Raw genomic sequence first — 115343 nt, 5'->3', positions numbered from 1 at the left:
TTATCAACTAACAATACAGATGTGTTATAAATCCCTTTTATTTTATTGCGTTCAATAAAGGCGCTGACTTGCTGTTCAATAATTGTTTGTAGTTCTATTTTTAATGTAGTTTTAATAACTTGTTGTTCAGCATTAGTTTTTTGAATTTGTTGCTGAAGTATTTGGTTGGTGAAATGGGGGGCGATAAACGGTAATTGCTCAGGTTGACGCATCATTAGTGGTAAGTCAAATAGCGCAGCTATATTATCTTCGGTTGCATAGTGTTCTTGCCAACGTTCAAATAATCGTTGTCTAGCATTAACTAATGCTTTACCTGCAATACCTTTTTTCTTGTCTATACGATAAGTAGGTGATTGAGGAAGAACCGTCAATGTTAACGCTTCAGGTAAGTTAATCTTATCAGGCGTTTTATCAAAATAAATTAACGATGCCGCTCCGATACTTTCTATATTGCGACCGAAAGGGGCATAATTAAGATAGGCTTCTAAAATGTCATGTTTAGAGTATTTTAACTCTAATTCAATAGCTCTAAATATTTGCAATAATTTACCAGCTATTGTTTTAGTATTAATTTTCCAATGCATACGTGCCAGTTGCATAGTAATGGTCGATGCGCCTTGTCGATTACCGCCCCCGATATAAGTTGCTCCAAATGCCCTTATCAAACTAAACGGATTAAATCCAAAATGATAATAAAACCACTGATCTTCATGTAATAGAAGGCCATTAATGATGTGTGGAGAAATTTTTTCCAGAGGTGTCCATGTTCGATATCGTTGGTCGTTTGCTAAAGTTATGCGCAGTAGTTTGTCGTTTTCATCATACAAAATAGTGGAAAAATTTAGCGATTGGTTTAACGGTGGGTTAGGGGTTAAACGAAAGGCGATGACGATTAAAGAAAGAATAATAAAGATAACAATAATATTCCCAATATACCTAAATTTTTTTACCATTTTATTAAGTTACACCAATGATGATATAAAATTAAAAAACTAATGTTAATAATCATGCAATAAATACAAAATAGCAGAGGGAAGGCGTGACCCTCTGCCAGTAACTAATTAACGAGGCTCAATAATAATCTTATTTCCACCTTTAGATACAGCTTGAATATCGCGATCATACATTGCTTCACCATAAGCTGGAGGTACCGCGTACTGGCCAATATTGGTCGCTTTTATCTGATAATTAAATGTTTGTATCTGATCACTTCTAGTCGAACCATAAATAATCACGCGATCTTCTCTAACATCTGTATAGTCTGGATACCAAGTATATTTACCTGTGGCAATTGGTGATATCCACTGTTGTTCAGAATCATAATTATCATTTTCACCCTCATCTTCGTCGCTTTGTTTATCGTTTTCAGTTTCAGCATGATTATTAACCGCTTTTTGTTGAACAACTTCAAAACCACCTAGTAGCATATCAACAATTGCAATGTTAGTTAATCCTTCTTTAGATAATGAACGGATTCTGACGGTTACATTAATAGTATCACCTAATTTCACCGTATCAATTTGCTTACCATCGTTATCTGTAAATTCACGATAAATTTCAAGCCCTCTATTAATTGGTTCTTGTTGCATTGAACGATCAAAGCCTTTCTGCGATATTGAATACCAAGCTGGCAAATTTTTAGCGTTATGGAAGCTAATAGACTCTACCGAATCATTGAATTTTCCGTTGGCTAACAAGTTCTTCAATTTAGCAATAGTGGCAATTTTTGCCTGTTGATCGTTAGATTTTGTTGTGACAGTAAGATCGTTTTCATCTAACTCGTGAGCTTTAATTGCTGAATTATAACTATCTAAAGCCAACATAGTCATCGCAGCTGATTGAGTTGTATAACGTTCCTCATTTAGCATTAACACCATATTCTCAAGAGCTTGCGCAGGGATATCATTAATTTTATTATCAAAATGTTTGGCGATTAAATAGATTTTCCCAGCATCAATGACTAATGGATCATAATAATTGTGACTCCACCATGCTTTATCATAGGCTTTGGACAGATCCTTCCAAATCGGTTTTAAAAGATTATCTGCTTGTTTGTCCATTTTGAGCATTTTGTAGGATGATGCTAAATACAACGCCGTAAGATCAGTAGACCAAGTTTGGTAATTATGATTTAAATCCTCAATGACTGAAGCAATTTGATTAGTTGTAATAATATTTTGTCTAGTTAGCAAATAAATTGCATAAGCTCGCAATCGCAAGTTGTAACGATCAGTTAATCTACTAGCAGCAACTAACTTAACATATTTATTGGCATTTTCTAGTAGATCTTTTGGTATTACTAATCCTGCATCTTTTGCTTCGAGTAGAAAGTGAACCGTATAAAGTGTAATAAATGGATCAACATTATATGTTGAATACCATAAACCAATCGCGCCTTCACTATTTTGGCGGCTTTGTAGTTTTTGCATTACTCCGGTAAATGGTATTGTTTTATCAGTGATTAAATTGAATTCAGGATATTTATTGCCAATCACTAGTGGTAACGCACGACTAACAATCTGTTCAGAACAGAAATATTCATAATTATCTAAATATTCGGTAAGACCTTTAGCTAAGATCATTGGAGAATAAGAGACGCCAGCATTCTGTTCATTAAATTCTGGATACATATGTCTAAACCCAGCAAAGGTTTGTGTTTTACCATCCATTCGACCCATAATTGTTTTTATTCGATAAGGATTTATCGGACGAACAGAAGTACTTACTTGTCTTGTTATCGTCTTATCTTTATAAGTTGCAGTAAAGAGTAAATCACCACTACCTAATTGTTCGGTTGCTTTTAAACGGAAGCTTAAAGTACCTTCTTTCATTGACGCTAAGTTGACGGTTTTAATTGGCTCATCTAAAACTGCTAGATGTGGCGTTGTGGTTAGCTTAACCTTAATTGGGATTTCTTCATTACCGATTTCAGTGATGTTATTTGCAACTAATAAACTTATTTCAAATTCATCGTTTGGCGTGACGAAATAAGGTACATTAGGGTTTAATACAAAGTCATTACGAACTGTAGTCGACGTTTGGGTAACACCCATTGTTTTCTTACCGACTGTCACAGCCATCACTCTAATTTTTCCACTGAAAAATTCAGGTACTTTGTAATTGAGTTGTTTTTCACCATTAACGTCTATAATTCCGGACCAGTAGGTAACAGGTTCATCGGTCTTACGTTTAAATGGATTCAAATGAGCATTAAGTTTATTATCACTATCTTGATCACCTCCTGGTGCAGATAAAGTTAGTAAACGTTTATATTCAGGCAAGATAAGATCTAAAATCTGATCCGTTCTTACTGATAACGCTTTTTTACGTATAAAGTTTTTAATTGGATTTTTTAATTGATAGCCAGCAACTTGTAATATACCTTCATCAACTGCGAAAACTACGACTCGTTGTTGGCTATTAGTTTTAATTGTGATTGGAATCGTCTCTCCAGGTTTGATTAAATTCGGAGTTACTAATTTTACTTTCTCCATAAATTTATCATCTGAAACCTTAAATGGAATAACACCATAACTAAGCGGACTCATGAATATTTCTTCTGAATTTGGATCGCGAATAAACTGCACATTGATATAGGCATTTCCTTCCACTTCTTCAGGTAAAGTGATTTTTTGTACTGAGCTAGTAGTATCAGTTTTAAACCATTTCCATGCATAAACTTTATCCCTTTCGATAGTGATAATTCCACTTCCGGTATAAGGTGCAGTTATTGCAATTTCTATCTCTTGACCCGGTTTATATTGATTAGCATCAATTTTTAACATTAATTCACTATTACGATCTAATGAACGTGTTACATTTGCTGATCCTGCTACCGAGTATTCGGTTTGATAAATTACTTCATTTTGGTTATTTAACAATTGAAGAATATAGTTACCAGGGGTCTTAGTTGGAATCTGGTAAACAGTTCCTTTGTTATCAATTTCAAAAGGAATTTGTGAAATTACCACATCTTTTTGTTTAGATTCATATTTATAAACACCTGAAGATTGTTCAACTAACACAGAAAGATATTTTTTCTCAAGGGTAACGAGTTTGAGTCCATCTAGTGTAATTTGATCTAGAGTTGGATTTATTGCAATAAGATTAAGTAAACGCTTGCTGTCCCGTTTTATATAACTTAACTTACCATCAGGTTTTGCCCCAACTAGATAATCAGATGCAGAAATCAAAATTGAATCCATTGCTGCAACACTACGTCCACTATTGGGTTCAAATACATCAGTCAAGAATTTGGCTACATATTGACCTTCAAAGTCTTTAATATGCAAATCAATATCAGCAATTCCTTCTTCATTTGTAAAATTGTCTTCAAGTTCAATTTTGAAATTACTACGGTTAGTACCTACGCGATAAAACTGATAATCTTGATATTTTTTAAAACTAAATCTGGTTGGTTGTAAATATAATTTACTCTCAACTCGACGATCTTGGGCAGGGGTTCCAAAGAGATTTTTTGCAGTCACTTTGGCAATTATATTCGATTGATTAATCCATCCTTGTTTGTTTTCAGTTACTATTTGTGCGGTAACTTTAGTTTTATCTGGTTCAAATTCTCGAATAGTCACTGAAGTAGAACCTAGGAAATTTTGATCATCCTCCTCCGAATCATTTTCATCATTTTCAATGTATAGATAGACATGCCATTGCCCTGTTGGGGAACTTTCTTCCGTTTTAAATGAAATATCATTAAAACCGTAATCATCAACTTTGATTTTTTTAGTCGTAACAAGATTATTTTTAGCATCATAAATGTTGGCTACTAACTTAATTCCATTCAGTGATTTAGTCCAATCATCTGCTTTAATGATCATCCCAATGTGGATGGTTTCGCCAGGTCGATAGATTCCTCTATCAGAAAATAGATGCGCATGTAACTCTCCCCGGTCAACTGTTTCATATTGACCATCAACATCAAAACGAGAGTAATTAAGTTTTCTGTCATAATAGCGATAACCTTTAGAAATTGGCAAAAATGACATATCTTTACCTTTTTCAATTAAGAATAACAACGGTTTAATGCCTTTATAGTAATCTGCTAATGGTGCGAAATTGACATGACCAGTGTTATCGGTGATTGAAGAGGTAATTTCAATACCATTGGCACCGAGTATGGAAACTTTAGCACCGGCAACAGGTACCCCACTGTTGATAGATTGCACAAAGAGATCATAAGAGCCATCAAGTGATTTTTTATTTATAATGCCTAAATCTGTCACTAATATGAATCGAGAAGTGAAATAATCGTAAGGCTCTTCACCTTCTACTGCATCATCATTTTGGGCATAGAGATTTAATAAAAATACTCCGCGATTAACTTCGTTTTCTTTAACATCTTTTTTAAGGTATGGTGTTAAATCGAAGTCAGAGTAATGAATAGCCCCTGATTTACCCTTAACATCTTTTATAATTGAATATTTTTCAACAAAATTATCACTTTTATAATATTCAAAGCTCATTGAACTAAAATCACTGTCATTATCGTAGACCAAATGGTGTAATTGGGATGGAATAACACGTTTGAGTTCTAACTTTATTTGACTAACATTACGAGAAACCACAGGAATCTTTTTATCACCTGACAGCGATAATAGAGAACCAGTAGCAGCGAAATTAAGCAATTTATCAAATTCATTAATTTGCATCAATTTCTCATATCTATTCTTAAATGTGTAGCCACCTTCGGACGTTAAGGATGGATCAATAGTAATAAATATTTGTTGACGTTGATCACCGTTTATTTCAAAGCTAAATTGATTTTGATAAGTTCTATCGTCGTCAGTCTCAATGTATCTAGTTGTTAATCGTTTTGATTTATCTAAGATGGCTTTATCGATAAAATATTTAGTTTTGTATGTGTTATCAGTTTTATCGTAATATTCTTCACTATATTTGGCGTTTGGATCGGGTAACTGCCAGATTGATAATGCTTTCTGTAAATCACTAGCTTTAACATTATAACTTAAATTAATTGTGATAATCTGACGTATTTCATTATTCGACAGTTCAACAAGGGAAATATCAGATGAAGTGATACTAAGATTATATTTATTCGGTATACGGATATCTTCCGAACTTTCTGAGGTTGTAGGGGATCCTCCCATTGAAGATGTTACCCCCTTTGCAATTTTTAATGATAAATACCTATTCACATCAGCAAGTTCTAATTTATCACTTTTTATATAGGCAATTGTTTTATCTTTATTATAATTAATTGTAAAGTTTACATTTTGGACAAATTTATTTGGCTCATATCTTCCAATTGTTACTTCAAATAGTGATAATTTTAAATTTTTTTCAAAGGTTGTCGGATCAACAGGATGAGAAAATTCTACTCTATAAATACCTTGTTTATCATCAGGAACAATAGGATTTTGATATAATTCACTGTTCATTATTTTAAAAGAAAAATCGGTTGTATTAAATGTAAAAATATTCTCTTTTTTATTTATTAAATTGTTAGAATCAAGTAACTTCGAATCATCCAATTTAACCGTATAGGTTTCACCCATTGGCCATGGTTGTTCTGGTTTAAAATAGATATTTACATCGTCATGCCAACTCCAAGTCCCTTTAATTTCAGGTGAAATTTCAATTCCCTCAGTTATTTCCTTGCCAATTTTATCTATCGGAGCGGGTGATCGTTTATGTCCAGTAAATTTAATTTTTAAATAAGATTGATTAGGATTAGTAAGCGTACCGGATTCTGTAGGTGCATAAAAAGAAATACCATACGTATTAACAATTACGGGGGCTGGCTCAATAGGTTTTGGTTTATTTAAGTACCAATGATAGGCATAATTACCACTGAAATAGGTAACAATTCCCAGTATAACAACACCACCAATAATTAAACTATAGTTATTGAGTCTTGTAATTGATGATTGATAGATATCTTTAGCACGTGGATACCACTTAGGTATCGACCAATTAATTTGACCAATAATTGGGCTTATAAACCATAATATGGATCGTAATACAATTAGTAGAAAAAGTGCAAAATAGAGAATCGCTTCTAGACCGATACAGAAGATTCGATAGGGTAGACGGAGAAAGAAACGTATTATATCCATGATATTCCTTATCATCTCAATTAATTATTATCAATAATTGAGTTTTATTGTATTATTTTTTTGTGTGAATAATTTGGTATTACTAAAAACTAAGTAAATACTTTGGTGAAAGTATAAACTATAAATAAAATTAATTGAATGACTATGGTTCTTTTTAGCAATAAAAACCTATCGCCTTGGTATTTGATAAACTTCAATATTTTTTGTCAGTCATGTCGATCAAGAAAATCACTAAGATAATCCGTTGTCATCCAATCCGTTTTTTGCTGTTTTTGTAAATTATTAATAATTGGAACAACTTTTTTAAGGAATAAGATAAATTATTCTTAAAAATGGCAAAAACGAACAAAATAAAATGACGATAAAAACGAGCCAATACATGAGATTTTAAACAACAGATGGTAAGGCGTAATCAACATGTAAAAACGCGTAATGAATTTGGTTTAGAGTATAAGTTAACGCCACTAGCATTATAGCGATGGATAACTTAAAGCACCGCTACACGTTCATCTACATTGTTTTACTCTAGATTAAATTATTCAAACTTTAGTGATAATAGGTTTTGATTCGCCGTAATGTTCAGATATTGATGAATTAATACATAAGGAAGTGAATAAAATGCCAATAAAGAAAATAATACCGATATGTATATTGTTCTTATTAAGTTGTAGCTTTTATGCAATTGGCTATACACGAGAGCAATTAGAGATATTTAAACTTAATCTTGTTGATGGTAGCGAGCCAAAATTCTATTTTGTTAAGTTACTCCAAGGTAGTCATATTGTTATTTATGACAAAGATGGCAATAAAAAACAATCTATTCAACCAATATTTCCTGATAATGAGGATGGTTATAAAAAGGATAAATATCAATTACCTCAAAAATATCGACAAAGTTTTTTGACTGCCAGTGGCATATCCGAAACGGATAACTTATTCGTATATAATTATGAATATAATAAATTGTATAGTTTTCCCATTAGTAAATTGGAGGTATTTGCAATAAAGGATGATTGTTTTCCTACTGATGAAACAAATTATCAATTTGGATTTGCATTAGAGTTGAATCAACTACCTCAAGATTACGATCATAATGATACTTACGATCCTAGTGATACAACATTTGTTTATATTGGAAAGGAAAATCCTTTTGCTCAACAGCAACTAACTTTATTAAACTGGCAAAAAATTAGCGATAAAGAGGATAAAGAGTATTATTATTTAGCACAAACTCATGGATTACATTACTATTTACCGACATTAGGGAAAGTGTGGGACCACCTTGAACGAGATTATTACCCTAAAATTGGGATATTAGTGGTTAAGGATAGCAAGAATAGCATCTTATTTAATCATGACTATTTTTCAACGACGATATACAGCACTCTACCTTTAAATGGCAAAGATAAAGATCATGAATACAAAAATCAATGGACGGGAAGATTATTTAAAAATAAACCATTAGTTGTGTTTGGCTTTGTCTCAATAATGGGTTGCCCAGTGATAGACTTTATTGATTCATCCTTTCCTAGTTATGATATAAGATTACGTTGCGATCTTCGTTTTTATAGTTGTAAATAATATTAATTAAGAACAACTTTTTTAAGGAATAAGATAAATTATTCTTAAAAATGGCAAAAACGAACAAAATAAAACGACGATAAAAACGAGCCAATACATGAGATTTTAAACAACAGATGGTAAGGCGTAATCATTAGGGAAAACACACAATGAATTTGGTTTAGAGTATAAGTTAACGCCACTAGCATTATATCGATGGATAACTTAAAGCACCGCTACACGTTCATTTACATTTACATTTACATTTACATTGTTTTACTCTAGATTAAATTATTCAAACTTTAGTGATAATAGGTTTTGATTCGCCGTAATGGTCAGATATTGATGAATTAATACATAGGGAAGTGAATAAAATGCAAATAAAGAAAATAATACCGATATGTATATTGCTCTTATTAAGTTGTAGCTTTTATGCAATTGGCTATACACGAGAGCGATTAGAGATATTTGAACTTAATCTTGTTGATGATAGCGAGCCAAAATTCTATTTTGTTAAGTTACTCCAAGGTAGTCATATTGTTATTTATGACAAAGATGGCAATAAAAAACAATCTATTCAACCAATATTTCCTGATAATGAGGATGGTTATAAAAAGGATAAATATCAATTACCTCAAAAATATCGACAAAGTTTTTTGACTGCCAGTGGCATATCCGAAACGGATAACTTATTCGTATATAATTATGAATATAATAAATTGTATAGTTTTCCCATTAGTAAATTAGAGGTATTTGCAATAAAGAGCGGTTGTGATCCTACTGATGAAACAAATTATCAATTTGGATTTGCATTAGCGTTGAATCAACTACCTCAAGATTACGATCCTAATGATACAACGTTTGTTTATATTGGAAAGGAAAATCCTTTTGCTCAACAGCAACTAACTTTATTAAACTGGCAAAAAATTAACGATAAAGAGTATGATTATTTAGCTCAATCTCATGGATTACATTACTATTTAGCGACATTAGGGAAAGTGTGGGACCCAGATCATTACCTTGAACGAGATTATTACCCTGAAATTGGGATATTAGTGGTTAAGGATGGCAAGAATTACATCTTATTTAATAGTGACTATCTTTCAAAGACGATATACATCACTCTACCTTTAAATGGCAAAGATAAAGAACATAAATACAAAAAGCAATGGGCGAGAAGATTATTTAAAGATAAAGATCATGAATACAAAAATCAATGGACGGGAAGATTATTTAAAAATAAACCATTAGTTGTGTTTGGCTTTGTCTCAGAATTAAACTGCCCGGTGATAGACTTTATTGATTCATCTTTTCCTAGTTATGACATAAGATTACGTTGCGATCTTCGTTTTTATAGTTGTAAATAATATTGATTAAGAACAACTTTTTTAAGGAATAAGATAAATTATTCTTAAAAATGGCAAAAACGAAGAAGATAAAACGACGATAAAGACGAGCCCATACTGAAGATTTTAAACAACAGATGGTAAAGTTTTATCAACAGGGAAAAACATACAATGAATTTAGTTAAGAGTATAAGTTAACGCCACCAACATTATAGCGATGGATAACTTAAAGCACCACTACACGTTCATTTATATTGTCTACATTAAATTATTAAAACTTTAGTGATATTTGGTTTTAATTCGTCTTAATGGCCAGATATTGATGAATTAATACATAGGGAAGTGAATAAAATGCAAATAAAGAAAATAATACCGATATGTATATTGCTCTTATTAAGTTGTAGCTTTTATGCAATTGGCAATACACGAGAGCGATTAGAGATATTTAAACTTAATCTTGTTGATAATAGTGAGCCAAAATTCTATTTTGTTAAGTTACTCGAAGGCAGTCATATTGTTATTTATGACAAAGATGGCAATAAAAAACAATCTATTCAACCTATATTTCCTGATATAGAGGATGATTATAAAAAAAATAAATATCAATTACCTCAAAAATATCGACAAAGTTTTTTGACTGCAAATGGCATATCCGAAACGGATAACTTATTCGTATATAATTATGAATATAATAAATTGTATAGTTTTCCCATTAGTAAATTAGAGGTATTTGCAATAAAGAGCGACTGTTTACCTACTGATGAAACAAATTATCAATTTGGATTTGCATTAGAGTTGAATCAACTACCTCAAGATTACGATCATAATGATACTTACGAGCCTAATGATACAACATTTGTTTATATTGGAAAGGAAAGTCCTTTTGCTCAACAGCAACTAACTTTATTAAACTGGCAAAAAATTAGCGATAAAGAGGATGATTATTTAGCACAAGCTCATGGATTACATTACTATTTAAGGCAATCTCCCTTTCCCCTCGATTACCCTGAATGTGGAAGTTTAATTATTAAGAATGCGAAAAATAATATCTTATTTAATGATAACTATATAAGAAGGCGTGTAAATTCTATGCCTATAAATGGCAAAGATAAAGATCACGAATACAAAAAACAATGGACGGGAAAATTATTTAAAAATAAACCGTTAGTCGTGTTTGGCTTTTATTCAATGTTCGGGGATGACTGCACAGAGATAGACTTTATTGATTCATCTTTTCCTAGTTATGATATAATACTACGTTGCGACTCTCGTTTTATATATTATAATTGTAAATAATATTAATTAAGAACAACTTTTTTAAGGAATAAGATAAATTATTTTTAAAAATGGCAAAAACGAAAAACTAAAACGATGATAAAGACGAGCCCATACTTGAGATTTTAAATAACAGATGGTAAGGCGTTATCAACAAGTAAAAACGCGTAATGAATTTGGTTTAAAGTATAAGTTAACACCACCAACATTATAGCGATGGATAACTTATTGCACCACTACACGTTCATCTACATTGTTTTACTCTTGATTAAATTATTCAAACTTCAGTGATAATAGGTTTTGATTCGCCTTAATAACCAGATATTGATGAATTAATACATAGGGAAGTGAATAAAATGCAAATAAAGAAAATAATACTGATATGTATATTGTTCTTATTAAGTTGTGACATTTATGCTGATGAAAACGATAAATTACCACAGCAGCAAAGTCATTCAACGCAGAAATTAGATATATTTACACTTGATTATATTGAATATTTAGAAAATGAATCCGCTTTTTATTTTACCTCGCTATCCGAAAACATTACATTTGACAATTATGATGAAAATGGTGTGGTTATTTTACCTAGAAATCTTCAATTAATTCCAGATACAGTTGGTAACTATAAAAAAGATATATATATTTTAAATAAAGAGTATCGGCAACGATTTATGGAAGCAACTGGGATAGCGGAAACCGATACCTACTATCTTTATGATTATCAGAATAATCAATTAACCACTTACCCTATTAGTGAATTGGAAGTAATCGCAATTATAGATGCGTATAGTATGGATGAAAAACCGTGTAAATTTGAGGATTATTATCAATTTGGCTTCAGATTAACTTCCAATCAATTGTCGAAGGCTCTCGATCCCGATAGTTACCAAACATTAGTTTATATAGGCAAAGAAAATCCTTTTGCTCTGCAACAACTTACAGCATTAGACTGGAATAAAATAGACAATGAGGATTTTCCGATAATAAGTGGGATAGAGACATCCTCTAAATTTATTCAGGACAGTTTTAACAAAACTTATCAGGCTAAAGCGAATGGATGGAATTACTATGTTCAAGATCATTTTTCTCAGGAAATTGATATTAATAGTGCTTATTACAGACAGGTAGTTATTAAAGATCAGGGAGAGGCTATTTTATTTAACAGTGAATATGCTTTTAATGATGAGATTATTCCTGCATTTTTAAATGATCAACATCCAGAATTCCAACATAAAGTCCAATGGTCAGGTAAATTATTTAAAAATCAACCTTTAGTAATATTTGGTTTTGAGTGGAAATCATTTGGCTGCCCAGTTATTGATTATATTGACCGATCTTATAAAAGTTTAATAATAAAGTGCGACAATAGGCATTAAGAAAGTTATTCTAACTAAATGATTTCTTTGTAGCAGTATGATTTAGTTTTTAGCATAATAAAATATATATCTCAATAAAATGAGACATTAATTAACATGATATTATCAATTTGATTAACATTATTATTCACTGATGGCGTAAAGAGAAACCAGTTAAAACTAGTTCCATTTAAATATATTCTTTAATCCCAATAAATATATAGGATAGGGCAGTTGTGAATTAAATGTTTGTAACAGAGAAGATTATTTTTTATTATTAAGAAAAAATAATTGGCCAAATCAGTCTTGTTAGTTCAAAATTAAATCAGCGATTTTTGAAAAACTAATAATTAACAATAATTTAAAATTATTGCGATGCCATATGGATGTGAGAAGTATATTTAAGGAAAATGGTGAACTAATAAATGAAAAATAAATTAATTAGCTTTCTGTTTACATTTTTTGCCTTATCATCAATTAGCTTTTGCAGTAGCGCGGAAATGTTAGGTGGAAACAAATTATTAGAATGGGAAGGGGGACATTATAGGGAAGATATTCGAATGTATACACTCACCTCGATAGATTATATTAAAGATGAGCCCGAATTTGACTTTATTTCATTATCTGATGATATTGTTTTATATGATAACAAATACAAAAAAGATATCTATTTAATTCCAAGCACTGAAAAAAAAACTTATAAAAAAGAACAATATTTACTCACGGGTTCATACCGTACTAAATTGCTCAATTTGGCAGGTATATCAGAAGATGATACAGTATTTATCTATGATTACTTAAATAATAAATTAAAATCGGTTCCTGTTTATGGGTTGAATACTTTTGCTGTCGTGAATACTTATTATCATCCTCATGAACCTTATGAATTAGATGCATATATGTTTGGATTTAAATTAAATTCAAACATGTTTGATCAATATGCATCCTATATTGTCTATATAGGTAAGGAAAATCCTTTTCTACAGAAACCCTTAACTCCACTAGTTTGGCATCAAATTGATAGCAAAGACTTTCCTGTTCTTGAAAGTGATGACGAAATTACTTCCCTTATACCTGTATATAATCCAGAAGATTTAATAAAGGGTGATAATTTTATGGCTGAAGCGATCGGTCTACGCTTTTATATACAAAATTATGAAACTCCAAGCAAAAACGAAATCATTATAAGACATTTAATTATCTTAGATTCTGATTCAAATATGATAACAAATGTGGTCCATGGTTATTTTGAAGGAGGAATGCTTTTACCATTAAGCAGTTCAATAGATGACAATAAAGAAATATTTCAATGGGTCGGAAGCATTTTAAAAAATGAACCGCCAGTTATATTTGATTTTAGTAGTGAAGCATTTAGTTGTCGTCCGCTTTTTCAATTTATCCATCCATTACATGAATATTTTATACCAAGATGTGATTGTCGGCATTAATCTATGAATAAGATTGTATCTAAAAACAGTGATACTTATTTATCATTTTGTCTGTTAAGGATGTTGTTTTTTTAGCTAACAGAAATGTATTGAGCCCAATAAGTATTTAATTCATTAGAATAAAGTAACAAAATAAATTTATTAAATAAAACGAAATGATGATAAAAAAGATGAGGATCTAACTTGTCGCCATTTTATTTACTAACATCCAATAAACTTATCTAGCTTTTTGGAGTGATTTAGGTTGATTTGCAGCGTTCTATATTTATACAAATGATAAAATTGAATTAGAATAATTAGCCTTGCAAAGTTGCAAATATGCTAAAATAACATATGGATAATTAAGATTTTATCCTTAATAGGGAAATAATGGAAAATAAAGGAATATGAAAGAAATAAAACAATTATCAACTAAAACTCACACATCCGAAGAATTAATTACCGCTATCTTTAAGCCATTAAGTGATCAAGATAAATCTTTACCAACACGGATAACACAATATATCTTGCATGGTAATGGAATTGATGTATTAGTCGATTTAGAGAAATTATGTCAAATACCTAATAATGCAAATGCTCTTTATGAATTATTGCAAAGACCCTCAGGTATTTATCGTCCACGTTATTATAACTATATTAATGAGGAATTCCATCCATCATTTCAAGCTCGCATTGATGTGTATAAGTCTTGGACAGATATTTATACACCAGAACAGATAATTCGATTTGCCCGAGTTTTTGCCACATTATTTGATCATTTAAGTTTTATTAAACTTATAAACGAACAATTACCATCATGGTTTATCTATCTTTTATATGATGCACTAATTACCTCGTTACCAGGTCCTAATGGAAACGAGAATGAAATTATTGAGCGCGAAAATTGGTCAATACAACAATTACATCAATTACTTGAATGTGAACAAGCCGGTTTAGGCGAAAAATTACTGTTTGCCATTTTTGACCGTCAAAATATTCCTGTTAATCGTGTTGGTTTATTTCATAATTTTACCCGATTAAAAGGATTATTTACCTATATTCAAGAACGAATTGAATTATTTAAACAACTCCCCGCACTCGGTTTGGCGCTTTTGGGACAAGTGGAACAACTTAAATACATTCAACGATATCCAGAACTTCAGTTACAATTGGTCGATTTTCTGGCAATGCAGTCATTAAATACTTCAAAACAGGTGAGTCAATTAGCCACAGAAATACTATTTAGCTTACCATTGGAATTGGCTCAACCACAATTACAGCACTTTTTAACTTCAGGTTCGGTTAAACAACGAGCTAATGCCACAATATTACTCTGTCGAATCATCTCTGAACCGACAATTTTACAACAAGCTTTAGCTAGCGAACCCAATAAAACAGTTATTACTGCTATTGAAAGTGCTTTATCGAGATTGGAAAGTGCCAACACGGCCAAACAGCAAGCTGATTTAGTTATTCCAGAATTTGAACCATTTAGTGATACGCCATTGCCTATGACTACTCGTGATGTTTTACAACAAAGTTTTGACGAGTACCTTATTGAATGTAAAAAATCGATGCAAAATGAACTAGAGGAAAACAAAGAAAAAAATAGATCAAGGGATTATCATCAAAACCGTTATAAAGAATTGAAAGCGCTGACACCAAAGTCCCTTGATAGTATATTTGATTATGTGAATGGTAAAATCGATCGCTCAACATTATTCAAAGAAATCGATGAAAAGATTGATTTTCGATTTTTACTAACTAAAAATCGATTATCAAATTTGCCTGAAATTACGTTATTTCACTTAGTTCGAATAAGACAATTAACTGATTATATAAGTATCTCTAATTTATTTCCAAAACTATACGAAAACTATGACTTGGTTAAAAATGCCGATCTTAGACAAATAGCTGATGTGTTGATAAAAGTGAATATTATTCCAGATGTTGAATATACTGTTGCTCTACCGTTTTTAAGCAGTGATGTTTTTCATGATATTCATGAAAATGAACCTCACAAATTATGGGCTTTTTTTGCTGAAAATGAATTTTTAATTGATGAAGCTTTGGGGTTTGCACCTATACAAATAGTTCAGAATTGTTATGTCCGTATTGATAAAATTAATGCCATAAAAATATTACAGCTATTTCCAATCATTCCTGCTAAATATGTTGCTTACCTACTTGAATTAGCTTTAGGCGAAATTAAGCAGATACGTTATGCGGCACAAAACGCCTTAAAGCGGATCCCCAATATACATAATCAAGTTGAACAAGCCCTATCTTCTACAAAACAAGAGGTACGTATTATTGCTGCTAATTGGTTGGCTGAGTTAGGACAAACAAGCTCGATTAAAGCACTAAATGCTGCGCTAAAAAAAGAGAAACGCGAAACAGTACAAGCAGCAATATTGATCGCACTGGAAAAAATTGGTGAAGATATTAGTCAGCACTTAACGCCGAAAAAGTTATTGGCTGATGCCCAAAAAGGTTTAAAAGGTAAAATACCAACCGATTTTGATTGGTTTGATTTTAACTTAATACCGACGTTAACTTGGCAAAATGGTAAGATTGTTGAGCCACAAATTATTCAGTGGTGGATCTGCTTAGCGGTCAAATTAAGAGATCCGGCTAATTTACTGTTAACCGTTTATAATCGATTGTTAAGCACCCAAAGTCAGCGACAATTAGGCGAATTTATTTTACAAAGTTTTATTAAACAAGATACGCTAAGTCCATCACTGGAAGAAGCAGAAGCCAAAGCTAGCTCAGAGGCCGATAAACGATTACAAGACTATATTGGATATTATCAGCGCTATCCGCAATATTTTTCTAAATACCAAAATATAACTTATGAGCAGGTTTTTGAAGAAATCAAAAATGAAACATTAGCAACCTATCTTGGCTCAGCCATCAAAGCAAAAGGAATATTAGCATTAACCAGTGGTATTGAAGGCCCTATTGCAGTGTCTCTCTTACGCAGTTTTATGAAAAATCATTATCAACGTCGAGCTCAAATTGAAGCGATGCTTGAACCACTGGCAAACAGTGATGATCCGCTGATCATTCAACTATTATTGTCATTAGCTCGTCGCTATCGGACGGCATCCATTCATGAAAAGGCTAAATACTTGGTAGAAAGTATTGCTGCGCGTTCAGGCTGGAGTACAGAAGAATTGGCAGACCGCACCATATCGACTGCAGGGTTAGATGATAATGGCTTGTTAATTCTTGATTATGGTGAGCGTACCTTTATTGCTAGTTTGGATGATAAATTTAAGTGGCAATTAAAAAATGCTGATGGAGAAAAGATCAAAGCATTACCTGAAGCACGTAAAAACGAAAACCCTGAACTCGTCAAAGAGACCAAAAAACAGTTCAGCAATAGTAAAAAAGAACTTAATCAATTACTCACTATGCAAATAAGCCGTTTTTACGAAGCCATGTGTGCCCAGCGTCAATGGCGAGTGGAAGATTGGCAGAAATATCTGCAACCACATCCGATTGTGGGGCGATTAATTCAACGTTTAGTGTGGTTACAATTGGATAATAACGGTCAGATCGTCAATAGTTTCAGGCCTACTGAAGATGGTAGCTTAATAACCAATCAAGATGACGAAATCTTACTTGATCAAAATCACTTTATTTCCGTTGCGCATTCGGCGTTACTAGCGAGTGATGATATAGTTCAGTGGCAAGCGCATCTTGAAGATTACAAAATAACCCCATTGTTTGATCAGTTTAGTCATGCATTTCCAGAGATAAGCAAATTTAACGATGGCGTTATTGATGATCGTTTAGGTTGGTTAACGGACAGTTTTACCATTCGTGGTATTTTAACCAAATTGAGTTATGAGCGTGATGCTACTGAAGATAGCGGATGTTTTTATGGTTACCATAAATACTTTGGCAGTTTAGGTATTTATATCAATATTGAATTCAGTGGTAGTATGCTGCCTGAAGAAAATATTCCAGCAGTACTTTATAACCTTTATTTCAGTAATAAAAAGGGATTCAAAGATAGGGCAATTGCGCTCGATAAACTACCTAAGGTGTTATTAGCCGAAGGTTATACTGATTATATGGCGGTGGCAAAAGCCTGTAGTGGTTTTGATCCTAATTGGAAAGATAAATTAATATGGTAAAACATGACCAAAACCCGATGGATCAGGTTATTCTTGATTGCTTTGCGGGTTTAAATAAATTAGAACAATCAATATCTGAACGGATTTGTCATTATATTTTATATGGCAAAGATGTCGTGGTTCTTGATGAGCTAAAAGTATTATCAAAAACTTATAAATATGATAACCGGGTTTATAATTTGCTTGGTATGCCAGGTTCTGTTGGTTTTTTAGATGAAAGTAATGAACCACAGCAAAAAGTACGAGCTAAATTTTATCAATTATGGACGAGTCAATATTCACCAGAACAGCTCATCAGGTTTGGTAAAATTTTAGCAGCAGCTTATATTCCGGATACGCCTCAAAGATGGTCTTTTTATGAGAAAACAAGTAGTAGTGTTATCACTCCCAAACTGCCTTTGTGGTTTTTATATCTGTTTATTGACGGTTTGGTCACTACTTTTTTAAACCGCAATTTCGATGCTGAGCAAAATATGGCTGAGCGTGATAATTGGTCCATTGAGCAATTACATCAATTACTCGAAATTGAGCAGAAAGGGTTGGGAGATCAACTTATGTTTGCTTTTTTTGAGCGGCAACATGTACCAGAATATCACTACCGTTATTTTAATACTGTTTTTGCGATTAGAGGGTTGAAATTATATATAACTAACAATTTAGAAAGGTTTAAATCTTTACCAGATCAAGAATTATCCACAATTGGTCAATTACAACAATTGCAATATATTGCTAGTCATAACGATCTTAAAGAACGAGTAGTTGATTTGTTAGTCAAACAATCCACTAGTAGCATCAAAAAAATAAGAGAGTTAGCGACAACGCTATTGCTTAGTATTTCTAAGGAAAGTGCGCAAAATCAGTTAATTGCTTCATTCGCACAAGGCACACCAAAGCAACGTTGTCAAAAAATTGCGCTATTAGTTAAATTGTCTGTTGATAAAGAAATATTTGAAAAAATACTAACTGAAGAAACGAATAAAATAGTGGTTAAAAGTATCGAAAGTGCTTTATTTTCTATTAAAGATGATAAGTTAGTTAAGCAGGAAGAGGATGAAATTATCATTCCTCCTTTTATGCCAATTACTGAAGTTGATTTACCTGTCAAAGCGCGCGATATATTGCACCAAAATTATCAAGAGTTGTTAATACAATCGCAAAACAGAGCACAACTAGAGAAACTCGATAATCAAGGATATCATAACCTAGAAAGGAATGAGCAGGAACGTTACGAACAATTAACTACTTTTACTGACAATGATTTAGATATGATTTTTCATTATCTAAACGGTAAAGGGCAGTTAATGCAATCTGATATTAAAAATCAGCTAACTAATGAGATTATTTTACATAAAGGGCGTTTGCAAACAATTCCTGAATTTAATCTGTATCACTTATTACGCGCAGAAAAAATTACTTATACAAACATTGAATCGTACTGTTTAGCTTTAAGTTTTTTAAAACATGAAATATTGCCATGTACCGATTTACGCTTGATCGCTCAGGTGTTAAATAACATATCCGATATGCCAGATGTCAAACGTATTGTTGCCGCAGCATATTTGATGAATTATTATTATGATCTAACATTTGAGAGTGACGCAAATTGTGTTTGGCCTTTTTTTGCTGAAAACCTTATCTATCTTGATGAAGCATTAGGATTAATCCCCAGCCTTGAGCCACAAAATAGTAATTATACTTTTGATAAAAAGCGTGGACTAAAAATCTTAACTTTTTTTCCAAAACTTCCAGTTAAATATAATATTTATTTATTAGAGTTAGCATTAGGCGATACCAAAATACCTCGCTTATTGGCCCAACAAGCACTAAGTAAATCGCCTTGTATACATCGTCAAGTTGAAAACGTATTAACTTCCAATAAATATAAACAGCGCATTTTAGCAGCTAACTTATTGGTAACATTAGGCAATAAATCATCGATTGCAGCTTTAAATACCGCTTTAAATCAAGAAAAACAAGAAGTGGTACAAGCAGCACTATTATCCGCGCTTGAAAGTTTAGGTGAAAATATTGGCCAATATTTAACACCATCTCGATTACTTGATGATGCAAACAAAGGTTTAAAAAGTAAAAAACCAGCGGGTATTGAATGGTTAGTTAATGACACTATCCCTGCTTTAACATGGCAAAATGGTGAGCAGGTTGATCGTAAAATTATCATTTGGTGGATGTGGTTAGCTGTAAAACTAAAAGAGCCGGCCAATCCTTTATTAACTATTTATATTCGTCTATTAAGTGATAAAAGCCAAAAACAGCTTGGTTTATTTATATTGCAAAGTTTTATCCAACAAGATACTTTAACCCCGACCTTAATAGAAGCAGAAAATGAGGCCAAATTAACCGCACCAGCTCGACTACAGTCCTATTTAAATAGTTATAAGAATCATCCTGACTTATACCCCGAATATCAAAATATCACTCTCCAGCAAGTTATTGAGCGTATCGAAAAAGAGGTGCTAACTCGTTTAATTGGTTCAGCAATTAAATCGAAAGGTTTATTAGCTCTAATTGGTGGAATTGAAGGTCATGTAGCCGTATCGATAATAAAAGCATATATGAAAAATCATTACACCAGACGAGAGCAAATTGAAGCAATGTTAGAAGCGATCGCTGTTAATGATGATTTCATCATAATTCAATTTTTATTAACCATTTCTTACTCGAATCCCAAAAAAACTATTCAAGAAAAAGCAAAATCTTTAATAAACCAAATTGCTGAGCAGAAAAAATGGACAACAGACGATCTTACTGAACGTACTGTTCTAACTGCTGGGCTGGATGATTCTGGCATACTTATGCTTGATTATGGTGCAAGAACTTTTACGGCCAGTATTGATGATAACTTTAAATGGCAATTAAAAAATTTGGAAGGTAACATTATAAAAACCTTACCAGAAGCGCGTAAAGATGAAGATCCAACCGTGATCAAAGAAGTGAAAAAACAGTTTTCACGTAGTAAAAAAGAACTCACACAAATTGTTTCAATCCAAACTGAACGCTTATATGAAGCCATGTGCACCCAGCGCCGTTGGCAAGTAAGTAATTGGCAACAATATCTATTTGCCCATCCAATTGTCGGGCGGTTGGTGCAAAGATTAGTATGGTTAGCAGTTGATGAACAAGGCAAGATTTGCAACAGCTTTAGGCCAACTGAAGATGGTAGTTTGATTAATTTACACGATGAAGAGATCACTTTGAATCAAAATCACTATATCACTCTAGCTCATAATGTGTTGTTACCAGCCAGTCATATAAACCAGTGGCAAGTACATCTTAAAGACTATAAAGTTACGCCATTATTTGCCCAATTTGCTAACCCTTTACCAAAGAGCCAATGGATTGATGATGGCATAGTGAATAATTATACAGGCTGGTTAACGGATGCGTTTACCATTCGCAATGTCCTTACTAAAAGAGGTTATAAAAATGAATATTTTGAAGATAGTGAATGCTTAGATTGTTATTGTAAATACTATAGTAACCTTAATTTGTATACTATCATTCAATTTAGTGGGCGTTATATTTCTCAAGAAAATAGTTTAGTAGAGCGTTATTATCTCTCTTTTCGTCAAAAAAGGATCTATACCAAACCCAAAATTGATGCTAACGACATCCCAGCGGTGTTATTAGCCGAAAGTTTTGCTGATTATATGGCTGTCGCAAATGCATCATGCAAATTCGAAATTTGATTCAGAACGAAAGAATAAAAGCGATGGTAAATCAGAAACAAGCAATATGATTAATTGTATAAGAGTGTTATAGCTAATAACTAGCAATATTAAGCAAAACCGATGATAAAAAATAAGCGCTAAGATGGGTAGTTATCACCAAAATCAGCTGGTCAATTTATTTTAAATAACGAAATAGTAGTTGTAAATTTTTTGGTGAGGTTCCGTCAGTTTAACGTGCAATTATCTCACTATTAGAAAAACAATTTTTAATACTAATTGGTCAAGCCTATATCTTGTTGTTTTGCTAGATAATACGAATGATATTAAATAAATCTAATTTTATACAGATAATAGGGTACCTAAGCGTGCCAGAAAATCTGATATATAGCATAGTTATTATCAAGTATAAAAAACTTTTTGAAAATAACAAATCGCTATGAAACCCAATTAAAAATGGATATCCCAGATTTAAATCTTAATGGGAGAACAAAGGAATATGAAAACAACTGAACAATTATCAATAAACTCAAATGGTTCTAAACAGTTAATCAATACTATCTTTAAACCATTAAGTGAATTAGACAAATCTTTACCAGAACGGGTCACACAATATATCTTGCATGGTGATGAAATTGATGTGTTGGCCGATTTTGATAAACTATGTCAAAAGTCAGCTAATGTTGATAAAATTTTTGAATTATTGCGAGGACCAGCTGCCTTTTATAGTTCATATAATTATAAAAAGATTCATCCGTTGCAAAAAGCGCGCATTAATTTTTATAAGCTTTGGACGGATGCCTATACACCAGAACAAATCATTCGATTTGCCCGATTTTCTGCTATTTTATTTGATCATTTAAATCATATTAAACGCATAAGCGAACAAATTCCTTCTTGGCTTATGTATTTGTTATATGATGGACTGATTACTACTTTACCTTCTTATAGCGAAAACAAATATAAAATTGATGACCGTGAAAATTGGTCAATCCAACAATTGCATCATTTTCTTGAAATTGAACAAGCAGGATTAGGCGAAAAGTTGCTGTTCGCGATTTTTGACCGTCAAAATATTTTTGAAAGTTCTTTGCGTGATTTTCAATATTTTACTCGGTTAAATGGATTATTGACTTATATTCAAGAACGCATTGAATTATTTAAGCAACTCCCTTCACTCGGTTTAGCGCCTTTAGGACAAGTAGAACAACTTAAATACATTCAACGATATCCAGAACTTAAGCTGCAACTGGTTGATTTTATTGCCATGCAGGCGCTAAATACTTGCAAGCAGGTGAGTCAATTAGCTACACGAATACTATTTAACTTACCACATGAGCTGATTCAACCTCAATTACAACACTTTTTAACTTCAGGCTCGGCTAAAGAGCGTGCTAATGCAACAATATTGCTTTCTCGAATCATTTCTGAACCAACAATTTTACAACAGGCTTTAGCTATTGAAACCAATAAAACAGTTATTGTAGCCCTTGAAAGTGCCTTATCGAGATTAGAAACTGCCAATGCAGCCAAACAGCAAGCTGATTTAGTTATTCCTAGTTTTGACCCATTAATTGACACGCCATTGCCACTAAATGCTCGTGATGTTTTACAGCAAAATTATGACGAGTTTATGAACGAATGTAAAAAATCGATGGAAAAAGAAATTGAGGAAAATAAAGAAAATAATAGATCATGGGATTATCATCAAAAACGTTATAAATTGATGAACACGGTAACATCAAAGTCTATTGACTACATATTTGATTATTTGAATGGTAAAATTGATCGTTCAGCATTATTTGCAGAATTAAACGAAAAAATTGATTTACGTTATTTCCTTCCAAAAGATCAATTAGCAAATTTACCCGGATTTTCTTTGTTTCACTTATTCCGAATCAAACGGTTAATCGATCGTCGAGATAATATTTGTTTTTTTGAAGGAATATATCCATATAACGACGTTATTATAAACTTCGATTTAAGACAAATAGCTGATGTTATGGTAAAAATCAAATTTCGGCCTCACGCCGAATTTACAGTTGCTTTGCCGTTTTTAACCAGTGATGTTTTTCATGACGTTTATGCCAATGAACCTCATAAATTATGGGCTTTTTTTGCTGAAAATGAATTTATAATTGATCAAGCATTAGGTTTTACTCATGTACAGATCCCTAAGGCAGCTTATGAGCGTATTGATAAAGTTAGTGCCATAAAAATATTACAATTTTTTCCAACTATTCCAACGAAATATGTCGCTTACCTATTTGACCTAGCTTTAGATAAAAGTAAACGGATACGTTATGCGGCGCAAGATGCCTTAAAGCGGATCCCCAATATACATAATCAAGTTGAAAAAGCCTTATCTTCCTCAAAACAAGAGGTGCGTATTGCCGCTGCAAATTGGCTAGCTGAGTTAGGCCAAAAAAGCTCGATAAATGCATTAAATAGTGCGCTAAAAAAAGAGAAATGCGAAACAGCACAAGCAGCAATATTGGTTGCACTTGAAAAAATTGGTGAAGACATAAGTCAGCACTTAACCCCGCAAAAGTTATTGGCTGATGCCCAGAAAGAGTTAAATGGTAAAATACCAAGCAACCTTAATTGGTTTGATTTTAACTTAATACCAGCTTTGACTTGGCAAAATGGTAAGGCAGTTGATCCACAAATTATTGAGTGGTGGATCCGATTAGCAGCTAAATTAAAAGATCCGGCTAATTGGCTGTTAACTATTTATAATCGATTATTAAGCACCCAAAGTCAACGCCAATTAGGCGAATTTATTTTACGAAGTTTCATCAATCAAGATACCCGAACACCAACATTGGAAGAGGCTGAAGCCAGAGCTAGTTCAGAAGCCGATAAACGATTGCAACAATATATTAGAGGTTATCAGATTTATCCGCAAATTTATTCTAATTATAAGAATGTTACATATGAACAAGTTTTTGATGAAATTAAAAAAGAGACATTAACATCCTATCTTGGCTCAGCGATTAAATCAAAAGGGATATTAGCATTAACCTGTAGCATTGAAGGCCCTGTTGCTGTATCAATATTAAATAGTTTTATGAAAGATCACTATCTACGTAGCTCACAAATTGAAGCGATGCTTGAAGCACAGGCAAACAGCGATGATCCGCTGATCATTCAATTATTAGTATCATTAGCACGTCGCTATCGAACGGCGTCCATTCAAGAAAAGGCCAGATATTTAGTAGAGAAGATTGCTCAACGCAGTGGTTGGACAGTAGATGAACTAGCCGATCGCACGACATCAACCGCAGGGTTAGATGATAATGGTTTGTTAATTCTTGATTATGGTGAGCGTACCTTTACTGCTAGTTTTGATGAGCAATTTAAATGGCAATTGACAAATGCTGAGGGAGAAAAAATCAAAGCATTACCTGAAGCACGTAAACACGAAAACCCAGAATTAGTCAAAGAGGCAAAAAAACAGTTTAGTAACAGTAAAAAAGAACTTAGCCAATTACTCAAAATGCAAATTAGCCGTTTTCACGAAGCCATGTGTGCTCAGCATCAATGGCGAGTAGAAGATTGGCAAAAATATCTGCAATCTCACCCAATTATAGGACGGTTTATTCAACGTTTAGTGTGGTTGGAATTAGACAGTAATGGTCAAATAGTCAATAGTTTTAGGCCAACAGAAGATGGCTGTTTAATAACTAATCAAGATGAAGAAATCTTACTTGATCAACATAATTTTATTACCGTTGCTCATTCAGTGTTGCTTTCAAGTGAAGATATCTCGCAATGGCAAGCGCATCTTAAAGATTACAAAGTAACTTCATGGTTTGACCAGCTAAGTCATCCATTACCAGATATTAACAAATTTAAAGATGGCGAAATTGATGATCGTTTAGGCTGGTTAACTGACAGTTTTACTCTACGTGGTATTTTAACGAAATTGGGTTATAAGCGAGAAAATCTTGAAGATGGCGAGTGTTTTATGGACTACCATAAATACTTTGGCAGTTTAGGTATTTATATCAATATTGAATTCAGTGGTAGCACACTACCTGAAGAAAATATTCCAGTTATACTCTATAGTCTTTATTTTAGCAATAAAACGTCTTTCAAAGATAGGGCAATTGCACTAGATAAACTACCTAAAGTGTTATTAGCTGAAGGTTATGCTGATTATATGGCAGTGGCAAAAGCTTGTAGTGGTTTTGATCCTAATTGGAAAAATAAATTAAGATGGTAAAAATCGCAAAAATATATTGCACAAGTCATTGTTAATTGCTTTATAGGCTAGGTTAACCTGATTTAGAGTGATTAATATTTGAATGGATTTATAGTCTGCTTGATTTGCCTAATTTTTTGCTCAAAGTAATCATGACCGTAAAAATCGACATTAATAGCATCACGTCAGCGTTATTAGCTGAAAGTTTTGTTGATTATATGTTGATTGCCGATGCATCAAGCAAATTTGATTTAGATTGAAAGGATTAAAGATGTGAAATCAGAAACAAGCAATACGATTAACTGCACAAGAACGTTTATCTGGCGTAGTTATTATCAAACATCATTTTTTTAGCAATGTTAAATCACTATAACAATTGATTATAAATAAATACCAAAGATTTCAACCTTAATGGAAAAACTAAGGACTATGAAAAAAACAGAACAATTCTCAACAAGTCCATTGATATCTGACCAGTTAATTACCACTATCTTTAACCCATTAAGTGAACTGGATAAATCTTTACCAGAGAGGATCACGCAATATATCTTGCATGGTGAAGAACTTGCTGTGTTAGCTGATTTTGATAAGTTATGCCAAGTGCCGAATAACTTTACCAACATTTATGAATTATTACAGAGACCAGCAGAATTACATAATGTAGATTCTTATGTCAAAATTCATCCGCCATTACAAGCTCGCATTAATTTTTATAAACTTTGGACGGATGCTTATACACCAGAACAGATAATTCGATTTGCCCGAGTTTTTGCTACTTTATTTGACCATTCAAGTTTTATTAAACATACAAGCGAACAACTCCCATCATGGTTTATCTGTTTGTTATATGATGGACTCATTACTACATTATCTTGTCCTAATTGGCACAAAAAAGAAATTGTTGAGCGTGAAAATTGGTCAGCACAACAATTACATCAATTTCTTGAAATTGAACAAGCAGGATTAGGCGAAAAGTTGCTATTTGTGATTTTTGACCGTCAAAATGTTGCTGCTGATCGTTCTGATTTCTTCCGAAATTTTACTCGGTTGAATGGATTATTGACCTATATTCAAGAACGAATTGAATTATTTAAACAACTCCCTTCACTGGGATTGGTGCCTGGGGGGCAGGTAGAACAACTTAGATATATTCAACGATATCCAGAATTTCAGTTACAACTGGTTGATTTTATTGCCATGCAGGCGTTAAATACTTGCAAACAGGTGAGTCAATTAGCCACAGGAATACTATTTAACTTACCACATGAGCTGATTCAACTCCAATTACAACACTTTTTAACTTCTGGCTCGGTAAATGAGCGTGCTAATGCCGCAATATTACTTTCTCGAATTATTTCTGAATCGACAATTTTACAGCAAGCTTTAGCTAACGAAACCAATAAAACAGTTATTGCTGCTCTTGAAAGTGCTTTATTGTGCTTGGCAAGCACCAATGCAGCTAAACAGCAAGCAGATTTAGTTATTCCTGAATTTGAACCAATTAGTGACACACCATTGCCAATAACGGCACTTGGTATTTTACAGCAGAATTTCGACGAATGCCTTATCGAATATAAAAAATTGATGGAAGATGAGCTAGAGAAAAACCAAAAAAATAATACATCATGGCAATATCATCAAGAAAGTTATAAACATCTGGAAACGGTCACATTAAATTCTCTCGATACTATCTTTGATCATATAAATGGTAAAATCGATGGCACAGCATTATTAAAAAAACTTGGTAAGCGTATTGATTTTCGAATTTTATTTACCAAAAATCGACTAGCAAATTTACCTGAATTTTCTTTATTTCATTTATTCAGAATGAAAAAATTAACTGGTCCTACAGATAGTATTTATTTTTTTAAAAAGTTATACAATAACTATGAGGTGGTTAAAAATGCCGATCTTAGACAAATAGCGGATGTTATGGTAAAACTCGATCCCAATAAAAAATTTGTATATACAATTGCTCTGCCATTTTTAAACAGTGATTTTTTTTATGAAATTTATGAAAATGAACCACATAAATTATGGCCTTTTTTTGCTGAAAATGACTTTTTGCTTGATCAAGCATTAGGTTTTGCACCTTTTCAAATCGATCCGTTTTTTGTTCGTTTTATTGATAAAATTATTACCATTAAAATATTAAAGCTATTTCCAACGATTCCGATTAAATATGTCGCTTACCTATTTGAGTTAGCTTTAGGCGAAAGTAAGCAGTTACGTTATGTAGCGCAAGATGCTTTACAACGGATCCCTAACATACATCATCAAGTTGAACAAGCCTTATCCTCCTCTAAACAAGAGGTGCGAATTATTGCAGCTAATTGGTTGGCTAAGCTAGGACAAAAAAGTTCGCATAAGGCACTAAATGATGCACTAAAAAAAGAGAAACACAAAACATTACAAGCGGCGATATTGGTGGCGCTGAAAAAAATTGGTGAAGACATTAGTCAGCACTTAACGCCGAAAAAGTTATTGGCTGATGCCCAAAAAGGTTTAGAAGGTAAAGTGCCAACCGAACTAGATTGGTTTGATTTTAACTTAATTCCCTCATTGACTTGGCGTAATGGTAAAGCAGTTGATCCACAAATTATTCAGTGGTGGCTCTGCCTAGCGGTCAAATTAAATGATCCAGCTAATGCGCTGTTAGCTATTTATAGTCGATTGTTAAGCATCCAAAGTCAGCAACAATTAGGCGAATTTATTTTACAACGTTTCATTAAGCAAGATACGCTAAATCCAACGTTAGAAGAGGCTCTAGCCGTAGCTAGCTTACAAGCCGATAAACGCTTGCAAGAACGTATCTTAAATTATCAGAACTATCCAGAATTTTATCGTCACTATAAAGATATTACTTATGAGCAGATTTTCGACGAAATTAAACAAGAGACATTAGCAACCTGTTCTGGTTCAGCCATCAAAACAAAAGGAATATTAGCGTTAATATGTGGTATTGAAGGTCGAATTGCGGTATCTCTCTTACGCACGTTCATGAAAAACCATTATCAACGTCAAGCACAAATTGAAGCGATGCTTGAAGCGCTAGCAAACAGTGATGATCCGCTGATCATTCAACTATTATTATCATTAGTATCCAACTATCGCACAGCATCCATTCAAAAAAAGGCCAGATATTTGGTAGAAAATATTGCCAAGCGTTCAGGCTGGACTATTGATGAACTGGCTGATCGCACCATATCGACGGCAGGGTTAGATGATAATGGCCTGTTAATTCTTGATTATGGTGAGCGTACTTTTACTGCTAGTTTGGATAACCAATTTAAATGGCAATTGACAAATGCAGAGGGAAAAAAGATCAAAGCATTACCTGAAGCAGGCAAAAACGAAAACCCTGAATTAGTCAAAGAGGTAAAAAAACAGTTCAGCAATAGTAAAAAAGAGCTTAATCAATTACTCACTATGCAAATTAGTCGTTTTTATGAAGCCATGTGTGTTCAGCATCAATGGCGAGTGGAAGATTGGCAACAATATCTGCAATCTCACCCAATTATGGGACGATTTATTCAACGTTTAGTTTGGTTGGAATTAGACAGTAATGGTCAAATAGTCAATAGTTTTAGGCCAACAGAAGATGGCAACTTAATAACTAATCAAGATGAAGAAATCTCAATTGATCAACATCATTTTATTACCGTTGCTCATTCAGTATTGCTTACAAGTGAAGATATAGCACAATGGCAAGCGCATCTTAAAGATTACAAAGTAATCTCCTGGTTTGACCAGCTTAGTCATCCATTACCGGATATGAACAAATTTGAAAATAATATCATTAATGATCGTTATGGTTGGTCAATGGACAGTTTTACCCTACGTGATATTTTAACCGAATTGGGTTATGAGCGTGAAAGTGCGCAGGAGGGTGAAAGCTTTTTTTGTTACCACAAATACTATAGCCGTTTAAAAATTTATATCCATATTGATTTCAGTGGTGGTATGGTACCTGAAGAAAATATTCTAGCAGTACTTGATAGACTTTATTTCAGTAAAACACCGGGTTATCATGATGGCGTAATTAAGCTAGATAACCTGCCGAAAGTGTTATTAGCCGAAAGTTATGCTAATTATATGGCGGTAGCCGACGCATCCAATGGTTTTGACCCTAATTGGCAAAATAAAGTGATATGGGATACATGATCAGAAGTCGAGAGAGAAAGTTATTGTTGATTGCATTGCGGGTTTATATGATTTAGAACAATCAATACTTGAACGGATCTGTCAGTATGTTTTATCAGTCAAAGATCTCAAGGTTGTTGAAGATCTTAGGTATAGTTAATTTTATGGTTATTAATTAGGCTAACAACATTTTTTTAATATGACATCTTGTGAAAATAAACGAGCAAGGTTTATTGTTTTATATGATGTTTCACTTACCTTTTTGCGCAACGATGGGTTGGTAAACGATCTATCTATTAACATTGAATTAAATTTGCTATTTGGTTGGCGTGATTGAAAAGTCCAAGGATAATTTTATATAAAGTATAAAATTAGAGTGTGATTATCAAAACTGATTTTAGTCTATAAAGATATTGCCAATCGAAATTGATAGATAAGACAGATTTATGAATTACTATTATTAAATTAAGCATAAACAGCATAATTGTTAGCTAAAATCCCAAGTGTATTAAAAAGAGTTATCTTAATAACAATGGCATTTAGTGTGATTAAAAGTTCAAATTAAATTTGAACTTTTAATTATATAACATTATATTTATTAATCAGTTGGAAATGATTTTAATGTTCTAATTCTCAAGGAGAGTAAAGCAATATGATAGATATAAAAAAATTCATACCAAGAAAATTAATGCCCAATAAATTATTTTCTAAAGAATTAATTTCAACTCTTTTTGAACCCCTAGAAAAACTTGATAAAAAATTACCATTACGTATTACACAATATATCTTAAAGGGAGAAGATCCAAGTGTGTTGGTAGATTTTGATAAAATGTGTCAATCATCCGATACCGCAGATAAACTTTATGAATTATTAAATAGACCTTGTGAATTAGATTGTGGACATTATCATAACCATATTTCTTCTTTAGAAAAAACACGCTTTGCTTTTTACCGACAATGGACTGAAAACTATACGCTCGAACAGCTAACCCGATATGCTCGAGTTTTAGCCACTTTATGTCAGCATTTACCGTTTATTAAACTCTCTACTAATCAATTACCCGCATGGTTTATCTATTTGTTATATGATGGTTTAATTAGTACATTGCCATATTTTAACAAAGATAATAAGAAATTTGATGAACGCAAAAATTGGAATATCGAACAATTACATCAATTACTTGAAGGTGAACAAGCTGGTTTAGGCGAAAAGTTATTGTTTGCCATTTTTGATCGTCAGAATGTACAAATTAGTTATTACAACTACTTTGAATATTTTATGACAATAAATGGCTTATTATCGTATATCAAAAATCATATTGAAATATTTAAACAATTACCAACACAAGGGTTGGCCATTTTAGGGCAATTAGATCAATTAAACTATATTTACCAACACGATGAACTGCGGTTACAGTTAATTGATTTCATTACTATGCAATCGTTGAGTACTTCAAAAAGAGTGAGTCAATTAGCAACAGAAATGCTACTTAGTTTACCAATTACTTCAGTTGCACCTCATCTACAGCATTTTTTAATTTCTGGTTCAGTTGATCAACGTTGTCGTGCAGTAGTATCACTGTCGAGAATGTCTGTCGAACCGACAATTTTACAACAGGCGTTAGCTAACGAAACCAATAAAAAGGTGATTACCGCAATCGAAAGCGCTCTATCACGACTCGAAAGCGCTAACAGTGTCAAACAACAGACAAATTTAGTTATTCCTGAATTTCAACCCTTTACTGATACTGAGTTACCAATAAATGCGCGCGATATTTTACTGCAAAATATTGAAGAATATATTATTAAGTATGAAAAATTAATGCAGAATGAGTTAGAGGAAAACAAAAAAAACAGAACTAATCAGGATTATTATCAAAAAAATTATAAATCATTAAAGAAAATTAAATCGCATTTTTTGGATGATATTGTTGCTTATCTGAATGGCAAAATCGAATATTCAACACTTCGTACACATTTTGATAGGGATACAAATTTCAAATTTTTACTTACTAAAAATAGGTTACAAAGTTTACCCGAATTTACTTTGTTTCACCTTTTTCGAATATATCGATTAAAATATCGATTCCAATATAACTTGGACGGTAAAAGTAACTCTTATAGCTTGGACGCTAGTTACTTTCTTGAAAGAATATACAAAAAATACGACTTTATGAAAAAACTTGACCTTAGACAAATTGTTGATGTCATAGTCAAGATTGAAAGCAATGAGAATGTCAAATATACTGTTGCTGAACTATTTTTACATAATGACACCTATCACGATCTTTATATAGATGAACCTCATAAACTTTGGGCATTTTTTGCCGAAAATGAATTTTTGCTAGATGAAGCATTTGGTTTTACCCCTCTATCTAATGACTGGTATAATTCCCATAATCGCGATAAAAGAAATAACGCCGACTGGTATAGTGTTGATGTAACTAGCGCCATTAAAACATTACAATTTTTCCCTATTATTCCAGCCAAATATGTTACCTATTTATGTGAATTAGCTTTAGAGGGAAGCAAATCGATTTGCTATGTTGCCCAAGATGCCTTAAAACTGATCCCTAATATACATAATCAAATTGAACCATCTTTATCGTCCGCAAAACAGAATGTCCGTATTGCTGCAGCTAACTGGTTGGCTGACTTAGGACAAAAATCTTCTATTGAAGCTTTACATGTAGCCCTGAAAAAAGAAAAACGTGAAGCTGTACAAGCCGCAATCTTAATTGCCCTACAAAAAATAGGTGAAGACATCAGTCAATATTTAACGTCGAAGAAGTTATTGGCCGATGCCCAAAAAGGTTTAAAAGGTAAAAAGCCAGCAGAACTTGAATGGTTTAATTTTGACTTAATGCCATCTCTGACTTGGCAAAATGGTGATGAAGTTAATTCTCAAATTATTGAATGGTGGGTATGGTTAGCGGTTAAATTAAAAGATCCCTCTAATTCCCTGTTAACCATTTATTCTCGTTTGCTTAGTCAATCAAGCCAACAAAAATTGGGCGAATTTATTTTGCAAAGTTTTATCAAACAAGATACCCGAACAGCTACCATAGAAGAGGCTGAGGTTAAGGCAAATTTATTAGCTCCTCAACGTTTTCAGGAATATAAAGGGTATTACAAGCGATATCCGGAGTATTATGCTAATTATGCAAATATTACTTATGAACAAGTTTTTGAAGAAATCAAAAATGAAACGCTATCAACCTACTATGGCTCAGCGATTAAAGTAAAAGGGATATTAGCTTTATCCAGTAATGTTGATGGACGTGTAGCTGTTGCACTATTAGCCAGTTATATGAAAGATCATTATCGACGTCGTGCACAAATTGAAGCTTTACTTGAAGCGTTGGGAAACAGTGATGATCCATTGATTATTCAACTTCTACTATCCTTAGCACGTCGTTATCGAACTACATCAATTCAAGAAAAGGCGCGATTATTAGTAGAAAATATAGCCCAGCGTAAAAGTTGGACTACCGATCATTTAGCCGACCGTACGATATCAACGGCCGGTTTAGATGATGATGGGCAATTGATCCTTGATTATGGTGAGCGTACTTTTATTGCTAGTTTGGATGATAAATTTAAATGGCAATTAAAAAATGCTGATGGCGTTAAAATAAAAGCTTTACCTGAAGCCCGTAAAACCGAAGATGCAGATCTAGTTAAGGAAGCAAAAAATCAGTTTAAAAACAGTAAAAAAGAGCTTAGCCAATTACTTGATATGCAAGTTAGTCGTTTTTATGAAGCAATGTGTACTCAGCGTCAATGGAGCACAGAAGATTGGCAAAAATATTTGCAATCCCATCCTATTGTAGGACGGCTTATTCAACGTTTAGTTTGGTTGGAATTAGATAATGATGGTCAAATTGTAAATAGTTTTAGACCAACGGAAGATGGTAGTTTAATTAACAATCAAGATGATGAAATCGTTTTAGAACCCAATCACTTTATTACACTCGCTCATTGTGCATTAATGTCAAATACTGATATTGAGCAATGGCAATCGCATATTAAAGATTACAAAATAAATCAGTTGGTTGAACAATTTACCCATAAATTACCGGATATTAGTAAAATGAAAAATGATGTAATTGATGATCACTTAGGCTGGATGACTGACAGTTTTACTATACGCGGTATATTAACTAAATTAGGTTATAAACGAGATGTTATAGAAGATGCGGGGTGGTTTGAAGGTTATCATAAATACTTTGCAAGTATTGGAATTTATATCAACATTGAGTTTAGTGGTAGTTTTGTACCTGAAGAAAATATTCCAGCAGTGCTCTATACAGTTTATTTCACTGAAAATTCACGTTATACCGATAAAGTCATTGCTCTCGATAAATTGCCGCAAGTGTTACTTGCAGAAGGTTATGCTGATTATATAGCTGTCGCTAATGCGTCAAGCGGATTTGAGCCAAATTGGAAGGAAAAATTAGAATGGTAAATCAGAAACAAGCAATTCGCTTAACAGCGGAAGAGCGTTATGAGCAAGAATTGGCAACATTAAGCAAAGTCGATATAGACAATAATAAACCACAAGGTTGGCTTTTATCTCCAAAATCAGTTCGTCAATTTATTTTAGGTAACGAATCTTTGGGAATTAGCCGAAAATTTTTTGGTGATGACCCATTAGTTGACCGTGCAATTGTATCACTATTAGGAAAACAAGGTTTAATGCTAGTGGGGCAACCCGGTACAGCAAAATCCATGTTATCAGAATTATTAGCAGCAGCGATAAGTGGTGATTCAAATCTGACCATTCAAGGTACTGCTGGTACTAATGAAGATCATATTCGTTATTCGTGGAATTATGCACTATTACTTGCTGAAGGCCCCACTAAACGGGCTTTAATTGGCTCGCCAGTTTATCAAGGTATGCTACAAGGTAAAATTGTTCGTTTTGAAGAGATAACCCGTTGCCAACCAGAAATTCAAGATATGCTGGTTTCAATTATGTCTGAAAAACAAATGATGATCCCTGAAATGGGGTCTAACCGTGTTATCAAAGCTAAGCCCGGATTTAATATTATTGGTACAGCAAACTTACAAGATCGTGGTGTGCACGAAATGTCAGCCGCGTTAAAGAGACGTTTTAATTTCGAAACGGTTAATCCTATAACCGATAAAGATTTTGAAATTGAATTAATCCAACGGCAACTTAGTCAAGAATTAGGTGATTTAAAAGCACAAATCACTGTACCTATTGACGTTATCGAACTATTGGTGACGACATTTCAAGAGCTTAGACAGGGGCAAACGTCGGGAGGTGCCAAATTAAAAACACCCGATGCAGTAATGTCCACCGCCGAAGCGGTAAATATTGCCTATGCATCAGCATTAGATGCCCATTATCTTGGTAATGGGACATTAACAGGTGAACAGATTGCCAAACAGTTGATTGGCGTTGTTTTGAAAGACAATGCGGATGATATTAAAAGAATCCAATTTTATATGGATAATGTGGTACGAGAGCGGGCTAAAAAGTCTGATATCTGGCGTAGTTTTTATCAAGTATCAAAAACTTTTTGGAAATAACTAATTGCTATGACAATCAGCCATTCATTATTACCGGAAAGGTTATCAAAAGCGTTACAAAGTCTCAAAGCGCTACAGTTACAGCATATCTACTTTGCGCCAGTGCGTCATCATAGCCCTGCCTGTAGCTATGCACTAAAACACTTAATTGAAGAAGTCCAGCCAACACACATATTGATCGAAGCGCCATCAAGTTTTGCTACTATCATCGATCAACTGTTACATAGTGACACTAAGCCACCTATTGCTGTGCTATGCCAAACCGAAATAAGCTCCTTTCAACCAACCACGTTACTAGACACAACAGAAGATGATACCGATAATTTAACACCTGAATCAATAACCTACTCAGCATTTTATCCATTTTGTCACTACTCACCAGAGTGGTTAGCAATGCAGATGGCAAAAAAGCAGCAGGCTAATATACAATTTATTGATTTACCATGGAATTTACAAACGGATCTAAGTATCGATTTAGAGCAAGATCGCTCGCTACTTTCTGAAACTTATCTCAAACATAGTCAATATATTCAATGTTTAATGCAAAAACTGCACTGCCGAGATCATGACGAAGTCTGGGAGCATCTATTTGAATTAAAAGATTATGAGGAAATTGCTGATTGGCAAACGTTTTTTGTTGATACATTTATTTGGTGCGCCATGTCAAGGCTCGATTATAGTCAAGAGTCGCTAGCCGCTGAAGGATCGGCACAACGTGAACAGTATATGTTATCTGCAATTGGTGAGCTAAAAAAATCTAATCCTAAAGCCAAAATTGTTGTGGTAACAGGAGGCTTTCACACTTTAGCGTTAGTTGAAGGATTATGGAAAAATCGGCTGATATTACCGAAAAAAGCTGACATGACACAATTTAATCGTCAACAAAAAAGTGGTGATAAAGATCAGACATGGTTAATTCGTTACAGTTTTGATCGCCTTGATGCCTTAAATGGTTATGCATCCGGTATGCCTTCACCTGCGTATTATCAAACAACGTGGCAATCGATGTTGGATTATGATAAGACTGCTAATGAAGAGCAAACGGGGCGAGAAAATCGCCAAAGACAAACTTTAACTTTACTGTCAGAAATTACCGATAAATTACGCCAACAATCAAACTATAATAATTTAACAGGATTTGTGCCGTTAAAATCAGCCATAGAACAAGCCATATTACTTGCTGATTTGCGTGGGCATAATGGACCAGGACGATATGATTTACTCGATGCCATTCAATCTTGCTTTATTAAAGAGAGCATTGATAATGCGCGTAGTGAGTTTTGGTTAACAATACGAGATTGTCTATCAGGCAATTTACTGGGCGAAGTACCAATCGGAATAGCACAACCACCACTGGTTAATGATGTCTATTTAACTTTAAAAAAATATCGTTTCAAATTGGATGATACCAATCAAAAACTCACTCATATCGATATTTATCGTAAACCTGATCATCGACAACGTAGTCGTTTTTTACACTTGATGACTTTTTTAAAGGTCGGTTTTGCTAGTCGAGTTGATGGTCCTGATTACATTCATGGTCAACGTTTAAATGTGATGTTTGAAGATTGGCGTTATGCTTGGACACCAATGGTGGAAGCGAGATTGATTGAGTTATCACAAAAGGGAACTAAGCTGGAACACATTGCCATAAGTAAAATGCAAATGGACGCCAAACAATTTATACAAAATAACATGGTGTCAGCAAGTTTACTGGCGGTTGAGCAGTTAACGCAAGCGGCGTTAATGGGGCTAGATGATTATTTTAACCATATACTTGATAATCTAGCTGATTTCATTCTAAGTGAAGGTGAATTGGATTCACTCATTCATTGTGGCCATCGTATGGTTTACTTGTGGCAAGGGCAAACTTTTTTGCAACTTAAAGCGACATCGACATTACTTACTTTATTAAATAAAATTGTTCAACAAGGCTTTTTTCTATTAAATAAATTAAAACAACCAGAAATTGAGCATCAACAGCAAAATTTGCAAATATTACTTTCGTTTAGAGACTTATTAAACTATTTGCCAGATCAACTTGATATTAAACAACTTAAGCAAGATTTTTACCAGAATCTGCATCGTTTACAATCTGAGTTAAATGAGGTCTCATTAATCCGAGGAGCAATTGATAGTATTAGCTATTTGGATTCCTATTTTAGTCAACAACAATTGGAAGAAAATATCAATATCAATTTTAGTTTAGCTACGCAAAATGAACAAACTATTAACTATTTTATTGGCATTATGTCATGTGCGCCAGAATTGGTTATCCATTCATCCATCCTATTAGACAGTTTAGATAAATTACTGATAGATTGGTCAGCAGAACAGTTTATCAAAATCTTACCTGATTTGCGTTTAGCTTTTAGCCAATTAAATCCAAATCAAAATGCCTCCTTGGCAGAAAAAATTGCTAAAAAATATCATATTACTGATGCTGATTTGCATCTTCAACAATATCAATTTAGTGAAAGTCAGCTACAAAAAGCACTCTCGCTGGAATTGTCAATTAACGAACACATAAAACAGCAACTACTCATCGATTGGTTCAAACACTAGGTATTGCATGAATAACGATAAACAAACCAAAGAAGATAGCAAACCAGACGAACAAATTAAGCGCTGGCGTTTAATTTTAGGTCAATACGCAGATGAACATCTCAATCCCAATAATGATTTAAATCCCTATGATCGGCAAATTGATCAAGCCTTAAATTATCTCTATCAAAATGAATATCGCTCTCGAGGTTTATTAACTAAGGACGAAAACGCTTCAAAATCAAAATATGGAGGTAAAGATAACTCGGTTTACAACACTGTAAATTGGTTAAGACAGACACGCAAATTATTTCCTAAAAGTACTTTTGAACGAATGCAAAACCAAGCAATTGAACGATATGAATTAAAAGGTATTTTAAACGATCCAGATGCAGTGAAAGTGTTACAACCCAATTTCAATTCAGTAAGACTATTAATGAATTTACGTGGTAAGCTCAATAACAGTGTGCAAGAAGAAGTAAAAGCGCTTATCAAAAAAGTAGTGGATGAAATTCTGCAAAAAATTAAGACGAGTTTTATTAATGCGTTGACTGGCAAAAAAAATCGATTTCGACGTTCATTAATTCAAAGCAATCAAAACTTTGATTGGCGAGCAACCATTAAAGCTAATTTAAAACATTTTGATCAGGATAAACAACGCATCATTATTGAAAAAGCCATCTTTAACTCTCGCGCTACTCGCCAACTTCCTTGGGATATCATTTTATGTGTTGATCAAAGTGGTTCAATGGATACCTCCATTTTCTATTCGGCTATCTGTGCCAGTATTATTACTCAGTTACCAGCTGTTAACTTACATTTATTGGTTTTTGATACTCAAGTGGTGGATTTAACCCATTTAGCGAGCGATCCAGTTGAAATACTGATGACAGTACAACTCGGTGGTGGTACCAACATTGGCTATGCATTAAATTATGCGGAACAAAAAATAACTAATCCATCGCGTACAATTATGGTTGTTGTCAGTGATTTTTATGAAGGGGTGAGCTTAACCAATCTTTATAACACCGTTGCGCGCCTCAACGCTAATCGCGTTAAAATGCTTGGCTTAGCCGCTTTAGATTATGATGCAACTCCGGTTTATGATCTGCAAGTATCCCAACAACTGGCTAATCGAGGGATGCAAATTGCGGCTTTAACACCCGAACATTTTGCTACTTGGCTTGCAGAGGTGATGAAATGAGTTGGTCGCAAATCTACTTAAATTACGATCAAGATGCTTTAGCTGTCTATGCTAACGTTGGCGTCATTCGACGTGCATTTAAAGATATTCAAGCCAATAAAGTCCAATTAATCGAACACCAGCAATCACATCTGTTATTCGAGGTTGATAGCCAACAAGTCAAACTGACACCACAAGGCATCCAAACGGCTAACTGTAGCTGTCCAGCCAGTGAACATTGTAAACACATAATCGCTGCTGTGTTATGGTTACAAGAAAATCCCGTTATTGATCAAGTTGCTGCTAAAGCAAATAGTGACACATCTAATCAGCCAATTGAATCCTCTAACCACTATAGTGATCCTTTAGCCGAACTATTAACAATTGATAGTAACCAATTATTTAAAACAGTGGGTAAGGCCAATATAAGATTAGCCTATCAACTTTTATTTGATTGGTTACAAAACGATGCGGTCAGCGTGCAAAAGCAGGGCGTTCAACTTCGTATTCAAGTTCCACTCAGTACTACACCAATTATCTATACAGCGGGTACGGGATTTGCTGGTATCATTTCTGAATTACCAGATAAGCAAAAACAGGCAGTACATTTAGCGGTTATTGCTTATCTATTTCAACAGAATCAAAAAAACTGGCAATGGCCAGATCAAATTATTACCGAACATCAGCAAAATAATCAGCAAGATCAGCTTAGTGATGATGAAATTCTCTTGATTAAACAGGTGCAGTCACAGATTAACTCATTGATACAACATGGTTTGTCTCATGTTAGCAAAAGTCAATCTAACCAGCTACAGCTACTTAATATGTCCGCCAGAGCACAAGGGTTACCTATGTTAGCCGCTATGCTTAGGCAAATTTGCCAGTTAATTGAATTACAAGTTAATCGACATTTTTCTATTGAAGAACAAGATATTTTATTACTTTTAGCCCGTTTAACCGCGCATTTGCAAATACTATTAAATAGCCACGGTCAACAGCTTACAGATATGCGAGGTAATCAAAAACGCCAATATCAAACCAAAAATCAAACGTTAGATTTATTGCCACTAGGTGGTTATTGGTGGCAAAGCAAAACCGGTGCTCAAGGTGCCACATTCTACTTTTGGCAACCTGAGGATAATCAGTATTACCAAACAACAATAGCCAGACCCAACGATGCCGATATCAATTTCTATCGCGAAGCGATCTGGCAAACTGTCTCTCTATGGCAATCAATACCAAATATGCTGATGAAAAGAGGGTTTACCTTGCATAATCCACGTCTAGCTGATGGTAATAATTTATCTGCTTTGGGTTCTAATGTAACGCTAAAGAATACCGGTTGGAGTGATCAGGATTATCAAGTGTTTCGCACCACTAATGGTTTTCATGATTGGGCAGAGTTGTCCGATTATCTGCAAAAAAATGATGTAAATGATTCTCTGTTTGACAATATATTGGCTATTCATATCACCAATTCACAAAAACCAGAATTAGATGAAATTAGACAATGCCTAGTATGGTGTATTAAAGATAATAAAAATAATCAACTACAATTGAGACTATTTTGGGATGGTATAGATGAGCAGCGTATTAGAATATTAAATTGTTTTTTAAAAACAGAACATAAACCTTTAACTGTCTTGGTAAAATGCATAAAAAATGATAATAATTTAGATCTAGAGCCTTTTGCACTTTTTTATCAAGAGTCGCAAACCAAGCAGATTAATTTACTATATTTGGATTTTGATAACGAAAGTTTATTTGTTAGAAATAATACCCCCAAATTTTTCGAAAAATTCAATCAACTATTTGAAAAACTAAAATTATCAAACAAGAAAAAGCTCAATACGCAAATTGCTTACCAACAAGATCCTATTGCAACATATATTATAAAACCAACCCTAACCTTACTTGAAGCAATAACCAGTTCTGGTCGGCTAGTATTATCTAGTAGCGATAAACAAAAAATCGAGGTGTTACAATTTCACTGTAACTCACTTGGGTTAACCACGCTAAGCCATACGCTAAATAAACTAACACAAAATCAACCAATAAAAATTGACCATATTCTACAAATGGCATATCTCTGCCATTTAATGAGCAAAACTCATTATCAATTGCCAATAGTATTAATGGATGAATTATGAATGGCTGATTTAATTAGGGGAATGAACAAATAAAAGAGCAATTATATGAAATGATCTGTCTATAAACTAACTAATCAAGATATTAATTACCATTTGCTTTGCTAAATTTTGTCTACCGTTAATAAATAATTTTATAACGGTATGGACTTATCAATATTTTTGCAAGATTATTAGATAGATTATTGCAAAATACCATACTATTTATCCTTAATTGGTTCATAATGTTACTATTTTATTTGATAATAACTATCCCAAAATAACTCTTTCTTTATTAAGGAAGGTCAAAACAATTCTATTAAGCTGTTTGATTACTCAATTTACCAATAAGAGACATTATTTCTGGCAAAATATCTAAAATTAAAGCTAATTGCTGCATTACCAGTAGATCATTATTGATTTGATCATCATTGAATGACAATGATTCAATATAACTGGTAACCACTTTTTTTAGGGCTTGATATTCACCATCGATTTTTTGACTACTTAAAATATTAATTATATATACCGACACATCATCAAAAAGCTCAAGCGTGTGGGTAGAAATACTTTTATCGCGATGAGCACCGAGCGTCGATAAATAACTAATAAACGTATGATTAAGTGTTAATAATCGGAAACCTTGTTCAATGACATCTGGTTTTACATGAGGCTCTTTGGTCATTAAGCTGATTAAGGATGATAAATCGGCATTACTGTCATGAGCAGCTCGTCGCGCAACGCGATATTTAGGATCATTGGTTTTGCCAGATACATATTGGCTTCCAATTAACGCTAAGTAATGACTATCATCATGGCAAACTCGATCGAGTAATTTAGGCAAATTTCTAAACTTCCAATCCGGCCAAATAAAACTAACAGCCAACCAAGCAATAAAACAACCAATTAATGTCGCAATAATGCGCGAAATTGCTACCGAAATACTGCTTTCACCAATCAAACTAAAACTAAAGAACACCAATAAAGTGATAAAAGCGGTCGCATAGGCGTATTGTGAATTCTTAAATAAGAAAAACAACCAACCGGTCAAAATTATTAATACTAATTGCGCTTCAACACTTGGGAATAAATAAGTTAATGGGATACCGACAACAATGCCTAAAACCGTGCCGATCACCCGTAATTTTAAGCGGTATTTTGTGGTCGAATAGTTAGGCTGACAAACAAACAGGCTGGTTAAAATAATCCAATAACCATGAGAAAGATGAGAAAAGTAAATCACCATATAGCCAACAAAAAGTACAATACTCATACGAATTGCATGACGAAATAGTGATGATTTTAGCGTTAAATTTTGCTTAATTCTTGCAAAAATATCATGGAAGCGAGTTAGCTCTTCATCAATTAATTGATTATCTTCTTGTGCTTTAGACAGATGTTGCTCGGTATCAATATTGGCCAATAATAAATCGATGGCGAGTAAATTTTGGTGGAGATTTTGCAACGACTTTATTAATAACAAATTGGCATTAGATTGTTGTTGATACTGAACGATTGCTTCTTCTAAATAAGTAAAATAACGAGCAAATAACGGATCATGATGATAAGTTTGATTTAATTTAATCGAAACTGCCAGCTTGGCACAAGCTTTAGCTTGTAAATTTAAAATTCGTGCAAAACGAAATAATAGATCGCTATGCTTAAAGTGTTCACTGAGCGCTTGATAATCACCGTGAGATGAACTCGCTCGTTCATGAATATCTTGGGCAACAAAATAATAGCTTAACATTTTTCTGATATAAGCTTGTCCACGAAATCCCTTTAAACGATTAAACAGCGAACGCTTAGCATCGTTAAACACCTTAATCACTTGAGTGTTGCATTCCGTTAATTCAAGTGTTTGCCGTTTGAAACCTTCTGTTTCATCAGGATCGAACATGGCGGCTTTGGCATCAAGATAGAGTGATAGTTTTATAAAACAATTTGTTAGCGTTTGTTGAGTTGTGCGAATTGGTTGCACAATCGACTCAACTAATGAAACCACATTATACCAAAGAGCGCCCAATAGCAGAAAACAAGGGAGGGTATAGTTATCTTCAAACAGATTATGCCCAAGCATTGTATAAGCTGCAATCAACAACGAACCAAAAGCTATCACTCCGTAACGTTGCCCAAGCGATCCGAGCATGATGAACATAAATGTTGAACTCACTAGACCAACAATAAACAGTAAAGGAAAATCAAACAATAACTCGACAGAAAACGTTGCAATCGCAAAGCAAACTAATGTAAGCAAAATATTAATACAGCGACTCAACAAACGAGTATCAATTTCGGTCAATCCAGCGGCAACCACACCTAAAGTGACCGGAATCACCAACGAGACCGAACCAAAATACCATGGCACAAGTGTAGAGCCAGTTAAGCTCACCAGCATACGAATACTAAATAGCAAATTACTGCTATAAAAAACTTTGCGTAAAGATATGATAAAAGAATGCACGTTATCGAGTGTTCGAAGTGAATTAATATAATTAAGATAAGAATACTATAATCTTTAAATCAAACAAAGCTTCTTTCTTTTTTATCAGCTAATAATGATATCTTTAATTTATGATTGAATTATGAAACAACAATTAATTATTTAAATCTTATTTTATATTTATTACTGTTTTTATTACCTTCATAAATTTATTTGTATGTTCTATTTTAAATTATTGGATGTTTAAAAATTGATTGTTGTCATATTTAAAACCTTAATTTCACAGTAAAACTTCGCGATAATTTTTACAAAAGTTTATAATTCAAATAAAAAACGTTACTTCGTTTATACTAGTTAATAAGATTAAAGCGAAGCAAAAAAAGCCAATTGAGAGGTTGCAAATAAACATAGACAATGCACAGCATTGTCTGTGTTTCTATTTAAAAATGATCAGTTAATGATTAAATCATCAGCAGGAACGCCACCATCATGACTACCATTATCTTTGGCACCAGGTAACGCACGGGTGCGATCGATTGGTAAATAGTTGCCATTAGAGGTTTCGATTTGACATTCGCTCCAAAAAATAGAATATTTGGTGTTTGCATGCATACTTTCTCCGCGGAAATAACATTTTGCCGCATTGTACAAGTCATTTCGACAAATAAGCGCAATTAATAACCAAACACTAGCAACACCAATGGAAATCCATTTTAAGTTGTGCCATAAAAAAGACCAAAAACCCTGTTTTCGAATACGACAGTAAACGAAGACTAATATTATAACTCCAACGAATCCTAAAAATTCATATAACCAAAATAACCACATATTGTTATCTCCTAAGCAACAATTGGTAGTTATTTTATACTATCTTTTGGATTACATCCACGAACCATTACGAATAATACCAACAGCAATACCTTCAATAGCAAAACTCTGTTGTTCTAAATCGATATCGATTGGCGCAAATTCAGGATTTTCAGCAAGAAGTTTTACATGTCGACCCTTTTGCGATAATCGTTTAACCGTGACTTCGTCATCAATGCGTGCCACAACCACTTGACCATTTTTTACATCTTGGGTTTTGTGTACGGCAAGCAAATCACCATCTAAAATACCAATGTCTTTCATTGACATACCTTGGACTCTTAATAAAAAGTCAGCTTGTGGTTTAAATAATGCAGGCGACATTTGATAATGGCTTTCAATATGTTCTTGTGCCAAAATTGGCGATCCAGCGGCAACTTTACCAATAAGGGGGATGCCTTCAAATTCGGATAAGTTCTCAGGTTGTTCCAATAATAGACGAATACCTCGCGATGATCCGGCAATCATTTCAATCGCCCCTTTTTTAGCTAATGCTTTAAGATGTTCTTCAGCTGCATTAGCAGATCGAAATCCTAATTTTTGGGCTATTTCCGCTCGAGTAGGTGGCATTCCGGTGGTTTGAATGTTTTCCTTAATTAAATCATAGATTTGTTGTTGACGTTCGGTTAATGGTCTCATAATCAATTCCTGTTTTTATATACAGATATATGTGATTATATACAGCTAAATAAACAAAACAACTGTTTTATCTAATTTTTTTGTTAATTGATGGTAAAAATTACAAAAAAAATTAGATTTACGATTTAAATCGCAAAATGAAATGATATTTTTCATAAAAGTGCTTTCCCAATAATTATTGGGCTAGGTGATTAAATAGGCTGAACATACTTAGGACTATTGAAAAGCTTATTTCAAGGATAGATTGTTATATATTCTGTTGTGAAGTTGTATGTTATAATCTCCACCAGTTGTCATTAGTCGGAATCTAGATTATGTCTTATATTGTTGCACTTAGTGGTGGAATTGCCAGTGGTAAAACTACCATTGCCAATCTATTTGCTCAATTAGGTGTGCCAATTATTGACGCTGATGTAATTGCTCGTCAAGTAGTTGCAATAGGAACCTCTGCTTTGACGCAAATAGTTAAGCATTTTAGTCAAGAAATCTTGTTAGCAAACGGTGAATTGGATCGTAGTCAGTTAAGGGAAATTATTTTCAATAATGATCATGAAAGATTATGGTTAAATAATTTACTGCATCCTATTATTGCACAAGAGACGCAAAAACAGTTTGCCGAGCAAACTGCACCTTATGTGATTTGGGTAGTGCCATTATTAATTGAAAATAATTTACAACATTTGGCTGATCGAATTTTGCTGATTGATACACCGGAAGAGTTACAATTAGAGCGATTAATTAATCGAGATGGAATCAGTGAGTCATTAGCAAATAGAATGATAAGAACACAAGTTTCTTTAACCGATCGTTTGGCATTTGCTGATGATATTATTGTTAATGATGGTAATTTAGCCGCATTAACAGTTCAAATTGATCATTTACACAAGCAATATTTACATAACTCAAAAGTTAAGAATAGCTATGAATAACATTATTTTTGAACATCCATTAAATGAAAGAATGCGTACTTGGTTACGTATTGAGTTCTTACTTAATCAGTTATATTTAAATCGCCATTTTCAACAAGCTAATGCGTTATTGTTTTTTCATTTATTATCAGAATTGTTGGAAATTATTGAACGTAATGATATTAAAGGTGATTTACTTAAAGAACTTGAAGCCCAAAAGCAAAAACTTTTATCTTGGATCGAACTTGATGGCGTTAATAAAGAGTTACTTAATGAGATGATTGAAAAATATGATCTTTACTTAACTCAATTTGATTCAAATTTACGCTTAGGACAAGTTTTGAAAGATGACCGTTTTATCACGGCAATACGGCAACGTTTAATGATACCTGGTGGCTGTTGTAGTTTTGATTTGCCATTGTTCCATTTATGGTTGAACCAGCCTCAGGAAGTACGTAATACACAAGTTGATAAATGGTTGCAGAATTTTGCTTTGCTTGATGAACTTTTAAAAACATGTTTGCAGTTTATTCGGCAGTTAGGGGAGTTTCACTCCTTTATTTGTACCAATAACTTTTTCCAAGAAACCAATGGTGAGGTAAATTTGATTCGGATCCGTGTTGCTTTAGATAAAAATACGTATCCCCAAGTTTCTGGCCATATGTCGCGATATAGTATTCGTTTTTTACCCCTGCATACTGGCGATTTTACCAATAACGATGCAATAGAATTTGAACTTGCATGTTGTTAGCTTACTATTATTTAAGAATGTTCAAATGAATAACAATACCATTACAATTGTAAAGTGTCCTGCCTGTCACAAAGATGTTGAGTGGTCCGAAAAAAGTCCATATCGACCATTTTGTTGTAAACGTTGTCAACTAATAGATTTAGGTGATTGGGCTACGGAAGAGCATCGTATTGCTGATAAAGAACTTACTGAACAAGATCTTTGGAGCGAAGACGAGATTTCCGATCTAATGAGTAAACATTGATGAAGATTTTAGGCATTGAAACCTCATGCGATGAAACTGGCGTTGCCATTTATGATGACAAGCAAGGACTTATCGCAAATCAACTCTATTCACAAATTAAATTGCATGCTGATTATGGTGGTGTAGTGCCAGAATTGGCTTCGCGCGATCATATTCGTAAAACTGTACCATTAATTCAAGCAGCGCTAAAACAAGCTAATTTAACGGCGAGTGATATTGATGGTGTGGCTTATACTGCTGGACCAGGCCTAATCGGGGCTCTAATGGTCGGAGCATCAGTCGGGCGTTCATTGGCTTATGCTTGGGGAGTGCCTGCCGTTGCGGTACATCATATGGAAGGCCATTTATTGGCACCAATGTTGGAAGATAATCCGCCAGCGTTTCCTTTTGTTGCTTTGCTAGTTTCTGGTGGTCATACCCAATTAATTAAAGTTACTGGCATTGGTGAATATGCGCTTCTGGGTGAATCAATTGATGATGCTGCTGGTGAAGCGTTTGATAAGACTGCCAAATTATTAGGATTAGATTACCCCGGTGGCGCAAAATTATCCAAACTCGCTGAACAAGGGAATACCTCACGTTTTCATTTCCCAAGACCGATGACCGATAGACCAGGATTAGATTTTAGTTTTTCTGGTTTGAAAACCGCTGCGGCTAATACTATTAATCTGCAAAAACAGGATCTTGATGAACAAACTAAAGCCGATATTGCAAGGGCATTTGAAGATGCATTAGTTGATACTTTGTTAATTAAATCACGTCGTGCATTAGATCAAACTGGTTTTAATCGTTTAGTCATTGCCGGTGGTGTTAGTGCCAATAAGACCTTGCGTAGCAAATTAGCTCAATTAATGGCTGAACGAAAAGGACAGGTTTATTATCCGCGATTGGAATTTTGTACTGATAATGGTGCGATGATTGCCTATGCTGGTATGATTCATCTTAAAGCATCACAATTTGCTGATCTCGCCATTGAGGTTAAACCAAGATGGCCGTTAAGTGAATTGTAAACGATGAGTAATTTCTAAGTTAATAACTTAATGATTGAATTTATTACACTTTATTAGTGGGATTAGTGGGGAAACTTCCCCACTTACATCGTTTTGCATTATAGGTTTTTATTATCAATAGATTTGTTTGAAGCGAGTTTTTCGATATTTCGGTTAATATTGAATAATATAGAAATTAACTCATATCCAATACGAGTAAACACAGTACCTACAATAATTGTTAGGATGCCACTTATGATGCCCATTAGGCCAGAACCAAAACTATATCGCAATATAAAAAGACTAGAGAAGATTACAACCAGACCTGAAATTGCGATAAGAATTAAGCTTATCCAATAGACTATAGTAATAATTTTCGGCGTAATCATCTTGTTAAAAAAGAATAAGTCCTTAAAAGAAAGACCTTCGGTATCGATTATATTTTTCATTTTTTATTTCCTTAATTAAAAATTAATAATTTTATTACTTTCACTTTACGAAAAAAAACGATACATTTAATAACAATTGGATTAATAAATCAACGCTAATTTCAACAAAGGTTTCCTTAAATTCAGTATGAAAACATTTATTCCCGGTAAAGATGCCGCATTAGAAGATTCCATTAACTATTTTCATCAACAACTAGATAAATATGATTTAGCCGTCAATGAGGCATCATGGCTTAACCCCGTGCCTAATGTTTGGTCGGTACATATCCAAAATACCCAATGTCCTCTCTGTTTTGCCAATGGTAAAGGTGCCAGTAAAAAAGCAGCTTTAGCGTCAGCACTTGGTGAGTATTTTGAACGACTTTCAACTAATTACTTTTTTTCTGATTTTTATTTAGGTGAAAAAGTGGCTAATGGTGAATTTGTTCACTATCCATCTGAAAAATGGTTCGCAATCCCGAAAGATAACAGCTTGCCAAAAGGATTATTATCACCCAATTTAATGAAGTTTTATGATCCGGATCATGAATTAACTGCGACCGATTTAATCGATCTACAGTCAAGTAATGGCGAACGTGGAATTTGCGCATTACCATTTGTGCAACAATCCGATGGCAAAACTATTTATGTACCTGTTAATTTAATTGCTAACTTATACGCTTCTAATGGAATGTCAGCAGGCAACACGCCAAACGAAGCACGCGTTCAAGGATTATCAGAAATATTTGAGCGTTATACTAAAAATAAGATCATCGCCGAAGCAATCAGCCTGCCAACCATTCCTGCTGAAGTACTCAATCGTTATCCAGCTGTGTTAGTGGCAATTGATGCGCTAGAAAAACAAGGTTTCCCCATTTACTGTTTTGATGCGTCTTTAGGCGGCGAATTCCCAGTTATCTGCGTAGTGTTATTTAATCCACAAAATGGGACTTGTTATGCCTCTTTCGGTGCACATCCTAATTTTGGTGTAGCCCTAGAACGAACGGTTACCGAGTTACTGCAAGGTCGAAGTCTTAAAGATCTGGATGTGTTTTCCCCGCCAAGCTTTGATAATGATGATGTGGCGGATTTAAGTAACTTAGAAACTCATTTTATTGATTCAAGTGGCTTAATCTCGTGGGATCTGTTCAATGAAAAATCGGATTATGAATTTGTAGACTGGGATTTTTCGGGTACGACCGAACAGGAATTTGCCAACTTAATGGCTATTTTTGATCATCATAAAATCGAAGTGCTTATCATGGATTACCAGCATCTTGGTGTTTATGCATGCCGCATTTTAGCTGTCGGTATGTCAGAAATCTATCCGCCGGAAGATCTATTGATCGCCAATAATAATATGGCGATCCACCTGCGTGAACTGATCCTATCCCTCCCTCAACAAAAACGTACGGCAAAACAATTATTGGCGATTATTGAACAATTGGATGATGAAGGTTTAGATGATTTTGCTCGAGTTCGTGAATTACTTGGCATTGCAACCGGTAAAGATAATGCGTGGTTAACCTTAAGAATTGGTGAGTTAAAAGCCATGTTGGCATTAGCGGCGGCTGATTTACCGCAAGCAAAATTGTGGATCGACTGGACGGTTGAAATGAACGAATCCATTTTCACACCGGAACGCAATCACGCTTATCGTTGTTTACAAACTTTAGTCAATTTTATTATTGAACGCGGAGAGAATCAATTTAGTGATTACCAAAAGGCATTTAATAAAATGTATGGAAAAGACTGTGTTGATGATATGTGGCAATATGCGACCGCTAAAAAACAATTTTTCGGTCTAACTGAGTCGAAGGATGCTCAGTATGACAATAATCCAATGGAACAATTTGCTATGCATCAAAAACTTTTAGCGGTTTATCATAAATTACAACAAACTATGTAACATGATGCCTTCTTATTAACGTAAAAAATGAGATAACCTAACCATAGTTATCATAACCGTCGTGAATCGTTATTAGTGATTATCTAATAGCGATTTTGGTTTGATATTTAGTAATAAAAGGAATATATTTGAGAGATATATCACAAAATTTAGTTTTTGTGCTTATCAAGCTTATCTAAATCACTTAATATAAAAACAATCCTTAATTGGATTATTCTATAACTGATAAATCAAATTATAGTTTTTTGAACATAATAAAGCCCTTTGAGGCATCGTTTTTTACTTAAAGCAATAAGTCTAATTTCCTTATTGCTTTTCATTTTTTCTCTACAATTTTTATCGCCAGCATAGTTAGCTAAAATATAATCAAGTTGAACAAAATTAAATCATAAATCGCTATATCATAAAAAACTAGATCAGATCATTTTTCAATTTTTAGTATTGTTTATTAACTTATCTATCGAGGCTAAATGATGACAATTCTTACCGTAGGTTTTGCTTGTTTAGATTTGGTTTGTGTTAGTTCCGCTAGTTTAGAACAAAGTGGTTTAAACTCATCAGCTAATATTGTGCGTAGTGGTGGTGGGGCATGTGCTAATGCGGCTTATTTACTCGCCCTTTGGGGGGAAAAGATTTATCACATTAGTCATTTAAACAACGATAATTATGCTAATCAGATTGTATCAGAACTTACCGATGCTGGTGTTAATACTGGGCAATTTATCTTTTCTGAAAAAATGGTTACGCCTTTAGAGGCTATCACCATTGATGAGAAAGCCGGAACCCATTCAGTGATATCTCACCGGTTAACCACACCGCCTAAGTTAACCATGGCGGAAAAGAATAAGCTTAACCATTTTATGCAAACCATGAATGGTCATAAACATGATATTGTTATCTTAATTGATGGATATGAGGCAGAATTAAGTGAATATCTCATCGATCATTTACTTAAAACTAAAGTGATTATGTGTATCGATAACCTATCTGATTCTAGCCTATACTTAGCGCAACATGCTGATTATTTAATTGTGACGGAAAAATTTGCCGGTGCATTTTTAAAATTAAAAAACTTTCGTCATCGAGAAGAGATTAAAAATGCGCTTAAAAGATTACGCAGTTTAACCAATGGCAAAGTTATTATTCGCTTGGACAAAAAAGGCTGCGCATATCTTGATCGTCAACAAGTGGTCATCATCCCAGCCTTTGAGAATCAATCATCTGATTACCTGATTGATGTCGCTATTTTTCAAGGTGCTTTTGCCTATGGGATTAGTTATGGTTGGTCTTTAGAAAAAACTATATTATTTGCCAACCTTTCACTTGCCGCAACTAATCAACAAAAAAGAGGGCGAAACGCAATGCCAAATTTGGTTGATATAAATCGTGTAGGGAAAAGCTTCAGTAACAAATTTACTCAATATTTTTAATGTATAAGTTAGCCTATTAACAGCCTATGTTGTTTTTATTTAGGCAATTTGAAAACACCAAAAAAAGTGTTCCTCTATTTTTTTATTTAAATAGCTTCTCTGGATTTTTTACTACTAACTGGCTTTTTAATTGATTGCCTTTAAGTTATTTTCGCTTTTCGGTATTATTTCTCAACGGCGACAATATCTAGATGAGGAAGGCGAATGAGTTTTTTCAAATGGCTAATATCGACCGAAGCTCCATCTTGTTAAAATCAGCTTTACTGAGTCATATTAACCAATTCTTCCAGTTGATTGATTATGGGCATGATAATATGCCCAAAGTATAACTATTAGTTTTTTACACCGTTCGATTTTGATTCCCGGATGTTATTAACAAATAGCTAGATGATACTCACCGCTCTTGAACATCAGCACTTTGTTACAACGTAGCGATTGATGCATCCCAGAGTATCGATAAGTTCTCAATAATTTTTCATCGCGACTAACCTTGTCTGGCAAACTCACCGGCTTGCTGGATGAGTTCATCATTAGGTGTCACGCCAGTGTATAAAATAAATTGTTCAACCGCTTGTAACACTGCAACATCTGCACCGGAAATAATGGTTTTATTTAACTTTTTGGCATATTTAATTAGTGGTGTCTCAACGGGTAGGGCGACTACATCAAATATAATATCCGCTTGGTTAATCATTGCTTCACTAAACGATAGTTGGTCTGCCTCAACGCCACCTTGCATGCCAATTGGCGTAACATTGATAATTAATTTTGCTTGTTCAGGAGTAATGGTTGATTCGTCCTTGACCCATTTGTAATGATAACGCTCAGCTAAAGCTTGGCCTTTCTCCTCATTCCGTGCACAGACAATTCCATATTTAAAACCTGCATCATAAAATGCACCAATTACAGCATTTGCCATCCCACCGCTACCTTTTAAAACAAACGGCGTATTATTACTTATATGATTGGCTTTAATCAGCTTCTCAACAGCAATATAATCAGTGTTATAGGCTTTTAGATAGTGGTCAGTATTAACAATGGTATTGACCGCTTGGATGGATTGTACTGAGACATCTAATTCATCAATAAATTCAATACAAGCTTGCTTATAAGGCATCGAAATTGCACAACCGCGAATCGACAATGCTTTGATACCATAAATCGCATCTTTTAAATTATTGGTGGTAAATGCTTTATAAAGATAATTTAAATCTAATTTCTCATATAAAAAATTATGAAAACGAGTACCAAAATTACTAGGTCTAGCTGAAAGTGACATACAAACCGTAGTATCTTTGTTGATAATTCTTGCCATTAAACAAAATCCTTGTGATTATATTAATTAATTTAGTATTCTAACATTTTTTCAAATTTAACTTTATCAAATTATGGTTGCAAATAATACTGGTCCCAAAATTACTCAAGAAAAAGCCACGGTAAGGGTGATGATGGCCCTTTATTGCCGCCAGAAACACCATACCCCGAAAAATCAGCTTTGTGATGAGTGTAATGATCTGTTGCAATATGCCATGCAACGTTTAACTATGTGTCGATTTGGTGAACAGAAAACCACCTGTGAACTCTGTCCAAAACATTGCTATCGCAAAGACTACAAACTAAAAATCAAAGAAGTTATGCGCTATGCCGGCCCTAGAATGATGCTCCATCACCCAATAATGGCTGTTAAACATCTCTATAAAAACTTAAAAACTATCTTGAAGAGATTTCGAGAAAAGCATTCAATTAAAACGAAATAGCATTAAGGAAAATATCGAAGGATAGCCTATTTTATAATCATTTCTTAATTCTGTTTATAACCTATTCTAACCATTAAAATCGTTGTAATGCTAATTTACATCACCATCTCAAACTTCATGATTGAGATAATGATGTTAATCAGATTAAATCATAGTTATATTAAATGATAGCTTTACTAAATGATAGTTGTATAGACCTGATTGTTCAGTAAGTTTTTAGGATCGAACTGCTGTTTGATAGCGCGCATAAGTTGGCGATTTGTTGCTGGAATGGCGTCGTTGTAATAACTAACTTTTGCGGTACCAATGCCATGTTCGGCTGAAGGTAAGCCACCAAGTTCCAAACATTTTTGATACAGTGCTTGATGGACTAGTTGCAGATCGCTTTGCCACTGATGGTCATCACGATCATCACGCAAAATACAGAGATGAATATTCCCATCCCCAGCATGACCAAAGGCTAACATGCGTACTTTGGTTTGTACTTCAAGCTGTTTGGTAAAGTTAATAAAATCGGCAATACGATTTATTGGTACCACAATATCAATCGGATCTTGCTGGGTTACTGCCTCAACCGCGCGCACTAATGAGCCGCGGATTGTCCAAATTTGATTGGTTTGCTTACTATCTTCGGCAACAAAAAAGTCACAATCACCTAAATTAGCCAATAATTGCTGGCGTTGTTGTTCGATGGTTTGCAGATCGGCGCCATCCAGCATAATAATCAAATAAGCTTGACTATTAGGTAGTGGGAATTGAAAACCCGAATACCGCTCGCCCCATTGTGCCACTTTACGCTCGACAAATTCTAACGCTGTTGGGGTTAGGGTATGCAGTACGGTGGTAATATTGGCAATGGCTTGTTCAATGGTATTAAAACCGACAATAAACGTTTGCGATACTTTCGGTTTAGCTATCAGTTTTAACGTACATTGAGTGATAATACCTAAAGTACCTTCACTACCAATAAACAGATGTTTTAAGGAAAGTCCGGTATTGTCCTTAACATTTTTGCTGCCAATAGTTAACACACTTCCATCAGCCATTACCACTTCGAGGGCTTGCACATAATCACGGGTCACACCATATTTTACTGCTCGCATGCCACCAGCATTGGTACTGATATTTCCGCCAACAGTAGCGGTTTTCGCGCCAGGATCGGGCGGATAAAATAGGTCATGTTGTTCGACAAACTGTTGCAGATCTTGCAGCAAAATACCAGGTTGTACGGTAACGGTAAAAGTTTGCTTATCTAGCTCAACAATATTAGTCATCAATGATAAATCAAGAATAATACCACCATTAGGAATGGTAGAACCAACCAAGTTAGTCCCCGCGCCACGAGTAGTAATATTCAAATTGTTTGCATTTGCAAATTTAACCACCTCAACCACTTCGGCAGTGGTTTTGGGGTAGACTAAAATATCAGCCTGACCGTATTTTAGCTGTAAACCATCAGTCAGGTGCGATGGTGGGATGGCATTTTGTAAGACGACACGTTGAGGGTCTTTAATAATATCTGTTAGTTTGTTCATGTTGAATTACCGACTATTTATAGCTTTTATCAAAGTGGTTGGCTAACTTGTCACCAAGGTATTGAATCACCATTACAATAAAAATAAGAATAACAACACATAAAATGAGCACTTCGGTCACATAGCGTTGATAACCATAACTGATGGCTAAGTCACCAATGCCACCACCACCTACAACGCCGGCCATTGAGCTAAAGCTGATAAGTGAGATGGTGGTGACGGTTGCGTGACGAATTAATTGTGCCATCGCTTCAGGAAACAAAATGCCAAATATAATCCGCAGATGTGATGCTCCACTGGCTACCGCTGCCTCAATTACCCCTTTGTCAATTTGACTAAAGGCGTTTTCCGCTAATCTGGCATAAAAAGCGATAGCGGCTATCGAAAGTGGTAAGATCACAGCTTTAGGACCAACTGCGGTATCAACCAATAATGCTCCTAAAGGCAGTACTGTCACCATTAATATTAAAAACGGAATGGAACGAGTCGCGTTGACGACAAAATTAGCAATACTGTTGATGATTCTATTTTTGAAGAAGAATTGATTCGACATTAAAAACAGCACTAAACCGATTAATGTACCGATAATTAAACCGGTTAACAATGACCAACTTACCATAATAAATGTCTCGTAAGCGGCTTTCCATAACATTTGCGCTATTTCGGCAATGGTGAGTTTTATCATTAATTTATTTCCTCAATAATCACTTCTTGAGCTGCTAATTTGGTTATTAGATTTTCAATATTTGCCGGTTGACCAATGAGTTCAATCACTAAATTACCTAAAGCTTGGTTGTCGAAGTATTCAATAAAACCATGTAAAATATTAAATGCAACCTGCGTTTCAATAGCAGATTGATACAGTATTGGTTGGGTGGTGTTTTCGTTAATGTAACGCAAACGGACCAATTTACCTTTAACGTTTTGTTTGATGATATCCGGTAAATGAGTGTTTTCATCAATATTAAGAAATTGTTGCGTGAACGGTTGTTTCGGACAGGCAAAAAGGTTGAAGGTGCTATTCATTTCGACAATTTCACCTTGCGACATTACTGCAACCCGATGACAGATTTTTTTTACCACATCAATTTCATGGGTGATTAGTACAATGGTTAATCCAAATTCTTGATTGAGCTGTTTTAGTAGATCAAGTATTGCGCTAGTAGTGGTGGGATCTAATGCACTCGTTGCTTCGTCACACAATAGAATTTTGGCGTCATTAGCTAGCGCTCTGGCAATGCCGACTCGCTGCTTTTGCCCACCACTGAGTTCAGCAGGATAGGCACTAGCTTTATCACTTAATCCGACTAAAGCAAGCAATTCGTTGACTCTGTTTTTAACGGCATCGCCTTTTTTACCGGCAGCTTTAAGCACAAAGGCAATATTTTCATAGACAGTTTTCGATGATGCCAAATTGAAGTTTTGAAAAATCATGCCAACATGAAACCGAAACGCCTGTAATTCACGACCGCGTAAGGTTTGAATATCAACACCATTGATAATAACTTGTCCGCAAGAGGGTTCAGCAAGTCGATTCAGTGTTCTTACTAACGTACTTTTACCGGCACCGCTTGAGCCAATGATACCGAAGATTTCGCCTTGATTCACATCAAACGAGACCTTTTTAACTGCTTCAACTACTTGCTCTTTGGCTGTAAATTTTACTGAAACATTTTTTACTTGAATTAACGGATTAGTTTGCATAATTAAAATAACTGATAATCAGGTTTTTGGAAGGTATAGAAAATACCATTTTTATCATTAATCACTTGATTAAATTCAGGTGATTGCAGCACCTCAATAATGTCTTTACCTAAGCTATCTTTTGATTCAGCACGAATGGCAATAACATTTTTATGATCCTTATCTAATACTTCGTGATAAAGCGCTTTAGAAAGATCTAAACCAGCACCGATGGCATAATTACCGTTAACGACTGATAACGCAACATTGTCTAAAGAGCGTGGTGTTTGTGGTGCTTCAATTGGCACTATCTCTAAACCATAAGGATTTTCAATAATATCTTTAGGGGTTAAGTTATTTTTATCTACATTTGCATCAAGTTTAATTAATCCTGCTGCTTCCAAAATACGTAAAGCACGAGCTTCGTTAGTTACATCGCTAGAGATGGTCACTTGATCGCCCTGTTTTAATTGCGAAAAGTCAGTAATTTTGTTTGAATAAATACCGGCGCCAGCAGTCGGAACAAAGCCAATCGCAATAATGTCTAAGTTGCGAGCTTGTTTGAAGTTATTAAGATAAGTCAAATGTTGAAACAAATTAACGTCGATATCTTTGTTAGCTAACGCTAAATTTGGTTGAACATAATCGCTAAATTCACGAATTTCAATGTGGTAGCCTTTCTTCTCTAAACCTGGGGCGATAGCTTGTTTAAACATATCACCATAAGGACCAGCGGCAACGCCTACAGTAATTTGATTCTCTTTTTTAGCACTGTCACAACCAGTTAATACCAACAGTGAAGTTAAAATGGCTAAACTTGCCACAATTAATTTTTTAAACATGATAATTTTTCCTTAAGTTTGGAGAGTCTTTCTAAAGCTGCAATTAGCGTAGGTTCTTGTTTAGCGAAATGGAAGCGAATATAACGATATTCAGGATGTTTAAAAAAGGCCGACCCTGGCACTGCCGCTACGCCGACTTCTTTAATTAACCATTCACAAAATTCAAAATCAGTCTTAAATGGATTTAACGTTGAAATATCCACTAAAACATAATAAGCCCCTTGTGGCTCATAATAAGTAAGCCCCAAGTCATCTAATCCTTTTAAAAATAGACGACGCTTAGCGGTATAGGTTTCGGTTAATTGTTGATAATAATCATCCCCTAATGCTAACCCGGCACAAGCCGCTTTTTGCAATGGTGCAGCTGCACCAACGGTTAGAAAGTCGTGGATCATCTTACAACCATCAATAATTCTTTTATCGGCAATAATATAACCGAGTCGCCAACCAGTGATCGAATAGGTTTTAGACAACGAGCTACAGCAAATAGTACGCTCTTGCATATTGGCAAAGCTGGCTAAGTAAAGATGTTGATGTGGAGCATAAACCATATGCTCGTAAACTTCATCGGTAATAATATAGGCATCAAATTCAATCGCTAATTGGCTAATATATTCAAGCTCACTCTTAGTGAACACCTTGCCACAAGGATTGCTAGGATTACATAGAATTAGCGCCTTTGCCCCTTGCTCAAACGCTTCACGAAGTTGTTGCTTATCAAATTCAAAGGTAGGTGGAATGAGTGGCACATAGATTGGCGTCGCATCTGACAAAATAGCATCAGCGCCGTAATTTTCATAAAACGGTGAAAAAATGATAACTTTATCTTTCGGATTACAAACCGTCATCACCGCGCACATCATCGCCTCGGTACTACCGCATGTTACCAACACATTCTCATCGGGATTGATATCAATCTGCATTAATTTTTGTTGCTTTTTAGCTAACAAACGCCGAAACTCAGCCGAGCCCCAAGTGATTTCATACTGATGAGGGCCGTAATCAGCAGCTTGTTTTAACGCATCGATTAACGGTTTAGGTGGATCAAAATCGGGAAATCCTTGTGACAAATTGATAGCTTGATATTGGTTAGCGATCCGAGTCATCCGACGGATAACCGAATCTGAAAAGTGATCGAGTCGATTGGCTAGTTTATGCATTGTTTTTTATATATTAAAATTATGAGGTCGAAAATTATAATATAAAATCTTTATTAAACCGTTAAATAATATATTTATATATCGTTATACTTTTTTCTTATAACTCAGTTAAGTTAAAAGTTAGATATGGTACATCTACACTTTTTCATAGAATAAAATTAAATGGAAACGGTTTATTTAATGCCAGCAATGTTAAATAACCTAATAATAAAAGTTATAATATTACAAACCGATAAGCCTATTTTGCCACTTTTATCTAATTTAAATTAAAGGTAATAACATCAGCTTTCATGTCCACGATAAAATATGACATCAACTTATACTCTACAACTCATTCAGGGAAGGGAGAGCTTATTAATAAAATCTTTCTATCTAAAAATCATTGATATAGGTTCGTTTTCTGGTTATTCGATTTTATCCTATTTGGTTTTTGGGGATCAGTTTATTTTTATAACTTATAGAGTAGGTTGTTTAATTTATTTAACTTTTTATTTTTTTGAAGAAAAACTGAATAATGGTAAAAAAAATTCTGTTTATAAAAAGCTTAGTTGTTCCAATTCATTAGTCAGTTCTTTACGATAGTTAACAAATAAAAATAAAAAAATGTTGCATAGTGTTTTTTCAGTCACTATACTTTTTTAACCGTTTATTGCAAACGGTTAAAATTTGAACAATAAATATAAAGTGAAAATAAATCATATAATTACTTGACAGGGCTGTCGAAATGCATTATAATTTTCAACACACAACACACAACACACAACATGGACAACCTATAATTTAACGTCGTTAAAGTTAAACTCGCAACTTTTATTTTTCGCTCCAATTAAATTTTTATCGAAATTTCATGGAATTCAGCGAAACTTATCGGTATTGTGGCATGATTCCTTTTTATCTCAGCAGATCTTTTTAGGGTTCTCATTGTGCTTGTTGTTAATAACTTCCTATTCGAGCCTTGCTTTAACTTCTAAAACTACGAATATAATTAATGGCAATTCGCCATATTTAACTTTCGACAATGGTCGCACCCGAATAACAAACACCGACGGTTTGCTCGGAATATCCCTTTCGAATGGTGATATATATACGCCCACAACCAATAATTCAAGTTTAGTCAATCCTATCGTTTTACCTACTGCCGGTCAGAGCTTTGCGGATATTGCTATGTTAGTGCCAACAAATACAGATTCTGTCGCATTAAGTTCACTTATTGATACACCTTATAACTATTGGGGGGATGACGATGGCGATGGTCAAGGGGGGAATGGTATCACCGCTACGGGTAGTTTAAGCTTATCCATTGTCGATAAAAATAATCAAGCTGTTACCCGTAATGAAGTACTGGCTATCTGTAACGCGCCTTATAAATTAACCTTATCAAATACTGAAGGGATATTAAAAACACGTTATGGGGTTCCTAATGAAAGTCGTTTTACGGCAGGTAATGTCAGTTATTATATTAATCCTAAGGCATCGCCTTCGGTCTGCTTTGCTAGACCAATTTTAATTAATGGAAGTGGTTATTATGCAGGTCTGGATTCTATATGGAATCCTGATAGGGGTTTTCTTCCACAGTCGGTTATGCCTTCATCTTACGATTCAAATTTTCCTACTACTGGTGCAAATAATTTGTATTTTGATTTAGAAATAGGTGGTATTAATCAGCCCTTATATTGGGCACCAGTTTCTCACGGTGGTATTACGGCAACTATGACTAATTCAACTAGTAATAACGTTCGCGTTACGCTAACCGGCCCAGTAGCAAAGCCATTGCAATGGCAATCAGATAATCCAGGCGAAATCGACAGACCATCTTTACCTCAGGTATTTGAGTTAGTTGGTCGTGATAGTCATGGTAATGCCGTCGTCAAATATGGATTTGAGTTAAAGCAGTGGTTCGTAAATCGTGGTCATCAGGAATTTGATTATCCTAATATATTATCTTGGTGTGCTAATATTAAATACCGCATGCCTAATGTTAAGGATCTAACTAATACGTCTTGTCAAGGAGCGAATTCAGGTTATTGGTGTGAAGGTGTAGTTGGTGCTACACCTTCATCACCTAATAATTATTACCAGCGTCGCATTGGTGGGGGATTCTTTGCAGAGTGGGGATCTGTGTCTTATTACGACTCTGCTGAATTCAATTATTATGCTTATTGGACGAGTGATGTGCAGAGTACAAGTAATCACCAGTTTGTTGTTAGCTCGAACAGTGGTAATGCAGCTCGCTATACATCCATCGACCATGGAATTTGTGCCTATCCTTAATTAATTTTTTAATGTTTAAATCGAGACTGACGCAGTATGAGCTGGAAAAATTGCGTCAGTTCGCTAGATAATAATTGACTTACAAAAACGATTTCGTGACATTAATGTAAATTATCGACACTAATTGGATAAATTTATTTTTTGAGGAATAGTTTTTTAATAAATTTTTTTAATTAGTTAATATCTACTGATGGCATAGACTGCTTGATTCATTTCTACAAATGAATAACCTAATTTATAAATTACAAAATGAATGTAATTAGCAACAACTTTTTATTAATCCTTATTCTAAAAAATTAATGTATTAAGAATAATATTTAAATTGTTTAACTCTATATTTTTAATGAATAAACAAAGGTTTATGACATGGGTTTCTTGACAATTTTTCTAAAAGATAACCTTTTTTTAAGGAATGAGGAAAAAAGTAATTAACAACAATTTTCTATTGTTATTATTCTAATAAGTTGCAGTATTTAAAGCTAATGTTTAGCTTTTTTAGCTTCAATGGCATTAAATAAACCGTTACCACTTAATCCTTTTATATGAGAAAGTTAATTATACCAATCTTTTTGTCTGTTCTTTACGATAGTTAACAAATAAAAATAAAAAAATGTTGCATCGTGTTTTTCCAGTCACTATACTTTTTTATCCGTTTAATGTAAACGGTTTAAATCTAATTGATTAGTGTGAAAAAACATATAATTCAAAAGATTATTTGATGGAACAGTCGAAATGTATTATGGTTTTAATCAGGCAATTTGGTCAGCTTATAATATAACTTTCCCAAAGTTTAACTCGCGACATTTATTTTTCACCTTAATTTATTTTTTATCGAAATTGCACCAGATTATGCAATTTTTTTCACGACAATTCTTATATCATTCCTTTTTATTTCTGCATATTTTTTTAGAATTCGCATTTGTCTTGTTATTAATAACTCCCTATTCTAGCCTAGCCATAACCGCTAATACTTCGAATATAATTAATGGTAATCCACCATATTTAACTCTCGACGGTGGCCGCAGCCAAATAACAAATACCGACGGTCTGCTTGAGATATCCCTTTCGAATGGCGATAAATATACTCCCTCAACTAATAATTCAAGTTCAGTCAATCCTATCGTTTTACCCGCTGTAGATCAGAGTTTTGCGGATATTGCTATGTTAGTGCCAACGAATGCTGATTCTATTGCATTGAGTTCACTTATTGATGCGCCTTATAATTATTGGGGTGATGTTGATGGCGATGGTCAGGGGAGAGATGGTATTACCGCTACTGGTAGTCTAATGTTATCCATTGTTGATAAAAATAATCAGCCGGTATCACGTAATACAGTGCTTACTATTTCTAACGCACCTTATAAATTAACATTATCTAATACTAATGCTATGCTAAAAACACGTTATGGTGTACCTAATGAAAGTCATTTTACTGCGAGTAATGTCACTTATTATATTAATCCTAAGATATTAGCAATGATTAGTTTTGCTAAACCGGACATGAATAAAAGTTCAGGTAATTTTGCTGGCCCTGCTACCATTTGGCACCCTAATAAGGGTTTTCTTCCTCAGTCAGTTACGCCATCGTCTTATGGTTTAAACTTCCCGACTACTGGTGCTAATAATTTGTATTTTGATTTGAATATTGTTGGTAGTAATCAAGCATTATCTTGGGCGGCAGTTTCTCATAGTGTTATTACTGCTACTATGACCAATTCAACAAATACCAGTGTTCGCGTCACCCTAACTGGTCCTGTTGCTACACCAACGCAATGGAATTCAAGTAATCCGGGGAATATCGATAAACCATCTTTGCCTCAGGTATTTGAGTTAGTCGGTCGAGATAGTCGTGGTAATGATGTCGTCAAATATGGATTTGAGTTAAAACAATGGTTTGTCAACCGTGGTTCTGATAGATACGACTATTCTAATACATCATCTTGGTGTGCCAATATTGGATACCGTACACCTAAGGTTAATGATCTAACTAACGCGACTTGCCAAGGAACTTGGGCCGGAGGGCTTTATCCCTGCCAAGGTGCTGTAGGCGCTACACCTTCGTCACCCAATAATCATTATCAACGCCGTATTGGAGCCGGGTTTTTCACGGAGTGGGGGTTCATGCCGGCTTACCCTAATGCCAGCTTCGGTCACTATCATTATTGGACGAGTGATGCTACCGGTCTTGACCAGTTTTCCGTTGGTTCATACCATGGTACCGTGGCTATAACTCCCACTAGTTCGCGCGACATTATTGGTCTTTGCGTCTATCCTTAGTGTTAATTTCTTAGTTTTTAATCCTTGGTTAAAGTGAGCTAAATATAGGGAAAACTAAAGTTAGTTTGTTAGAAAATAATTACCTTGCAAAAGCAATTGCCTTGACGAAGTTAGTAGTAAAAACAATGGTCTGGCGTCAGTGAGAATCATCCATCATCCATCATCAATAATTTGGTTAAATTTATTTTTGAGGAATGATGTTTTTAGTAAATATTTTTAATCAAAAACATCGGCTGACCGTATAGAGAACTTGATTCTTTTTACAAGAATAACTTAATTTATAAATTACAAAATGAATGTAATTAACAACAGTTTTTTATTACTATTTATGCTAAAAAATTAATGTATTGGCAATCATATTTAAATCGGTTAACTCTATATTTTTTCTTAAATGAATACTGATTGACGATATGAGGCTCTTGACTATTTTTACAAAAAAATAGCTTATTTTATAAAATGCGGAAAAAATGTAATTAACAATAATTTCTATTGTTATTATTCTAATAAGTTGCAGTATTTAAAGCTAATGTTGAGCTTTTTTAACTTCAATGGAATTAAATAAACCGTTACCACTTAATTCATTTATAGGGAAAGCTTAATTATACCAATCATTTTGTCCATTATTTACTATAGTTTACAAATAAAAATAAAAAAATGTTGCATCATCTTTTTACTGTCACTATACTTTTTTTAACTGTTTAATGTAATCGGTTAAAATTTAAATAATAAGTACAAAATCGCAGATAAATTAATGGAATAGCCGACAGGATTGTCAAAATGCATAAAGATTTTAAAAACGAAACATGGACAACCTATAATTTAAATTCGCTAAAGCTAAGCTCGCAACTTTTATTTTTTACTTCAATTAAATTTTTATCGAAATTTCATGGAATTCAGCGAGATTTATCACCATTCTGGCTTCGTTCCTTTTTATCCCGGCAGATCTTTTTAGGGTTCTCATTTTGCTTGTTGTTAATGACTTCCTATACTAGCCACGCGTTGGCGTCTAAAACTTCGAATATAATTAATGGCAATCCGCCCTATTTAACCTTCGATGGTGGTCGAACACGTGCGACTGATACCGAAGATCTACTTGGAATATATCTCTCTAATGGTGATAAATTTACCCCCACAACTAATAGTTCAAGTTTAACCGAACCAATTGAGTTACCTGAAGTTGGTCAGGGTCTTGCCGATATTGACATGTTTGTGCCAACGAATGCAAACTATATTAATTTAAATACACTTGTTAATCCTCCCTATAATTATTGGGGTGATGATGATGGCGATGGTGATGGTGCTAATGGTATCTATGCTAATGGTAATTTAAGATTATTAATTGCTGATAAAGACAATCGAGTAGTTACACGTAACCAAGAAATCTCTATTTGTAGAGCGCCTTATAAATTAACATTATCTTATAGTGGGGGTAAATTAATAACACGATACGGTGTACCTAGAGAGACTCTTTTTAGTTCAGGTAGTACCATATATTATATTATTCCTAAGGTGGTATCTCCAATGCTCTGTTTTGCTAAGCCTAATTTAGAATATGGTTCACCAAATGATTACAATCACCGTGAATTTGCTGGTCCTGCTTCCATATGGGATTATCGGAATGGTTTTCTTATCCAATCATCTGTTCCGTCCTCTTACCATTTAAACTTTCCTACAACTGGCGCTAATAATTTGTATTTTGATTTATATATAGGACGTGTTAATCAAGCTCTTTTTTGGGCACCAGTTTCTCGTGATGGTATTACGGCTACTATGACCAATTCAACAAATACTAGCGTGCGAGTCACCTTAACTGGTCCTGTTGCTACACTATCGCAATGGAATTCAAGTAATCCGGGAAGCATTTCTAAGCCATCTTTGCCTCAGATATTTGAGTTAGTCGGTCGTGATAATGATGGTAACGCGGTTGTCAAGTATGGCTTTGTGTTAAAGCAATGGTATGTCAATAGTCCTAGGTATCTCACTTATTCTCTTACATCTTCATGGTGCGATAATATCGGATACCGTCTACCAAAGGTCAGTGATTTAACTAATGCGACAGCTCAAGATGTTGTTGGCGCTATGCCAGCATCATCTGGAAATCATTACCAGCGTCGTATTGCTGCCGGTCTATTTACGGAGTGGGGAAGAATGGATCAATATAAGAGTGCTAACTTTGCCGGAGGCTTAGAAGATAGGTCTTACTATTGGACAAGCGATATCAATGGTCGTTACATCGGTACTGTTGATCCAAAAACGGGTTTAGTGCTGTCGCAACGTTCTTCCGATTTCTCTGGAAACCACGTACTCTGCGTATATCCTTAGCACATGTTTCATTGTTCTTAATCCATATATTTGAGCGCTAAGGAGGGGAAATATAGAGTTAGTTTGCTTGAGAATAATTGCCTAGCAAAAGCAATTGCCTTGACGAAGTGAGTAGTAAAAACAATGGTCTGGCGTCAGTGAGAATCATCCATCCTCAATAATTTGGTTAAATTTATTTTTGAGTTAGTAAATATTTTTAGTCAACAAACATCGTCTAACGGTGTAGAGAGCTTGATTCTTTTTAAAAGAATCACTTAATTTATAAATTACAAAATGAATGTTATTAACAACAGTTTTTTATTACTATTTATGCTAAAAAATTAATGTATTCACAATCATGTTTAAATCAGTTAACTCCATATTTTTATAAAATAAATATTGGTTGACGATATGGGGCTCTTGACTATTTTTACAAAAAATAGCTTATTTTATAAAATGCGGAAAAAATGTAATTAACTACAATTTTCTATTGTTATTATTCTAATAAGTTGCAGTTTTTAAAGCTAATGTTTAGCTTTTTTAACTTCGATGGCATTAAATAAACCGTTACCGTTTAATCCATTTATATGAGAAGGTAAATTATACCAATCTTTTTATCTGTTCTTTACGATAGTTAACAAATAAAAATAAAAAAATGTTGAATCGTGTTTTTCCAGTCACTATACTTTTTTAATCGTTTGATGTAAACGGTTAAGTTCAAATAGCAAGTGTAAAGTATAAATAAATCAAGATATTACTTGACAGGGCTGTCGAAATGCATTATAATTTTCAACACAGAACACAGAACATGGACAACCAACTAATTTAAATTTGTTAAAGTTAAGCTCGCAACTTTTATTTTTCACTCCAATTAATTTTTTATCGAAATTTCATAGAATTTCACGGAACTTATCACCATTCTGGCATCGTTCCTTTTTATCTCAGCAGATCTTTTTAGGGCTCTTATTTGGTTTATTATTAATAAGTTCCTATTCTAGCCGGGCTTTAACCTCTAAAACTACGAATATAATTAATGGCAATCCACCATACTTAACTTTTGATGGTGGTCGCACCCAAGCAACAAATACCGACGGTTTGCTCGGGATATCCCTTTCGAATGGTGATAAATACACGCCTACAACCAATAATTCAAGTTTAGGCAATCCTATTGTTTTACCTACTGATGGTCAGAGCTTTGCGGATATTGCTATGTTAGTGCCAACAAATACAAATTCTATCGCATTAGGTTCACTTATTGGCACGCCTTATAATTATTGGGGTGACGACGATGGCGATGGTCAAGGGGTTAATGGTATCAGCGCTACGGGTAGTTTAAATTTATCCATTGTCGATAAAAATAATCAAGTTGTTACCCGTAATGAAGTGCTGACTATTTGTAATGCCCCTTATAAATTAACCTTATCAAATACTGAAGGTACATTAAAAACACGTTATGGGGTTCCTAATGAAAGTCGTTTTACGGCAGGTAATGTCAGTTATTATATTAATCCTAAAGCATCACCAGCACTCTGTTTTGCAAAACCTAACTTGAATAATGGTACAGGTAATTATGCAGGTCCTGCTTCCATTTGGAACCCTGATAAGGGTTTTCTTCGCAAGTCTGTTACGCCATCGTCTTATGGTTTAAACTTCCCGACTACTGGTGCTAATAATTTGTATTTTGATTTAGATATTGGTGGTATTAATCAGGCCTTATCTTGGGCACCAGTTTCTCACGATGGTATTACGGCAACTATGACCAATTCAACTAATACCAGCGTTCGCGTTACCCTAACTGGCCCAGTTGCAATCGACTCGCAATGGAGTTCAAATAATCCGGATAATATCGATAGACCATCTTTGCCTCTGGTATTTGAGTTAGTTGGTCGTGATAGTCATGGTAATGCTGTCGTCAAATATGGATTTGAGTTAAAGCAATGGTTTGTTAATCGTGGTACTGATAAATATAACTATTCTAGTTTATCATCTTGGTGTACAAAAATTGGTTACCGTTTAGCTATGGTTAAAGATTTAACTAACGCAGCTTGTCGAGGAACTTATTCGGGGCCTCATTGTCAAGGTGCTGTCGGTGCTATACCTTCGTCACCTGTTAATCATTACCAGCGGCGCATTGGATCAGGTTTCTTCACGGAGTGGGGGACATTGACCGATTATACTGGTGCCAACTTCGCCAACACTCCCTATTGGACAAGTGATGCGTTTAGTTCGAATAATCTGTTTTTTGTTGTTAGCACGTACTTTGGCCATGTAGCTAGCTTTGGTACTAGTGATACAACCAACGGGGTTTGCGTCTATCCTTAGCATTAACTCCTTAGATCTTAATCCATAAGCAAGTGAGGAGGTAGGAAAAATAGAGTTAGGATTCTAAAGAATAATTGCTTTACAAAGATAATGGTATTGTCGAACTGGGTGATAAGAACCGAATTTGTGGCATTAACATGATTTATCGATCCGCTCTAATTGAGCGGATTTATATTTGAGGAAGGTGTTTTTTACAGTAAACGTATATGAGTAACGGGGGGAATTTATCAAAATTTATCATTCTAGAGGTTAAGTTATTAAAACTTCATGGAAACTGAAGAATTAAATAAAGCACCTTAAAGTAGAAGAATGCATTTTTATAGTTCAAAACCGATCAAAAATCCAGATTCTTTTTATATACGCATAAAAACGACTATTTTTCTCTAAAACAAAATTTTTTATTGTTAAATCCTTTAAGTTTGTAAGAAGAGGTAAAGTACTTATTTCTTAGTTATAATAAACATTAGAGTCTGTCATTTTAGAGACTTAAATGATCATCTTTACTAAATCTAACCTTTAATCGATGAAAATAGATTGCGGAGATTTTTTTCGAACTTTATACTATTTTAACCTTTTAAAGGAAATGAGCGGCTGTGGATTAGTCGCTCAAAGATGTAAAATTTAAATTAAACATTAAGTTATATGACAGGAACGTCGAAATGGATTATAATTTCCACCCCCCAACATGGACAACCTATAATTTTAATTCGGCTAAATTAAGCACCAAATCTTTATTTTTCACGCCAATTTATTTTTCATTGAAATTGCATAGAATTACGCGAATTTTATCGCGATCCTTAGATCGTTGCGTTTTATCCCAGCAGATCTTTTTAGGGCTATTGTTTGGCTTGATGCTAATAACTTCCTATTCTAGCCTTGCCTTAACCACTAAAACTTTGAATGTAATTAATGGTAATGCGCCATATTTAACTTTCGACGGTGGTCAAACCCGGGTGACTAATATCGAACCGCTATTCGGGATATCCCTTTCTGATGGTAGAACATTCACGCCCGCAACCCCTAATTTAAATAACAATCCTATTGAGTTACCTGTTGCCGGTCAGAGTTTTCTGGATATTGGTATGTTAGTGCCAACGAATACCGATTCTATTGCATTAAGTTCACTTATTGGCCCTCCCTATAATTATTGGGGGGATGATGATGGCGATGGTCAGGGGATTAATGGTATAACTGTTACTGGTAGGTTAAGCTTATCCATTGTTGATAAAAATAATCAGACTGTATCACGTAATACCGTGCTAACAATTTGTAATGCCCCTTATAAATTAACCTTATCTAATAGTGAAGGTACACTAAAAACCCGTTATGGTGTACCATATGAAAGTCATTTTAGCGCAAGTAATATCAGTTATTATATTAATCCTAAGGCAGCACCAAAGATTTGTTTTGTTAAACCCTACTCGAGTACCAGTTGGGGTATTTATGCTGGTTCTGATTGGTATGCCGGAAAGGGTTTTTTGCCTCAGTCATTTGTTTCATCAAATTATGGTTTAAACTTTCCGACTACGGGTGCTAATAATTTATCTTTCGATTTAGATTTAGGCGGTGTTGTTCAACCTTTAACTTGGAAAGCGGTTTCACCTAATGGTGATATTAAGGCGACGATATCCAATTCAACAAATACTAGCGTTCGAGTCACCCTGACCGGTCCTTCTACTGATGAAACTCAATGGGGTTCAACTAATCCTGGCAATATCGGTAGACCATCTTTACCTCAGATATTTGAGTTAGTCGGCCTTGACAATAATAATAACGAAGTCCTCAAGTATGGTTTTGTTTTAAAACAGTGGTTCGTTAGTCGTGGTAACAGATCATACGAGTATGTTGATGCAACATCGTGGTGTAAAAAAATTGGTGATTATCGGCTGCCTAATGTAAAAGACTTAACTAACGCGAGTTTTGAAGGTACTGTTGGTGGTACACCACCATCATCAGGTAATTATTTTCAACGTAGTATTGGTGCAGGGTTCATCCCCGAGTGGGGGGTAATAAGTATTTACCCTGGTACTAACTTCAATGAGTTTTACAATTGGACGGCTGATAAATCCAGTTTTTCTGGCCTTTATATAGTTAATTACGATGGATCCGTAAGTTGGAGTACTTTTCCCACGGGCGTAATTTGCGTTTATCCTTAACCCTTATTTTTTAGATCTTAAGCTTTGGTCTGGTCGGGAACAAGCAAAAGTAAAGTTAGGATTCTCCTAGCGAAGGCAATGGTGTTGACGAAATGGGTGATAAATAGCGATTTTATGACATTAACGCAAATCAGCCATCCGTTCTAATTGGGCTGATTTATATATTTGAGGATGGTGTTTTTTACAGTAAACGTATATAAGTAACGGAGGTAATTTATGATTCTAGAGATTAAATTATTAAAACTTCATCGAAACTGAAGAATTAAATAAAGCAACTTAAAGTTGAAGAATACACTGTTTATAGTTCTAAAACCGACCAAAAATCCAAGATTCTTTTTATATACGCATAAAAACAACTATTTTTCGCTCAAAAAAAATTTTTCATCGTCATAACGGTTAGTATTGTTAGGATAGTTAAAATACTTATCCTTCAATTAGAATAAACCTTAGACGATGCAATTTTAGCGCCTTTAATGAACATCTTTACAAAAGTTAACAATTAATCGATGAAAACAGATTGCGGAGGTTTTCTTCGATCTTTATACTATCGCGGAATTTTAAAGGTAATTATCGACTATATTTTAGTCAGTTAGAATTGTAAAATGTAAATTAAACATGAAGTTAATTGACAGAGAGCATAAAAATGGTTTATAATTTTAAACAACCAACAACCAACAACCAACATGGCCAACCTATAATTTAAATTCGTTAAAATCAAGTTCCCAACTTTTATTTTTCGTCAAAAACAATTTTTTATCGAAATCCTTATATCGATTCTTTCTGGGGATAATGTTTAGTTGTTCGATAATAACTGCCTATTCTAGCCATGCATTAACGTCTAAAACTACGAATGTAATTAATGGTAGTGCACCATATTTAACTTTTGACGATGGTCGTACGCCAGTAATAAATGCCGATGGTCTACTTGAAATCTCCCTTTCTAATGGGGATAAATATACCCCTGCAACCAATACTTCAAGTCAAACAAGTCCTATTGTTTTACCTAATTTTGGTCAGAGTTTTGCTGATATTGGTATGGTGATACCTGCTGACTCAGATTCAATTGAATTGAATTCTCTTATTAGCGCACCTTATAATTATTGGCGTGATGATGATGGTGATGGTCAAGGCCTTAATGGTATAACAGCCACCGGTAATTTAAGTTTGTCTATTGTTGATAAAAATAATCAAGTTATATCACGTAATACCGTTCCAACGATTTGTAATGCACCTTATAGAGTTAAATTAACTAGTACAGAAGGTAAATTAGAAACGAGTTATGGTGTTCCTAAAAGTATTGATTTTACCGCAAGTAATGTGACTTATTATATTAATCCTAAGCCAACACCTTCAATCTGTTTTGCGAGACCAAATTTAGAGAAGGGTACAGGACCCAATGCTGGTCTGCCTAACGAAAATGAATGGGATGCTAATAATGGCTTTTTCATAAAGTCAACATATAATAAAAACTTCCCGACTACTGGCGCTAATAATTTATATTTTGATTTGATTATTGCTGGTAATGATCAAGCCTTAATTTGGGAAAATGTTTCTCATGATGGAATTACTGCAACCATGAACAATTCAACAAAAAACAGTGTTCGCGTCACCCTAACTGGACCTTCTGCGACTTATTCACAAATAAGAGATCCGGAGCCGGGTGTTATCATCAAGAAGCCATCTTTACCTAAGGTATTTGAGTTAATTGGTCGTGACAGTAATAATAGAGAAGTCGTCAAGTATGGTTTTAATTTGCAGCGGTGGTTCGTTTATCGAGGAGATAAGAAACGAAGTGCGGAAGATGATCAACTTGTGTCTGACCTAACTGATGAGGATAATAATCCTAATCCTGTACCTGGAGTTGCATTTGCTCATGCACAAAAATCATGGTGTGAAAAAGTAGGATACAAACTTTCAGATATTACGGATTTAACTAACGCGTATTGCTCGCATACAATCGATTCAACTGTTGATGGTAGTTGCCGAGCCCAATCTGGTATTAAACCTCTCTCATTAGGTAATAATTACCACCGTAAAATCGGCGGGGGTCTTTTAGCTGAATGGGGAATAATATCGAAATATGATGAAAGTATTGATCCAAGGGCAGGCTATTGGACGGGGAGAACAGTTGAATATAACAATATAACCTATGGTTTTCTTGTAGGCCATCAAGGTGGCGGCATTTATGGATATGCTCCTAACATTTTCCTAAGAACGGCATTTTGCGTAACAGATCATGCACCTATTCCTACTGACTAAAAAACTAAATGAGTTAAGTATTAATAATTAATTCATAAATTCAATATCCGAATGCTGGATTACGGCGATGTTGTAGAACAATTTAATTATCTACCCCAACAGGGGGTATTATTGAGGTGCGATGTTTGTGCTAACAAACCAGCTAAGGAAAGGGATTTTTGTACTTTATAATTCTCCTCGAAATTATCAAAGTCAGTCACTAAATTATCAAAATAGTTAATAATTAAACTAAGGTGCGTTTTTTTATTATAAATTTTATCATTAAGAGTGACTATTTGTGGCGAGAATACAGGCGTTATTATTTTGTTTAGCCACAGTATATTATGTTTCGATATGCGGTTAATTCAATGATCTTCTTTACAAAAATTGATAATAAAAAGATTAAAAACTTTGCGGGGGATATTTTTGGATCTTTATACTATTTTAACCTTTTAAATGAATTGAACGGCTATAGTTTAGTCGGCCAAAATTATAAAATTTAAATTAAACATAAAGTTAATTGACGGGATCGTCAAAATGATTTATAATTTTCAACATTCAACATTCAACATTCAACATTCAACATTCAACATGGATAACCTCTAATTTAAATTTGGCAATGTTAAGCTCGCAAACTTTATTTTTCACCGTAATTTATTTTTTATCGAAATTGCGTGAAATTGCAGGAATTTTATTGCAATTCTTGCAACGTTCCTTTTTATACCGGCAGCTACTTTTAGGGTTAACGTTTGTTTTGCCGTTAATAACTTCTTATCCTATTTATGCGTTAACGTCTATAACTTCGAATAAAATCAACGGTAGTGCCCCATATTTAACCTTTGACGGTGGTCGTTCTCAAGCAACCAACATTGATGAGTTACTTGGAATATCTCTTTCTGATGGTAGCATATTCACTCCCGCAACTCCTAATTCAAAAGACAATCCTATCGTTTTACCTGTTGCAGGTCAGAGTTTTGCGGATATTGGTATGTTAGTGCCAACCAATACGGATTCTATTGCATTAAGTTCACTTATTGGTCCTCCCTATAATTATTGGGGTGATGATGATGGCGATGGTCAAGAGGGTAATGGTATAACTGTTACTGGTAGTTTAAGTTTATCTATTGTTGATAAAAATAACCAACCGGTTGCCCGTAATGAAGAGCTTAAGGTTTGTAGTGCGCCTTATAAATTAACGTTATCTAACACTGATGGTACCCTAACAACACGTTATGGTGTACCGAATGAAAGTCATTTTAGCGCAAGTAATGTCAGTTATTATATTAATCCTAAGGCAGCACCAGTGATTTGTTTTGCTAAACCCTACGCAAGTAACAATTCTGGTTCTGGTAATTTTGCTGGCCCTGTTTCTATTTGGCTCCATAATAGGGGATTTTTTCCTCAGTCAGTTACGCCGTCGTCTTATGGTTCAAATTTTCCTACTACGGGAGCTAATGGTTTATATTTTGATCTAGAAATAGGTGGTGTTGCTCAACCTTTAACGTGGAAGACGGTTTCACCTGATGGTGATATTAAGGCGACGATGACTAATTCAACAAATACCAGCGTTCGAGTCACCCTGGAAGGTCCTTTTACTGAAAAAGAACAATGGGATTCAAATAATCCGGGCAATATAGTTAAGCCATCTTTACCTCAGGTATTTGAGCTAGTCGGCTTTGACAATAATAATAACGAAGTCGTTAAGTATGGTTTTGTTTTAAAACAGTGGTTCGTCAGTCGTGGTAATGAAAAATACTTGTATGCTAAAACATCTTGGTGTACTAATATTGGATATCGGTTGCCTAAAGTACAAGAGTTAACTAACGCGACTTGTCAAGGACTGTACTCAGGTCCTCACTGTCAAGGTGCTGTTGGTGCTACACCTGCATCATCCGCTAATCATTACCAACGTAATATTGATGCAGGGTTCCTCACCGAGTGGGGGCCAATAGAATATCAGCCAGGTACTAACTTCAGTAAGCTTTGGTATTGGACGATTGAAGAATTCAACAGTTTTAGCCATTTTATAGTTTTGAACGATGGATCCGTGGGTTGGAGTAGTACTGAATACATAGGCCTGCTTTGCGTCTACCCCTAGCTCTTATTCCTTAGTTAGAATGAACATTAGAGGTTGTCATTTTAGCGACTTAAATGATCATCTTTACGGAATTTAACCATTAATCGATGAAAATAGATTGCGGGGATATTTTTTGGTCTTTATACTATTTTAACCTTTTAAAGGAATTGAACGGCTATAATTTAGCCCGTCAGAGTTATAAAATGCAAATTAAACATAAAGTTAATTGACAGGAACGTCGGAATGATTTATAATTTTAAACACACAACACACAACACACAACATGGATAACTTCTAATTTAAATTCGTCAAAGTTAAACTCACAAACTTTATTTTTCACCGTAATTTATTTTTTATCGAAATTGCATGAAATTACAGGAATTTTATTGCAATTCTTGCAACGTTCCTTTTTATACCGGCAGCTACTTTTAGGGTTAACGTTTGTTTTGCCGTTAATAACTTCTTATTCTATCTATGCGTTAACGTCTATAACTTCGAATAAAATCAACGGTAGTGCCCCATATTTAACCTTTGACGGCGGTCGTTCTCAAGCAACGAATATTGACGCGTTACTTAGAATATCTCTTTCTGATGGTAGCACATTCACTCCCGCAACGAATAATTCAAGAGACAATCCTATCGTTTTACCTGTTGCCGGTCAGAGTTTTCTGGATATTGGTATGTTAGTGCCAACCAATACAGATTCTATTGCATTAAGTTCACTTATTGGCCCCCCTTATAATTATTGGGGTGATGATGATGGCGATGGTCAGGGGATTAATGGTATAACTGTTACTGGTAGTTTAAGCTTATCCATTGTTGATAAAAATAATCAGGCTGTATCACGCAATACCGTGTTAACAATTTGTAATGCCCCTTATAAATTAACGTTATCTAATACTGGTGGTACATTAAAAACACGTTATGGTGTACCGAATGAAAGTCATTTTAGTGCAAATAATGTCAGTTATTATATTAATCCTAAGGCACCACCAGTGATTTGTTTTGCTAAACCCTACGCAAGTAACGAATCTGGTACTGGTCATCTTGCTGGCCCTGCTTCTATTTGGCTCCATAATAGGGGATTTTTTCCTCAGTCAGTTACGCCGTCGTCTTATGGTTCAAATTTTCCTACTACGGGAGCTAATGGTTTATATTTTGATCTAGAAATAGGTGGTGTTGCTCAACCTTTAACGTGGAAGACGGTTTCACCTGATGGTGATATTAAGGCGACGATGACTAATTCAACAAATACCAGCGTTCGAGTCACCCTGGAAGGTCCTTTTACTGAAAAAGAACAATGGGATTCAAATAATCCGGGCAATATAGTTAAGCCATCTTTACCTCAGGTATTTGAGCTAGTCGGCTTTGACAATAATAATAACGAAGTCGTTAAGTATGGTTTTGTTTTAAAACAGTGGTTCGTCAGTCGTGGTAATGAAAAATACTTGTATGCTAAAACATCTTGGTGTACTAATATTGGATATCGGTTGCCTAAAGTAAAAGAGTTAACTAACGCGACTTGTCAAGAGGTTTACTGTCAAGGTGTTGTGGGTGCTACACCTGCATCATCCGGTAATCATTATCAACGTAATATTGATGCAGGGTTCCTCACTGAGTGGGGGCCAATAGAATATTACCCAGGTACTAACTTCAGTAAGGATTGGTATTGGACGATTGAAGAATTCAACTCTTATAGCCATCTTATAGTTTGGTCCGGTGGAGGCGTGGATAGAACTGATAATAACGGCGGCATACTTTGCGTCTACCCTTAACCCTTATTTTTTAGTTAGAATGAACATTAGAGGTTGTCATTTTAGCGACTTAAATGATCATCTTTACGAAAGTTAACAATTAAAAATAAAAAAATATTGCATATTGATTTTTCAGTCACTATACTTTTTCAACCGTTTAATGTAAACGGTTGAAATTATCAATGAGAAGTATAAAAAAACAAATAAATCAGTAGATTACTTGACAGGAATGTCGAAATGCAATATAATTTTAAACACCCAACACCCAACACCCAACCTGTCTAACCTATATTATAAAGTTAGCTAATTCAGGTGACCAACGTTTAAAATTCTCCTATAGTCCGTTTTTTCATCGATTTTTAAATATCTCTTATACTTTATCTTTATTTTCAAGGATTTATTTAGCTGTAGCACCACTGCTATTCCTATCGTTTTCAATTAGTTGCCAAGCTTTATCGGCTTATACAACGAATATTATTCAAGGAAATGCACCTTATTTAACCTTCGATGGCGGTCAAACTCGAGTTAATAATACCAACTATTTATTAAGTATCAGTTTATCTGATGGAAAAAAATATACAGCCAATAATAATTCGTCAATCAAACCAATAATTTTGCCAAATCTGGGTGAAACATTAGCTAATGTTAATATGTATATTCCGATTGATAATGATTCGATCGCATTAAATTCAGTGATAGGTTCGCCGTATAATTTTTGGGGAGATGATGATGGTGATGGTCATGGTCTTCTGGGTATTTCAGCAACCGGTAATTTAAGTTTAACTATCACTGATAAGGATAGCCAAACAGTATCACGTAATGCAGCTTTGGATATATGTAGAGCACCATATAAACTAACATTAATTAGTACCAGTGGTGAATTAACAACTCAATATGGTATTCCTAATCGGAGTCTTTTTACGGGTAGTCATGCGACGTATTACATTAATCCTAAGATAGAACCAAAAATTTGTTTTGTCAGACCACAATTAGCTTATGGTTCAAATACCGAAATTAGTGGTATTGATTTTCGTGGGCCATCTTCAATGTGGAACATTAATAAAGGTTTTATTCCTCAGTCTACAACATTATCATCTTATGCTATGAATTTTCCTACCACAGGAATGAATAAATTGTATTTTGAGTTAGATATAGGTGGGGCTAGACCTTTAAGATGGGATGAGGTTGAACATGAGGGTATCAAAGCTGAGATAACACCTGATTCTACGGGTTCACGAGTTACCGTGACATTAACGGGACCCGCCGCTAAAGATTCACAATTTAACTCAAATACACCAGGACGAGTTGCCAAACCTGTACTACCACAAACATTTGAGCTAGTAGGTAGAGATAGCAACGGGAATGTAGTGGTTAAATATGGCTTTCAATTAAAACAGTGGTATGTTAATCGTGGTGATCATAACTATTACACTTATGATAGTACCTTATCCTGGTGTAACAATATAGGATACCGGCTTCCTCATGTTAAAGATTTAACTAATTCGATTTGTGCTGGACCATGGAGCAGCCCTTCTTGTCAGAGTTCGGTTGGCGCTACTCCACCGTCAAACGGTAATAATTATCAACGTATAATCGCTGCAGGATTCTTCTCTGAGTGGGGTTATATGGACTATTATAATGGTAATCAACAAGACAATCATAACTACTGGACGATTGATTCTTCAAATATGGGAGGGTATTTTTCCGTTCACTCAAATAATGGTCATATCAATTCGCATTCCAGCGATATACTACTCCGAGGTCTTTGTACTGTACCTTAGTTTTGGTCAAAAAAGAACTATAGAAATAAACACTAATAATTAGTTAAACAACAGTAACAATATGAAAAACTGATGTGACCGTTAATTTGAGATGGTTAATATTTAAGAAAAGGTTTTAACGTTAAAAATTTGAACAATTCGTTTTTTTAGCTATCATTTTGTTAAAATTAGTCCTCAATAAAAAAAATGCCCATTAAGTTATATTTATCTATTAGAGTGAAAGTTGAAATCTATATAACTTGCAATTGTTCTACGCTAAAATAGCGTCTTTATTTTTATCGTATATTAAGGAATCAACCTAATGACAACTGAATTGACAACGCTTGATAAGATTAAACGGCAAATTGCTGAAAATCCAATTCTACTGTATATGAAAGGGTCGCCAAAATTACCAAGTTGTGGTTTTTCTGCTCAAGCGGTGCAGGTGTTATCGCAATGTGGTGTGCCGTTTGCGTATGTTGATATTTTACAAAATCCGGATATTCGTGCTGAATTGCCAAAATTTGCTAATTGGCCAACCTTTCCACAACTTTGGGTTGAAGGCGAGTTGATTGGTGGTTGTGATATTATGCTTGAGATGTTCCAAGCTGGTGAATTACAAACATTAATTAAAGAGACAGCTGAAAAGCATAAATTATAATTGATGATGCAAAAAAAGAGAGCATTCAAGCTCTCTTTTTTATTTCTTGATATGGAATCTTACTATTCTTCATTTTCCGACTCATCAACCGCTAATGGCCAACCTCCTAATCGTCTAAAACGATTCACGATTTCACAAAATAGAATCGCAGTTTTTTCGGTGTCATATAAAGCGCTATGAGCTTGTTTATGATCGAAAGGAATTTGTGCTGCTTCACAGGCTTTGGCAAGCACGGTTTGACCAAATACTAATCCACAAAGTGAAGCAGTATCAAAAGTGGCAAAAGGGTGAAAAGGATTACGTTTAATCCCCGCTCGCTCTGATGCAGCCATTAAAAAACGGTGATCGAAATGGGCATTATGGGCAACAATCACCGCTCGGGTACACTCATTTTCTTTAATGCCTGTTCTAACCACTTTGAATATTGCTTCTAATGCGACTTTTTCATCAACGGCATCACGTAAAGGGTTATCAGGATCAATGCCGTTAAAGGCTAAAGCGGTTGGCTCTAAAATGGCGTTTTCAAAAGGATTGACGTTAAATTGTAAGGTTTGATCCGGCAATAAAAAACCATCGTCATCCATTTTTAAAGTGATGGCGGCAATTTCTAAGATTGCATTTTGCTGGGGATCGAAACCTGAAGTTTCAATATCAATAACGACTGGATAAAATCCACGAAAACGTTCACATAATTTAGCGTTCGGCACAATAGTTGTCTTATTTTTACGAGAATTAATGATATTATGCCAGTTTTTAGCTATTTCGACTAGAATCAATTTAAATCATTAAACATAGATTAAATCCGTTATCAATAAATTATTGACGGTCAATTGAACTCAATTTTTGTCGTGATTGATTAATCTCTCTAATCCATTGATTGTTAAGTTTTTTAGCATGTTTAGGTAAATGCTTTAAGCGGTGATCGATAATTTGTAAAACTTGATTTGCTTTATTAATCTCATTCCAATCAATCAGTGTTTGCAAATAGTAAGAGATAGCTTCAAAGCTTGGATAGTAATCAATAAGTGCTTCAAACTCCTCTTTGGCTTGCTCAATTTGATTGAGCGAAACCAGAATTTTAGTGTAAAGTAGATGGCCTTCATCCGAATAGTAGTTAGGGTTGGTTTCACGAAGGTAGTCGAGTGTTTCTTTGGCTTTGCTAAATTGTTTATCTTGATATAACGCATTAGCATATTGTAACAAGATGTCTGGTGCGGTTTTATAAATGCCTGATAAAGCTTGTTGATAATAGGCTAGGGCCTCATTAGCGCGATTATTGTCGACCAGCGCTTTTGCTAAACGAACCTGGGCATCGACGGTTGGTGACAAGTCATAATTATTCTGCGCTTCACGTAGTTCACGTTGTGGATCGATGGCTTTTCGTAACAATGATTCAATTTCATAACCAGTGCGGGTTGCCCGAATATCAGGTAAGTAGCAAACAAAAAAATAAGCAAGACACCCAACAACAGGAAACATAAATAAAAGATATATCCAATAACGATCCTGGTTGTTTTTTATCGCATGAATCGCAAAAAATACCGCAAAAAGCGTACTTAAACCAATTCCAAAAATAGGCACAATAATTCTCTTTTTTTATCAATGTTATTTTTTAAAGATGCGACAATTTATCATGTAATTAGGTTAAAATGAATTTTAAATTGTAAGTAAGTCGATTTTTGATGTTTTATTAACCATTATATTGTTTAATCACAATATATTATTCGTATCGCGGAATAGTAGTTGAGGTTATACGTCAATGAGGTACAATGGTTTGATTATTGAGAAGCTCATATTTACCCAATATGGTAGATGATACTCTCAATATTGAAGGAATTTAACTATAGTAAAAAATAGAAAATTTCAGGAAGCTGGTATTTGTACTGATGAAAAACTCGGCAAACGTCTAAGTACTTTAGTGGATAAGATGTTAACTAAGTAAAATAGTAAAACCATTAGAGTGAAATTAACCTCCATCGCCGAAGCTAGACAAAAAACAGCTATGAGCCAGTAAGAGTTTGTTAACTTACTCGGTATATCTAAAAAAACGATATAAGGCTGGAGACAAGGAAGGCGGTAAACCATAGCGGTCAGCAAAATTGTTGATTAAAATTTGCAGATACTCATCCTGAAGTACTTCGGAAAATCACTAACAATGATACTCAATTCGCATAGAGGTTGTTATGCATCAATTAGAACTTCAACAGATCATCAATAATGAATTACAAGTGTCGCGATATCGTGACTATGCACCGAATGGCTTACAAGTCCAAGGTCGATCAGAAATTAAGAAAATTGTTACTGGGGTAACGGCTTGTCAATTGTTGTTAGATAAAGCGGTCGAACTTTGTGCCGATGCGGTGTTGGTTCATCATGGTTATTTTTGGAAGAACGAGCCTGAAACTATCACTGGCATTAAATATAATCGAATGAAGACTTTACTCAGTCACGATATTAATTTATATAGTTACCATCTTCCATTAGATGGTCACCCAGTATTGGGCAATAATGTGTTACTTGGGAACCTGTTTGATATTACGGTTGATGCGCGTGATGATATTACCGATTTACTTTTTAAAGGGACACTCAATAGTCCTTTAACTGCGCTTGAATTTAAACAACAACTTGAACAAAAACTTCATGATGGCCGTCGTTCTGTTTTATTTTGTGGAGATAATGCCCCCACAGTGATTAACCGAGTTGCATGGTGTAGTGGCGGGGGACAGGATTATATTGAATCGGCCGCCCAGCTAGGTGTCGATGCGTTTTTTACTGGTGAAGTATCTGAACGCACAATTCATATCGCACGAGAATATGGCATTAATTTTTATGCCGCCGGTCATCATGCAACTGAACGTTATGGCATTAAAAAATTAGGTGAATGGTTAGCCAGCCACTATGACTTACAAATTATTTTTGTGGATATTGATAATCCTGCATAACAAAAGTTGAATTTAAATAAGAAATATCGCATACTTATTCGCAGTTTTTTTAATCTTTAAGTTGTTTTACTATCAATAATATGAGAGGTCACTTTATGTTTACAGGAAGTTTGGTCGCACTTGTTACCCCAATGGATACGAAAGGAAATGTCGACCATGTAAGCTTAAAAAAATTGGTCGAATATCATATTGCAAACGGCACATCTGCCATTGTATCTGTGGGAACTACTGGCGAATCAGCAACGCTCGATCATAATGAACATATTGATGTTATTAAGCGCACTATCGATTATGCAGAAGGTCGAATCGATATTATTGCTGGTACCGGTTCAAATGCCACTAAAGAGGCAATTGAATTGACGCGTCAAGTTGAAAATATTGGTGTGGTTGGCTGTTTAACCGTAGCGCCTTATTATAATAAACCAACTCAGGAAGGTTTATACCAACATTTCAAAGCTATTGCCGAAAGCTCGCCATTACCACAAATTATTTATAATGTTCCTGGTCGTACATGTAGCGACATTAAACCTGAAACGGTTGGACGATTAGCTAAAATTAAAAATATTATTGCACTAAAAGATGCAACAGGTGATCTATCTCGCGTTTATAAGACACGTAAATTAGTTGGCGATGACTTTAAGTTATTAAGTGGAGATGATGCAACTTTCTTAGACTTTATTATTTTAGGTGGTGACGGTGTTATTTCGGTCACAGCTAATGTAGCGGCAAAACAAGTCGCAACCGTTTGTGAATTGGCGTTTAACAACCAAATCCAACAAGCAAGAAATTTGAACGATTCTCTAATGGCACTACATACCCATTTATTTATAGAGCCTAATCCAACGCCAGCTAAATGGGCGTGTACTCGCTTAGGTTTAATGGCTAATGGTACTATCCGTTTACCGCTAGTGCAATTGAGTGACGCATCTATCCCAGTGGTTGAGCAAGCATTGAAAGATGCTAAATTACTTTAATATTGACTATAACCTTAATTAAAAAGCAGAAATCTATGTTGAATAAAACTGAATTGAAAAGCAAAACCTTAAAGAAAATAGCTGTTTTATCGGTTATTACTTCTATGTTTGTTGTTGGATGTAGTAACGATCAACGTTATAAACGCGAGGTTGATAGCAATGAAGATTATCTCAATGCACCCGCTTTAAAATCGTTAATTATTCCTAAAGGCGTTTCCGTACCACAAGAGGTGGGTGAATATTATGTTATTAATAATAATGTTGAAGGTGCGGTCGGTAAACAGTTGGATATTCGTCCACCAGAATTAACTATCTCTACTATTCCAGATGCTTTTGTAGTTTATAAAAATGGTACGGTCAACTTTAATGTGCCTGTCAGTTATGGCATTTGGAATAATATCCCGAATACTTTAAACAAACAGAATATTCAGATAAGTTCAAGCGATAGTACAACTATTAAAATCAATGGTGCGATTATTACTCGTAAAGATGAACAACAACCGGTCAATGCATCTTTTGTTTTGACACGCCAAATGCATGGCAGTGCTGAAACAATCACTATTGTGTTAAGTGCATTAACACGCGGTGGTGAAAATCTTATGTCACAACAAATTGAAGTCCAGCGTTATGTGGTTGGGTTATTTAATCACATAATGAATGATGTCGCTCCTGAATCGCTATGGACAGTACCGGTTAAAGACAGTACAGATGAAAATAAAAAAGATGATTAATGATTAAATCCATATTGATCTGAAATAAAACCTTAAAGGTAAAGTCAGTAAATGTCGGTAGGTTAATGATTGAATAATCTTTCATTTAAACGAATTAAAACGGAGCTGTTATTTAGTCTATTTTAACCTAATAGCGGATTAATTTTAGGTATCTTAGCTTAGGATTGAAATAGCAAGGTAACAAAACTAGATTTGACATTAAGGGGCGTATAGCTCCTTAATTATTTATTGGTAAATTGATATAAGGTTATAAACATGAAAAAGTTGGCTGAGCTTTATCGTGGTAAAGCAAAAACTGTTTACACCACTGACAATCCTGATCTATTGATTCTTGAGTTTCGTAATGATACCTCGGCATTTGATGGACTGCGCATTGAACAGTTAGATCGTAAGGGAATGGTAAATAATAAGTTTAACTATTTTATTATGACTAAGTTGCGTGAAGCAGGCATTCCAACACAAGTTGAAGCCTTATTATCAGACAATGAAGTACTGGTAAAAAAACTTGAAATGGTGCCGGTTGAATGTGTAGTGCGTAATCGTGCAGCGGGTTCATTAGTCAAACGTTTAGGAGTTGAAGAAGGTAAAATACTCAATCCAGCAACCTTTGAACTCTTCTTAAAAAATGATGCTTTACATGACCCAATGGTTAATGAGTCACACTGTAAAGCCTTTGGTTGGGCAACTGATGAACAGTTAGCTACCATGAAGGCACTAAGCTTTAAAATCAATAGCGTTTTAACCGAGCTATTTGATAAAGCCGGATTAATTCTAGTTGACTATAAATTAGAGTTTGGTCTATTTAAGGGTGAAATCACCTTAGGTGATGAGTTTTCACCAGATGGTTGCCGCTTGTGGGAAAAACAAACCTTAAAAAAAATGGATAAAGATCGTTTCCGTCAAGGTTTAGGTGGCGTGATTGAGGCTTATGAAGAGGTTGCTAAACGTATTGGTGTTCCGCTTTAATGTTTGCCCAATTTGACATCTCTTTCTTTCTTTTATTAGGTTTAGCTGCACTGTGTTATATCACGCATAATAACACAGTGACTTTTGCTGTATTGTTACTGTTGTTATTTAAATTAACGCCCCTAGCAAGCTATTTTCCATTCTTAAATCAATATGGTTTAACCATTGGTATTGTGATCTTAACGGCGGCAATGATGGTGCCATTGGCTGATGGTTCATTAAATATCACCGATATTTTAAAATCATTCACTACTTGGCAATCATTGTTGGCTATTTTAGTTGGGATTTTAGTTTCTTGGCTTGGAACACGCGGTGTATCATTAATTGGTGCTCATCCAACCATAATAAATGGCTTAATTATTGGCACGTTGATTGGTGTGGCTTTTTTCAAAGGGATACCTGTCGGTCCATTGATTGCAGCGGGAATTTTGTCGTTATTGATTGGAAAAAGTTAATTAATGACTAATAGCACCAGAAAGCTTTGGGTGTTAAATGGTTCGCGTACTCAGCTATTTAATCAAATTAATCCCATTATTCAACAATATCCTGGGGATTGGCTGGCGATTACCTCGCAAGTCAATTTGCCCGAAGCAATTAGAAATCACATTCAACCCAGTCAAAGCAAATCATTACTTGGACAAGAGTTTAAGCATGCTATCTTTGATGCCACTGAAAGTTTTAATCTAGAGGCTTTTGCGATGTTAGTAGGTACCTTAGTTAAAGGTAGCGTGCTAATTTTATTTTTACCGATTGATTTTTCTCATTGGATTGACCAAGATAGTTTGCGCTGGAATGAATCCACTACGCCAATTGCTGTGCCCAATTTTGTCTGTCATCTGCAACAAACTTTGTCGGAATTTGCCACAAAAAAACCAACAATGTTTACCTCATTGAATGATACACAAAGCGATTTAACCCAACAGCAGTTGGTGTTGACCCAATTATTACAAAGCAATAGTCACTTAAATTTAGTTATAGCTAAACGTGGACGGGGGAAATCAGCCTTAGCAGGTCTGTTTACTCATCACCATGATTGCTGGGTAACTGCACCAAATAAAAATGCTTTAACAACTTTTTATCGCTTTGCTAAATCAAGCTCGCTGTTTTATGCTCCTGATCAATTAATCACAATGGACGATTATGCATTTCCTCAATGGTTAATTATTGATGAAGCGGCAATGATTCCATTGCCAATGTTAGAACAACTAATACAAATAGCATTAGCTAAACAAACTAAAATTTTGTTAACCACTACAGTCGAAGGTTATGAAGGGACAGGCCAAGGTTTTTTATTAAAATTATTGGATAAGCATATCGTGAAGCGATTTTATCTAAGTTCACCTATTCGCTGGCAAGAAAATGATCAGCTCGAACAACTATGCGATAAATTACTACTTAATGGTATAATAGATGAAGATATAAAATCGCGAACTAATGAGCATACTATTAGCTATTCGCTTACAGAAAGAGATGATATAGACACACTAAAATCAGTCTATTATTTATTGAAAATAGCGCATTATCAAACAACATTAGTGGATTTAAGACGATTATTTGATGCAGAGAACTTATTGGTTTGGCAAGCGAAAAGGGCTGATCAACTAATTGCTGCGGCTATTACAATTGATGAAGGTGGTTTGTCAGAAGAATTAATTGATGATGTATGGAAAGGCTTACGCCGACCTAAAGGTAATCTTGTTGCACAATCATTGGTTGCACATGCTGGCGATAAATTAGCGGCTAAATTAAAATCGGTCAGAATTAACCGTATTGCAGTTATTGAACCTTATCGACGTCAACAAATTGCTAAACAGTTGGTAGCGCAAATCTATCAACAGGCAAAGAAACAGAATAATGATTTTGTCTCAGTGAGTTTTGCTTACAATGATGCAAATTATCAGTTTTGGCGTATTTGTGGTTTTACCTTAGTACATATTGCTAGCCATAAACAAGCCAGTTCAGGTAGCTATTCGATGATAATGATTAAGCCTATTTCCAAGCAAGGTCATGAATTAACTCAACGTTTAGCGCAAAATTTAATGAGAAATGGCTATTGGCTTAATGGCATTATTGATTTGCCAATTAGCCAGTTAGTATCCGTTGATGAGCAGCAAGCATTAACGCCGCAAGATTACCAAGACTTGCAAGGATTTTGTAATTACCATCGACCATTTGAAGCTTCGTATCCTTCACTTTGTCGTTTACTGAAAGATAACGAAAATAATAGTAAAATGCCAATGCCATTATTAGCTGCATTATTGCAAAACAAAAATAGTGAACGGTCATTGATTAAACAATATCAATTAACTGGTAGGAACGAACTGCAGCTAGCCATCAAACAAGAGGTAAAAAGGTGGCTTAAAAATTATCAAACAGTATGCCAAATTGATTAATTTCGATTATAAAGAAAGTAAAAAGAAAGTAAAATGAAAGTAAGTTGCTGTCTGATTTAATTAATGGTTAAAATGACATCAATATTAAGTAAGAGGAACTCATTGTGACAACACCTAAGTTAGAACACCAATCACAACATCCACATTCCACCTCTGATAACAGCCAAAACCCTAAATCAAGTATAGATTACTTTATTAAAGGATGGTCTTTAGCTTTTAGTCCTGGCTTAAGACGTTTTGTGTTTTTACCATTATTAGCTAATATTGTTATTATGTCAGCACTATTTTATTGGTTTTTTATATCGATTACTGGTCTGACTAATTGGGGATTATCATTTATACCGAGTTGGTTACATTGGTTAGGCTATATAATAAGTGGTATTGTGATTTTAACCTTAGTGATCTTATTTTGTTACTTCTTTAGCACCGTTGCTAACATTATCGCAGCTCCATTTAATGGTTTGCTTGCCGAACAGGTGGAAGCAAAATTAACTGGTGTTACGGTGCCCGATGTCTCTTTGATGAGTTTGATAAAAGACTTACCGCGGATATTTAAACGTGAACTACAAAAATTTGGTTATTACTTATTATGGGCTATCCCAATTTTGGTTAGTTATTTTATTCCTGTCTTAGGGCAATTGGTAACACCAATAGTGTGGTTTTTATTTACAGCATGGCAAATTAATATTCAATATGCTGATTATGTTTTTGATAATCATAAAATTCCTTTTAAACGTATGCGCCAGATATTAAAACATGATCGCTTGGATAATTTACTGTTTGGTATTTTAATCAGCTTTTTTACCATGGTACCATTATTAAATTTGATTATTATGCCGATAGCAGTTTGTGGCGCAACAGCGATGTGGGTTGATCGTTATTCAAATCAAACTATCTTTGCGAGAAATAATCATAATAATCAATAAACGGTAAATTATTTTTGTTGAGGACGACTTGGCCAATCGTCGTCCTCATCATCGTTATAAGGTATAGGTTTTATTCCTTTCTTTTTATCCAGATAGTGCTTATAGTTCAATTTATTCAGCGCTTTAATTGTGTTAATAAAGATTCCCACTAAAATAATTAGAATTACCCACCAATAATCTTTAAGCCACTCCATTTAAATCCCCTTAAACGTTGATTTTAATAATTAGCATACAGTGTCTTTACAATTTACGCATCATTCATCACAATAAAATCGACCAACTAAGCAAGTAACAATCTTTCTAAGATATCGATATAGATAGCTTGTAATGTAACGACATCTTGACAATTCACATTCTCATTCACTTTGTGAATAGTTTTATTTAACACGCCAAATTCAATCACTTGACAACCTAATTTGGCAATAAACCGTCCGTCAGAAGTTCCTCCACTGGTAGATAATTTGCTATCAAGTTGAGTAAAGGTCTTAATGGCACTAGTGGCAGCATCAGTAAGTTCTCCTTGTGGGGTTAAAAACGGCTGACCAGATAATCGCCACTTCAAAGTATAGTTTAAATTATGTTTTCGCAAAATCGCGTCGACTTTTGCTTTAATCATCTCATCCGTTAATTCACTACTATAACGAAAGTTAAACTGTACCGATAAATCACCGGGAACCACATTTTCGGCGCCGGTTCCACCATTAATATTAGCTATTTGCATGGTAGTTTGTGGAAAATACTCATTACCATTATCCCACACGGTGGTTACTAATTCATTTAAAGCTGGGGCAAATTTATGAACCGGATTATCAGCAAGATGGGGATAAGCGACATGGCCTTGGATACCATGCACCACGAGATTTGCAGTTAAGGAACCACGGCGACCATTCTTGATCTGATCACCTAATACGCTATCGCTGGAAGGTTCGCCGACAATACAATAATCGATCTTTTCTTGGCGTTTAATTAACAAATCGACTACTTTAACCGTACCATCAGTCGCTTCAGCTTCTTCATCGGAGGTTAGTAAAAATGCTACTCGACCAGTATGATTAGGATATTTTTTGACAAACGACTCGGCGGCACAAACCATCGCCGCTACACCACTTTTCATATCCGCCGCACCACGACCATAAAGTACGCCATTTTCATCGATAGTCGGTTCAAAAGGTGGATAACTCCATTTACTTTCATCACCGGCTGGTACCACATCTGTATGACCAGCAAACATTAAAGTTTTACCGTTGCCATGATAAGCCCACAGATTTTTTGTTTTACCAATATTCACCTCTTCAATTACAAAGCCTAACGGTTTTAGGCGATCGATAATCATCTTTTGGCAGTTTTTATCATCGGGGCTTATGGATCTTTCAGCAATCAATGCTTTGGTTAATGCAATAACAGGTTCGGTCATAGTGCTCTCAATCTTATGGTTTAGGATTAATAAATTGTGAATAGCTCTCATCAGAAAAACCTAAAAGAGCTCGCTTGCCATCAACAAGTAACGGACGCTTTAAAATCGATGGATTAGCTAACATAATTTTCATAGCGGCATCTTGATTATCAATTTGAAGGCGTATTGCCTCATCAAGTTTACGCCAAGTAGTACCGCGAGTATTTAACAAGCTTTGCCAATCAACAAGTTCTAATAAGCGACTTAACAACTCAGCCGACAAACCATCAGTTTTGTAGTTATGAAATTGATAACTAATCTGCTGATCATCAAGCCAAGTAAATGCTTTCTTCATGGTATTACAGTTTTTAATCCCATAAATAATATACATAACTATCTTCCTAAAAAAATAGAAAAATTGATTATAACAGCTAATTCTATAAGACAGCAATCGAAGGGCAAAATGATATTATTTACTTTTTAATGTTGAAGAATTATATCTTTTTGCTGAAAAAACCATAATTAATAAATAATGATCTCTCAATACGTTAATGTATTGAGAGATATGGTGATATTTATAATTTTTCTCTTTTAATTAACAGACTTTGTGATAAAAATTGTCCAGTTTTAGTGGTACATAAACCACCTTGGCAAGTACAACGGAAATCTGAAGGTAGTTTTTGTCCTATATCGTACATTGAAGCTATGGTTTCATCTAATGGAATAACAGGATTAAACCCCCACATTACCATATTTGCTGACAGTACGGCATTACCTATAGCGCTTACATTACGGCTAATGCATGGTATTTCTGTTAATCCTGCAACTGGATCGCAAATAAGGCCTAACATATTTTGTAAAGCCATCGACGCGGCTTGAAAAGCTTGCCCAATTGTTCCACCAAGTAATTGAACAATCCCACCAGCAGCCATTGCACTAGCCGAACCATTTTCAGCTTGGCAGGCCGCAACCTCAGCCCCAAAAGAAGCGTTATTAGAAATAAATGATCCTATTAAGCCACTTGCAAGTAGTCCTTTTATAATATCCTCCTTTGGCAAGTTTAAATCTTCTCCTATTGTTATGATGCTGGCAGGTATAACACCACTCGATCCTGCAGTTGGGGCGGCAATAACTATATTATGGGCACAACTATTTTCCATAACAGAAATTGCCGCTAAAGTAGCATTATTAAGTACACCTGTTGATATTGCACTTGAATTTTTGATAGACTGCTTCATTTCTTGTGCTTTATAAGGTAAAAAACCATACATAGGTGTTGTAGTCGGATCTGGTGGAATGGTTGATTGCTTCATTATATTATATGTATGTTCTGCAAGCTGCCATATTTCCTCTTTACTTGCTTTACTTATTGAGAGTTCATAATCTAAAGCAATTTCCCACATCGGTTTTTTCGTGGTGTTACTGTATTGTAAAGCACCATCAGCATTTGAGAAAATAGCTTGAGGCTTAGATTGCATTTCAACAGGCATAATTACTGGAGCATGTTTTATCCATAAAATGTATTGTTGATTTTCTAAAGCTAACAGTTTTTCTTTGGTGGTTATATCAAAAGACGAAAGGCAAAAGAGTATTTGATTATTTTTTTCAGAACTAGTTATTGAAAGGTTATAAAGTTGTAATAATTCTGCCAATTTTATTGAGTATTCAGATTGGCAACAAATAAAAATTTGCTCTTGATTTCCATCAATAAAAACAGGAAAACCATTTAATTCAACAATTTCAAACATACCACCACCAGTTGAAAATGTTAAAACGGATAATTCTATTTCATCTTTTTCATTATAAACATTTATCAATGCTTCATTTGGATGCCTTGAAAAAAGTTTTTGTTTAGAAAACCAGATGTTTTTGTTCATTTTTTTTGCTATTTCAACTGAATCTTTAACTTTTGCGTTATCAGTTTTAAAACCAAGGAGCCCTCCAGTAAAACCAAAATTTGAACCTTGTCCAATATAAGTTTCTGGGTAGGATCCATTGGCATCAAATATGATATTTGCTTTATTAATTTCTCTTCCAAATAATAATCTTGTTTGTAATCCAATTCTTGCACAACCGGCAGAATGTGAGCTAGAAGGACCGCACATTATAGGTCCTAAAACATCATTAAAAATACTATGAACAATCATATAACCTCATTATTTACGATTTTTAATAAAATAGATTCGAATAAATTTAATTATCATAAGTATGACAATTGCTGAACCAACATAACCACTCATGATATATACCGCATTGATGATGACATCAAATGGTAAGGCTAGAGCTCCAAATAAAGAAATGAGAGCAACACCCCAGACAATACATTTATGTTTTTTTGTACCTTCTTCGGAAAATTTGATAGCGATAACATGCAGTAACGGAGTTGATATGGTGTAAATAGCGAAAAAGATTAATGCACCAAATGCAATACCTAAAGGGGCCCAAATTTGTTTAGCTAAAAATAAATTAATGATCTGTTTATTTGCAACTTGATCAATATTAGACGTGATTGCGTAAGAAGCGGTAATATCAAGAAAGGCGTATATGATCAAACCAATACTTTGACCAATTACCAGTGGTTTAATAGCAAATTTTGTTGCTAAATCAGCCGAAAATGCAGCTAAAAAAAGAACCATCAATCCAACTAAAGAAATTCCAGAAAGAAACCAATTATTTGCAACTTTCAAAAGATTAAATTCTCCAGATTCTATACGAGAAACATTTATATCAATATCATTACCATTCATTATTAAAGTTGCTATACTTACAATAATAACAAATGCCGTTAAGAATGGCATGATAATGCCCAATGATTTGAGGATTGATTTTAAACCGATTGAAACTGTTCCGGCAGTAATAATGGCGGTGATAATCGCCCCAATAATAATGGGTAAATCATACTGTTCATGTAAAATTGACCCGCCAGCAGCTATTTCAGCTATAAACATAGTAAAACAGAATAAAAGTGAAAACCATTCAATGGTTTTACCTATAAACGTTCCGCAAAAAAAAGTAAAAACATCAGTACCTTTACTACAACCACCATATTTACCAGCATAAATGAAGCCGAAATTTACTAAAATGATAACGAAACTAAATACCACTCCAACACCAATAGCATTATGTCCAAAAGGGACAAAAAATTGGATAGTTTCTTGACCGCTCATAAAACCACCGCCGATTAAATAACCAAGGCTAGATGCAACAAAAATATATACTTGGCTTAAAAATAGTTTATTCATATATTCACCTCAAAGGTATTTCAGAAAATAATTCACATCCGTGATGATCATAATTATAAAAAAATAGTCTATTTATTTTATAATTATGAAAATAAACTATCATAAATAGATTTTTAAGCCACTTTAATTATCCATAAAAATAAATAAAATTCCATAATTGTGAATTTGATCAAATTTTTGCAATTAAAATTAGCAATTAACGAAAAAGTATTACAGTCGTAGTGGTTTTAGTAGAAAGTGAGAAAAGTTAATAGAACAATAGGAATTTTAGGAGAGATTGGGAGTATTAACTCCGCAATTTTATTTTTTTTTATAAAACCAATAACTAACACATGTTGAGTTACCAACATTTTTAAATGTATGCAAAGTATTTTTCTTGATGTAAATACTATCCCCAGCGTTGATTATAAATTTTTGATTAAGCATTTCAATACATAAACTACCTTGGGTAATTACTGCTATCTCATCATAATCATGCCCCCAAGAAGTTCTTTCGTAACTAAAACCTTGTTCAACGGTTATGCAGATACCTTCTATATCATGCTCACCATTATTTAACATTTCATATTTTACTTTGTCTTTTTCAGTAAAAAAAACCTTTCTTTCATTTGCTCGGGTTACAGGGCTCGATGGTGGTTGATTGATTGTTAATACGTCTGTAATATTAATATTTAAAGCAAAACATACCTTTTGTAACTGAGCGATGGTAGGGCTTATAATATTTCTTTCCAAATTACTCAGATAACCACTTGATAGTCCACTAATTGAAGACAACTGCTGTAAAGTTTTGTTTTGTTTTTTTCTAATTTGTTTTATTTTCAACCCAACATTACAATCTGAATAATCTTCATTCATTCTCTTGATAATCTCCAATGATATTTTTTAGGTTATAAAGATTATAGTGAAAATTAACAGTGTCAAGTTGATGTTGAAAATGTTTTGCTTCTGTTCTTAGAACATGAATACCATCTGTTTTAAATTTCGTTTATTTTAAATTCTGATTTTTAGTTTTCAAGAAAGTTGCAGAATGTACTTTTAGCAGTTAACTGCATGCCTAGAAAATTGACTTTGTATCCCCAATAATAATCACTAATTTTTAACCACTAAAACAAAATTTTCCATCGTAAAAAGACTAAAGTTTATAAGGATATGCAAAATGCTTTTTTACTATTAGAATAAACATTTATTAATCTATTTTTATATCTTCTTTGTTTCTCTTTACGAAAGTTAACAATTAAACGTAAAAAAATATTGCATCGTGTTTTTTCAGTCACTATACTTTTCGCATCGTTTAATGCAAACGATAAACATCTAGATAATCAGTGTAAAATTACAAATAAATCATATGGTTAATTGACAGGGTTGTCGAAATGCATTATAATGTTAAAAAAGAAACATGGAGAAGTTGTAATTTAAATTCCCTAAAGTTAAGCTCGCAACATTTATCGCAATTCTGGCATCGTTTCTTTTTTCCCCTGCAGCTCTTTTTAGAGTTATCATTTGGCTTGTTATTAATAACTTCCTATTCAAGCCTTGCGTTAACGTCTAAAACTTCGAATAAAATTAATGGTAATGTGCCATATTTAACTTTCGACGGTGGACGAACACGTGTGACTAATACCGACGGTTTGCTTGGGATCTCCCTTTCTGATGGTAAACAATTTAGCCCTACAAGCAATAGTTCAAATTTATCCGCTCCTATCGAATTGCCTGAAGTTGGACAGAGTTTTGTCGATATTGGTATGTTTGTTCCAACGAATAAAAGTTCTATTACATTGAGTTCACTCATTGGCCCTCCCCATAATTTTTGGGGGGATGATGATGGTGATGGTCAGGGCGTTAACGGTATCACCAGCTACTGGTAGTTTAAGGTTATCCATTGTTGATAAAAATAATCGAACGGTTGCCCGTGATGAAGTTCTAACTATTTGTAAGGCGCCTTATAAATTAACTTTATCTAATACTGAAGGTCTACTAAGAACCCGATATGGAGTGCCTAATGAAAGTCGATTTAGTGCGAATAATGTCACTTATTATATTAATCCTAAAGCATTGCCAGTAATTTGTTTTGCTAAACCTGACTTAACTTACAGTATAGGTGATTTTGCAGGCCCAGCTGCCATTTGGGATCCAAATAAAGGTTTTCTATCTCAGTCAGTTATGCCGTCGTCTTATAGTTTAAACTTTCCTACTACCGGAGCTAATGATTTGTATTTTGATTTAGATATTGGTGGTAGTAGCGATTTATCTTGGGCGTCAGTTTCTCATGGTGGTATTACAGCTACTATGACCAATTTAACAAATAGCAACGTTCGTGTCACGCTAACAGGTCCAGTTGCAACCAAATCGCAATGAAAATCAGATGATTCAGGTTATATCGATAGGCCATCTTTGCCTCAGGTATTTGAGTTAGTTGGTCGTGATAGTCATGGTAACGACGTCGTTAAGTATGGTTTTGTGTTACAACAATGGCTTGTTAATCGTGGAGACATAAAAACAAATCATGGTAGTACGGCAAAATGGTGTGCAAACATAGGTTATCGCCAACCTAAAGTTAAAGATTTAACAAACGCATTTTGCAGGCCAGACTATCCGCATTGTCGAGGCAGTAAAGGCGCTACTCCAGCATCTGATAACAATTATTTCATACGTAGAATCGGTGGAGTTTTTTTTTCGGAGTGGGGAAACTTGAGTCCGGCCGGAACATTCTATGATAGTCAAAAAATACACTTTTTCGAATACGGTTACTGGAGTAGTGATCTGGGTATTGCAGAAGTGATAAACGGCAATTCAGATCCTGAGAGAACTGGAGAGGATCCTTGGCTTGATGTTTACTCTCGTGATGGTGCCTCTGGTTGGTATTACTCTCGCGCAAACGGTGCTTATGGTTTGTGTATCTGGCCTGGCTCTAACTAAGCCAACCTTTGATAGAATATAAAAACAGTTTTGAGTAATAAGAAAAGTATGATTGATAAAACACTAACCAATTTTGCTTAGAAGATAAGTATAATTGGTTAGTGTGCTGCATAGATATAAATGTTAAATTATATCAAAAATATCCATTTCACCTAACAATAGGCTCCCAAATGCTATTTATGGTAGTACACTGTATCTAATTTACGATGACAGTTATACTCATATCGTTTGACACAAACGGTCTGTTCAGAGAATCAGCACTACCAAAATGCCACCTAATAATCAATTTGATACAAGAGCTATATCACATTAACTGGCTCTGTCGGTCTAAAATATCCATTTTCAATCGTCTATTGAATGAATATTAAAAAGTATATAATTTAATTAATTGAATTAAATTAATAATAGCCTCACTGTTCAATATTTAAAACTATATTCAAACGCTTTTTAGAATAAAAAATATAAAATAATTGAGTAAAGCATAGCACTTGAAAAATGTATAATTTAACTAGATGCTTTACAAAAGCTAACAATTTAAATTATAAAAAGGTTGCGTAGTTCTTTTTCCATCCTTATACTCTTTGCACACTCTTAAGTGAAATAATCAAGTAATATTTATTTAATATAAAAAATCTTCAATTAATCATTAATTTACTTGACAGGAACGTCGAAATGCACTATAATATTCAACAGCACACAGCACACAGCACACATTGCACAACCACTATCCAATTTATGATTTAAATTGGCGTAATTTTAGTAATCATAGTTCTGTATTCCACAGTAGTTTATTTTTATATCAACTTTTAATCTCATCATTAAGATCTTTTTTATCTCGGGAGAGCATTTTAAGTTTGGCGCTTATGTTATTATTTTCATTTAGTAGTCAAGCATTAGTAGCCCATACATTTAATACCATTAATGGTACTGCGCCTTATTTAACATTCGACAATGGTCAAACTAAAGTTACTAGCTTAAATGATGAATTGTTCAAAATTACTTTATCTGACGGAAGAGAGATAACGCCAGTCACGAACCGTTCATCAACCGCACCTATTGTATTACCTAATCTTGGGGAGACTCTCGCAGATGTTAATATGGCGGTACCAATTGGTTCTAGCTCTGTCAAATTAAATTCTCTCATTGGTGCACCCTACAATTATTGGGGAGATGATGACGGAGATGATGACTTCACAATTTCAGGTGATTTAAATTTAGTCATTACTGATAAAAATAATCAGGTTGTGCCACGTAACACTAGATTAGAAATTTGTAACGCACCTTATAAAGTTACATTGAGCAATACAGATGCCATATTAAAAACTAGGTATGGTATTCCCAATGAAGCTAATATTAGTACTCGGAGTGTGACTTATTATATCAATCCGAAAGTAAGTCCAAAAGTCTGTTTTGCTAAACCAAATACAGAAGATATATATGCTACTGATCATAATTTTGACGGTCCCGCTAACATGTGGAATCGTCAAAGAGGTTACATCCCACAAGCTACTTATGATTCAAGCTTCCCGACTACTGGAGCTAATGAGATGCATTTCTTTTTAGATTTAGGTGGTGTTGTTCAACCATTGATATGGAATAATGAAAACGAAACATCAGGAGTAAAAGTTGGAGAAGCCAAAGTCGTTCGTGGGGGAGTTACTGTTGAAGGTGAACATGATAAAAATGATGTTACAATGCTTCGCGTTACACTAAAAGGTCCATCTGCTACCCCAGAACAATGGAAGGCTAATGATAAGCCTAAGCCTGGTAGCGTAGATAAACCTAATTTACCACAGACATTTGAATTAGTCGGTAGATACGATGAAAACGGCCCTGTAATTGTTAAATATGGTTTTGTGTTACAACAATGGCTTGTTAATCGTGGAGACATAAAAACAAATCATGGTAGTACGGCAAAATGGTGTGAAAACATAGGTTATCGCCAACCTAAAGTTAAAGATTTAACAAACGCATTTTGCAGGCCAGACTATCCGCATTGTCGAGGCAGTAAAGGCGCTACTCCAGCATCTGATAACAATTATTTCATACGTAGAATCGGTGGAGGTTTTTTTTCGGAGTGGGGAAACTTAAGTCCGGCCGGAACATTCTATGATAGTCAAAAAATACACTTTTTCGAATACGGTTACTGGAGTAGTGATCTGGGTATTGCAGAAGTGATAAACGGCAATTCAGATCCTGAGAGAACTGGCGAGGATCCTTGGCTTGATGTTTACTCTCGTGATGGTGCCTCCGGTTGGTATTACTCTCGCGCAAACGGTGCTTATGGTTTGTGTATCTGGCCTGGCTCTAACTAAGCCAACCTCTGATAGAATATAAAAACAGTTTTGAGTAATAAGAAAAGTATGATTGATAAAACACTAACCAATTTTGCTTAGAAGATAAGTATAATTGGTTAGTGTGCTGCATAGATATAAACGTTAAATTATATCAAAAATATCCATTTCACCTAACAATAGGCTCCCAAATGCTATTTATGGTAGTACACTGTATCTAATTTACGACGACAGTTATGCTTATATCGTTTGACACAAACGGTCTGTTCAGAGAATCAAACACTACCAAAATGCCACCTAATAATCAATTTGATACAAGAGCTATATCACATTAACTGGCTCTGTTGGTCTAAAATATCCATTTTCAATCGTCTATTGAATGAATATTAAAAAGTATATAATTTAATTAATTAATTAAATTAATAATAGCCTCACTGTTCAATATTTAAAACTATATTCAAACGCTTTTTAGAATAAAAAATATAAAATAATTGAGTAAAGCATAGCACTTGAAAAATGTATAATTTAACTAGACTTTTTTACAAAAGTTAACAATTTAAATTGCATATAGGAGTTGCGAGGTTCTTTTTTTATCTTTATACTTTGCTCGTATTATTAAGTGAGATAATCGAATAGTATTTATTCGATATGTAAAGAAAATTTCAATTAATCATTAGATTACTTGACAGGATTAGCGAAATGAATTATAATTTACAACTGCCAACTGCCAACTGCCAACTGCCAACTGCCAACTGCCAACTGCCAACTGCCAACTGCCAACTGCCAACTGCCAACTGCCAACTGCCAACTGCCAACTGCCAACTGCCAACTGCCAACTGCCAACTGCCAACTGCCAACTGCCAACTGCCAACTGCCAACTGCCAACTGCCAACTGCCAACTGCCAACTGCCAACTGCCAACTGCCAACTGCCAACTGCCAACTGCCAACTGCCAACTGCCAACTTGCACGACTTACGATCTAAATAGGCCTAATTTTAGTAATCAAAGTACGGTATTCCATAATAGCTTATTTTTCTATCAATTCGTAAGATTATTATCACGATCTTTTTTATATTTGCAGTTCATTTTAAGTTTGGCGTTTATGTTGTCATTTTCATTCAGTAGCCAAGCATTAATATCTCAAACGTTTAATACCATTAATGGTACTGCGCCTTATTTAACATTCGACAATGGTCAAACTAAGGTTACTAGCTTAAATGATGAATTTTTCAAAATTACTTTATCTAACGGAAGAGAGATAACTCCAGTCACAAACAGTTCATCAACTATACCCATTGTATTGCCTAATTTGGGGGAGACTCTCGCAGATATTAATATGGTAGTACCAATTGGTACTAACTCTGTCAAATTAAGTTCTCTCATTGGCGCACCCTACAATTATTGGAAGGATGATGACGGAGATGATGATTTCTCAATTTCAGGTGATTTAAATTTAATCATTACTGATAAAAATAATCAGGTTGTGCCACGTAATACTAGATTAGAAATTTGTAACGCACCTTATAAAGTTACATTGAGTAATACAAATGCTTTGTTAAAAACTAGGTATGGTGTTCCCAATGGAACTAATATTAGCACAAGGAGTGTGACTTATTATATCAGTCCAAAAGCCAGTCCATCGATCTGTTTTGTTAGACCAAATTTAGTTAATAACCCTCGGGTTTCGAATGTTCATAATTTTAACGGTCCCGCTGACATGTGGAATCCTGATAAAGGTTACATCCCACAAGCTACTTATAGATTAAACTTCCCGACTACTGGTGCTAATGAGCTGCATTTTTATTTAGATATAGGTGGTGTTCAACAATTGAAATGGCAAGAAGTTAAACGGGAGGGTATTACTGTTAAAGCTGGATACGATGTTGATAGTAATGGTGAAATAGTTAATGCTACAATGGTTCGAGTTACACTAAAAGGTCCAGCTGCTACCAAACCACAATGGGAGGCCGATGAGCCTAGTAGTGAAATAGACAAACCTAATTTACCACAGACATTTGAATTAGTCGGTAGATACGATGATAGCGGTCCTGCAATTGTCAAATATGGTTTTGTATTAAAAAAATGGTTTGTTAATCGTAACAGAATATACGCAAATAATGAGAAGATGGCAAATTGGTGTAGAAAAATAGGTTATCGTCTTCCTCAAGTTAAGGATTTAACAAACTCAGTTTGCAGTGGAGCTGGAGCTCTTGGGTTCTGTGAAGGCGTTAAAGGCGCTACCCCTTCATCAACCAGTAATTTTTTTCAACGTATAATCGGTGCAGGCTTTTTTTCGGAGTGGGGAAACTTGAGTTACAACCAATTCTACGGAACAGAAGCTAACTTTTACGAATACGGCTATTGGACTAGAGATATAGGTGATGAACCCAACCCTGATCCTAATAAACCAGCAGCATTCTTTGATGTTTACACACTTGATGGCACCGTTGGTTGGGATTACCCTCGAGAAAACGATGCGCTAGGCGTGTGTGTCTATCCTTATAACTAAATCAACTTGGTAAAATATAAAAAACAGTTTTTGAGTAATAAGAGAAAAGATAATTGATAAAAACCAACCGATTTTGCATTAGTAGATATATATAATCGGTTGGAGCGTTTCAGTGATATAAAGGTTACATTATATTAAAAATATCCATTTCACCTAACAATGGTTATCCAAATACTATTGTTAGATGCATTGTATTTAACTTATGATAGTTGTTACACACCTATTATTGACAAAACAGTCTGTTTGGAAAATCAAACACTACCAAATTGCCACCTAATAATCAATTTGATACAAGAGCTATATCACATTAACTGGCTCTGTCGGTCCAAAATATCCATTTTCAATCATCTTTTGAATGAAATTAAAAAGTATATAATTTGATTAATTGAATTAATAATAACCTCACTGTTCAATATTTAAAACTATATTCAAACGCTTTTTAGAATAAAAAATATAAAATAATTGAGTAAAGCATAGCACTTGAAAAATGTATAATTTAACTAGACTTTTTTACAAAAGTTAACAATTTAAATTGCATATAGGAGTTGCGAGGTTCTTCTTTTATCTTTATACTTTGCTCGTATTATTAAGTGAGATAATCGAATAGTATTTATTCGATATGTAAAGAAAATTTCAATTAATCATTAGATTACTTGACAGGATTAGCGAAATGAATTATAATCTCCAACTGCCAACTGCCAACTGCCAACTTGCACGACTTACGATCTAAATAGGCCTAATTTTAGTAATCAAAGTACGGTATTCCATAATAGCTTATTTTTCTATCAATTCGTAAGATTATTATCACGATCTTTTTTATATTTGCAGTTCATTTTAAGTTTGGCGTTTATGTTGTCATTTTCATTCAGTAGCCAAGCATTAATATCTCAAACGTTTAATACCATTAATGGTAATGCGCCTTATTTAACATTCGACAATGGTCAAACTAAAGTTACTAGCTTAAATGATGAATTTTTCAAAATTTCTTTATCTGACGGAAGAGAGATAACGCCAGTCACGAACCGTTCATCAACCGCACCTATTGTATTACCTAATCTTGGGGAGACTCTCGCAGATGTTAATATGGCGGTACCAATTGGTTCTAACTCAGTTAAATTAAGTTCTCTCATTGGTGCACCCTACAATTATTGGGGGGATGATGACGGAGATGATGACTTCACAATTTCAGGTGACTTAAATTTAATCATTACTGACAAAAATAATCAGAATGTGGCACGTAATGCTAGATTAGATATTTGTAACGCACCTTATAAAGTTACATTAAGTAATACAGATGCCATACTAAAAACCAGGTATGGTGTTCCTGATGGAACTAATATTAACACACGGAGTGTGACTTATTATATCAATCCAAAAGCAAGTCCATCACTCTGTTTTGTTAGACCAAATTTAGTTAATAACCCTCAAGTTTCGGATGTTCATAATTTTAACGGTCCCGCTAACATGTGGAATCCTGATAAAGGTTACATCCCACAAGCTACTTATGATTTAAACTTTCCGACTACTGGTGCTCATGCGTTGCATTTTTATTTAGATATAGGTGGTGTTCAACAATTGAAATGGCAAGAAGTTAAACGGGGGGGTATTACTGTTAAAGCTGGATACGATGTTGATAGTCATGGTGAAATAGTTAATGCTACAATGGTTCGAGTTACACTAGACGGTCCATTTGCTAAGCAAACAGAATGGGAGGCCGATGAGCCTAGCGTCGAAGGTGGTAAACCTAATTTACCACAGACATTTGAATTAGTCGGTAGATACGATGATAACGGTCCTGCAATTGTCAAATATGGTTTCGTATTGAAGCAGTGGTTTGTTAATCGTGGAAAAAAAGAATATAGATATAATAATACAAAAAATTGGTGTGAAAAAATACATTATGGAATTCCTAGAGTTAGTGATTTAACAAATGGAGCTTGCTCGGGTGCCGGATATCTTGGAGCTTGTAAGGGCGCTATTGGTGCTGATCCAAACGCAACTGATAATTATTTCACACGTGTAATCGGTAAGGGCTTTTTTTCAGAATGGGGAAACATGGACGACGAAAAGTTCTACAAAAATGCTAACTTTGGCTCTCACGGTTATTGGACTAAAGATATAGGTAGCGAAGAAGATAACGAAACTTTTCAAATTGACACTAATGATGATAACCCCCGTCAATTAGATGTCTATTCGGTTGATGGTCAAATCAGTTGGAATTACGCTGGAGAATATGGCGCCTATAGTTTGTGTGTCTGGCCTGAGTCTAACTAGACCAACCTCTGATAGAATATAAAAATAGTTTTGGGTAATAAGAAAAATATGATTGACAAAACACTAACGGAATAGATAAAAACGTTACATTATATTAAATATATTCATTTCACCTAACAATAGTTATCCAAATACTATTGTTAGGTGCATTGTATTTAACTTATGATAGCTGTCACACTCTTATTCTTGACAAAACAGTCTGTTTGGAATATCAAACGAAACTAGGTTTCCAACCATTGATTAATAATTCGAGTGGATCACATGTTATCGAATTATCATGTGAGGTCAAAGGATTAACAATCTCGGTTTCTTGGTAACAACTGATTCAAGCGAAAAAAACACTAATTTCAACCTTAAAACAATATTTTATCGTCAAAAAATGAGTGAACTATTCGCGCCAATTGGGGCGAGTTTATTTTTTCTGGATTGAAGTTTTTTATAGTAAAAAAACTGTGAACCAGGGTTTTTGATACCCCCAGTTCACTCTCTTATATAATCGAGTATAGCAATTACTAGAATTTCATGCTGGCGCTGACGATTGCGTGAAACTTGGCCGCAGGAATGGATTCGTAAGCTGTGGTATAGTTTTTGTTTAAGATATTATTGAGATCTACTCCAATATGGTACTGGCGATCAGCTCCAAACGACGTAGTAGTTGATAAGTTCAATGTGGACCAGCCACTGTAGTGGTAAACGCCTGAATCACTGCGTTGTGTGGCTTTGGTAGCAAATCGCATAAATAGGTCGGAATCAATATCAAATTTTTCAAAATAAGCAGTGTGTTTTATCCCCGCGTTGCCTGTAAAGCGGGGATTGCCGGTGTCACGTGTTCTATAGGTTTCGGTTTTGATTTTACGGCTTAGGTAATTCCCTTTGAGATAAGGGTTTACCGGTAGGTCGAGATATTCAAGACTTAATTCTAAACCATGGGTTTTGGCTTTATTGGCATTACCGTAGTAAGTAACGTTACGCCCGGATGCACCATCGCAAATTGCTGAGCCATTACAGTTCATTTGCGTGATATAATCTTTTGCATCTGAATAATAGATAGCACCATCAACTAACCATTTGTTGTTATTATAACGCAAACCAATTTCGTAATTATTGGATTTTTCGGCTTTTAGATTAGAGTTTCCATAGATGGTTTGTGAAGCTGCTGAGGTGACTGCATAAAGATGAGCAAGAGTTGGATAAACATATCCTTGGGCAAAAGAGGCTCTTAATTGAGTGTTTTCAATGCCTGAGTAAGTTAATCCTGACGATACTACAAAGTTATTGTCATGATCTTTCTTTTTACCATCAATTTTATGGTTAGAGGTCGCTGAACCCATAGCCGGGATTTTGTTGATAGTAGTATGGCCATTTTTTAATTTTGATTCGACCCAATATTGCCGAGCACCTAAATTCCAAGAAATATCATCGGTGATATTCCAGTCATTTTGACCAAATAGTGCGATACTGGATTGTTGCCATTTATTGGTTAAGTATTTGTGTTGAGTATAGCTTGCTCTTGGTGAAGGCATTTTTGTTATAACAACATTGTGTGAGTCTTGGTCGACATTATCTTGTTGATATTGTATACCGGTAATGAGCTTCATATCTCTACGTGGTTCAATATCGGATTGGAATGTCATACCATAGGTTTTTTGTTCATCATTGGTAGCTGTGTTGGTGGTTACTTTCATAACTGAAGCCGGTGATACTACAACATGGTTTCTAAATTGACGATTTAGTTTTTGGGCGTAAGCATCATAATGCAGTTTTTTTAACAAGTTGCCATCGACATCATAATCATAAAAAAATCCGATTTTTTCACGTTTTAGTTCAGGTAGTTTCACCCAAAACTCTTTCACTTCTGGGGAGTTGTCGTCTTTGTCAGTATAGGTTTTAGTGTTAAGTTTGTAGCGATCGAGTGATAGCCCAAATTTGTGTTTATCAAGATTGAGTCCAAACCATGAACTTAAGCTATTATTATCAAAATCGGTATCATGTAGTTTGCCTTGATAAGCTTTGCGATCATCGTTTTCCGAATAGGTCCCACTAATACGGTAATCAAATATTCCATCGATAGTGCCGTTAACTGTACCCATTTCAGTAAAGCCATCGGTTGATTGGTTATAGACTAGTTTTGCATCACCATTAAGGGGTTTTCCATCTTTACTACCTTTACGTGTAATAAAATTAACCACACCGCCAATAGCCTGTGAACCAAATAATACAGAGTGAGGCCCTTTAATGACCTCTATACGTTCAACGGACTCCATGTCAATTAATACTCCAGCGCTCGAACCATGTCCTGAACGATGATAAGTAACTTCTTGTCCGTCAATCAACATCAATATACGTGAAGGGGCTTCACCACGAATCATAATCTGTTTACGTCCAGCTAATGCGTTATCGGTAATTTCAACCCCAGGAATATCACGTAGTACTTCAACCACCGAGTCACCATTAAGTTTTTCAATTTCATCGCGATTGACCGCATTAACGGATACTGAACTATCCCATACGCTTTTTCCGTTACGATCAGCTGTAACGATAATGGTATCTTGTGGATTGCTTTTTCGTTCTTCAGCCAAAAGATCTGCAGAAAAGCAGAGAGTTAATATTGCTATATAATAGTTTGGTTTGAGGGGATTTTTTGCCATAATGATTCTCTTTTGTATCTTATCTTGGACAACTTTTTATTACCTAAGTAAATTTAATGTTAATGATAATCATTATTATTATTTATGTAAATAATTAAATTAATTAGAATTATGGTAATTTTGTTTTAAGGACAGATCTTTGGTGAAAAGAAAAATTTGTCATTATTGATAACAAATTTTACAATAAACCTCTAATATATAAATTAGGTTTGTAAAATGTCTATTGCTGTAGTAGAAGTTAATCGTAAATCAATTTTAGCTAATATCGAGTTTTTTAGAGAAAAATCACCAGATGTTACTTTAATGGCAGTTGTTAAAGCTAATGCATACGGTCATGGTATGGAAGGTGTTGCTCAATTACTGGATGATAAAGTTGATTATTTTGGTGTTGCCCGTGTTTCTGAAGCAGTTACATTGCGTCAAGTTGGTATTCGCAGTCCAATCGTTCTTTTGGAAGGCTTTTTTCCTCATGATGATATTAATGATTTACTCGATTTCAATTTGCAACCGGTTATTCATTCGAGTTGGCAAATTGATGTTTTAAACACTATCCCCTTTCCTAATGAGATTGCAGCTTGGTTTAAAATTGATACCGGTATGCACCGTTTAGGTTTTCATTTTGATGAAGCTATATCCGAATTTAATCGGTTAGCTAGCTGCAAAGCAATCCGTCAACCAATAAATATTATCAGCCATTTTAGTAGCGCTGATGAGTTAAGTTCATCTCAAACCGATAAACAAATAGCTCAATTTGATAAGTTTATCAATTCAATCGATAGTAATTTAATCGGTGGTCAGCAATCAATAGCGGCATCTGGTGGTATTCTTGCTTGGCCTGATTCTCACCGTAATATGGTTCGAATTGGTATTGCGTTATATGGGGTTTCGCCATTTAATGATGAAGTTGCTGATTTACAACCGGCAATGACGCTTAAGTCTGAATTAATTTCAGTCCGTAAGCATAAAAAAGGCGAAACCGTTGGCTATGGTCAAACCTGGATTAGTCACCATGATACTATGTTAGGGATTGTCGCGATAGGATATGGTGATGGTTATCCACGCAGTATACCTGAAAATACTCCTGTCAGTATTAATGGTCGCCTTGTGCCGATTGTCGGTCGAGTTTCGATGGATATGATTGTGGTCGATTTAGGCCATGATTGCCATGACAAACCCGGAGATGAAGTCATTTTATGGGGCAAAGAATTGCCTGTTGAACAGATCGCCAAGCACACTGGAATTAGTGCTTATGAGTTATTAACGCGCTTAACTTCACGCGCAAAAATTCGTTATAAAGATTAGTTATGATAAAAAAATTATTTTTGTATACGTTACTGCCCTTAGTTTTAGTTTTCTGTGTTTCGTTTTGTATTGGTTATTATTATTTGCAACAATTTTCGAAGCAACATATGAATGTTACAGCTGATAATCAGATGTTTGTGTTGGCAAAGGGGACTTCTTTACATCAATTAGTTGAACAGGTTAAGGAAAAAGATTTAATGCAACAAGCTTATTTGTTGCCATATTTGTATAAGTTAGATCCTTCTTTAGGTTCGATTAAAGCTGGAACTTATCAATTACATCCTTATATGACTGTTGAGGAATTTTTAAAGTTATTAGTATCCGGTAAAGATAGCAAATTTTTTGTACAATTCGTTGAAGGTAAACGAGCTAAAGATTGGTTTAAAGTACTTAGTAATACTCCTTATATTCAGCAAACACTGACAGATAAGTCACATGATGAAATAGCTAAATTGTTAGGAATTGAAGGTGAGCTTGAAGGTTGGTTTTCACCTGATACTTATCAATATACAGCAGATAGTTCCGATTTCAATATTTTGAAACGTGCTCATTTGACCATGAAGGCTAATTTACAAAAAGTCTGGGATAATCGAGCTAGTGATCTGCCTTATAAATCTCCTTATGAATTATTAATTATTGCTTCCATTATTGAAAAAGAGACCTCGGTCAGTTCAGAACGTGCTAATGTGGCCTCAGTTTTTGTCAATCGTTTAAAATCAAATATGAAATTGCAAACTGATCCAACTATTATTTATGGTTTAGGTGATAATTATACCGGTAAGATTAGACGTGTTGATTTGACTGATAAGAATAACCCTTATAATACTTATGTTATTGAAGGATTGCCGCCAACACCAATTTCTATGCCAAGTTTAGCTTCTCTTGAAGCTGCTGCTCATCCTGCTGATACTAATTATCTGTTTTTTGTTGCCAATGGTTCAGGTGGGCATACATTTAGTAGCACCTATCAAGGGCATCAGCAAGCAGTAAGGGAATACCGTCGATTGACTAGAGGTAATTAACCTTGCTATCTGATAGCCACATGTTTGATGTGGCTATTTTTTCAAAAAATAATTTTATTCAACTATTGGCAACTAGTTGCTAATTCGTCTAGCTGTTTAATCAATATTAATAATTTATTTACCTCAATTTCTTGAACTTCTTTAAATGCTTCTTCAAAATAAGGATGCAGGGCGAATTTTGGTATTTCACTTTTAGCATCGATTAATGCTTGCATGCGTGGAATAAAGATCCATTGTAACCATTCATGAGGTTGCATAGTATCGAGCGCAAATGGTTGCTCACTTAAAAAAGCTTCCGGAGCTGGTGGTGATGGTTGCCATAAGTTAAGATGTTGTAGTTCGTACTTAATTGAATTAAGTTGGTTGATTATGGCATTAATTTGCGATTGCTGGTTAACCAATGTTTGATAATAGTGCCAATTAAAATAGGGACCAGGATCGGTTTTACGACCTGGGGCAATATCACTATGTCCGGTGATATTTTTGATTGGATAGTTTTGTTTTAATAGGGTCGTTACGTTAGCGAGTTGTTGGTATTGCACCTGAGTAAAGTCATCACTATCACAACCTTCCATTTCAATGCCAATTGAAAAGTCGTTGCAATTTTCTTTACCTTCAAATACTGATTTACCAGCATGCCAAGCGCGTTTGTCAAACGGTACAAATTGAATAATTTCACCATCGCGTCTTATAAATAGATGGCTTGAGACTTGTAGTCGGTAAATTTCTGCAAAATAGGGATGCTCATTTGGATCTAGCTTGCCAGTGAAGAGTTGTTCAACATAAGGCCCACCATATTGTTTAGGTGGTAGACTAATGTTATGAATAACCAATAATGAAATGGGTTGGTCAATTGGCCGATCATTATAATAGGGCGATTTGACTTGTTTAATATTTTTAATTCGACCATCAACAATTTTTGCGGACATAATTACTCCAAGCGTATAGATTTGCTGTTATTGCGATTTAATTCACAACTTTACTTAATAGCATATTGAATGTGATATTCAATTTGTGTTTTTGTTTCCACTTTTTTATCTGATTATTATTTCATTTTTTCAATTTGGTATAAAGTCACACCATTCATCATTTAATTAATCTTTCGAGGTTTTTATGCGCAGGCAGTATGGATTTACACTCTTTGAGTTAATGATCGCCATTGTGGTAATCGCCATTTTAACGGCTATCGGTTTGCCAGCCTACCAAAGTTATGTCAAAAAGGCGGCTTTAACTGATATGCTTCAATCGATGACAGCGTATAAAACCGCAATTGAGATATGTGTTATTGAACAAGGTTCGTTAAATGAATGTAATAGTGGGGCCAATGGTGTGCCGACCACGAGAACGACCAACTATGTTGCTTCAATTTCTGTCAATAAAGGTGTTATTACAATAGTTGGTAAAAGCGCATTATCAAGTTTAACTACTACTTTAACTCCAAAGTTAAATACGTCGTTAGGTAATGTGGATTGGTCGCGAACCTGTGTATCTAATCCAGTTGATGCCAATTTAAATAAAGCTTGTGAAGATGTGTTTAAATTTTAATTTTTGTTAAGTTAGGTAATAAACGCGATGATTATTCAAGAAGATAAAGTGGTCGAAAGCGTCGATAAATTATTATTGTCTGCATTGGAAAAGCGGGCCTCTGATATCCATTTCGAACCTTATCAACACAATTATCGAATCCGCATGCGAATTGATGGTGTATTACAAAATATGCAAATGCCACCGCTAAGTCTTGCCAAACAGATTTCTGCTAGATTAAAAGTTATGGCTAATCTAAATATTGCTGAATATCGTTTGCCGCAAGATGGCCAATTGGTAATTAATAACTATGCAATGCGAATCGCCACATTACCGGTGATTAACGGTGAAAAAATAGTATTGCGAGTTATGGATAACCATGAATCCGAATTAACTATTGATGATTTAGGATTAAATGAGCAAGATCTCATCACCTTTAAACAGATATTGGATTATCCACAAGGATTAATTTTGGTTACTGGACCAACTGGTAGTGGCAAAACCATGACGTTGTATAGTGCTTTAAAACGTTTAAATAAAACGGAATGTAATATTTGTAGTGTTGAAGATCCGATCGAAATTCCTTTAGAGGGTATCAATCAAACGGCTATTAATCTGAAAGCAGGTTTGAGTTTTTCAGTAATATTGCGTGCTCTGTTGCGCCAAGATCCTGATGTGATGATGATCGGCGAAATTCGTGATCATGAAACCGCAGAAATCGCCATTCAAGCGGCGCAAACAGGGCATTTGGTATTATCAACTTTACATACTAACTCCAGTGTTGAAGCGATTGTTCGACTAAATCAAATGGGGATTAAAAATTATCTTTTATCCTCCAGTTTAAAACTGGTTATTGCTCAGCGCTTAGTACGTAAACTTTGCCAATATTGTAAGGTGGTAGCGAGTGAACTTACCTTAATTGATAATCAACCTTCGCCACACTTTATTGCCATGGGGTGTGAAAAGTGTGTCGGAGGCTATTTAGGACGAATGGGCTTATATGAACTGTTAATAATAACACCCGAAGTGCAACAACAGATTTTAAACAATCAACCAATCTCATCGAAAAATAGAGTCAATTTAATGCAAGCGGGCTATCAATTAGTACAACAAGGTATCACTACGCTTGCAGAGTTAAATCGGGTTTTAGGTAAGTAAGGAGATGGAAAATGAGGCGACTCTATTTTTGGTATGATATTAACTTTCATCCAAATAAGATTATTGCCACATCAAAGCAAGATGTAAAAAGACAACTATTATTGCAAGGCCAAATCGCGATTAAAATTCGTGCGGGTAGTGTTATTACCGCGAAAAGTTTTAAGTCTAGCGAATTAATGATAATTATTAAGCAACTAGCCACTATGTTAAAGGCGGGGTTATCAATTGTTGATAGTTTAAGATTACTTATTGATGATCAACCCAAACCGCAATGGCAATTTGTATTGAACGATATCAGTCAGCAGATAGCCAAAGGTGAATCGTTATCGGCAGTTTTAAAACAACATCATTGGATATTTCCCGCACTTTATTGTGAAATAATCGCCGTTGGTGAATTAACTGGGCAATTGGAACACAGTTTTGAACAGCTAACTTTACATCTTGAAAAAACATTGGAATTGCAAAAACAGATTAAAAAAGCCATTCGCTATCCGCTATTTTTATTGATTGTTTCAATGATGGTGATTATGGTGATGTTGTTTATTGTATTGCCAAAATTTGCCCACATCTATCAAAGCTTTGATGCTCAATTACCTTATTTTACGCAACTGATTATTGATTTTGCTAACGACGCTCAACGAGGTGGCTTGATTGTATTATTAGTTGTTGCACTTAGTTACTTTTTATACCAACGTTTTTTTAAAATACGTTATAAGTTAACTATTGATCGACAAAAATTAACGTTGCCATTGATTGGCCAAGTTATTCAGTCACAGAACTTAATGCAGATTTTCCATACATTAGCGATTACTCAGCAAGCAGGGATTCCATTACTAACCGGACTAACCGCTTCAGCAAATAGTATAGACAATCGTTACTATCAAGAAATTATTAGTAAAATTATTCATGGTATTGAGCAAGGTAATGCGTTTAGTCAGATGTTATCGTCCTATTTTCCTAAACTTTGTGTACAACTGATCCATGTGGGTGAGGAGTCAGGGGCGTTAGATGTCATGCTTAAAAATTTATTTATCTACTATCAACAACAAAATCAAACTTTAACCGACAATTTAGTAAAAGTATTTGAGCCATTATTGATGTTATTTTTGGCTTTGATCATTGGCAGTTTAGTGATTGCGATGTACTTACCAATATTTCAAATGGCGGATGTGATCCATTAATGGCGGTGGTAGTTTTTTCTATTGGGTTGGTGGTTGGTAGTTTTTTGCCAGTTGCTTATTCGCGTTACTCGCCTTCGCAATCACTTTTTACTTATTTGGTAGCTATTTCAGTTCCTCGTTCTTCTTGTCCAAATTGTCATCAGCCACTTTCTGCTTGGCAGTTAATTCCGCTGGTTTCATGGCTGATGTTGCGAGGGCGTTGTTATTTTTGTCAGCATAAAATCGCTTTTTATTATCCATTTACGGAAGTGACAATAGCAGGGTTATTTTTATTAATCTATTTGGATAAAGGACTAAATTTTCAAAGTGGTTTATTGATGTTTCTTATTGCATGGTTTTGGGTTTTAGCTTTGATTGATTTTCGCCATTTTTTACTGCCTGATTTCTTTACTCAACCATTAATGTGGGGTGGAGTGATGCTGGCTTATCTTAATCTGAGCTCGTTAACCATTGCCGATACCTTAGTGGGAATTTTTTGTGGTTACTGGATGCTTAAATTGCCGGCTATCGGTTATTTCTGCTTGACTAAAAGAGTCGGTTTAGGTGGCGGTGATATCAAACTAGCTGCGGCTTTGGGGGCTTGGTTACCTTACCAATCTATGCCGATATTATTAATTATGGCATCATTATTAGGCATCCTCTATTTTATTTTGACAAAATGCAAAACGCCAAAGCATATCGCTTTTGGTCCTTTTTTATTATTATCTGGTTATTTAATCATCTACCAAATCTAGACTATAGTTTTAACTGATTGAGATTTAGATCTTTATTCCTCTCATTGCTGATGAATTTACCTTATTATTTGGCTTATAACTAAAAAGGATAACGTTAGGATAATTAGTTATTTTTATTTTCTTACAATTAAGATTATAGTGCTAATAAAATCTTTTAGATTTATGGCTAAATGTAAGGAATAATCAATGACTAGTACTACCGTGAAAAACATTGCTGCATTAAAAGATGAGATGATTGCATGGCGTCATCATATTCATGCTTACCCAGAAACCGCTTTTGAAGAAAAACAGACTACCCAATTTATTATTGAAAAGTTAAAATCATTTGGCATCACCGAACTATATACCAATTTTGCGCCAACAGGGGTGGTGGCAGTGATTCATGGTAAAAGTAAAGGTCGCACGATTGGTCTGCGAGCGGATATTGATGCATTGGATATATTTGAAGAAAATAAAATCGATTACTGTTCAAAAATATCCGGCAAAATGCATGCCTGCGGACATGATGGTCATACTGCTACATTATTAGGTACGGCAAAATATTTAAGTGCCAATCGTGATTTTTCGGGCACAGTGGTAGTGATTTTTCAACCCGCTGAAGAGAACGAAGGCGGTGGTCGAGTGATGGTGGAAAACGGTTTATTTGACAAATTTCCGATCGAAGCCGTTTACGGTATGCATAATCAACCTAATTTAGAATTGAACCATTTTGCGATTAATCATGGTCCAGTGATGGCTTCTTATGATGTGTTTGAAATCAAAATCACCGGTATTGGTTCCCACGCGGCTGCACCGCATTTAGGTAAAGATACCATTTTAACTGCTACCCATATTGTTAATAATTTGCAAACCATTGTCAGCCGCAATTTAAATCCAACAGATTCGTTAGTTATTAGTGTGACACAAATTCATAGTGGGGATACCTGGAATGTGTTACCTCAACACGCGATTATCCGTGGCACAGTTAGGGCGTTAAGTGTCGAAGATCAAAATTTGGCAGAAGAACGAATCAAACACATTTCAACAGCAACGGCTTTAACATTTTGTACCAAAGCGGAAGTTGATTATCAACGTCGTTATCCGGCAACCATCAATCACCCTAAACAAGCCGATATTGCGATAAAAGTTGCACAAAAACTTGTGGGTAACGATAAGATTATTATTGATCCACCGCCAACAATGGGTTCAGAAGATTTTGCCTTTATGCTACAAAAAGTACCGGGAGTTTATATTAAAATTGGTGCAGGGGAAGGCGCCAACCTGCATAATCCATCATATAATTTTAATGACGAGATCCTTACGATAGGTGCTCAATATTTTGTTGAAATCGTTGCTCAAGAATTAGGAAGTTAAAAGATTAAGCTATAAAAAAACAGGAATAATTATAAAATTATTCCTGCTTAATAAACAAATATTACTGAATAATTTCTAATTAAAAATTTAATAAGCTGTCCGGTTGACCTTTGACTCTAAAGCTCGTTTCACCATCAATGCCATTCGCTAACACTACTTGAACATAAACTTCATCAGTTTGACTTAATTCTAATGCAGCGGTAACCTGACCACCTTCACGCCAATTGCCTTCTAATTCATATTCAAGCTTATCACCGATAATTGGTAAAACCTTACTGTGACCTTTTAATAGGTAGAGTCCGCGATTATTGGCACCACGAAATTGCGCTCTGGCAACCATCTCTTGCCCACAATAACAACCTTTATCAAAACTGATCGCTTTGAAATGTTGTAAATTACAAGCTTGTGGAAGCAAGCTATCGATATTAGGTGCATCGATAATAGCGTGACCAGCTTCTAATTCAAGTTTTAACCAATGCTCAGCAGGTAGTAAGTTATTTGGTAATGGCTCAGATGATACTTTTATTATTCTTAGTTTAGGAGCTGTGAGTTTGATATAAGTCACATCATCAATAGTTATACAATTTTGATCCCCGAGAGCCGAAATTACTACTGGATCAATTGCATCTTCTTCTAAACCAATTATATTTAAATCTTGAACGGGTTCTATTGTTACTTTAGAAAACACAGCGGGTTTTTTCAATTCAGTTATTTGTTTTTCAGCAACACTTTTACGTAATATATAAAAAATATCTTCCCCGCGTTGAAATAATATAAAATTACTCCACATACGTCCTTTTGCATCACAATGAGCGGCAAATGATGCTGAGTTTTCATTAATACGATTAAGATCAGCAGTTACTTGTCCCTGTAAAAATTTACGATTATCCTCACCTGAAACTTTGACTAATTGCCAATCAGATAGGGAAGTTGGTTTACAATAAGAATTGGCCATCAAAAACACCTTTTTTTAAAATAAGGTACTCTAATATTACATGAATACCATCGATAAGCTATAAAAGAGCGTAAAATATAAGTGATAAAACTTTTAATAATTCAAAATTAATCAATTAACTCACCAATTAACTTATCATTATTATTTCATTAAAATAGATAAAATGAAGTTTTACAAGTTATTTCTTGTAAAAAAAGAGTATTAGTTAGCAAAACTGCATAAAATAAAAGTTAGATTGTTGACTTTATTGATTTTCTCTATGAGTTCATGCAAAATGGAACTAAAAATGACAAATTAGTTATAAATGGAGGCAACAACCATGGCAAAACTGTCAGGCGCAGAAATGGTCATTCAATCCTTGATTGACCAAGGAGTTAAGCAAATTTTTGGTTACCCAGGAGGCAGTGTTCTTGATATTTATGATGCAATGCATACTTTAGGTGGGATTGAGCATATTTTGGTGCGTCATGAACAAGCTGCCGTGCATATGGCTGATGGTTATGCTCGATCAACAGGTGATGTCGGCGTAGTATTAGTCACCTCCGGCCCGGGAGCGACTAATACTATTACGGGTATTGCCACCGCCTATATGGATTCAGTACCGCTAGTTATTTTGTCTGGTCAAGTTGCCAGTAATCTAATCGGTAATGATGCTTTCCAAGAATGTGATATGGTTGGTATTTCTCGTCCAATTGTTAAACATAGCTTTCTAATTAAAGATAGTAAAGATATTCCTGAAACAATAAAAAAAGCATTTTATATAGCCTCAACAGGCAGACCAGGACCTGTCGTAATTGATTTGCCAAAAGATATCGTTAATCCGGCCAATAAATATAACTATAATTATC

At 34.6% G+C, this 115343-nt stretch carries 76 protein-coding genes and 1 pseudogene (2 of these 77 only partly in view); 53 read left to right on the top strand and 24 right to left on the bottom strand.

The features are described 5' to 3' along the window. Together pbpC and AC5LXV_RS12130 are read right to left on the bottom strand one after the other, a co-directional pair. A protein-coding gene (pbpC, locus tag AC5LXV_RS12135) for a penicillin-binding protein 1C (protein ID WP_493466584.1) crosses the window boundary here: on the bottom strand, nt 1-953 show its 5' portion. The gene continues 1405 nt to the left of window position 1, outside the view; 953 of the gene's 2358 nt are visible here — the first part of the coding sequence; the start codon lies at nt 951-953; its stop codon lies beyond the left edge, outside the window. Between the two features lie 108 nt (nt 954-1061). Beyond that, the gene (locus AC5LXV_RS12130; RefSeq protein WP_493466583.1) at nt 1062-7094 is read right to left on the bottom strand and encodes an alpha-2-macroglobulin; all 6033 of its coding nucleotides are present in this window, start codon (nt 7092-7094) and stop codon (nt 1062-1064) included. A 618-nt stretch (nt 7095-7712) separates the two neighbouring features. Between AC5LXV_RS12130 and AC5LXV_RS12125 the strand changes: the two genes are divergently transcribed. The 14 genes from AC5LXV_RS12125 to AC5LXV_RS12060 all read left to right on the top strand — a co-directional run bounded on the left by AC5LXV_RS12125 (nt 7713) and on the right by AC5LXV_RS12060 (nt 41680). Next, a complete protein-coding gene (locus AC5LXV_RS12125) occupies nt 7713-8675 on the top strand; it encodes a hypothetical protein (RefSeq protein ID WP_493466582.1) in 963 nt (320 codons plus the stop codon). Nucleotides 8676-9028: 353 nt separating this feature from the next. After that, complete coding sequence (locus AC5LXV_RS12120) at nt 9029-10021, top strand: hypothetical protein (RefSeq protein WP_493466581.1); 993 nt, start codon at nt 9029-9031, stop codon at nt 10019-10021. A gap of 330 nt (nt 10022-10351) precedes the next feature. Continuing rightward, on the top strand, nt 10352-11296 hold the full coding sequence (locus AC5LXV_RS12115; protein ID WP_493466580.1) for a hypothetical protein: 945 nt from the start codon (nt 10352-10354) through the stop codon (nt 11294-11296). 335 nt (nt 11297-11631) lie between these two features. Then, nucleotides 11632-12654, top strand: a complete 1023-nt coding sequence (locus AC5LXV_RS12110) for a hypothetical protein (protein ID WP_493466579.1) — start codon at nt 11632-11634, stop codon at nt 12652-12654. Between the two features lie 404 nt (nt 12655-13058). Further along, nucleotides 13059-14081 carry a hypothetical protein gene (locus tag AC5LXV_RS12105; protein ID WP_493466578.1) on the top strand — a complete coding sequence of 341 codons (1023 nt, stop codon included), beginning with the start codon at nt 13059-13061 and terminating at the stop codon, nt 14079-14081. A 386-nt stretch (nt 14082-14467) separates the two neighbouring features. Continuing rightward, nucleotides 14468-18208 carry a DUF4132 domain-containing protein gene (locus AC5LXV_RS12100; RefSeq protein WP_493466577.1) on the top strand — a complete coding sequence of 1247 codons (3741 nt, stop codon included), beginning with the start codon at nt 14468-14470 and terminating at the stop codon, nt 18206-18208. After that, nucleotides 18202-21915, top strand: a complete 3714-nt coding sequence (locus AC5LXV_RS12095) for a DUF4132 domain-containing protein (protein ID WP_493466576.1) — start codon at nt 18202-18204, stop codon at nt 21913-21915. The genes AC5LXV_RS12100 and AC5LXV_RS12095 overlap by 7 nt, the downstream gene beginning before the upstream one ends. A gap of 478 nt (nt 21916-22393) precedes the next feature. After that, nucleotides 22394-26122, top strand: coding sequence for a DUF4132 domain-containing protein (locus tag AC5LXV_RS12090; RefSeq protein ID WP_493466575.1), 3729 nt, complete (start codon nt 22394-22396; stop codon nt 26120-26122). Between the two features lie 408 nt (nt 26123-26530). Next, complete coding sequence (locus tag AC5LXV_RS12085; protein WP_493466574.1) at nt 26531-30265, top strand: DUF4132 domain-containing protein; 3735 nt, start codon at nt 26531-26533, stop codon at nt 30263-30265. A gap of 631 nt (nt 30266-30896) precedes the next feature. Continuing rightward, nucleotides 30897-34712 carry a DUF4132 domain-containing protein gene (locus tag AC5LXV_RS12080; RefSeq protein WP_493466573.1) on the top strand — a complete coding sequence of 1272 codons (3816 nt, stop codon included), beginning with the start codon at nt 30897-30899 and terminating at the stop codon, nt 34710-34712. Continuing rightward, nucleotides 34706-35803, top strand: coding sequence for an ATP-binding protein (locus AC5LXV_RS12075; RefSeq protein WP_493466572.1), 1098 nt, complete (start codon nt 34706-34708; stop codon nt 35801-35803). Before AC5LXV_RS12080 ends, AC5LXV_RS12075 begins: the two co-directional genes overlap by 7 nt. A gap of 9 nt (nt 35804-35812) precedes the next feature. Next, nucleotides 35813-38368, top strand: a complete 2556-nt coding sequence (locus tag AC5LXV_RS12070; RefSeq protein WP_493466571.1) for a DUF5682 family protein — start codon at nt 35813-35815, stop codon at nt 38366-38368. A gap of 7 nt (nt 38369-38375) precedes the next feature. After that, nucleotides 38376-39551: a VWA domain-containing protein gene (locus AC5LXV_RS12065; protein ID WP_493466570.1), complete on the top strand. Its 1176-nt coding sequence runs from the start codon at nt 38376-38378 to the stop codon at nt 39549-39551. Further along, a complete protein-coding gene (locus AC5LXV_RS12060) occupies nt 39548-41680 on the top strand; it encodes a YehQ family protein (RefSeq protein WP_493466569.1) in 2133 nt (710 codons plus the stop codon). The genes AC5LXV_RS12065 and AC5LXV_RS12060 overlap by 4 nt, the downstream gene beginning before the upstream one ends. A gap of 295 nt (nt 41681-41975) precedes the next feature. Here AC5LXV_RS12060 and yccS read toward each other — a convergent pair whose 3' ends face one another. The 3 genes from yccS to lexA form a co-directional block, all read right to left on the bottom strand. Continuing rightward, entirely contained in the window at nt 41976-44120 is a 2145-nt protein-coding gene (gene yccS / locus AC5LXV_RS12055) for a YccS family putative transporter (RefSeq protein WP_493466568.1), read from the bottom strand. A 429-nt stretch (nt 44121-44549) separates the two neighbouring features. Then, on the bottom strand, nt 44550-44927 hold the full coding sequence (locus AC5LXV_RS12050; RefSeq protein ID WP_110433178.1) for a hypothetical protein: 378 nt from the start codon (nt 44925-44927) through the stop codon (nt 44550-44552). Nucleotides 44928-44978: 51 nt separating this feature from the next. Further along, a complete protein-coding gene (gene lexA, locus AC5LXV_RS12045; protein WP_110423130.1) occupies nt 44979-45605 on the bottom strand; it encodes a transcriptional repressor LexA in 627 nt (208 codons plus the stop codon). A 314-nt stretch (nt 45606-45919) separates the two neighbouring features. On the opposite strand from lexA, the gene coaE reads away from it, so the two are divergent. The 4 genes from coaE to tsaD are packed head-to-tail and all read left to right on the top strand — an operon-like array spanning nt 45920 to nt 48518. Next, nucleotides 45920-46534 (top strand): dephospho-CoA kinase, encoded by a 615-nt coding sequence (gene coaE, locus AC5LXV_RS12040; RefSeq protein WP_110433179.1) that lies wholly within the window; start codon nt 45920-45922, stop codon nt 46532-46534. Beyond that, nucleotides 46527-47264, top strand: a complete 738-nt coding sequence (locus AC5LXV_RS12035) for a cell division protein ZapD (protein ID WP_493444952.1) — start codon at nt 46527-46529, stop codon at nt 47262-47264. Before coaE ends, AC5LXV_RS12035 begins: the two co-directional genes overlap by 8 nt. Before the next feature lie 25 nt (nt 47265-47289). Further along, complete coding sequence (yacG, locus tag AC5LXV_RS12030) at nt 47290-47508, top strand: DNA gyrase inhibitor YacG (RefSeq protein ID WP_110423133.1); 219 nt, start codon at nt 47290-47292, stop codon at nt 47506-47508. After that, complete coding sequence (tsaD, locus tag AC5LXV_RS12025; protein ID WP_110433181.1) at nt 47508-48518, top strand: tRNA (adenosine(37)-N6)-threonylcarbamoyltransferase complex transferase subunit TsaD; 1011 nt, start codon at nt 47508-47510, stop codon at nt 48516-48518. The genes yacG and tsaD overlap by 1 nt, the downstream gene beginning before the upstream one ends. Before the next feature lie 98 nt (nt 48519-48616). Here tsaD and AC5LXV_RS12020 read toward each other — a convergent pair whose 3' ends face one another. Then, nucleotides 48617-48946, bottom strand: coding sequence for a DUF4282 domain-containing protein (locus AC5LXV_RS12020; protein ID WP_110433182.1), 330 nt, complete (start codon nt 48944-48946; stop codon nt 48617-48619). A 127-nt stretch (nt 48947-49073) separates the two neighbouring features. Between AC5LXV_RS12020 and ycaO the strand changes: the two genes are divergently transcribed. After that, nucleotides 49074-50834, top strand: a complete 1761-nt coding sequence (ycaO, locus tag AC5LXV_RS12015) for a 30S ribosomal protein S12 methylthiotransferase accessory factor YcaO (RefSeq protein WP_493466567.1) — start codon at nt 49074-49076, stop codon at nt 50832-50834. Nucleotides 50835-51307: 473 nt separating this feature from the next. Continuing rightward, on the top strand, nt 51308-52264 hold the full coding sequence (locus AC5LXV_RS12010; protein ID WP_493466566.1) for a carbohydrate kinase family protein: 957 nt from the start codon (nt 51308-51310) through the stop codon (nt 52262-52264). A 484-nt stretch (nt 52265-52748) separates the two neighbouring features. Here the strand turns inward: AC5LXV_RS12010 and AC5LXV_RS12005 are convergent, their stop codons facing one another. Further along, nucleotides 52749-53579 (bottom strand): shikimate 5-dehydrogenase, encoded by an 831-nt coding sequence (locus AC5LXV_RS12005; RefSeq protein WP_493466565.1) that lies wholly within the window; start codon nt 53577-53579, stop codon nt 52749-52751. A 73-nt stretch (nt 53580-53652) separates the two neighbouring features. Here AC5LXV_RS12005 and AC5LXV_RS12000 point away from each other — a divergent pair, with 73 nt between their 5' ends. Beyond that, nucleotides 53653-54021, top strand: coding sequence for a nitrous oxide-stimulated promoter family protein (locus AC5LXV_RS12000; RefSeq protein WP_493466564.1), 369 nt, complete (start codon nt 53653-53655; stop codon nt 54019-54021). Nucleotides 54022-54197: 176 nt separating this feature from the next. Here AC5LXV_RS12000 and AC5LXV_RS11995 read toward each other — a convergent pair whose 3' ends face one another. From AC5LXV_RS11995 to AC5LXV_RS11975, 5 genes are read right to left on the bottom strand one after another with little or no spacing between them, the layout of a single operon-like run. Beyond that, on the bottom strand, nt 54198-55556 hold the full coding sequence (locus AC5LXV_RS11995; RefSeq protein WP_493466563.1) for an FAD-binding oxidoreductase: 1359 nt from the start codon (nt 55554-55556) through the stop codon (nt 54198-54200). Between the two features lie 13 nt (nt 55557-55569). Beyond that, nucleotides 55570-56241: a methionine ABC transporter permease gene (locus AC5LXV_RS11990; protein ID WP_493466562.1), complete on the bottom strand. Its 672-nt coding sequence runs from the start codon at nt 56239-56241 to the stop codon at nt 55570-55572. After that, nucleotides 56241-57260 (bottom strand): methionine ABC transporter ATP-binding protein, encoded by a 1020-nt coding sequence (locus AC5LXV_RS11985; protein WP_493466561.1) that lies wholly within the window; start codon nt 57258-57260, stop codon nt 56241-56243. The genes AC5LXV_RS11990 and AC5LXV_RS11985 overlap by 1 nt, the downstream gene beginning before the upstream one ends. 2 nt (nt 57261-57262) lie before the next feature. Beyond that, nucleotides 57263-58081 carry a MetQ/NlpA family ABC transporter substrate-binding protein gene (locus tag AC5LXV_RS11980; RefSeq protein ID WP_110433189.1) on the bottom strand — a complete coding sequence of 273 codons (819 nt, stop codon included), beginning with the start codon at nt 58079-58081 and terminating at the stop codon, nt 57263-57265. Further along, the gene (locus tag AC5LXV_RS11975) at nt 58066-59241 is read right to left on the bottom strand and encodes a pyridoxal phosphate-dependent aminotransferase (protein ID WP_493466560.1); all 1176 of its coding nucleotides are present in this window, start codon (nt 59239-59241) and stop codon (nt 58066-58068) included. Before AC5LXV_RS11975 ends, AC5LXV_RS11980 begins: the two co-directional genes overlap by 16 nt. A gap of 927 nt (nt 59242-60168) precedes the next feature. Here AC5LXV_RS11975 and AC5LXV_RS11970 point away from each other — a divergent pair. The 10 genes from AC5LXV_RS11970 (at nt 60169) to AC5LXV_RS11925 (ending at nt 79058) form a co-directional block, all read left to right on the top strand. Beyond that, nucleotides 60169-61512, top strand: coding sequence for a hypothetical protein (locus tag AC5LXV_RS11970; RefSeq protein WP_493466559.1), 1344 nt, complete (start codon nt 60169-60171; stop codon nt 61510-61512). A 924-nt stretch (nt 61513-62436) separates the two neighbouring features. Next, nucleotides 62437-63789: a hypothetical protein gene (locus tag AC5LXV_RS11965; RefSeq protein ID WP_493466558.1), complete on the top strand. Its 1353-nt coding sequence runs from the start codon at nt 62437-62439 to the stop codon at nt 63787-63789. Nucleotides 63790-64566: 777 nt separating this feature from the next. Next, entirely contained in the window at nt 64567-66111 is a 1545-nt protein-coding gene (locus AC5LXV_RS11960) for a hypothetical protein (protein WP_493466557.1), read from the top strand. 810 nt (nt 66112-66921) lie between these two features. Next, nucleotides 66922-68412, top strand: coding sequence for a hypothetical protein (locus AC5LXV_RS11955; RefSeq protein ID WP_493466556.1), 1491 nt, complete (start codon nt 66922-66924; stop codon nt 68410-68412). Between the two features lie 659 nt (nt 68413-69071). Beyond that, nucleotides 69072-70568 carry a hypothetical protein gene (locus AC5LXV_RS11950; protein WP_493466555.1) on the top strand — a complete coding sequence of 499 codons (1497 nt, stop codon included), beginning with the start codon at nt 69072-69074 and terminating at the stop codon, nt 70566-70568. Nucleotides 70569-71357: 789 nt separating this feature from the next. Further along, entirely contained in the window at nt 71358-72827 is a 1470-nt protein-coding gene (locus AC5LXV_RS11945) for a hypothetical protein (protein WP_493466554.1), read from the top strand. Between the two features lie 733 nt (nt 72828-73560). After that, nucleotides 73561-74904 (top strand): hypothetical protein, encoded by a 1344-nt coding sequence (locus AC5LXV_RS11940; protein WP_493466553.1) that lies wholly within the window; start codon nt 73561-73563, stop codon nt 74902-74904. A gap of 425 nt (nt 74905-75329) precedes the next feature. Beyond that, nucleotides 75330-76658, top strand: a complete 1329-nt coding sequence (locus AC5LXV_RS11935) for a hypothetical protein (RefSeq protein ID WP_493466552.1) — start codon at nt 75330-75332, stop codon at nt 76656-76658. A gap of 593 nt (nt 76659-77251) precedes the next feature. Beyond that, on the top strand, nt 77252-78418 hold the full coding sequence (locus tag AC5LXV_RS11930; RefSeq protein WP_493466551.1) for a hypothetical protein: 1167 nt from the start codon (nt 77252-77254) through the stop codon (nt 78416-78418). A gap of 313 nt (nt 78419-78731) precedes the next feature. Next, complete coding sequence (locus AC5LXV_RS11925; protein WP_493467999.1) at nt 78732-79058, top strand: Grx4 family monothiol glutaredoxin; 327 nt, start codon at nt 78732-78734, stop codon at nt 79056-79058. A gap of 62 nt (nt 79059-79120) precedes the next feature. On the opposite strand, the gene rnt is transcribed toward AC5LXV_RS11925, so the two are convergent. Together rnt and AC5LXV_RS11915 are read right to left on the bottom strand one after the other, a co-directional pair. Then, entirely contained in the window at nt 79121-79768 is a 648-nt protein-coding gene (rnt, locus tag AC5LXV_RS11920) for a ribonuclease T (protein WP_110433539.1), read from the bottom strand. A gap of 106 nt (nt 79769-79874) precedes the next feature. Then, entirely contained in the window at nt 79875-80639 is a 765-nt protein-coding gene (locus AC5LXV_RS11915) for a tetratricopeptide repeat protein (protein WP_493466550.1), read from the bottom strand. Nucleotides 80640-81241: 602 nt separating this feature from the next. Here AC5LXV_RS11915 and AC5LXV_RS11910 point away from each other — a divergent pair. From AC5LXV_RS11910 to cysZ, 7 genes are all read left to right on the top strand, one after another. Next, nucleotides 81242-82000 carry a Nif3-like dinuclear metal center hexameric protein gene (locus tag AC5LXV_RS11910; RefSeq protein WP_493461488.1) on the top strand — a complete coding sequence of 253 codons (759 nt, stop codon included), beginning with the start codon at nt 81242-81244 and terminating at the stop codon, nt 81998-82000. 95 nt (nt 82001-82095) lie between these two features. Next, the gene (gene dapA / locus AC5LXV_RS11905; RefSeq protein ID WP_110433201.1) at nt 82096-82974 is read left to right on the top strand and encodes a 4-hydroxy-tetrahydrodipicolinate synthase; all 879 of its coding nucleotides are present in this window, start codon (nt 82096-82098) and stop codon (nt 82972-82974) included. Nucleotides 82975-83009: 35 nt separating this feature from the next. Next, complete coding sequence (locus AC5LXV_RS11900; protein ID WP_493466549.1) at nt 83010-83705, top strand: hypothetical protein; 696 nt, start codon at nt 83010-83012, stop codon at nt 83703-83705. A gap of 255 nt (nt 83706-83960) precedes the next feature. Continuing rightward, nucleotides 83961-84671: a phosphoribosylaminoimidazolesuccinocarboxamide synthase gene (gene purC / locus AC5LXV_RS11895; RefSeq protein ID WP_110423153.1), complete on the top strand. Its 711-nt coding sequence runs from the start codon at nt 83961-83963 to the stop codon at nt 84669-84671. Beyond that, the gene (locus AC5LXV_RS11890; RefSeq protein ID WP_110433203.1) at nt 84671-85126 is read left to right on the top strand and encodes a DUF441 domain-containing protein; all 456 of its coding nucleotides are present in this window, start codon (nt 84671-84673) and stop codon (nt 85124-85126) included. Before purC ends, AC5LXV_RS11890 begins: the two co-directional genes overlap by 1 nt. Nucleotides 85127-85129: 3 nt before the next feature. Further along, complete coding sequence (locus AC5LXV_RS11885; protein ID WP_493466548.1) at nt 85130-87064, top strand: GNAT family N-acetyltransferase; 1935 nt, start codon at nt 85130-85132, stop codon at nt 87062-87064. Between the two features lie 104 nt (nt 87065-87168). Next, nucleotides 87169-87990 carry a sulfate transporter CysZ gene (cysZ, locus tag AC5LXV_RS11880; protein WP_493466547.1) on the top strand — a complete coding sequence of 274 codons (822 nt, stop codon included), beginning with the start codon at nt 87169-87171 and terminating at the stop codon, nt 87988-87990. An 8-nt stretch (nt 87991-87998) separates the two neighbouring features. Here cysZ and AC5LXV_RS11875 read toward each other — a convergent pair whose 3' ends face one another. The 6 genes from AC5LXV_RS11875 to AC5LXV_RS11850 all read right to left on the bottom strand — a co-directional run bounded on the left by AC5LXV_RS11875 (nt 87999) and on the right by AC5LXV_RS11850 (nt 93480). Beyond that, a complete protein-coding gene (locus AC5LXV_RS11875) occupies nt 87999-88184 on the bottom strand; it encodes a YpfN family protein (protein WP_110423157.1) in 186 nt (61 codons plus the stop codon). Nucleotides 88185-88270: 86 nt separating this feature from the next. Then, the gene (gene dapE / locus AC5LXV_RS11870) at nt 88271-89404 is read right to left on the bottom strand and encodes a succinyl-diaminopimelate desuccinylase (protein ID WP_493461485.1); all 1134 of its coding nucleotides are present in this window, start codon (nt 89402-89404) and stop codon (nt 88271-88273) included. Between the two features lie 13 nt (nt 89405-89417). Continuing rightward, a complete protein-coding gene (locus AC5LXV_RS11865; RefSeq protein WP_493466546.1) occupies nt 89418-89774 on the bottom strand; it encodes an ArsC family reductase in 357 nt (118 codons plus the stop codon). Between the two features lie 184 nt (nt 89775-89958). Further along, nucleotides 89959-91530, bottom strand: coding sequence for an L-serine ammonia-lyase, iron-sulfur-dependent, subunit alpha (locus AC5LXV_RS11860; RefSeq protein ID WP_493466545.1), 1572 nt, complete (start codon nt 91528-91530; stop codon nt 89959-89961). A 9-nt stretch (nt 91531-91539) separates the two neighbouring features. Then, complete coding sequence (locus AC5LXV_RS11855; RefSeq protein WP_493466544.1) at nt 91540-92625, bottom strand: hypothetical protein; 1086 nt, start codon at nt 92623-92625, stop codon at nt 91540-91542. Between the two features lie 300 nt (nt 92626-92925). Further along, entirely contained in the window at nt 92926-93480 is a 555-nt protein-coding gene (locus tag AC5LXV_RS11850; protein WP_110433209.1) for a helix-turn-helix domain-containing protein, read from the bottom strand. A 515-nt stretch (nt 93481-93995) separates the two neighbouring features. Here AC5LXV_RS11850 and AC5LXV_RS11845 point away from each other — a divergent pair. The 7 genes from AC5LXV_RS11845 to AC5LXV_RS11815 all read left to right on the top strand — a co-directional run bounded on the left by AC5LXV_RS11845 (nt 93996) and on the right by AC5LXV_RS11815 (nt 102618). Further along, nucleotides 93996-94490 carry a hypothetical protein gene (locus tag AC5LXV_RS11845; RefSeq protein WP_493444925.1) on the top strand — a complete coding sequence of 165 codons (495 nt, stop codon included), beginning with the start codon at nt 93996-93998 and terminating at the stop codon, nt 94488-94490. Beyond that, complete coding sequence (locus tag AC5LXV_RS11840; RefSeq protein ID WP_493466543.1) at nt 94453-94980, top strand: hypothetical protein; 528 nt, start codon at nt 94453-94455, stop codon at nt 94978-94980. The genes AC5LXV_RS11845 and AC5LXV_RS11840 overlap by 38 nt, the downstream gene beginning before the upstream one ends. Before the next feature lie 36 nt (nt 94981-95016). After that, a complete protein-coding gene (locus AC5LXV_RS11835; protein ID WP_493466542.1) occupies nt 95017-95541 on the top strand; it encodes a hypothetical protein in 525 nt (174 codons plus the stop codon). An 863-nt stretch (nt 95542-96404) separates the two neighbouring features. Next, complete coding sequence (locus tag AC5LXV_RS11830; RefSeq protein ID WP_493466541.1) at nt 96405-97856, top strand: hypothetical protein; 1452 nt, start codon at nt 96405-96407, stop codon at nt 97854-97856. Nucleotides 97857-98534: 678 nt separating this feature from the next. After that, on the top strand, nt 98535-98822 hold the full coding sequence (locus tag AC5LXV_RS11825) for a hypothetical protein (RefSeq protein WP_493466540.1): 288 nt from the start codon (nt 98535-98537) through the stop codon (nt 98820-98822). Between the two features lie 115 nt (nt 98823-98937). Beyond that, the gene (locus AC5LXV_RS11820) at nt 98938-100344 is read left to right on the top strand and encodes a hypothetical protein (protein ID WP_493466539.1); all 1407 of its coding nucleotides are present in this window, start codon (nt 98938-98940) and stop codon (nt 100342-100344) included. A gap of 849 nt (nt 100345-101193) precedes the next feature. Next, a complete protein-coding gene (locus tag AC5LXV_RS11815; protein WP_493466538.1) occupies nt 101194-102618 on the top strand; it encodes a hypothetical protein in 1425 nt (474 codons plus the stop codon). A 512-nt stretch (nt 102619-103130) separates the two neighbouring features. Here the strand turns inward: AC5LXV_RS11815 and AC5LXV_RS11810 are convergent. After that, nucleotides 103131-105266 carry a TonB-dependent receptor plug domain-containing protein gene (locus AC5LXV_RS11810; protein WP_493466537.1) on the bottom strand — a complete coding sequence of 712 codons (2136 nt, stop codon included), beginning with the start codon at nt 105264-105266 and terminating at the stop codon, nt 103131-103133. 216 nt (nt 105267-105482) lie between these two features. Here AC5LXV_RS11810 and alr point away from each other — a divergent pair, with 216 nt between their 5' ends. Both alr and mltG read left to right on the top strand, forming a co-directional pair. Continuing rightward, nucleotides 105483-106568, top strand: a complete 1086-nt coding sequence (alr, locus tag AC5LXV_RS11805; protein ID WP_493466536.1) for an alanine racemase — start codon at nt 105483-105485, stop codon at nt 106566-106568. A 2-nt stretch (nt 106569-106570) separates the two neighbouring features. Beyond that, nucleotides 106571-107590, top strand: coding sequence for an endolytic transglycosylase MltG (gene mltG / locus AC5LXV_RS11800; RefSeq protein WP_493466535.1), 1020 nt, complete (start codon nt 106571-106573; stop codon nt 107588-107590). Between the two features lie 62 nt (nt 107591-107652). Here the strand turns inward: mltG and AC5LXV_RS11795 are convergent, their stop codons facing one another. Together AC5LXV_RS11795 and ampD are read right to left on the bottom strand one after the other, a co-directional pair. Next, nucleotides 107653-107991: a YqcC family protein gene (locus tag AC5LXV_RS11795; protein ID WP_493451511.1), complete on the bottom strand. Its 339-nt coding sequence runs from the start codon at nt 107989-107991 to the stop codon at nt 107653-107655. Beyond that, nucleotides 107977-108519, bottom strand: a pseudogene (gene ampD, locus AC5LXV_RS11790) (1,6-anhydro-N-acetylmuramyl-L-alanine amidase AmpD); the annotation flags it as partial. The pseudogene ampD and the gene AC5LXV_RS11795, both read right to left, overlap by 15 nt. 184 nt (nt 108520-108703) lie before the next feature. On the opposite strand from ampD, the gene ppdD reads away from it, so the two are divergent. The 5 genes from ppdD (at nt 108704) to AC5LXV_RS11765 (ending at nt 113540) form a co-directional block, all read left to right on the top strand. Beyond that, entirely contained in the window at nt 108704-109135 is a 432-nt protein-coding gene (gene ppdD, locus AC5LXV_RS11785) for a prepilin peptidase-dependent pilin (RefSeq protein ID WP_493466534.1), read from the top strand. Nucleotides 109136-109162: 27 nt separating this feature from the next. Next, nucleotides 109163-110272, top strand: coding sequence for an ATPase, T2SS/T4P/T4SS family (locus tag AC5LXV_RS11780; RefSeq protein WP_493466533.1), 1110 nt, complete (start codon nt 109163-109165; stop codon nt 110270-110272). An 11-nt stretch (nt 110273-110283) separates the two neighbouring features. Next, nucleotides 110284-111453 (top strand): protein transport protein HofC, encoded by a 1170-nt coding sequence (gene hofC / locus AC5LXV_RS11775; protein WP_493466532.1) that lies wholly within the window; start codon nt 110284-110286, stop codon nt 111451-111453. Continuing rightward, the gene (locus AC5LXV_RS11770; RefSeq protein WP_493459966.1) at nt 111453-112187 is read left to right on the top strand and encodes a prepilin peptidase; all 735 of its coding nucleotides are present in this window, start codon (nt 111453-111455) and stop codon (nt 112185-112187) included. The genes hofC and AC5LXV_RS11770 overlap by 1 nt, the downstream gene beginning before the upstream one ends. A gap of 186 nt (nt 112188-112373) precedes the next feature. Next, on the top strand, nt 112374-113540 hold the full coding sequence (locus AC5LXV_RS11765; RefSeq protein ID WP_493451417.1) for a M20 aminoacylase family protein: 1167 nt from the start codon (nt 112374-112376) through the stop codon (nt 113538-113540). A gap of 79 nt (nt 113541-113619) precedes the next feature. Here the strand turns inward: AC5LXV_RS11765 and ygfZ are convergent, their stop codons facing one another. After that, entirely contained in the window at nt 113620-114495 is an 876-nt protein-coding gene (gene ygfZ, locus AC5LXV_RS11760; protein WP_493466531.1) for a tRNA-modifying protein YgfZ, read from the bottom strand. Nucleotides 114496-114814: 319 nt separating this feature from the next. Between ygfZ and ilvI the strand changes: the two genes are divergently transcribed. Then, nucleotides 114815-115343 carry the start of an acetolactate synthase 3 large subunit gene (gene ilvI, locus AC5LXV_RS11755; protein WP_493466530.1) on the top strand. Its footprint extends 1190 nt past the window's final position, so the window shows 529 of its 1719 coding nt (coding positions 1-529); it begins with the start codon at nt 114815-114817; its stop codon lies off the right edge, out of view.

Source organism: Gilliamella sp. LMG 34359 (genome assembly GCF_984569085.1).
This window is presented reverse-complemented; position numbering and strand designations above follow the sequence as displayed.

Bases quoted from the DNA above. Each gene is read 5' to 3' on its own strand.
- AC5LXV_RS12130 (WP_493466583.1), bottom strand. From the start codon at position 7,094: ATGGATATAATACGTTTCTTTCTCCGTCTACCCTATCGAATCTTCTGT.
- AC5LXV_RS12125 (WP_493466582.1), top strand. From the start codon at position 7,713: ATGCCAATAAAGAAAATAATACCGATATGTATATTGTTCTTATTAAGT.
- AC5LXV_RS12120 (WP_493466581.1), top strand. From the start codon at position 9,029: ATGCAAATAAAGAAAATAATACCGATATGTATATTGCTCTTATTAAGT.
- AC5LXV_RS12115 (WP_493466580.1), top strand. From the start codon at position 10,352: ATGCAAATAAAGAAAATAATACCGATATGTATATTGCTCTTATTAAGT.
- AC5LXV_RS12110 (WP_493466579.1), top strand. From the start codon at position 11,632: ATGCAAATAAAGAAAATAATACTGATATGTATATTGTTCTTATTAAGT.
- AC5LXV_RS12105 (WP_493466578.1), top strand. From the start codon at position 13,059: ATGAAAAATAAATTAATTAGCTTTCTGTTTACATTTTTTGCCTTATCA.
- AC5LXV_RS12100 (WP_493466577.1), top strand. From the start codon at position 14,468: ATGAAAGAAATAAAACAATTATCAACTAAAACTCACACATCCGAAGAA.
- AC5LXV_RS12095 (WP_493466576.1), top strand. From the start codon at position 18,202: ATGGTAAAACATGACCAAAACCCGATGGATCAGGTTATTCTTGATTGC.
- AC5LXV_RS12090 (WP_493466575.1), top strand. From the start codon at position 22,394: ATGAAAACAACTGAACAATTATCAATAAACTCAAATGGTTCTAAACAG.
- AC5LXV_RS12085 (WP_493466574.1), top strand. From the start codon at position 26,531: ATGAAAAAAACAGAACAATTCTCAACAAGTCCATTGATATCTGACCAG.
- AC5LXV_RS12080 (WP_493466573.1), top strand. From the start codon at position 30,897: ATGATAGATATAAAAAAATTCATACCAAGAAAATTAATGCCCAATAAA.
- AC5LXV_RS12075 (WP_493466572.1), top strand. From the start codon at position 34,706: ATGGTAAATCAGAAACAAGCAATTCGCTTAACAGCGGAAGAGCGTTAT.
- AC5LXV_RS12070 (WP_493466571.1), top strand. From the start codon at position 35,813: ATGACAATCAGCCATTCATTATTACCGGAAAGGTTATCAAAAGCGTTA.
- AC5LXV_RS12065 (WP_493466570.1), top strand. From the start codon at position 38,376: ATGAATAACGATAAACAAACCAAAGAAGATAGCAAACCAGACGAACAA.
- AC5LXV_RS12060 (WP_493466569.1), top strand. From the start codon at position 39,548: ATGAGTTGGTCGCAAATCTACTTAAATTACGATCAAGATGCTTTAGCT.
- AC5LXV_RS12050 (WP_110433178.1), bottom strand. From the start codon at position 44,927: ATGTGGTTATTTTGGTTATATGAATTTTTAGGATTCGTTGGAGTTATA.
- lexA (WP_110423130.1), bottom strand. From the start codon at position 45,605: ATGAGACCATTAACCGAACGTCAACAACAAATCTATGATTTAATTAAG.
- coaE (WP_110433179.1), top strand. From the start codon at position 45,920: ATGTCTTATATTGTTGCACTTAGTGGTGGAATTGCCAGTGGTAAAACT.
- AC5LXV_RS12035 (WP_493444952.1), top strand. From the start codon at position 46,527: ATGAATAACATTATTTTTGAACATCCATTAAATGAAAGAATGCGTACT.
- yacG (WP_110423133.1), top strand. From the start codon at position 47,290: ATGAATAACAATACCATTACAATTGTAAAGTGTCCTGCCTGTCACAAA.
- tsaD (WP_110433181.1), top strand. From the start codon at position 47,508: ATGAAGATTTTAGGCATTGAAACCTCATGCGATGAAACTGGCGTTGCC.
- AC5LXV_RS12020 (WP_110433182.1), bottom strand. From the start codon at position 48,946: ATGAAAAATATAATCGATACCGAAGGTCTTTCTTTTAAGGACTTATTC.
- ycaO (WP_493466567.1), top strand. From the start codon at position 49,074: ATGAAAACATTTATTCCCGGTAAAGATGCCGCATTAGAAGATTCCATT.
- AC5LXV_RS12010 (WP_493466566.1), top strand. From the start codon at position 51,308: ATGACAATTCTTACCGTAGGTTTTGCTTGTTTAGATTTGGTTTGTGTT.
- AC5LXV_RS12005 (WP_493466565.1), bottom strand. From the start codon at position 53,579: ATGGCAAGAATTATCAACAAAGATACTACGGTTTGTATGTCACTTTCA.
- AC5LXV_RS12000 (WP_493466564.1), top strand. From the start codon at position 53,653: ATGGTTGCAAATAATACTGGTCCCAAAATTACTCAAGAAAAAGCCACG.
- AC5LXV_RS11995 (WP_493466563.1), bottom strand. From the start codon at position 55,556: ATGAACAAACTAACAGATATTATTAAAGACCCTCAACGTGTCGTCTTA.
- AC5LXV_RS11990 (WP_493466562.1), bottom strand. From the start codon at position 56,241: ATGATAAAACTCACCATTGCCGAAATAGCGCAAATGTTATGGAAAGCC.
- AC5LXV_RS11985 (WP_493466561.1), bottom strand. From the start codon at position 57,260: ATGCAAACTAATCCGTTAATTCAAGTAAAAAATGTTTCAGTAAAATTT.
- AC5LXV_RS11980 (WP_110433189.1), bottom strand. From the start codon at position 58,081: ATGTTTAAAAAATTAATTGTGGCAAGTTTAGCCATTTTAACTTCACTG.
- AC5LXV_RS11975 (WP_493466560.1), bottom strand. From the start codon at position 59,241: ATGCATAAACTAGCCAATCGACTCGATCACTTTTCAGATTCGGTTATC.
- AC5LXV_RS11960 (WP_493466557.1), top strand. From the start codon at position 64,567: ATGCATAAAGATTTTAAAAACGAAACATGGACAACCTATAATTTAAAT.
- AC5LXV_RS11950 (WP_493466555.1), top strand. From the start codon at position 69,072: ATGGATTATAATTTCCACCCCCCAACATGGACAACCTATAATTTTAAT.
- AC5LXV_RS11945 (WP_493466554.1), top strand. From the start codon at position 71,358: ATGTTTAGTTGTTCGATAATAACTGCCTATTCTAGCCATGCATTAACG.
- AC5LXV_RS11910 (WP_493461488.1), top strand. From the start codon at position 81,242: ATGCATCAATTAGAACTTCAACAGATCATCAATAATGAATTACAAGTG.
- dapA (WP_110433201.1), top strand. From the start codon at position 82,096: ATGTTTACAGGAAGTTTGGTCGCACTTGTTACCCCAATGGATACGAAA.
- AC5LXV_RS11900 (WP_493466549.1), top strand. From the start codon at position 83,010: ATGTTGAATAAAACTGAATTGAAAAGCAAAACCTTAAAGAAAATAGCT.
- purC (WP_110423153.1), top strand. From the start codon at position 83,961: ATGAAAAAGTTGGCTGAGCTTTATCGTGGTAAAGCAAAAACTGTTTAC.
- AC5LXV_RS11890 (WP_110433203.1), top strand. From the start codon at position 84,671: ATGTTTGCCCAATTTGACATCTCTTTCTTTCTTTTATTAGGTTTAGCT.
- AC5LXV_RS11885 (WP_493466548.1), top strand. From the start codon at position 85,130: ATGACTAATAGCACCAGAAAGCTTTGGGTGTTAAATGGTTCGCGTACT.
- AC5LXV_RS11875 (WP_110423157.1), bottom strand. From the start codon at position 88,184: ATGGAGTGGCTTAAAGATTATTGGTGGGTAATTCTAATTATTTTAGTG.
- dapE (WP_493461485.1), bottom strand. From the start codon at position 89,404: ATGACCGAACCTGTTATTGCATTAACCAAAGCATTGATTGCTGAAAGA.
- AC5LXV_RS11865 (WP_493466546.1), bottom strand. From the start codon at position 89,774: ATGTATATTATTTATGGGATTAAAAACTGTAATACCATGAAGAAAGCA.
- AC5LXV_RS11860 (WP_493466545.1), bottom strand. From the start codon at position 91,530: ATGATTGTTCATAGTATTTTTAATGATGTTTTAGGACCTATAATGTGC.
- AC5LXV_RS11855 (WP_493466544.1), bottom strand. From the start codon at position 92,625: ATGAATAAACTATTTTTAAGCCAAGTATATATTTTTGTTGCATCTAGC.
- AC5LXV_RS11850 (WP_110433209.1), bottom strand. From the start codon at position 93,480: ATGAATGAAGATTATTCAGATTGTAATGTTGGGTTGAAAATAAAACAA.
- AC5LXV_RS11845 (WP_493444925.1), top strand. From the start codon at position 93,996: ATGCATTATAATGTTAAAAAAGAAACATGGAGAAGTTGTAATTTAAAT.
- AC5LXV_RS11840 (WP_493466543.1), top strand. From the start codon at position 94,453: ATGGTCAGGGCGTTAACGGTATCACCAGCTACTGGTAGTTTAAGGTTA.
- AC5LXV_RS11830 (WP_493466541.1), top strand. From the start codon at position 96,405: ATGTTATTATTTTCATTTAGTAGTCAAGCATTAGTAGCCCATACATTT.
- AC5LXV_RS11825 (WP_493466540.1), top strand. From the start codon at position 98,535: ATGAATTATAATTTACAACTGCCAACTGCCAACTGCCAACTGCCAACT.
- AC5LXV_RS11820 (WP_493466539.1), top strand. From the start codon at position 98,938: ATGTTGTCATTTTCATTCAGTAGCCAAGCATTAATATCTCAAACGTTT.
- AC5LXV_RS11815 (WP_493466538.1), top strand. From the start codon at position 101,194: ATGTTGTCATTTTCATTCAGTAGCCAAGCATTAATATCTCAAACGTTT.
- AC5LXV_RS11810 (WP_493466537.1), bottom strand. From the start codon at position 105,266: ATGGCAAAAAATCCCCTCAAACCAAACTATTATATAGCAATATTAACT.
- alr (WP_493466536.1), top strand. From the start codon at position 105,483: ATGTCTATTGCTGTAGTAGAAGTTAATCGTAAATCAATTTTAGCTAAT.
- mltG (WP_493466535.1), top strand. From the start codon at position 106,571: ATGATAAAAAAATTATTTTTGTATACGTTACTGCCCTTAGTTTTAGTT.
- ppdD (WP_493466534.1), top strand. From the start codon at position 108,704: ATGCGCAGGCAGTATGGATTTACACTCTTTGAGTTAATGATCGCCATT.
- AC5LXV_RS11780 (WP_493466533.1), top strand. From the start codon at position 109,163: ATGATTATTCAAGAAGATAAAGTGGTCGAAAGCGTCGATAAATTATTA.
- hofC (WP_493466532.1), top strand. From the start codon at position 110,284: ATGAGGCGACTCTATTTTTGGTATGATATTAACTTTCATCCAAATAAG.
- AC5LXV_RS11770 (WP_493459966.1), top strand. From the start codon at position 111,453: ATGGCGGTGGTAGTTTTTTCTATTGGGTTGGTGGTTGGTAGTTTTTTG.
- AC5LXV_RS11765 (WP_493451417.1), top strand. From the start codon at position 112,374: ATGACTAGTACTACCGTGAAAAACATTGCTGCATTAAAAGATGAGATG.
- ygfZ (WP_493466531.1), bottom strand. From the start codon at position 114,495: ATGGCCAATTCTTATTGTAAACCAACTTCCCTATCTGATTGGCAATTA.